This is a genomic window from Paraburkholderia sp. BL6669N2 (assembly GCF_003387275.1).
In the GTDB taxonomy this organism is placed as follows: domain Bacteria; phylum Pseudomonadota; class Gammaproteobacteria; order Burkholderiales; family Burkholderiaceae; genus Paraburkholderia.
This window is the reverse complement of record NZ_QUNA01000001.1, coordinates 2866215-2981557: the sequence shown is the minus strand read 5'-3', so window position 1 is coordinate 2981557 and position 115343 is coordinate 2866215. Positions and strand designations below refer to the sequence as shown.

The window sequence follows — 115343 nt, the reverse complement described above, 5'->3', positions numbered from 1 at the left end:
AACCTGAAGCACCGTCCGGTCGGCATGGGCATCATGGGCTTCCAGGACTGCCTGCACCTGCTGCGCACGCCGTACGCGTCGGAAGAAGCGGTCAAGTTCGCCGACACGTCGATGGAAGCGGTTTGCTACTACGCTTACTACGCGTCGACGGAACTGGCGCAGGAACGCGGCCGCTACTCGAGCTACCGCGGCTCGCTGTGGGATCGCGGCATCCTGCCGCAAGACTCGGTGAAGCTGCTGGAGCAAGCGCGCGGCGGTTACGTGGAAGTCGATTCGAGCGAGTCGATGGACTGGACCGAACTGCGTTCGCGCATCGCCACCTACGGCATGCGCAACTCGAACTGCGTCGCGATCGCGCCGACGGCGACGATCTCGAACATCATCGGCGTGTCGGCTTGCATCGAACCGACCTTCCAGAACCTGTATGTGAAGTCGAATCTGTCGGGCGAATTCACGGTGGTCAACGACTACCTGGTGCGCGACCTGAAGGCGCGCGGCCTGTGGGACGAAGTGATGGTCGCCGACCTGAAGTACTTCGACGGCACGCTCTCGCGCATCGACCGGATTCCGGCCGACCTGCGCGCGATCTACGCCACCGCGTTCGAAGTCGATCCCAAGTGGCTGGTCGAAGCGGCGTCGCGTCGGCAGAAGTGGATCGACCAGGCGCAGTCGCTGAACATTTACATGGGCGGCGCGTCGGGCAAGAAGCTCGACGAGATCTACAAGCTCGCCTGGGTGCGTGGCCTGAAGACGACCTACTACCTCCGCACGATGGCGGCGACTCACGTCGAGAAATCGACGGTGGCGCACGGCGCGCTGAACGCGGTGAGCTCGGGCGGCGGCGAAGGTTCGGGCGGCGCTGCGGGTGGCGCGGCCGGTGGTTTCGGTGCGAACAATAGCGCGGCTGGTGGTGCCGCGGGTGGCTTTCAGGCTGCAGCGGCCACGGCAGCAGTCGCGGTTGAAGCAGCGCCGGAAGCGGATGGTCCGGTGTGCATGATGCGTCCGGGCGATCCTGGCTTCGACGAGTGCGAAGCTTGCCAATAAGAAGCACGCAGGTAGCAGGATCGCTGCTTGCTGACGGGTTGTAGGTAATGACCCGCATGCAGCGAGCAGCGAAGCTGAAGCAAGTGAAGTAGAAGTGAAGCCGATGAGCGGCGCGGCGAGGGAGTCCGAGGCGCGCTGTTCATCGCAACGCAGCGAGGCTATGCAGTGAAGCAACGCAGTGAAGCGACGCAGTGAAGCAGGGCAGGTCACTGAAGTCTTGAAGCGGTCACTCGGCAATCAGCAGTCGGCAGCACCAGACGAAGCGCGCGACACAGTGCGCGCAGCAAACGCTTCGATCGATGGGTCGATCAACGCAGCCGGCCCGATGCATCGCTCGACATGGCATTGAACTTCACCTCGCCGGCACTGACGAATAGGCAAACGCGAGGCAAATGCGAGGCAAATGCGAGGCAAATGCGAGGCAAATGCGAGGCAAATGCGAAGCACTCGCAGGGCAAGCGCGGACCATCGCGACGAGCAACGCGAGTCAGCAGTCAGCAGTCGCAAGACGCTACAGGCACGCTCCGCAATACAGATAGATAGAGCAGCGAAACGTCGCATCGACACGTTGCTCTGCGAGCTCGCGAAGCACCTCGACGACACACGTTCAACACGCTCCACATGAGGTGATGCACACACTCCGTTGAACAAAGTGTTGTATGAACGTAGCAACGCGAATCGAAAACAGGATTTTTCATCAGCGAACTCTTTTATCGCTCGTGAAAAGATGGTACAAACCGTTCTAAATTGATGGTGACATTTATGCTCAACTGGGATGACGAGATCACTGCCGTAACTCCCTCGAGCGCTACGCAACAGAATGTGTTGCGCAACGCTGCGGGATCGGCTGTCGGTTCGCAAGTCGGAACGCGTTCCGCTCCTCATGCTCCCTCGGCTCAAGACGTTTTCGCGAACGACATCGCTGTCGCTCCCGTCGCTCACGCTGTTACCGGAACGGCTGCCGTTTCGGAAGCGCGGGTCAACGTCGCCGACAAGCGCATCATCAACGGCCAGACCGACGTCAATCAGTTGGTGCCGTTCAAATACAAGTGGGCTTGGGAAAAGTATCTGGCTGGTTGCGCCAACCACTGGATGCCGCAAGAAGTGAACATGTCGCGCGACATCGCCCTCTGGAAAGACCCGAACGGTCTGACCGAAGACGAGCGCCGCATCGTCAAGCGCAACCTGGGCTTCTTCGTCACGGCCGATTCCCTCGCCGCCAACAATATCGTGCTGGGCACCTACCGCCACATCACGGCGCCCGAATGCCGCCAGTTCCTGCTGCGCCAGGCGTTCGAAGAGGCGATCCACACGCACGCCTACCAGTACATCGTCGAATCGCTGGGTCTCGACGAAGGCGAAATCTTCAACGCGTATCACGAGGTTTCCTCGATCCGCGCGAAAGACGAATTCCTGATTCCGTACATCCACGTGCTGACCGATCCGGCCTTCAAGACCGGCACGCTCGAGGCAGACCAGACGCTGCTGCGCTCGCTGATCGTGTTCGCCTGTGTGATGGAAGGCCTGTTCTTCTACGTCGGCTTTACGCAAATCCTCGCGCTGGGTCGCCAGAACAAGATGACCGGCGCCGCGGAACAGTACCAGTACATCCTGCGCGACGAGTCGATGCACTGCAACTTCGGCATCGACCTGATCAACCAGATCAAACTCGAAAACCCGCAACTCTGGACGGCTGAGTTCCGCGCGGAAATCCGCGAGATCTTCCAGCAAGCGGTCGAACTTGAATATCGTTACGCAGAAGACACGATGCCGCGCGGGGTGCTCGGCCTCAATGCGTCGATGTTCAAGAGCTATTTGCGCTTCATCTGCAACCGCCGTTGCCAGCAGATCGGTCTCGATCCGCTGTACCCGAACGAGGAAAACCCGTTCCCGTGGATGAGCGAGATGATCGACCTGAAGAAGGAACGCAACTTCTTCGAGACGCGAGTGATCGAATATCAGACTGGCGGCGCGCTGACCTGGGAGTGAGCCGGGTTCGTGCTGCAGATGCATTCATCGATGGGGATGCCGTCGGCTTGGGCCGCGGCAATTTTGGCTAGGAGCAGAATCGCCTGATGCAAAGCATGCCCGGTGCGCCGCGTGCCTTCGCGGCCCACAACTATGACAGGCACTTTGCGAACCCTTCAGTGGGATGGGCAAACTTCCCCCCGGAAAAAGCCGCTGGCGTCGTTGCCGGCGGCTCGATCAAGCAATTGCCGGCGTTGAGCTTCAACGCCGAACAGATCTGGCGCGCGGTGCCTTTTGGCACGGCGCGCCTTACCGCATTCATTAGCGTAAGCGCGCAGCACCTGCGTACGCCGATGAATAGCCCGCTTCGTAGCGCGCGCCCTGAGAAGCGTCCGCGGGAAGCGGGTTTTGACGAAGGGTGTAGTTTGAACTGACTCTCATCTGAAAACCTGAAGGAGAAAATGATGGCAACTGCAAAAAAAGCCGCCGCAAAGAAACCCGCAGCCAAGAAGGTCGCAGCAAAGAAGGCTGCTCCGGCTAAGAAAGCTGCTCCGGCAAAGAAAGTCGCTGCCAAGAAAGTGGCAGTGAAGAAGGTCGCAGCGAAGAAGGCAGCACCGGCCAAGAAGGTTGCAGCGAAGAAAGCTGCTCCGGCCAAGAAGGCTGCAGCCAAGAAAGTCGCAGTGAAGAAGGTTGCGGCGAAGAAGGCTGCACCGGCTAAGAAAGCCGCAGTGAAGAAGGTTGCAGCAAAGAAGGCAGCACCGGCCAAGAAGGCTGCAGCGAAGAAGGCTGCACCGGCCAAGAAGGCTGCTGCCAAGAAGGCTGCGCCTGCGAAAAAGGCTGCTGCTAAAAAGGCTGCGCCCGCGAAAAAGGCTGCCGCTAAAAAGGCTGCGCCTGCCAAGAAGGCTGCCGCGAAGAAAGCCGCTGCTCCTGCCAAGAAGGCTGCCCCTGCGAAGAAGGCTGTCGCCAAGAAGGCGGCTCCCGCACCTGCTGCGACTTCTGTCTCGAGCGCACCGGCGGCGACGGTGAAGACCGCGCTGAACCCGGCAGCGGCATGGCCGTTCCCGACGGGCAGCCGTCCGTAATCCGGACGCTGAGCGGTAGAAGTACTTCGACACGTCGCATGATGTGTCCGATGATCGAGTAGCGCTTGAGTAGCGTGGTGAGCGCTACTCGGTCAGTCCCGTTGCCGGTTTCCGGCGACGGGATTTTTTTCGCCCGGCGAAATCACCCGGCAACATCGTCAGGCGAAGTCACCCGGCGAAAAACGTGCAGGCGAAAAAAAACGCATGCACAGGGGAGGGCATGCGTGTGAGGTCGTCGCGGCGGCAGACAGCCTCGCCGCGCGAGAGGGGAAACTTAGTGCGTGACGCGCGTGACGCCGCCGCTGGAAAGCAACCGTACGCGTTCGCCGGCGCGGAAGATCTCGCCGGTGGCGCTTTGCGTGATGGCGCGCATGTCGCCGTTGTCGAGCCGGACGGTGACTTCGAGACCGTCGTGCACCGCGACGCCGTTCTCGACCGCATTGCCGGCCACCGCGCCTGCCAGGCCGCCAATAATGCCTGTGACGATCGCGCCGGTGCCACCACCGATCCTGCTGCCGGCCACCGCGCCCAGAGCGCCGCCACCGATCGCGCCGAGACCGCTCGGCTGACCATTGTTCGAACTGATCTTCACGGCGCGCACGCTATCCACCGTGCCCATGCGGACCGTTTCTTCGCGCTGCGCCTGCGACGCCGTGTACACGTCCGCGGAACTGCTGTTGTACGCACACCCCGACATGGCCAGCGAACCGGCAATCAAGGCGGCCACGATCAGGCGACTCGTTATTCTCATTCCCTAAACTCCAATAGCTCTCGGTATTACGGCAGGTCGTATCCGAACGCCTGCTTGAACCGCTCGTTGATCTCGGCCCGGCTGGGCGCGTAATTTTGCGGGCCCTGATGTTCGATCTTCAGCGCGCCCATCAGGCTCGCCAGCCGCCCGGTGGTGGCCCAGCCGAGCTTGTTCTCGATGCCGTACAGCAAGCCGCCGCGAAACGCGTCGCCGCAACCTGTCGGATCGAGCACTTGCTGTGCCTTCACCGCCGGAATCTCTTCGATACCGCCCGCGTGATGGATCTGCGCGCCATGCTCGCCGAGCGTGACGATCAGCGCCTCGACCTTGCCGGCGATCTCTTCGATCGACCAGCCCGTTTTGTTGCTCACCAGTTTGGCTTCGTAGTCATTGACCGCTACATAAGTGGCGAGTTCAATCATGCGCCGCAGCGACTCGCTGTCGAAGAGCGGCAAGCCCTGGCCTACATCGAAAATGTACGGGACGCCCGCGGCCGCGAGATGCTCGGCGTGCTGGATCATGCCGTCGTAACCGTCCGGCCCGACGATGCCGAGCGTGATGCCCTTGGCCTGATCAGCGCGATTCAGATGCGACTGCATCATCGCGCCCGGGTGGAACGCGGTGATCTGATTGTTTTCCAGGTCCGTGGTGATCATCGCCTGCGCCGTGTACGTGTCCGGCACCACCAGCACGCTCTCCGTCGACAGCCCGAGTTGTTCGAACCGGTCCATATAGAGCTGCGCGTCGACCGAGCCGAGCGTGCCCATGATGCGCGCGTCGCCGCCCAGCAGATGCAGCGAATACGCGATGTTGCCCGCGCAGCCACCGAACTCGCGGCGCATGGTCGGCACCAGAAAGCTCACGTTCAGGATGTGGACCTGCTCCGGCAGGATGTGCTCCCGGAACCGGCCTTCGAAGGTCATGATGTTGTCGTAGGCGAGCGAGCCGCAAATCAGCGTAGCCAAGGCGAGCGTTCCTGTAAAAACGATAAAGAGAATGGGCGCGACGATGTGACAGCGCCGCGCATGAAGCGCGGCGCCGGGTTCGTGCGCGAAGGTGTTACTTCAGCGCGGCGAGGGCTGCGTCGTAGTTCGGTTCGTTCTTGATTTCGCCGACCAGTTCAGCGTGAACGACCTTGTCGTTCTCGTCGATCACCACCACGGCGCGTGCCGTCAGGCCGGCCAGCGGGCCGCTCGTCACGTCGACGCCGTAGGCTTGCGCGAACTCATGGCCGCGGAACGTGGACGCCGTGACGACGTTCTCGATGCCTTCGGTCGTGCAGAAGCGCGACGCCGCGAACGGCAGGTCGCCCGACACGACGATCACGACCGTGTTGGTCAGCTTGGCGGCGGCTTCGTTGAACTTGCGGGTCGAGGTGGCGCAGGTCGGTGTGTCGAGGCTTGGGACAATGTTCAGCACTTTGCGCTTGCCGGCGAAGTCGGCGAGCGACACCGGCTTCAGATCCTTGCCGACCAGCGAGAAAGCGGGAGCGGCCTGGCCCACGGACGGGAACGTGCCGGCTACTTCGATCGGGTTGCCACCCAGCGTAACTTGACTCATGTTGTCGTGCTCCGAAAATTCGTCAGGATTGACGGTGAACGCGCCCGGTCAGTGCCGGGCGCGCGGGAAAGCGTTACGGATAAAAAATCTGTACGCGGAAATTGGAAGCGACCGCATTGCCCGTGTCGAGATGCACGATCATGGTCTGGGTCGTATGCGCGGGCAGGCCGGCGGCGATCTGCGTGCCGGGCGGGACGTAGTCTTGCGGCCACAGCACGCGGCGCACCGCGACATTGTTCTGGTCGTCGAGCAGCGTGAGTTCGATGGCCGGATAGGCGAGCGCGATATTGAAACGGTTACGCAGCGGCATCTTCAGTTCGAGCTTGTGCGGGCCGTCGATCTGCCGCAGATCGGATGGTTCGACCTGCAAGCCGTCGATGTCGTGCGGCGGCGTAACCTGGCAACCGAGCGTCAAGCAGGCCTTCGCATAGAGCGTCTGCGAGCGCGGGAAATAAACCATCACCGTTTCGCGTTGCCACCAGGCGAGTTGCGCGAGCAGCGCGACGATCAACAGCGCCGCCACCACCGAGCCGGCGATGATCCAGCCCATGCGCCGCGGTTCGGCCGGGCGGGTTTCGCGCACCACGGGGAAGGGATCGGGGCCGTCGTCGATCGGCTGCACGGAGAAGGGTTCGCCGCTGGCGGAGACGGGACCGGTAGCGGTGGCGGGGCCGGCAGCGGCAAAGGCCGCCGCGCCTGCGCCTGTGGCCATCGACGCATCGGGTCTGGCTGGGCCTGAGCTGGTCGGACCGAAGCCGGCGGGACCTACCTCGGCCGCGCCTAGGCCGGCCGCACCTAGGCCGGCCGCGCCTAGGCCGGCCGAACCGAAACGCGGCTCATTGTCAGGAATGCCATACAAGGTAGCCGGCTCGTCCAGAACCGGCTCTTCGAGCGGTTCACTCGGCGCCGTATCGGGCGCGCGCTCGGTCTTGTGCCAGACACGCGGCGCTTCGGTGTCTTCCTCGGGCGGGTCCAGGTGATACGCGAACGGGTCGAGCGGCGCGTCCGCCAGCACCGGTTCATCGTCGGGCGGAAGTGGCGCGTTGGATGCGCCGGCTTGCAGTTCGGGCTCCGTAGCGTGGCGCGGCGTGACGGCGACGCCCGCGCCGGTCGAGACCGGCGAGAGCGGTACATTGTCGGCGTTGTGGCGCAGACGCTTGTCGATGGCGGCGTCGGGTGCCGGCGCCCACGGGTCCCACGCTTCGGCGCTGAAGTCGGGGCTTTTCGGCCGCACGCCTGAGAGCGCTTCTATCGCCGCAGCCGCGGCGACCGGTTTGGCGGTCGAAAAATCACCGCCTTCGCTAATGTCGAACAGACTGCTCGATGCGTCGAATACTTCGTGGCAATGTCCGCAGCGCACAAGGCCGCGGCGCAGCGCAAGCTGTTCCGTTTGCAGACGAAAAACGGTTTCGCAGAAGGGGCAACGCGTCGCCAGGAGCATATTGAGCCGATGAGCCGAAAGGCCGTTGGTTGGACAATACGCCTTATTCTAATGGCTTTCGCGACGCGTTCCCGACAGGCATACCCAACCTTCGTGTTCGCGCCATACGCTGATGTCGATCCACCGTGAGTAGACCTGCGCGACCTCGTCCGCTTGCCGCGCCAGAATGCCGGACAGCGCGATCTTGCCACCCGGCTTGACCTTCGACGTAAGCATCGACGCCATCAGTTTGAGCGGGTTGGACAGGATATTGGCGACCACGATATCGAACTCGCCGGTCGGGCATTCGTCGGGCAGGCCATAGATGACCTCCGCGCGGTTGCGCTCGCTATTGTGACGCGCCGACTCGACCGCTTGCGGATCGATGTCGATGCCGTACACCGGATTCGCGCCGCACTTTTTCGCGAGGATCGCGAGAATGCCGGAGCCGCAACCGTAATCGAGCACGGACTGCTCGGGCTGCACCGACTGCTCCAGCCATTCCATGCAAAGCCGCGTGGTGGGATGGCTGCCGGTGCCGAAGGCGAGCCCGGGATCCAGCTCCAGCACCAGTGCTTGGGGGTCCGGCGCATCGTGCCACGACGGCACGACCCAGATGCGTTCGCCGATCTTGATCGGATCGAACTGCGACTGCGTGAGCCGCACCCAATCCTGATCTTCGACTTCACGCACGGTGAACGAAGGCGCCGCCGGGAGGCCGATTTCATTGGCGGCGGCAGTGAGCAACACCGCAGGGTCGTGTTCTGGCGCGACCAGCGCGATCACGCGTGAACGCTGCCACGCCGTGCGATCCGGTGTGAGACCGGGTTCGCCGAACAGCGGCTGCTCGTCGGGCGTGTCGGCGTCCGCATCTTCAACCGATACGGACAACGCGCCCAACTCGAGCAGCGCGTCGGAGAATTCCTCCGCCTGCTCGCGTGCCAACTCGGCGATCAGTTCCCGGTAGCTCATGGGTTACGCTTCTTCCGGCGCGGCCTGCAGCTTCGCGGCCAACCGGTTTTCGAGGTAATGAATGCTCGTGCCGCCTTCGACGAATTTCGCGTCCAGCATCAGCTCGCGGTGTAGCGGGATGTTGGTTTGAATGCCTTCCACCACCATCTCCGACAACGCGATGCGCATGCGCTTGATTGCCTGTTCGCGCGTGGCGCCGTAAGCGATCAGCTTGCCGATCATCGAATCATAGTTCGGCGGCACGAAATAGCCATTGTAGGCATGCGAGTCGACGCGGATGCCGGGGCCGCCCGGCATGTGCCATGACGTCAAACGTCCCGGCGACGGAATGAACTTGAACGGATCTTCCGCGTTGATCCGGCATTCGATCGCGTGACCCTTGAACACGATGTCGCGCTGACGGAAGGCGAGCTTCTCGCCGGCCGCGATGCGGATCTGTTCCTGCACGATATCGACGCCCGTGATCAGCTCCGTGACCGGATGCTCGACCTGCACGCGCGTGTTCATTTCTATGAAGTAGAACTCGCCGTTTTCATACAGGAATTCGAACGTACCCGCGCCCAGATAGCCCATCTTCTTGCAGGCGTCCGCGCAACGGTCGCCGATGCGGTCGATCAGGCGGCGCGCGATACCCGGCGCCGGCGCCTCTTCGATCACTTTCTGGTGACGGCGCTGCATCGAGCAATCACGTTCGCCCAGCCAGACTGCGTTCTTGAACGAGTCAGCCAGCACCTGAATTTCGATGTGCCGCGGGTTCTCCAGGAATTTCTCCATGTAGACCTGCGGATTACCGAATGCACGGCCGGCTTCTTCGCGCGTCATGTTGACCGCGTTGACCAGCGCCGCTTCCGTGTGGACCACGCGCATGCCGCGGCCACCACCGCCGCCGGCGGCCTTGATGATGACCGGATAGCCGACCTGGCGGGCAATCTTCACGATCTCTTTCGGATCGTCCGGCAACGCGCCTTCCGAACCCGGCACGCAAGGCACGCCGGTCTTGATCATGGTCTGCTTGGCCGTGACCTTGTCGCCCATCATCCGGATTGTTTCCGGGCGTGGGCCGATGAAGGTGAAGCCGGACTGTTCGACACGTTCGGCGAAGTCGGCGTTTTCCGAGAGGAAGCCGTAGCCGGGGTGAATCGCTTCGGCGTCGGTGACTTCCGCCGCGCTGATCAGCGCGGGCATGTTCAGATAGCTCAGGTTCGAAGGCGCCGGGCCGATACAGACGGCCTCGTCGGCGAGCTTCACGTACTTGGCTTCCTTGTCGGCTTCGGAATAAACGACGACCGTCTTGACGCCGAGTTCGCGGCAGGCGCGCTGGATACGAAGCGCGATCTCGCCACGATTGGCAATGAGGATTTTTTCAAACATAGCGGTTTTTCGACTCATCAATGGGCGCCGGGTTGATCACAACGCCGGCTGCCTCAGAGGATCGGTCGCGCGCCTGGGAACGACGGGCGCGCGGGCGGCATGCGTAAAGCGTGCCGCGTCAGCCGACCACGAACAGCGGTTGGCCGTACTCGACCGCCTGGCCGTTTTCGACGAGGATTTCCTTCACCACGCCGGACTTGTCCGACTCGATTTCGTTAAGCAGCTTCATCGCTTCGATAATGCAGATCGTCTGGCCTTCCTTGACCGTGTCGCCCACCTGGACGAACGGATCGGCACCCGGCGACGGCGCACGGTAGAACGTGCCGACCATCGGCGAGGTCACCACATGGCCTTGCGGCGCGACGGCGGCCGGCGTAGCCGGCGCGGCTGCGGCAGCCGGCGCTTCGCCACCGATTGCCGGTGCCGGCTGCGCGTATTGCGGCGCATATGAGGCGGACGGCTGCACGTAAACCGGCGGCGCATTCTTGACGATGCGGACCTTGCCTTCGCCCTCGGTCACTTCGAGTTCGGAAATACCGGACTCCGAGACGAGGTCGATCAGAGTTTTCAGTTTACGTAAGTCCATCAGGCAGCCCCTTTAATGCGAAAAGTGCCGGCGCATACGCAGCCGGCGCAAATTAGACGTGTTTGGAATCAGCCGCGCGACGAGCCGGCGGACAGCCGGTCGAGCGCGAATTCGAGCGCGTACATATATCCCTTCCAGCCGAGACCGCAAATCACGCCCTCAGCCTGGTCGGAGAAATACGAGTGATGCCGGAACGGTTCGCGACGATGCACGTTCGACAGATGAATCTCGACGAACGGGATGCCGACCCCCGCCAGTGCGTCCCGAATGGCCACGCTGGTATGCGTGTACGCGGCGGGATTGATCAGTATGAAATCGGTTTTTTCAGTCCGCGCGGATTGGATGCGGTCCACCAGAGCGCCTTCGTGATTGCTCTGGAACGACGCGAGTTCGACGCCGGCGTCCGCTGCGCGGTCCGCCAGTGCCTGATCGATCTGCGGCAAGGTCACGCGACCGTAGACCTCGGGTTCCCGGGTGCCGAGAAGGTTGAGGTTGGGTCCGTGCAGTACCAGCAGTCGCGTCATGGTCGCTTCTTTTTCCGTGGAATTGGGCGCACTTTAGCGCTGATTAGAGAAACTTGTCTAGTTTCGCGCGCGTACGGATCGATGCCGGCGGCGCTTTGCCGCCGCGCCGGGCGCCCATCTTCTCTCAAATCCGCGGGATTTGCGCGTAATTTCGCGCCTTCCGCAGGTAATCGAGCGTCAGAAGAATGTGAAATTTAAAGCGCGTCGAGCGTTTGTTTCAGCGCTTGCGGGTCGATTTGTCCCAATTTTGTCGAGCGAATGTTGCCATTTGCGTCGATTACGACGGTAAACGGCAGCCCGCCCGCAGTATTGCCGAACGCACGCGCGAGGTCGGCACCGCCGAAGCCGGTGATGTAGATCGGATACGCCACTTTTACTTTCTGCAGGAACGCCTGAACGTTTTTCTCCGAATCGACGCCAAGTCCAACGAACTGGATGCCTTTTTTCGCGTAGTCGCGTTGAAGCTGCGACAAAGATGGCATTTCTTCGACGCAAGGCCCACACCACGACGCCCAGAAGTTGACGACGATTGGGTGCCCTTTAAGCACACTTAGCGTTTGCGGCTTGCCGTCCACGGTCGTGACGGGGGCGGTCCAGAGCTGCGCGACGGCGCTTTGGGGGGAGGCCGGTTGCGCGGCGTGCGCGACTTCCCCGGCGCCGCCGTTCAGCCAACGGTTGGCCAATACACCGCCCCCCGCGGCGACGATGGCGACACACGCGCCCGCCAGAATCCGTCTCATATTCATCTTGGTCAGTCTAGTTGGTTGAAGGAGCGACGTCGCTGCCGTCGAGCAGCGTCTGCACGGCCTGCAGGTTCGCGCGCGCCGTGCGGCCGCGCGCGTCGGCACGCACCGCGCCGCGCAGGTCGTCCGTTTCGTAGAGCGCCACGTGCACGCCGACCGGCTCCGCGTCGCGGCCTTCATTCGTGGGGCGCCACAGAAAGCTAAGCGTCTCGACATAGCCGCGGCCGGCGAAATGCCGCGTTTCCGAGACGTCGTACTGAATGTCGGCGTTAAGAAAATAGATCGCGACTTCTTTGGGGTTGTCGCAGAACACCTGAAGGTGGATATCCGAGTGCTCGCCGGCGGTGCCGCCTAGCACCGCGCCGGTCAAATAAGGATTGAACGGCGCGAGCCGTTCCATCCAGTCGACTGCGATATGGCGCAGCCGCCGCAGCAGCGCGGGCTGGCTGTCGCCCTGGAATAGCGACTGATACTCGCGGATTTCTTCTTCAATCTGGTCGTTATCCGGCAGCCATTCGCCGGCAACACGGCTCTCGCCGATCACTTGACGGGCGGCTTTGCGCTTCGCCGTGGCGTAGTCCAGACCGTCTTCGGCGATCAGGCGGGCAGCCGCGATGGCGATTTCCTCGCGCACGCGCTGCGGATCGAAGTGTGATTTGCGAACCATCCCTCGATCATACTAGAGATTGGCGACGGCCTTTCCTGGCGGGTCGCACAGCGCGCGGGGCGCGGCGGCGCGGGCGCGCACGCATAGGGTGATCGAAAGGCGTCGGTTACAATAGCGTCCTTTGCAGACGGTCGTTTCGGCCGCTCTTCTGCGCTCCCATCCCTCTCAGGAAAACCCCGGGCCTCGCCCGCTTTTCTTGCCCCCTCGGGGGACCGGCGCGAAGCGCCGGATTAGTAGGGGCTCTTCCAGGAAAAACGCCCGCGCGGCACGACAGGCTTATGCACATCCACATCCTCGGTATCTGCGGCACGTTCATGGGCGGTCTCGCGGTCCTCGCGCGCGGCGCGGGCCACACCGTGACGGGTTGCGACGCCGGCGTCTATCCGCCCATGAGCACCCAGCTCGAGGCGCAAGGCATTGGCCTGATTGAAGGCTACGACGCGGACCAGTTGAACGGCCTGAACGCGGACCTGTTCGTGATCGGCAATGTGGTCTCGCGCGGCAACCCGCTGATGGAAGCCATTCTCGACCGGGGCCTGCCGTACACCTCCGGCCCGCAATGGCTCGGCGAACATGTCCTGAACGGCAAATGGGTACTGGCGGTGGCCGGCACGCACGGCAAGACGACCACCAGCTCGATGCTGACCTGGCTGCTCGAAGACGCCGGCCTCAACCCGGGCTTTCTGATCGGCGGCGTGCCGCTGAATTTCGGCGTGTCGGCACGGCTGACCGACTCCAGCTTCTTCGTGATCGAAGCCGACGAGTACGACACGGCCTTCTTCGACAAGCGCTCCAAGTTCGTCCACTACCGGCCCAAGACCGCGGTGCTGAACAACCTCGAATTCGATCACGCTGACATCTTTCCGGATCTGGGCGCGATCGAAACGCAGTTCCATCATCTGATCCGCACCGTGCCGGGAATCGGCCGCGTGGTCACGAATGGCCGTGAAGACGCGCTCGAGCGCGTGCTGACCCGCGGCTGCTGGAGCGAAGTGGAGCGCTTCGGCGTGCAGGGCGGCTGGCAAACCTTGCCGGCGGAAGACGGCGTGCCGGTCGACGAGCGCTTCGCCGTGTATCACAACAGCAAGCGCGTCGGCGTGGTCGAGTGGGAGGTGCAAGGCGAGCACAACCGCATGAACGCGCTGGCCGCGATCGCCGCTGCACGCCATGTCGGCGTGCCGCCGGCGCAGGCGGCACGGTCGCTGGCGAGCTTTCGCAACGTCAAGCGGCGCATGGAAGTGCGCGGCAGCGTCGACGGCGTGACCGTGTACGACGACTTCGCGCATCACCCGACCGCGATCGATACGACCGTGGCCGGCTTGCGCGCCCGCGTCGGCCGCGACAACACGCGAATTCTCGCCGTGCTGGAACCGCGCTCGAACACCATGAAGCTCGGCGTGATGAAGGCGCAATTGCCGGCCAGTCTCGCCGACGCCGACCTCGTGTTCGGCTACGGCGCGCCGGCCGGCCGCGACGCGCTCGGCTGGAATCTCGGCGAGGCGCTCGCGCCGCTCGGCGGCAAGGCGCAGGCTTTCGACAATCTCGACGCGCTGGTCAAAGCGGTAGTCCACGCAGCGCGCCCGGGCGACCAGATTCTGGTGATGAGCAACGGCGGCTTCGGCGGCGTGCATCAGAAACTGCTCGACGCCCTTTCCGCGCGAGGCGCTTCGTGATCCTTTATCTGCACGGTTTCCGCTCGTCACCCAATTCGTTCAAGGCGCGCGTGCTGGCGGCGCGGCTCGTCGAACTCGGCCGCAGCGACGAATGGTGTTGTCCGATGTTGCCGGTTTCGCCGTTCGAGACCGTGGCGCTCGCCGAGTCGTTGGTGGCCGCGGCGCAGCCGAAAGTCGTCACGCTGATCGGCAGTTCGCTCGGCGGCTATTTCGCCACGCATCTGGCTGAAAAGCACGGTTGGCCGGCGGTGCTGCTGAACCCGGCGGTCGTGCCGCAGCGCGATCTGAGCGCCTATCTCGGCGAGCAGCCGTTGTGGCACGGCGGCGGCAGCATCGTCGTCGAGCCGCATCACCTGGATGAGTTGCGCGCGCTCGGCGTCGCTTCGATCACGCGGCCCGAACGCTATTATTTGATGGCCGCGACCGGCGACGAAGTGCTCGACTACCGCGAAATGCTCGCGCGCTATCCCGGCGCACGGACTACGCTGATCGAAGGGAGCGACCACGCGATCAGCGAGTTCGCGCAATACGTCGACGACGTGCTGGCCTTTTGCGACGCGGAAGACGTCGAGCCGCCGGCGCCGCGCGAAGCCGCTTGATGTTGCATTAAGTCACGTCATGCCGGGTGTTCCGGCAGCGCGGCAGTTGCCGCGCATCATGATTCATGCCGCAGGCGCGCGTACCGCGCCGCGGATCCACTACCACGACACGTTGCCGTGCCGCGCACGCAATGATCGATCGCTGAACCAGATCGGGCGCGCCGGCAGATGCAAGTCAGAACGAGAGTATTGAGTGAACGTTTTCTTCGAGGAATCGGGCAGTTTCAAGGCCGGCAGCGTGCTGTCGCGCCAGGGCGATGCTTTTCAGGTCGAGCTGCCGGGCGGCCGGCGCACCAAGGTGCGCGCGAAAGACGTGCTGATCGAATTCGAAAAGCCGAGCGCGGCCGAGCTGATGCAACAGGCCGACGCCGCCGCGCAGGAGATCGATCTGGATTTTCTGTGGGAATGTGCGCCTGACGACGAATTCCCGTTCGCGACCCTTGGCGCCGAGTATTTCGGCGAGCGTTTCGGCTCGATCGAGCGCGCCGCGCTGGTGTTGCGCATGCACGGCTCGCCGGTGTACTTCCGCCGCAAGGGCCGCGGCATGTATCAGCGCGCGCCGCAGGAACAACTGAAGATGGCGCTCGCCGGCCTCGAGCGTAAGCGCCAGCAGGCGCTGGTGCAGGCTGGCTACGAAGACGAGTTAAAAGCGGGTCGTCTGCCGGAAGCCTTCACCGGCAGCAAGGCGCTGGGGCTGTTGACCAGGCCGGACAAGAACACGATCGAGTACAAAGCGCTCGAAGGCGCCGCGGCGGCGCGCGGCATCTCGCAAGCGCGTCTGATGCTGGAAAACGGCGCCATTCCGTCGGCGCGCGCGCTGCACGAAGCGAAATTCCTCTCCGAGTTTTTCCCGCACGGCACGGGCTTTCCGCCCGTTACGGTCGGCAACTTGCCGGAAGATCTGCCCGAAGCAAACGTGCAGGCATTTTCGATCGACGACATCACCACGACTGAAATCGACGACGCTTTCTCCGTCGAGCATCTGGCCGATGGCCGCGTGCGGATCGGCGTGCACATCGCCGCGCCGGCGCTCGGCATTCAGCGTGGCGACGAGGTCGATGCGATCGCACGCACGCGACTGTCGACTGTGTATATGCCTGGCGACAAGATCACCATGCTGCCCGACAGCGTCGTCGAAGCGTTCACGCTGGCCGAAGGCGGCCTGCGTCCGGCGCTCTCGCTGTATGTGATCGTCAATCGCGAGACGCAGGAAATCGTCGCGAGCGAAACGCGCGCCGAGCGCGTGTTCGTGAAGAACAACCTGCGCCACAACACGCTCGACGAGTTGGTCACCGAAGAGGCGCTCGCCGCCGGCACCGGCGACTATCCGCACAAGGACGACATCGCCGTGCTCTGGCCGTTCGCGCAGGCGCTGTTCGAAAAGCGCCAGGCCGCGCGCGCCGGTTACGGTTTGCGTCGCGAAGTGCAGCGCAACACCGACTTCAACTTCTACGTGGAAGGCGAGCACATCACGATCACGCCGCGCCGGCGTGGGTCGCCGCTCGATACGATCGTCGCCGAGCTGGCGATTCTCGCGAACTCGTCGTGGGGCGCGTTCCTGCATGACCACGGCGTGCCGGGCATTTATCGCACGCAACGCGCATTCGGTGCGCCGACCGGTCCGAAGCGCACGCGTATGCAGACTAACGCCGCACCGCACGAAGGACTCGGCGTCACGCAGTACGCCTGGAGCACGTCGCCGCTGCGTCGTTATGTCGACCTGGTTAATCAGTGGCAGTTGATTGCCTGCGTGCAGCATGGTGTGACCGCGAAACTGGCCGCGCCGTTCAAGCCCAAAGACGCCGATCTGTTCGCTGTCGTGCAAGGTTTCGACGATACGTATACCGCGTACGCCGATCACCAGCGTCGCATGGAATATTTCTGGTGTCTGCGCTGGCTGAAGCAGGAGAACAGGAAGCAGGTGGTGGCGTCGGTGGTGAAGGGCGATCTGGTGCGCCTTGAAGAGATTCCGCTGCTGCTGCATGTGCCTGGCCTCGGCGTACACGCGCGTGGCACGCGTTTGCAGATGGAAGTGATGTCGATCGATGAGTTGACCGTCGAAGCGTCCGTGCGTCTGCTACACGTGCTCGACGCGCCGACCGTGACGAGCGGCAGCGAGGCTGAGGAAGCGGATGAGGGCGAAGAGGAGATCATCGACGCCCCGGACGAGAGCGCCGAAGGCGAAGCCGAGGCGCAGGCCGAAGCGGAACTCGACGGCAACGACGCGGCTGCTGTGAAGAACGATGCCGAAAGCAGCGATGGCGCGGACGGTGCCGTTACCCATCAGCACATTGCGGAGCCGGGGCGATGAGCACCCAGGATTCACGCGACCGCTATGCGGTCATCGGCAACCCGGTCGGCCACAGCAAGTCGCCGTTCATTCATGGGCGCTTTGCCGCGCAGACCGGCGAGCCCGTCGAGTATGGCCACCTGCTCGCGCCAGTGGATGCGTTCGTGCCGCACGTGCGGGCCTTCATCGATGCAGGCGGGCGCGGACTGAACGTGACCGTGCCGTTCAAGCTCGACGCGCATGCCTTTGCGGACACGTTGTCGCCGCGCGCGGCGGCAGCGGGCGCGGTGAATACGTTGCGCATCGACGCGAATGGTATTTACGGCGACAACACGGACGGCTTCGGCCTCGTGCGTGACATCGAAGTGAATCTCGGCGTGTCCCTGAGGGGCGCGCGGATTCTGTTGCTCGGCGCGGGCGGTGCCGCGCGCGGAGTGGTGCTGCCGATGCTGGACCGCGCACCGCATACGTTGACCATCGTCAATCGCACGGCGGAAAAGGCCGAGGCGCTGGTGGATCAATTCGCGCAAGCCGCGCGTGATGCCGCGTGCCGATTGAGCGGCGGCAGCGCGCGGGCGATCGAGGCGGGCGCCTACGACGTGATCGTCAATGCGACGGCGGGCAGTCTGGACGCGTCGCTGCCGGAGTGCGACGACCGCGCGTTCGGCAACGGCACGCTTGCCTACGACATGATGTACGGCGCGCATCCGACGGTCTTCATGGAGCACGCGCGGAAGCTGGGCGCGCGCGGTGCGGACGGTCTCGGCATGCTGGTCGAACAGGCGGCTGAATCGTTTTACGTGTGGCGTGGCGTGCGGCCTGATGGCGCGCCGGTGCTGGCCGAATTGCGCGCGCTGTTGACGGCGCCGTCGCACGCCTAAGGCGGCGGTTACTTTGCAGCGGCCATTGACACGAGGACTCGACGCACGATGACAGCAAGGCGGCGCGTGAGCCGGCCAGGTCCGGTACGATGGATCGTCTATCTGGGCGCCGTGGTGGCGATTGCGTGGCTGGCGACGCAGGCGTTTTACTTCGGGCAGATCGCTGTGTGGAATTACGTCAATCCGCGGAGTACGTCGTTTATGCGGTCGGACGCGTGGCGGTTGTCGCAGGATCGGCCGGATCTTTCAGTGCAGCATACGTGGGTGTCGCATGACCAGATTTCGCGGAATCTGAAGCGCGCGATTATTGCTTCTGAGGATGCGAATTTTGTTAATAACAACGGCTATGAGACCGACGCTATTTTGCAGGCATGGGAGCGGAATAAGGCTAAGGGCAAGATTGTGCGCGGTGGGTCGACCATTACTCAGCAGTTGGCGCGGAATCTGTTCTTGTCTCGGGAGAAGAGTTATATCCGGAAGGGGCAGGAACTCATCATTACCTGGATGCTTGAGACCTTGATGGATAAGGAACGGATCTTTGAGATTTATCTCAACTCCGTTGAGTGGGGGAATGGGGTTTATGGGGCTGAGGCGGCGGCTCATTATTATTACAAGACGTCGGCGAGTAAGTTGACTGCTGCGCAGTCGGCTCGATTGGCGGTGATGCTGCCGCAGCCTAAGTATTTTGATGAGCATCGGGGGTCGCAGTATCTGGCGCAGCGGGCGCGGGTTATTGCGAGGCGGATGGGGGCGGCTGAGTTGCCCGATTGATGAGGTTTTTGCCCCTGCGCGGTGCTTTGGGTGGGGTTTTTGTGGTGTTGGCCTTTCCTTGTATTCTCAGTGGTCTATTAGCGTCGCCCCTGTGCGGGGCAGGCACCTACTTTCTTTGCCGCGGCAAAGAAAGTAGGCAAAGAAAGCCGCTTCACACCGCCAGCCTGTAAGCGGGCCCCTCGCGCAGTCGCAATAGTGGTGCATCTGGAATCTGTGTTCTCGCACATTCGGCGCTAGTGACAAGGCCGTCATACTTCCCGCCTCGCGCTGCGCGCTCGCCGGAAGGGTCTGCTCCTATCCTAACCAGTGGGTTTCTCTGTGCGCTGTGGGGCCGTCGGCTTCGCCTCGGCTTTGGGCCGTAACGACGTTCGGTATTTGGTGCGCTTCAGTTCGGAGCTTCTTCGAAGCGCCGTATATCGACGCAGAGCTTTGTCAATGCGCTGCTGTCGTTGCTCGCGTGATGCTTCTAAAGCGAGGTTGCCTGTTCTGCATCGTTCTTTTTGCGCCGATACGCTCACGGTCTTCTGACGCTGTCTTCGTGGCCTTTGCAAGAAGGTCCGCTGCGTGGCGCGCTGTGATGCGGCTCTGCGGACCTATCCGTAATTTCGTGGGCGGGGCATATCATGAGGGATCAAGATCATGGATATGCCGATGAAAAAGAAACGCACCGTCGCGTCTCAGGCAGCGGCCCGCGGGCCGCTGCCTGAACTGCCTGAAGCGCTGCTGGATGAACTGGTGAAGGGTCCGATGACGCCCGCCGAGGTTCAGGACCTGATGCTGGCGTTCAACAAGGCGCTCATCGAACGCGCGATGGGCGCCGAAATGAACATGCATCTGGGCTACCGGCCCGGCCAGCCCAAGCCTGCGGAGCAGACCAATGAACGCAACGGCGCCAGCGGCAAGACAGTCATCACCGAGCGTGGCCCGGTGCGGGTCGATCTGCCGCGCGACCGTGAAGGCAGCTTCGAGCCGATCCTGATTCCCAAGCACGAGCGCCGTTTCACGGGCTTCGACGAACGCATCATTGCCATGTACGCACGCGGCATGAGCGTGCGCGAGATCCAGTCGTTTCTGGCCGAAAGCTATGGCACCGAGGTCTCGCCCGACTTCATCAGCTCGGTCACCGATGAGGTGATGGCCGAAACGCTTGCCTGGCAAAGCCGTCCACTTGAGCCGATGTACCCGGTGGTGTTCTTCGACGCGCTGCGCGTGAAGATCCGTGGCGACGGTGTGGTGAGCAATAAGGCGGTGTATCTGGCGCTGGGCATTCAGGCCGACGGCCAGCGCGACGTGCTCGGCCTGTGGATCGAGCAGACCGAAGGTGCGAAGTTCTGGCTGAAGGTGTTCAATGAACTGAAGACCCGGGGCTGCCAGGACATCCTGATCGCGGTGGTCGACGGCCTGAAGGGGCTGGCCGAGGCGATCGGCACGGCGTACCCGCGCACGGCCGTGCAGACCTGCATCGTGCACCTGATCCGCAACAGCCTGGAATACGCCAGCTACAAGGATCGCAAAAGCGTCGCCGCAGCGCTGCGTCCGGTCTATGCCGCCGCGAACGAACAGGCCGCGCAGCAGGCCCTGGAGGCCTTTGCCGAAGGGCCATGGGGCGCGAAGTATCCGACCATCGTGCAGTCGTGGCGACGGGCGTGGGAGAACGTCACACCCTTCTTCGTGTTTCCGCCCGACATACGCCGTGTCGTCTACACCACGAATGCCATTGAGAGTCTGAACATGCAACTACGCAAGATCATCAAGACCCGCGGCCACTTCCCCAACGACGAGGCCGCCATCAAGCTACTGTGGCTGGCATTGCGCAACGTGCTGGCGAAGTCTGTACGGGCGGCATTCGACTGGTCCTCCGCCATGAACCAGTTCGCTATTCTGTTTGGAGAGCGTTTTACCAACGCACGCGGGTAACTCCGCTAACCGCCTCGCACACAAAAATGCGGACAGGTTCGGCTCTGCGGAATTCCCTTCGCATCAAGCGCGATCACCTGGTACAACTCGCGGTCGATCTCGACTTCGCGTTGGTAATCCTCGCCCGTGTCGAGCAGCGATTCCAGTAATTTCCGCTGGCGATGTCTCTCCTCTCTCGTCACCGCCGGACTCCTGACTATCGAAGCCGCAAGTGTCACCAGCTTGTCCAGTTGACTTAGCTGCCGCTCAAGCAGCCCAAAGGCGGACAAGGCGAGCTTTTCGTATTGAAGTGCATCAACGGGCGGGCGCGACGTGGTGCGTGAATTCTTGACGGATTTACTCATGGCGCGATCTCCCTGAAACTTAGCTGGATCGCCCGACACGCGCTTGCAAGGTGGTGAGCGGGCACAGTGACGGGGTTAACAGACCGGAGCGCAGTACCAAAAACCGGCGAGCCGTGAGGCTCCCCCGCCAAGGCCCGCCCGTTGAGAACAGACGCGCAAAGGCAGCCGCACAGTTGAGTGAGCAATCGTACGGGGTACTACGCTAGTAGGCTGTTAAACCTGTATGTCGCGGAATACACGACAAAAGAATTCTAAAACGTGTCTTCCAGCAAGCGAACACCTGCGCAGGCTAAAAGGTGCGTGCCGCAATCAATTCCGAAATTTCTCAAGCCCTCGTTCGTGTTCTCAACGGCTGTGCTGAGAAGAGGGGCGGGCAATGCTGAAGAGGGAGCTACTCGCGCCGTTGCAAGACCTGGCGAAGCTGTCGGCGATTCCATCCCCGGCGTCGCTCTTCACACACCGGCACTTCAGCGCGACGCCGAGGCGAAGCCGACGGCCCCACAGTACGCAGAGAAACCTACGGGTCAAAAGCAGACCTTTCCGGCGAGCGCGCAGCGCGAGGCGGGAGGTATGACGGCTTTGTCACCGGAGCCGAATGTGCGACGGCACAGATTCCAGATGTACCACTACCGCGGCTGCGCGAGGGCTCCGCTTAGGGGTTAGCGGTGTGAAGCGGCTTTCTTTGCCTACTTTCTTTGCCGCGGCAAAGAAAGTAGGTGCCTGCCCCGCACAGGGGCGACGCTAATAGACCACTAACACGGCAAGGAAAGGCCAACACCCGCACACCACAACCCAACAACTCACCCCACAGCAAAAAAATCCCATTATCTGAATCCAACACTCACATATTGGAGCTTTCTCAAAAACCGCCCTACAATCCAACCCAACAAGCAGAAAGCGCCGCACGGCATGGAGAAACTCCCGCCGCCAAGCGCCGAAAAAGCGACAGCAAGAAGAAACCGGAGACAAAGCCCAAACCATGCCTAAAGCCCAAAGGCATCACCGCCGCGCCAGCCATACCGCGAGCAATCAAGGCCCTCTCTCCGGCCCCGCGCTGTAAGCGCAAAAAAACCACCGAAAAGCGAATCGCCATGAACAAAGCGATGCCTACTCACGCCGCGAGCGAATCCGAAGCCGATCTATCGCCATCCGTCGACCACGCGCCTAGCGGCACGCCGCCACGTCCGTCGGCGCCCGCCGCCAAGACACCGCGCGCGAACGCCGGCATCCACCCGGCCCCGATGGACGGAATCGCGCTCCCCAGCACGCTGCTCGACATCACCCCGCAGCAAGCCGGCACGCAAACCCTCCTGCGCGGCCTAGCGATCCTGGAAGCAGCAGCAGCGGGCGTGCGCGACCTCCGCACCTTCGGTGCCGCGCTCGGCACGACCCGCAGCACCACGCATCGCCTGGTCAGCAGCCTCGTGCAGGCGCGCTATCTGCGCCAGGTCCAAGGCGGCTACCTGCTCGGCCCGAAGCTAATCGAACTCGGCACGATCGCGCTCGAACAGATGCCGCTCACCGCAGTCGCTCGCCAGCACCTCGAATCGCTCGCGGAACAAACCCTCGACACGATCCACCTCGGCGTGCGCGACGGCGACGACGTCCTCTACATCGACAAAATCCCCGGCACTCGCGGCCTCGAAATGCGCTCGCGCGTCGGTCACCGCATGCCGCTGGCATCGACGGGGATCGGCAAGGCCATGATGCTCGACCTCACGCCCGACGTCTGGCAGTCGCTCTTCGATGCCTCGCGCCGCGCGCTCGCCGGCGTCAGTTTCAAGCCGGATAACCGTCCCGACGCGCAGACCTTCATGCAGCGCATGACCAACTACGCGGCCGGCGGCTACACCTTCGATCTCGAAGAAAACGAAGCGTCGATCCGCTGCGTCGCGGCTCCGGTGCGAGATGCGTCGGGCGCGGTGGTGGCGGCGCTGTCGGTGGCGAGCACGATTCCATACATGTCGCTCGAACGCATGGACGAACTGATTCCGGTCGTGCAGCGCGAAGCGCGCGCGATTTCGGAAGAACTCGGCTGGCGCGCTCCGCAGCCGGCAACCCGCAGGATCAAGCGATGAAGCGAGCGGGTTCTCCCACCCAGGCAGCCGGCCACGCCGCAGCCGTTTCGGTCGACGCGAGCCACGAGCACGCCGCGCTGATCGCGCTCGACTGGGGCACGACATCGCTGCGCGCCTATCTGTACGACGCGTCCGGCAACGTGCTGGCGACGCGCGCATCGACGGCGGGCATCATGAATCTGCCGCGCAGCGCGGAGCAGGGCGGCTTCGACGCGGCCTTCGACGACGCCTGCGGCGCCTGGCTCGAACACGCGCCCGGCGCGCCGGTGATCGCGGCAGGCATGGTCGGCAGCGCGCAAGGCTGGCTGGAAGCGCCGTATGTGGACACGCCGGCGAGCGCCGATGCGCTGGTGGCGGGTATCGTCCGCGTGCAGGCGGCGTGCGGCGTGACGCTGCATATCGTGCCGGGCGTCCTGCAACGCGGCGAACTGCCCAACGTGATGCGCGGCGAAGAAACGCAGATCTTCGGCGCACTCGGCGAACAAACAGACACTGTCGACAGCGGCAAGCGCTCGCTGATCGGTCTCCCCGGCACTCACGCCAAATGGGCGGTGGTGCAAGCGGACCGCATTGAGCGTTTCCACACCTTCATGACCGGCGAAGTATTCGCGGCACTGCGCGAACACACGATTCTCGGCCGCACGATGCTCACGCCTGATCTTCCGGACACCGGCGCGTTCCTGCATGGCGTGAACATCGCGCGGGAAAAAGGCCAGGCGGGGGTGCTCGCGACCGTGTTCAGTTCGCGCACGCTCGGCCTCACCGGACAACTGTCGCGCGAACAGCAACCGGACTATCTGTCGGGGTTACTGATCGGACACGAACTGGCTGGTCTCGATGCCGTGCTTGCGCAACAGCAAAGCGCGCTCGCCGGGCAGAGCCTGCGCCTGATCGGCAACGAAGCGCTGTGCGAGCGTTATCGGCTCGCGCTGGCGCAATTCGGCTGCACCCAGGCGGAACTGGTCAAGCACGCCACCGAGCGCGGCCTGTGGCGCGTCGCCTCGCAGGCGGGGCTCGTCAAACCGGCCGCCAAGACGGCGCGCGCCTGACTATCAGCGCCACCGCCCACGAAACAAGGAACCGACATGCAACCTCACATCAATCTGCCCGCTCCGTACATGCCGCACGCGGGTTTGATCGCGGCGTTCGAGGCGTGTCCACTGATCGCGATCATGCGCGGCGTGACGCCCGCCGATGCCGCCGAGCACGGCCAGGCGCTCTACGAAGCCGGCTTCCGGATTGTCGAAGTGCCGCTGAATTCGCCGCAGCCTTTCGACAGCATCGCAGCGATCCGCAAGGTGTTGCCGGCGGACGCGATCGTCGGCGCGGGAACGGTGCTGCATCCGAGTTTCGTCAACGACGTGAAGTCGGCGGGCGGCGAACTGATCGTCATGCCGCATAGCGATCCCGAAGTCGTCGGTGCAGCGAAAGCGCAAGGCATGGCCTGCGCGCCGGGCGTCGCGACGCCCAACGAAGCATTCCTCGCGCTGAAGAACGGCGCGGACGTGCTGAAGATGTTCCCAGCCGAACAACTCGGCTGCCAGGTCGTGAAAGCGTGGCGCGCGGTGATCGCGGCGGAAGTGCCGCTGGTGCCGGTCGGCGGCATCACGCCCGACAACATGGGCCCGTTTCTGAGCGCGGGCGCGAACGGCTTCGGCCTCGGCTCGGCGCTGTATAAGCCGGGGCAGAGTGCGGCAGTGACGGCTTCGCACGCGAAGGCGTACATCAACGGTTTGCGCATCGCTCGCGCGGGTGCGAAGAAATGAAACGGCTCGCCGGCAAAGTCGCGCTTGTCACCGGCGCCGGTCGCGGTATCGGCGCGGCGATCGCGCATGCGTTCGCGCGCGAAGGCGCGGCAGTCGTGCTGGCCGAACTGGATATCGACGCCGCGCAGCAGACGGCGGAGCACATCGAGTCGCAGACCGGCGCGCACGTGCTTGCGGTGCACACGGACGTGACGCAATCCGCGTCGGTTCAGCACGCGGTGAGCGAAGCGGAACGCGCATTCGGCGCGCTCGACGTGCTGGTGAACAACGCCGGCATCAACGTGTTCTGCGACCCGCTCACCATGACCGACGACGACTGGCGCCGCTGCTTCGCGGTCGATCTCGACGGCGTGTGGAACGGTTGCCGAGCGGCCTTGCCGGGCATGGTCGAACGGGGCGCGGGCAGCATTGTGAACATCGCCTCGACACACTCGTTCAAGATCATCCCGGGCTGCTTTCCGTACCCCGTTGCCAAGCACGGCGTGATCGGCCTGACGCGCGCGCTCGGCATCGAATACGCGCCGCGCAATGTGCGGGTCAACGCGATCGCGCCGGGTTACATCGAAACGCAATTGACGCATGACTGGTGGAACGAACAAGCCGATCCGGCCGCGGCGCAGCAGGCGACGCTCGATCTGCAGCCGATGAAACGCATTGGCCGCCCGGAAGAAGTCGCGATGACGGCGGTGTTTCTCGCCTCGGACGAAGCACCGTTCATCAACGCCACCTGCATCACGGTGGATGGCGGGCGCTCGGCGCTGTATCACGACTGATTTTTGCAGGACTCGGATTGCGCAGGGGCGCATGGAGTACACCGGACGACGCGCTGGCCGCGTGTGTCACACCCGGTACAAGAAGACGCGGCCGATACCTTCTCGTTATCAATTAGTCAGGAGACACGCATCATGAAACGTAGAATTTTCCTCACGCTGGCAGCAGCGGCGACGGGTGTGCTCTTCAACGCACCGGTCGCGCAAGCCGCCGATCCGGTGAAGATCGGCTTCCTCGTGAAGCAGCCGGAAGAACCGTGGTTCCAGGACGAGTGGAAGTTCGCCGAAATCGCCGCCAAGGAAAAGGGCTTCACGCTGGTGAAGATCGGCGCGCCGTCGGGCGAGAAGGTGATGAGCGCCATCGACAACCTGTCGGCGCAAAAGGCGCAGGGCTTCGTGATCTGCACGCCTGACGTCAAGCTCGGACCGGGCATCGTCGCGAAAGCGAAGGCCGACGGCCTGAAGATGATGACGGTGGACGATCGCCTGGTCGATGGCGCGGGCAAGCCGATCGCGTCGGTGCCGCATATGGGCATCTCGGCGTACAACATCGGCAAGCAGGTCGGCGACGGCCTGGCTGCGGAAATCAAGAAGCGCGGCTGGGACATGAAGGACGTGGGCGCGATCGACGTGACCTACGAACAGCTGCCGACCGCGCATGACCGCACCAGCGGCGCAACCGACGCACTGGTCGCCGCCGGCTTCCCGAAGGCGAACATCATCGCCGCGCCGCAAGCGAAGACCGACACGGAAAACGCGTTCAACGCCGCCAACATCGCGCTGACGAAGAATCCGAACTTCAAGCACTGGGTCGCTTACGGCCTGAACGACGAAGCCGTGCTCGGCACCGTGCGTGCCGCGGAAGGCCGCGGCTTCAAGGCGGACAACATGATCGGTATCGGCATCGGCGGTTCGGACTCGGCACTGAACGAGTTCAAGAAGCCGTCGCCGACGGGCTTCTACGGCACGGTCATCATCAGCCCGAAGCGTCACGGCGAAGAAACTTCTACGCTGATGTACGACTGGATCACGCAAGGCAAGGCACCGCCCCCGCTCACGCTGACGACCGGCATGCTGGCCACGCGTGACAACGTTGCCGATGTGCGTCAGAAGATGGGCCTCGCGGCGAATTAAGCGGGTTGGTTCTGCACGTGGTGACATGAAGTGAACTGCCGGCGCGCCTTTTGCCAAAGATCGGCGCGCCGGCAGCAGCAATAAAAGATCAGCAGTAGAGACAGGCCGTGCTTTTGCGATGTTGCCCACCAAGCACATCGACGAACTCGGTTCACACGAAGCAACAGGAGGCGAAGTGTCAGCGACGCTACGTTTTGACAATATCGGTAAAGTCTTTCCAGGCGTGCGCGCGCTCGACGGTGTGTCCTTCGACGTCAACGTCGGCCAGGTGCACGGCCTGATGGGCGAAAACGGCGCAGGGAAATCGACCCTGCTGAAGATTCTCGGTGGTGAATACCAGCCCGACTCGGGCCGCGTGATGATCGACGGCAACGAGGTGCGCTTCACGAGCGCGGCGTCGTCGATCGCGGCGGGCATCGCAGTGATTCACCAGGAGCTGCAATACGTGCCCGACCTGACGGTCGCGGAAAACCTGCTGCTCGGTCAACTGCCGAACTCGCTCGGCTGGGTCAACAAGCGCGAAGCCAAACGCTTCGTGCGCGAACGCCTCGAGGCGATGGGCGTGGCGCTCGATCCGAACGCGAAACTGCGCAAGCTCTCGATCGCGCAACGGCAGATGGTGGAAATCTGCAAGGCGCTGCTGCGCAACGCGCGCGTGATCGCGCTAGATGAACCGACCAGTTCGCTGTCTCATCGTGAGACGGAAGTGCTGTTCAAGCTGGTGCGCGATCTGCGCGCGGACAACCGCGCGATGATCTACATCTCGCACCGCATGGACGAGATCTACGAACTGTGCGACGCCTGCACGATCTTCCGCGACGGCCGCAAGATCGCCTCGCATCCGACGCTCGAAGGCGTGTCGCGCGACACCATCGTCAGCGAGATGGTGGGGCGGGAAATTTCGGACATCTATAACTACTCGGCGCGCCCGCTCGGCGAAGTGCGCTTCGCGGCGAAAGCGATCGAAGGCCACGCGCTCGCGCAGCCGGCCAGCTTCGAAGTGCGGCGCGGCGAGATTGTCGGCTTCTTCGGCCTGGTGGGCGCGGGCCGCAGCGAACTGATGCATCTGGTGTACGGCGCCGATCACAAGAAGGGCGGCGAGTTGATGCTCGACGGTGAGCCGATCAAGGTTCGCAGCGCGGGCGAAGCGATCAGGCACGGCATCGTGCTGTGCCCGGAAGACCGCAAGGAAGAGGGCATCGTCGCGATGGCGACCGTGTCGGAGAACATCAATATCAGTTGCCGCCGTCACTATCTGCGCGCCGGGATGTTCCTCGACCGCAAGAAGGAAGCGGAAACCGCGGACCGTTTCATCAAGCTGCTGAAGATCAAGACGCCGAGCCGCCGCCAGAAAATCCGTTTCCTTTCGGGTGGTAATCAGCAGAAGGCGATTCTGTCGCGCTGGTTGGCCGAGCCTGATCTGAAAGTGGTGATTCTCGACGAGCCGACGCGCGGTATCGACGTCGGCGCGAAGCATGAAATCTACAACGTGATCTATCAGCTTGCCGAACGCGGCTGCGCGATCGTGATGATTTCGTCGGAGCTGCCGGAAGTGCTCGGCGTGTCCGACCGGATCGTCGTAATGCGCCAGGGCCGGATTTCCGGCGAACTGTCGCGTAAGGATGCAACGGAACAATCGGTATTGAGCCTCGCGCTGCCGCAAAGCTCGACCGCACTGCCCGGAACGGAAACCGCTGCCCAACAGGCGGCCTGAACATCATTCGGACGAAAGTCCGGCAACCCGTGGGGAACGGGAGGAGTCTTCAACATGCAAGCCAGAGAAAACCTCGCGCAACAGGCCGCCAAGAGCGCTGCCGATGCGTTGATTCCGCAGTCGAACGACAAGGCCAAATGGTGGCAGCAGATCACCGAGTACAGCCTGATCGTGATCTTCGTCGTGATGTTCGTCACGATGTCGCTGACCGTCGATCACTTCTTCTCGATCGAGAACATGCTCGGCCTCGCGCTGTCGATCTCGCAGATCGGCATGGTCGCGTGCACGATGATGTTCTGTCTCGCCTCGCGCGACTTCGACTTGTCGGTTGGCTCGACGGTCGCGTTCGCCGGCGTGTTGTGCGCGATGGTGCTCAACGCAACCGGTAACACCTTCATCGCGATCGTCGCGGCGGTGGCGGCGGGCGGCGTGATCGGTTTCGTCAACGGCGCGGTGATCGCGTATCTGCGCATCAACGCGCTGATCACGACGCTCGCCACGATGGAAATCGTCCGCGGTCTCGGCTTTATCGTCTCGCACGGTCAGGCGGTGGGCGTGTCGTCGGATACGTTTATCGCGCTCGGCGGCTTGAGCTTCTTCGGCGTGTCGCTGCCGATCTGGGTCACGCTGCTGTGCTTCATCGTGTTCGGCGTGATGCTCAACCAGACCGTGTATGGCCGCAATACGCTCGCAATCGGCGGCAATCCGGAAGCGTCGCGTCTGGCCGGTATCAATGTGGAACGCACGCGCGTCTACATCTTCCTGATTCAGGGCGCGGTCACCGCGCTGGCCGGTGTGATTCTGGCCTCGCGTATCACGTCGGGTCAGCCGAATGCCGCGGAAGGCTTCGAGCTGAACGTGATTTCGGCGTGCGTGCTGGGTGGCGTGTCGCTGCTCGGCGGCCGCGCGACGATTTCCGGCGTGGTGATCGGCGTGCTGATCATGGGCACGGTCGAGAACGTGATGAACCTGATGAACATCGACGCGTTCTATCAGTACCTCGTGCGTGGCGCGATCCTGCTCGCCGCCGTGCTGCTCGACCAGTTGAAGAACCGCGGCTCGCGCGATTAAGCCCGCCGCCCACTCACTTGCTCTAAAAGGAATCGAACGATGTCGTCTCCGGCCAATGCAAACGTCCGTCTCGCGGACAGCGCCTTCGCGCGTTATCCGAGCCTCGTCGACCGCACGGTGTTGATCACGGGCGGCGCGACCGGCATCGGCGCATCGTTCGTCGAGCATTTCGCGGCGCAAGGCGCGCGCGTCGCGTTTTTCGATATCGACGCGAGCGCTGGTGAAGCGCTTGCCGACGAACTGGGCGATTCGAAACACAAGCCGCTGTTCCTGTCGTGCGATCTGACCGACATCGACGCGCTGCAAAAGGCGATCGCCGACGTGAAGGCCGCGCTCGGTCCCATTCAGGTGCTGGTGAACAACGCCGCGAACGACAAGCGCCATACGATCGGCGAAGTCTCGCGCGAGTCGTTCGACGCGGGCATCGCGGTGAACATCCGTCACCAGTTCTTCGCGGCGCAGGCGGTGATGGAAGACATGAAAGCCGCCAACAGCGGCTCGATCATCAATCTCGGTTCGATCAGCTGGATGCTGAAAAACGGCGGCTATCCGGTCTATGTGATGTCGAAGTCCGCAGTGCAGGGTTTGACGCGCGGTCTCGCGCGCGACCTCGGCCACTTCAATATCCGCGTCAACACGCTGGTGCCGGGCTGGGTGATGACCGAGAAGCAGAAACGGTTGTGGCTCGACGACGCGGGCCGTCGTTCGATCAAGGAAGGGCAGTGTATCGACGCCGAGCTGGAACCGGCCGATCTCGCGCGCATGGCGCTCTTCCTCGCCGCCGACGACAGCCGGATGATCACCGCGCAGGACATCATCGTGGACGGAGGCTGGGCGTGAGTGCGAGCGGCTCATCCAGCACGGCCGCGCTGCTGCTCGATACGAAATGCACGCTCGGCGAAGGCGCCACATGGTGCGCGCAGACCGGCCGTTTCTACTGGACGGATATTGAAGGCGCGCGTCTGTGGCGCTACGACCCGCGGGACGGCAGCAACATGTCCTGGCAGATGCCCGAGCGCCTCGCCACCTTCGCGCTGTGCGCGGATCCGCGTTACCTGTTGCTCGGCCTGGCCACGCATCTCGCGTTTTTCGAGCTGGCCACCGGCGAGACGCGGCGCATCATCGACGTCGAAGCCGGCTTGAACACCCGCGTGAACGACGGCCGCTGCGACCGTCAGGGCCGCTTCGTGTTCGGCACCAAAGATGAGGGCGCGCCGTTGCAGGCAATCGGCGGCTTCTACCGGCTCAGTCAAGATTTGTCACTGGAGCGTTTGCCGTTGCCCGCGCCGGCGATCTCGAACAGCATCGCGTTCAGTCCCGACGGCGGGACGATGTACTACTGCGATTCGCCGACACGCGAAATCCGTGCGTGCGACTATCGCGCGGACGGCAGCATCGCCAATGACCGCCTGTTCACCCGGCTCACCGACGCCAGCGGCGAACCCGACGGCTCGACCGTCGACCGCGACGGCGGCCTGTGGAACGCGCAGTGGGGCGGCCGGCGCGTGGTGCGTTACGGACCGGACGGCGTGGAAACGGAGCGCGTCGACGTGCCGACCGCGCAGCCGAGTTGCGTCGCGCTGGGCGGCACGCAGCTGGACACGCTGTACATTACGAGCGCGCGCTGCGACCTCGATGCGGCGGCGCTCGCCGACGATATGCAGGCAGGCGGCGTGTTTATCGCCACGCTCGGACGGCGAGGTTTGCCGGAGCCGGTGTTCCAAGGCGCGCCCGCTTAGCGCAGAATGACGCTGCCTCGCTCCCGAGGCAGCCATGAAGCAATCCAGCACGGTCGGGCAGTGAATCAGAAGTGAATCGCAAGTTGATGGTGCAATCCCAGTGGCAGCAAATCGGCAGCATGCAGTTCGGACCCAGAGGCGACCCGTTTTAAGAAAATCGCCCAACAGCATCCGTCAGCAATGACGGCAACGTCCCAAGCCTCTCGATGGAGCCAGATATGACTGTTGCGAATCCTGTTTCCTCCTCCCCTCAGACCTCACAGAGTCGACGCTCGCGACTCGCGGCGGCAGCCAATCCGGTGCTCGCCGGTCCCAGCACGTCGGCGGTGGCCGTCGGCGAAGACAGCGGCGGCGATGTCGCATGCATCACGCTCGCCAATGCGCATCTGCGGCTCGACGTCGCGCCGACGCTCGGTGGCGGCGTCACCCGTTTCGACTGGCGTAACGACGGCGCGCTTACGCCAATCTTCCGCCGCTGCCGCCACGTCACAGCCGATACGCAACCGAATCAGTTGGCCTGTTATCCGCTGCTGCCGTATTCGAACCGCATCGGCGGCGGGCAATTCAACGTGGCGGGACGGCGGGTCGAGGTGCCGCGCAATCGCGCCGACGAACCCTTGCCGATTCACGGCGACGGTTGGCAATCGGCCTGGCAGGTCGCGGAGTCGGATCGTGAAAACGTCCGCCTCACGCTCGAGCGCCGCGACGGCAAGCCGTACGCCTACCGTGCGACGCAAACTTATACGCTGGACGGCCCGACGCTCGTCGTCGCGCTCGAAATCGAAAATGCCGGCCGCGAGGCGCTGCCTTTCGGGCTGGGCGTGCATCCCTTCTTCGTGCGCGACGCGGACACCGAGTTGTCTGCCGCAGCGGGCGGCCTGTGGCTCTCCGGCGACGACTGGCTGCCGGTGCGGCATGTGCCGGCGCCGCCCGCCTGGCAATTCGGCGTGGCGTATCCGCTGCCGGAAACCATGGTCAATCACGCTTTTACCGGCTGGAGCGGGCAAGCGGCGGTGGTGTGGCCGAAGCGCCGGCTGTCGCTGAACATTGCCGCCGACACCGATTACTACGTGCTGTACACGCCGCCCGGCGAAGATTTTTTCTGCTTCGAACCGGTGGATCATCCGATCAACGCGATGAATCTGGTCGGCGGCGCGAGCGAAAACGGCATGACTTTGCTGGGACGTGGCGAGCGACTGACGCGTACGTTCCGCTTCACCGTCGAACGCACAGGGTTGCGCTCGATGCCGGGCGCGCGCGGCTCGAAGCGGCGGCAGTAGCGGGCGAGGATAGTGCGACAGGGCGCACGTGTGCATGCCCTGATGCGCTGCGGACATCCTCGGCTCGCACGCTTCTTCGCAAGCGCCTGGCCGATGCATGTGCGCACTCACGGCGCAGTGCGACCGGTAGCCGCGCCTGTCGGCATCTGGCGCCGGACCACCGCTGCCGCACGCTCCCGGCGCGGCCCGCCGCGCGGGACGGGTAAAATACGCGCCTCTTCCGTTTTCCTGCTTGCCGCGAGACCACCATGCCCAATTTCATCCAGACACTCAACGACGCCTGGCAGCGCACCAACTCGCTGCTGTGCGTCGGCCTCGATCCCGAGCCGAGCAAATTCCCGGGCGCGCTCGCAGGCCGTCCCGAGGCGATTTTCGATTTCTGTCGCACGATCGTCGACGCGACCGCGCCGTATGCGTCGTCGTTTAAACCGCAGATCGCCTACTTTGCGGCGCATCGCGCGGAAGACCAGCTCGAGCAGCTGATCGCCCACATTCACGCGAACCATCCGGGCCTGCCCGTGATTCTGGACGCGAAGCGCGGCGACATCGGCAGCACCGCCGAGCAATATGCGCGCGAGGCGTTCGAGCGCTATCAGGCGGACGCGGTGACGGTGAATCCGTACATGGGCTTCGACTCGATCGAGCCGTATCTGGAGCATGCAGGCAAGGGCGTGATCGTGCTGTGCCGCACGTCGAATTCGGGCGGCTCCGATCTGCAATTCCTGGAGACGGGCGGCCGTCCGCTATATCAGGTTGTCGCGCAACTGGCGGCCGAGAAATGGAATGCGAGCGGTCAACTGAGTCTGGTGGTCGGCGCGACTTTCCCGAAGGAAATCGAGGTGGTGCGCGGGATCGTCGGCGATATGCCGCTGCTGATTCCGGGCATCGGCGCGCAAGGCGGCGACGTGCAAGCGACCGTCAACGCCGGCCGCACCGCGAACGGCACGGGCATGCTGATCAACTCGTCACGCGCGATTATTTACGCGGGCAAGGGCGACGATTTCGCCGAAGCCGCGGCGAAGGCCGCGATGGAAACGCGGGATCGGATCAACGCGTTCCGGTAAATCATGGGCTAGCGTTGTTCGGGTGCGCGTGGAGTTCAGTTTGGCCCCAGCCGCGCGATCAACGCGGCATGCTGTGAGTGCCGCGCTTTCAACGCGTCAACATCCGCCAGCTCGAATTCGCTGAATTCAAAACCCGGCGCCACCGTGCAACCCACCAGCGCGAAGGCCGCCGGGTCGGCGCATTCCGCCGCGAACCATAACCCTGCCGGCACTACCGCCTGAAACACGGCATCTGGATGCGTCAGCGCATTGCCCAGTTTATGCGTCACCAGCGCCCCCGTTTCGTCTAACACGTGGACGTTCAACGGCTCGCCCGCATAGAAATGCCAGACCTCGTCGGACTTGATCCGATGCCACGCCGAATGCGCGCCGTCGCACAGCAGGTAATAGATCGCCGTCGACGCAGAGCGCGTTTGCGCTGAGCCGCTCTCTTTGTCGCGGATCACGCGCTCCTTGGAGCGGTACGTCTCGCTGAAAAATCCGCCTTCGGGATGCGGCTTGAGTTCGAGGCGGCGGATCAGTTCGTCTTTGATTGCGTGCGAATCAGGCATGGGCTTTCCGCTTCGAACAGAGGTTAGTGCTCGCGTTCGTCGAGCAAGGCAAGTACGCCGCGCAGCGCATGCGCGGCAGCCTGCACGCGAATCTTCTCGCGGTCGCCCTTGAAAATCTTCGTTTCCACCGACGTATGCAGCCGGTTGCTCCAGCCGAACGAGACCATGCCGACCGGTTTCGTCTCGGTGCCGCCGCCCGGCCCGGCCACGCCGGTAATCGACAGCGAGACCTGCGCGCGGCTGTTGCGCAGCGCGCCTTCGGCCATGGCGCGCGCCACCTGCTCGCTGACCGCGCCGTGTCTGTCGATCAACTCGGCGGGCACGCCGATCATCTCGCTCTTCGCCTGATTCGAATACGTGACGAAGCCGCGCTCGAACCAGCCGCTGCTGCCGGAAATATCGGTGATCGCGGTCGCCACCATGCCGCCCGTGCAGGACTCGGCGGTGACGAGCATGAGGCGCTCGTCGCGCAGACGGTTGCTCACGCGAATCGCGAGCTGATGAACGACAGAATCGGTAGGCATGGCGTCAATCCGGAAAACGGAGGCTGGCGGTGAATGCACGGCGGCGCGGCGGCCGCCGTGCAGCAATCAAACGGACATACGCCAGAGCGCAATCACGAGCAGCGTGAAAAACGCGGCAACCAGGTCATCGAACATGATGCCAAAGCCACCTTTCAGACGGCGATCGAAATAGCCGATGGGCGGCGGCTTCACCATGTCGAAAAAGCGGAACACGATGAACGCCCAGAACTGGCCGGTCAGCGTGACCGGCGTGACCATCAGCAGCACCAGCCAGAACGCGACAATTTCGTCCCACACGACCGGCGACGGATCGTCGATGCCGAGCTTCTTCGCGGTGAAGCCGCAAATCGCAATGCCGCCGAAGAAGCCGGCGACGATCAGTACAGCCCACTCGATGACCGTCAGATGGCGGCTGAGAACGGCGAACGAAGCCCATGCGAACAACGTGCCGATCGTGCCCGGCGCAATCGGCGACAAGCCGCTGCCAAACCCAAGCGACAAAATGTGCAGCGGATGCGACAGCATGAAACGCGCTGTGGCGCGACGCGGCTGACGGCCAGGCGGGCGCTGATCGGGCGCGCGCGGGGCGGGGGAGGTCTCGGCGGCGATGAGTTTGTCGGCCGGGCCGAGCGGGGGATCAGTCTGCATGAAAGTGGTCGAAGCCTTGCAACGTCAGGGTGAGCGGCGCGCCGGCGGCGTCGTGCCAGCCGATCGCCGGGCGGTCGGCCGCCGTTTCGAGAGCGCTTATTGTACCGATGCGGGTGAGCTGAATCCCCACCTCGTGGCCGGCCTTGTCGACCGCGGTGCGCGCTGCGACCGGCGCCGTGAAGCACAGCTCGTAGTCGTCGCCGCCGGCGAGCGTGCAGCGTCGCTGGATTTCGGGGGCGAGGCGGCGCAGCGCATCTGAGCGCGGCACTGCGTCGACGTCGACGGTGGCCCGCAGGTTCGAGCGTTCCAGAATGTGCTGCAGATCGCCGGCAAGGCCGTCAGAGAGGTCGAGCGCGGCGTGGGCAATGCCGCGCAACGCCATGCCGAGCGCGACGCGCGGCTCCGGTCGCTCAAGGGCGCGGCGAAACGTCGCAGTGTCGCCGGCATCGGCGGACCATTCGCCGCGCTGTACGCCGAGGCCGGCGCGCGCGTCGCCGAGTGTGCCGGAGATCCAGATGTCGTCGCCCGGCTGCGCGGCGTCGCGGCGCAGCGCAGCGCGCGGCGGCACGCTGCCGAATACGGTGATGCACAGATTCAGCGGGCCGCCGGTCGTATCGCCGCCGATCAGCTCGCATCCGTAGCGTTCGGCCAGCGCGAACAGCCCTTCGCTGAACGCGGCGAGCCAGGCTTCTTCTGCCTTCGGCAAGGAGAACGCCAGCGTGAACGCCTGCGGTTGCGCGCCCATCGCGGCGAGGTCCGACAGATTCACGGCGAGCGCTTTGTGACCGAGCGCCTCGGGATCGACATCGGCGAAAAAATGGCGGCCTTCGACCAGCATGTCCGTCGATATCGCCAGCATTTCGCCGGCGCGCGGCGCGAGCAGCGCGCAGTCGTCGCCGATGCCGAGCGAGCCGGCGGCGGCATCGGATGGCCGGGCAGCGGCGCGGCGGGCAAAGAAACGATCGATCAGCGAAAACTCGGAGAGCATGGTGGCGATGGGTGGATGCGAGGGTGAACGCGAGGTGAGTGGTCAAGTGCCGTGAAGTTCGGCTAACGGCGCGCATTGTACGGAGCGAACGAAGGGTAAACCTTCGATCCGCCCGCAACTCCGATTCGGGTCGCGTTCCGCCCACAGCATGCCACGTCAGCCTTTCGCTATGTTTCAGTCGCGGCAGTTGTACCCGTATTGAAGGAATTGGGCCGGCAATTAGGGCTACAATGCCGTCGAACGTCTATTCTAATCCGCCCTCCGAAGCCCGCCTTATGTCGACTCCCGTCAATAGCAAACTCCGCGAAGCCGCCCTCGATTACCACGAGTTCCCCACCCCCGGGAAGATCGCGATCGCCCCGACCAAGCAGATGATCAACCAGCGCGACCTCGCGCTGGCGTACTCGCCTGGCGTCGCGTTCGCGTGTGAAGAAATCGTCGAAAACCCGTTGAACGCCGCGCGCTTCACCGCGCGCAGCAACCTGGTCGGCGTCGTCACGAACGGCACCGCGGTGCTGGGCCTCGGCAACATCGGGCCGCTCGCCTCGAAGCCGGTCATGGAAGGCAAGGCCGTCCTGTTCAAGAAGTTCGCCGGCATCGACGTGTTCGATATCGAGCTGAACGAGTCCGATCCGCACAAGCTGGTCGACGTGATCGCGGCGCTGGAACCGACCTTCGGCGGCATCAACCTCGAAGACATCAAGGCGCCGGACTGCTTCATCGTCGAACGCGAATGCCGCAAGCGCATGAAGATTCCGGTCTTCCACGACGACCAGCACGGCACGGCGATCGTCGTGGCGGCGGCCATCACCAACGGTTTGAAGGTGGTCGGCAAGGACATCAAGGAGGTCAAGCTGGTCTCCTCGGGCGCGGGCGCGGCGGCGCTGGCCTGCCTGGATCTGCTGGTCGATATCGGCCTACCGCTCGAAAACATCACCGTTACCGATCTGGCCGGCGTGGTCTACAAGGGCCGCGTCGAACTGATGGACCCGGATAAGGAGCGCTTCGCGCGTGAAACCGACGCCCGCACGCTCGCTGAGGCGATCGGCGGCGCGGACGTGTTCCTCGGTCTGTCGGCCGGTGGCGTGCTCAAGCAGGACATGGTCAAGCAGATGGCGGACAAGCCGCTGATTCTGGCGCTGGCCAACCCGACGCCGGAAATCCTGCCGGAACTGGCGCTGGAAGTGCGTCCGGACGCCGTGCTGTGCACCGGCCGCACCGATTACCCGAACCAGGTGAACAACGTGCTGGTGTTCCCGTTCCTGTTCCGCGGCGCGCTGGACGCGGGCGCGACGACGGTGACGCGGGAAATGGAAATCGCGGCGGTCAACGCGATCGCCGAGCTGGCGCGCCAGGAGCAGAGCGACATCGTCGCGACGGCGTATGGCATTCAGGACCTGTCGTTCGGGCCGGAATACCTGATTCCGAAGCCGTTCGATCCGCGTCTGATCGTCAAGGTCGCACCGGCCGTGGCGAAGGCCGCGATGGACTCGGGCGTTGCCGAGCGTCCGATCGAGGACATGGAAGCCTACGAACAGCATCTGCAGCAGTTCGTGTATCACAGCGGCACGACCATGAAGCCGATTTTCCAGCTCGCGCGTGGCGTCGAGCCGGAGAAAAAGCGCATCGTGTTCGCGGAAGGCGAAGAAGAGCGTGTGCTGCGCGCCATGCAGATCATCGTCGACGAAAAGCTGGCCAAGCCGATCCTGATCGGCCGTCCGGCGGTGATCGAGCAGCGTATTGCGCGCTACGGTCTGCGTCTTATCGCCGGGCAGGACTACACGGTCGTCAACACCGACCACGACGAGCGTTATCGCGATTTCTGGCAGGAATATCACAAGATGATGTCGCGCAAGGGCATCAGCGCGCAGATGGCGAAGCTCGAAATGCGCCGCCGCACCACGCTGATCGGCGCGATGCTGGTGGAGAAGGGCGAGGCCGACGGCATGATCTGCGGCACGGTGTCGACCACGCATCGCCACCTGCACTTCATCGATCAGGTGATCGGCAAGAAGGAAGGCGCGAAGGTCTACGCGGCGATGAACGCGCTGGTGCTGCCGAACCGCCAGATTTTCCTCGTCGACACGCACGTGAATGTCGATCCGACGCCGGAGCAACTGGCCGAAATCACGATCATGGCGGCTGAAGAAGTGCGCCGCTTCGGTATCGAGCCGAAGATCGCGCTGCTGTCGCATTCGAACTTCGGCACGAGCAACGCGCCGACCGCACAGAAGATGCGCGACACGCTGGCGATCCTGCGCGAACGCGCGCCGGACCTGCAAGTGGACGGCGAAATGCACGGCGACATCGCGCTCGACGCGAATCTGCGCCGCGAAGTGATGCCCGACTCGACGCTCGAAGGCGACGCCAATCTGCTGGTGCTGCCGAACATCGACGCGGCCAACATCTCGTACAACCTGCTGAAGACCGCCGCGGGCAACAACATCGCGATTGGTCCGATGCTGCTGGGCGCGGCCAAGCCGGTGCACGTGCTGACGGCTTCGGCAACGGTGCGCCGGATCGTCAACATGACGGCGTTGCTGGTGGCGGATGTGATCGCGGCCCGTTAATCCGCGATCCAGACGAAGCATGGCGCCGGTTTGAAGACCGTGCGCCATGCAAAAAAAAGGCGCGCCCGCAACGGGCACGCCTTAGGGTGAACAGGGGATTGCCACCCAGGAAAAACGGCAAGTCAGACATTCCGCCTCGGAACGCTAATGGGCTCATTGCCCTTGCCTCGGGAATCGAACTGTTTGCAGCCTCATGCAAAGCGGCCCGGCATCCGCTCCCCACTTGCCTGCCTCCACCGCTATTCGCACCATTGAGATAAAGTTTAGCTTGACTAAGCTAAATATTCTGTCAAAAGTCGTCAAAGCCGCGCCGGTGGCCATTTCGCGCCCTATGTGAGGATTTCGCCGGCCCGGCGAGCGTTGATTCCGGGGGCCATTAGCGATACCCTTACGACTTTCATGGTCGTCAAACTCGTGATCTAACAGCGGGGAACCCTGATACATGGCACGCAAGTGGCAGCGCATGAAAGGCGTGCTGATGGGTGCTATTACGCTGTGCGTTTTATCCGGCCCCGTGCCTGGCGCGTTTGCGCGCGACTCCACGGCACCCGCTGACGCGAACGCGCAGTTGCAGGGCACCATCGCGCTGGCGCAGTTGCCACGCGAAGCGGTCAATACATTGAACTTGATTGCCGCAGGCGGGCCTTACCCGTATGAGAAGGACGGCATCGTATTCGGCAATCGCGAACGGTTGCTGCCGGCCCATCGGCGCGGCTATTACCACGAATACACCGTTCCCACGCCTCGCTCACGTAATCGCGGGGCGCGTCGCATCGTCTGCGGAGGTCCGCTGAAGCGAACCGACAATTGTTACTACTCGGACGACCACTACACCAGTTTTAATCGTATTGTTGAATGACATCGGGATGAACGGCATGAGCGACAACGTCTACGCGCACGACTCCGGAGTCGCGACGGATCTTTTCGCGGCCGGCGACGGCAATTTGTTCCAACGCGTCATGCGGATGCGAGCCGGCGATCAGGGCCGCGAGAACCAGAGCGAAGCAGGCACTGTGGTTTCATCGAACGAGGAGCCCATGAGTCTTTTCAAGACCGTACGACCCAACATCGTACAGTCGATCCGCGCGTTCCGCGTGCAGGATCTCGCGGACGAAGCCAACCGGCTCGGCCAGCATTTTCTCTATGCGTATTGCGCCAACGCGCAGTCCAAGCAGGAAGTGCTCGAAACCATCGCGACCTCGTTCCTGTTTCCGAAGCATTTCGGCAAGAATTACGACGCGCTCTACGACTGCCTGACCGATCTTGTCCAGAAAGCGGGTACGCAGCCGGGCTTTGTGATCGTGCTCGAACAGTTGCCGGTCGCCCAGAAGTTCGACAAGGAAGGGCGCGAGACGCTGCTGGACGTGTTCCGCGAAGCGGCGGAGTTCTGGGCCGAGCGGAAAGTGGCGTTCCGGGTGTTTTACTCGTTCGCCTGAGTTTTTGCTTGGGCGTTGCGCGTTCAGGCAACACAGCAAAGGCCCGCCAGTCGGCGGGCCTTTGCTTTTGGTGCGAAAGCCGACACCGGCTCGCCGCGCTTAATCAAGACGGCGGGTGTGGCAGGCAAGCGGCTTACCAGCCGCCCCAGCCTGCTGCCAGCGCGGAGAGAACGGCGATGCCGGCCGTTTCGGTACGCATCACGCGCGGCCCGAGGCCGACGGCGGTAAACCCGTGGGCGGCCGCCGCTGCTTCCTCGGTCGCGGAAAAGCCGCCTTCCGGGCCCACCAGCACCGTCACGCGTCCTTTCGGCGGTTCGGGGGGCAACGCGGAAAAGCTGATGCTGGCGCGCGGTGAGAGCAGAATGCGCAGGTCGCCTTCTTCGGGCGTGCGGGGCATCGAGCCAAGCCAGGTGGCGATCTCGCGCACTGGCATCACTTCCGGCAGGCGATTGCGCCCGCACTGCTCACACGACGCCCGGACGATGCCTTGCCAGTGCGCATGGCGCCGCTGCGCGCGATCGCCGGAGAGACGCACGACGCTGCGCGTGGTGGTCAACGGCACGAAGCTGGACGCACCCAGTTCGACGGCTTTTTCGATCAGCCAGTCCATCTTGTCGCCGCCGGCAATGCCCTGTGCGAGCGTGAGGCGATAGGGCGCCTCGACCTCGATAGCGCGGAATTCGCGGATCTTCACCACGGCCGAGCGCCGTTCGACTTCGACGAGTTCGGCGCTGTATTCGCCGCCTTCGCCATTGAAAAGGACGATCGAATCGCCGGGCTGCAGGCGCAGCACGAGCACATGCCGAACGACGTCATCGGGAAGCGGCATGACGTCCTCGGGCTGGAGAGACGTACCGACGAAAAAGCGAGGCATCAGAAAAATACTCATTGGTTCACGAAAGGTGGCGAGCGAGCGCCCAGCGGTAGCCGTCCAGATCTTCGACCTGGGCGAAGCGGTCGCCCCAGAACTGATCCTGTGGCTCGCTCAGCGACTTTGCGCCGGCGGCCAGCGCCCGCGCATAGATCGCGTCGACATCGTCGACATAGACATAGAACGATTGCGGTGCGATTGCGCCCGCGCTTTTGGGTGTTTTCGCCGCCGAGCCGAACGCGCCTTCCGGAGCGAACATCACAATCAACTGGCCTTGATAGGTCATCTCGACATGCATGACGACACCGTCGTCCTGGACACTGTCACGCACTTCAAAGCCGAACGCCGCTGTGAAGAACGCGGACGCGGCATGTGCATCGCGCACCGTCAGATAAGGGGTCAACCAGGGCACACCGGCTGGGCGGGAGGCGGTCATGGGATTCTCCGGATCGATGGGGTTGGCGGGGCACGTGCTGCGAGTCCAGGTGGACGTTTGCGTATCGTTATGCCGATAGCGCAGTCCGACGGAACCGTGCATTTTGCCCACGCGTTAGCTTGCTGGCTTTAAGAATTGACCTAGTTTATCTCGCAGTGAGCGGGATGCCGAGAACAGTCCGGCGTGTGTGGCCGCGTCGTAGTGCATCAGGGTGTCGATTCCTCGCGCGGCCAGGCGGTCCGCGAGCGTATCGACGGTGAGGGCGGCGGGGTCGAGCGTGTCGCTGGCGGTTGCCATCATCCACAGCGAGCCGTATAGCGGCACGAAAGTGCTCATGGTGCGGACGACGGCGAAGGCCGCGCTCAGGTCGTAGAGCAGGCGCGCGACGCGTTCGGCATGAAAATAGGGCGAGCCGAGGTGCACGGAGAGTGCCGCAGCCGGGCTCATGACGCGCTTGAGCCGCTGGTAGAAGGCTCGCGTGTACAGACCGGCGGCGGGTGAATCCGGCGGCGTCAGGTCGAACACGACGAGATCGAATTGCGCCGGAGCGGCTGCCTCGACGTATTGCGCGGCGTCGCCGATGATCAGTTCGACGCGTGGGTTGTCGAATGCACCGCCGTGCACCTCGGGCAAATGTTCGCGCGTCAGACGTACGACTTGCGCGTCCAACTCCGCTACCACGATCCGTCCAATGTCCGGGTGCCTCAGCAATTGCCGCGCGGCGCCGCCGTCACCGCCGCCCAGCACGAGCGCCGCTTGCGGCGACGGGTGCGCCAGCGCGGCCGGATGCACCATGCATTCGTGGTAGATGAACTCGTCGCCGGTGGAGGTCATCGGACGGCCGTCGAGGGTGAAGAGCCGGCCGAGTTGCGGCGTGTCCCAAACCTCGATCCGCTGATACGGCGAATCGACGCGCACGAGGCGCTTCGCGTGCGGAAATCCGTAGACGGCGTCGGGACTCGGTCGGAACAGCAAGGGAAGGCTCACGGATGGCGGGCTCCGTCCGGAGCGCGGTGGGTCGAGGTTGAGCAATTGTAATGGCCGGCGCGCGGCGCGGGCTCGGCGGCCGCATCGGGCCGAACGGCCAGACGGCTTTCGGAGCGGGGCGCGGGCAACGTTCTGTTAGAATGTCACGCTTTCAGCCTTGTCCGTTTGCTCTGCCCGTTTCGCGTCTCCTGGCGCCGCACCGTGCGCCAAAGTGAACCGGCATTCGAGCATTCGGGACTCAAGCGCGCACCGCTTTCTGACTCTGTCTCCGGACTCGACATGACGACCCCGTCTCCCGCACCCACTTCCTTGATGGCCAACGCAATCCGCGCGTTGTCCATGGACGCCGTTCAAAAAGCGAATTCCGGCCACCCCGGCATGCCGATGGGCATGGCAGAAATCGGCGTGGCGCTGTGGTCGCGCCATCTGCGCCACAACCCGAAGAACCCGCAGTGGGCCGATCGCGACCGTTTCGTGCTGTCGAACGGCCACGGCTCGATGCTGCTGTATTCGCTGCTGCATCTCACCGGCTACGATCTGCCGATCGACGAGCTGAAGAACTTCCGCCAGATGCATTCCAAGACGCCGGGCCACCCGGAATACGGCATCACGCCGGGCGTCGAGACGACCACCGGCCCGCTCGGCCAGGGTCTGGCTAATGCGGTCGGCATGGCGCTCGCCGAGTCGCTGCTCGCCACCGAATTCAACAAGCCTGACGCGAAGATCGTCGACCACCACACGTACGTGTTCGTCGGCGACGGCTGCCTGATGGAAGGCATCTCGCACGAAGCCTGCTCGCTGGCGGGCGTGCTGAAGCTGAACAAGCTGATCGCGTTCTACGACGACAACGGCATCTCGATCGACGGCGAAGTGGTGCACTGGTTCCACGACGACACGCCCAAGCGCTTCGAAGCGTACGGCTGGAACGTGATCCCGAACGTGGTCGGCCACGACGTCGAAGCGGTCGACGCGGCCATCAAGCAAGCCAAGCAATCCGACAAGCCCACGCTGATCTGCTGCAAGACGGTGATCGGCGAAGGCTCGCCGAACAAGGCCGGCAGCCACGATTCGCACGGCGCGGCGCTGGGCGACAAGGAAGTCGCGGCCACGCGCGAAAAGATCGGCTGGAAGTGGGAACCGTTCGTGATCCCGCAAGAAGTCTATGCAGCGTGGGACGCGAAAGAAGCCGGCGCGCGCAACGAGTCCGATTGGGACAAGGCGTTTGCCGCGTACGCAGCCAAATATCCGCAGGAAGCCGCGGAATTCAAGCGTCGCGACGCGAAGCAACTGCCCGCCGACTGGAAAGAAAAGGCCAAGGCGATCATCGCCGGCGCGAACGAACGCGCGGAAACCATCGCGACGCGCAAGGCTTCGCAGCAGGCTATCGAAGCTTTGTCGACCGTGCTGCCCGAACTGCTCGGCGGCTCCGCCGACCTGACCGGCTCGAACCTGACCAACTGGAAAGCCGCCAAGCCGGTGCGTGTGAACGCCGAAGATCAGGCTGCCGGTAACTACGTCAACTACGGCGTGCGCGAATTCGGCATGAGCGCCGCGATCAACGGCATCGCGCTGCATGGTGGCTTCAAGGCGTTCGGCGGCACGTTCCTGACGTTCTCGGATTACAGCCGCAACGCGCTGCGCGTCGCCGCGCTGATGAAAGCGCCGTCGATCTTCGTGTTCACGCACGATTCGATCGGCCTCGGCGAAGACGGCCCGACTCACCAGTCGGTCGAACACGTTGCGAGCCTGCGTCTGATTCCGCACCTGCAAGTGTGGCGTCCGGCTGATACCGTTGAGACTGCGGTGGCCTGGACCCACGCGGTCGAACACCACGGCCCGTCGTGCCTGATCTTCAGCCGTCAGAATCTGCTGTTCTCGGAGCGCACGGACGCGCAGATCGCCAACATCGAGAAGGGCGGTTATGTGCTGCGCGACTGGAACGACGAAATCGTCGCACGCAAGGTCATCCTGATCGCGACCGGTTCGGAAGTCGAACTGGCACTGAACGCAGTCGAGCCGCTGGCGCGCGAAGGCATCGCGGCGCGCGTCGTGTCCATGCCGTCGACCACCGTGTTCGACAAGCAGGACGCCGAGTACCGTGAACGCGTGCTGCCGCATGGCGTGCGCCGCGTCGCGATCGAAGCGGGCGTCACGGATTTCTGGCGCAAGTACGTGGGTCTGGAAGGCGGCGTGGTCGGCATCGACACGTTCGGCGAATCGGCCCCGGCTGGCGTGCTGTTCAAGCATTTCGGCTTCACCGTCGAGCACGTGGTGGAGACGGCAAAAGCCGCCCTCGGCTGATCCTGAACAAGCGTTGCCGCGTGCGTGCGAACGCGCGGCAACGCAGTCAGTCAGACGAACCTGGACGTATTTTTTCAGCCCTCAGGAGATAGACCATGACGATTCGCGTCGCAATCAACGGCTACGGCCGGATCGGCCGCAACACGCTGCGCGCCTTCTATGAAAACGGCAAGAAGCACGATATCGAAATCGTCGCCATCAACGATCTCGGCGATGCCAAGACCAACGCTCACCTGACGCAATACGACACGGCGCACGGCAAGTTCCCGGGCGAAGTGTCGGTGGACGGCGACTACCTCGTTGTCAACGGCGACAAGATCCGCGTGCTGGCCAACCGCAACCCGGCCGAACTGCCGTGGGGCGAGCTGAATGTCGACGTCGTGATGGAATGCACGGGCTTTTTCACGACCAAGGAAAAGGCGAGCGCGCACATCAAGGGCGGCGCGAAGAAGGTGATCATCTCGGCGCCGGGCGGTAAAGACGTCGACGCCACGATCGTCTACGGCGTGAACCACAACGTGCTGAAGGCGTCGGACACGGTGATCTCGAACGCATCGTGCACGACGAACTGCCTGGCGCCGCTCGTCAAGCCGCTGAACGACAAGATCGGTCTGGTGAACGGTCTGATGACCACGATCCACGCGTACACGAACGACCAGGTTCTGACGGACGTGTACCACGAAGATCTGCGCCGCGCGCGCTCGGCCACGCACAGCCAGATCCCGACCAAGACCGGCGCGGCTTCGGCGGTCGGCCTGGTGCTGCCGGAACTGAACGGCAAGCTGGACGGTTACGCGATTCGTGTTCCGACGATCAACGTGTCGGTGGTCGACCTGTCGTTCATCGCTGCGCGCGACACGACGGTCGAAGAAGTCAACGCGATCATGAAGGAAGCGTCGGAAGGCGCGCTGAAGGGCATCCTCGGTTACAACGAGGCACCGTTGGTGTCGATCGACTTCAACCACAACCCGGCTTCGTCGACGTTCGACGCGACGCTGACCAAGGTGTCGGGCCGTCTGGTGAAGGTGTCGAGCTGGTACGACAACGAGTGGGGCTTCTCGAACCGCATGCTGGACACGGCTGTGGCGCTGGCCAACGCGAAGTAACTGACTGCGCCTTGCGCGCATTAAGCCCGCAATGCCGGCTTCGTGCCGGCGGTGGCTGGGCAAAGAAAAACCGCTCTTCGGAGCGGTTTTTTTTCGCCTATGCCTGCGGTTGCGTCTGCGTCTGCGTCTGCGGCGTCGGGAAATAGACCCCGGCGCGCTGCGCGGCGTTCGAGATGTGCGTCTCGATGGCTTTGCCGGCCGCGGCGGAATCGCGCGCCTTGAGCGCGTCCAGAATCACGCGATGCTCGCTGTACGTGGACAGCACCAATTCGCGCCGGTAGAACGGCATGCGCTGGCTTTCCTTCATGATTTCCGCGCTGCTGCTCAGAATCGATTCGATCGCCGCGTTGCCGGCAATGTTGACGATGCGCATGTGGAAGTCGTAGTCGAGGCGGGCGGCTTCGTCGAGTTCGTCGCAGGCGAGCGCTGTTTGCATGGCCGTGATGTTGGCTTCGAGCCAGGCGAGGTCGGAATCGCTGACCGCAAGCGCCGCCATGCGCGCTATAAAGCCTTCCAACGCGAAGCGCATCTGATAGGTGTCCGGCAGCGACGACTGCTCCGCGAAGCGCCACGCATGCGCGGCCGACGCCTGCGCGCTTTCCACGTAGACGCCCTTGCCGGGTCGAATCACCAGCAGGCCGAGCGCTTCGAGTGTCGAAAGCGCTTCGCGCAGCGACGCGCGGCTGATCGAGAGTTCTTCGGAAAGTTGACGCTGCGCCGGCAGCAAACTGCCCACCGGATAGACGCCCGCTTCGATCCGTTCGCGGATGGTCGCGATGGCGGCATCGGTAACGGTATGCGGGACGTTTTTCATCGTTAGCTCACTGTGGAAGCGCGGTCTGACCAGCATTGTAATGCGTGGTCTGAACGTTCGTGCGGCTTGCTGCTCGCCGGCGCTGATCGGACCCAAAACCGCCACGAAAACAGCGGGTAAACACCGTTTTATGAATCCTTGACGTCAGTATATCGGCTTCCTACTATTCGAGATAACAGCACTGGTCGGACCAGTCTGAACAGATGTGAATCGCAATCAGGAGGAAGCCGTGTTGAAATTTTTCAATTCGCTGTTTGGGCGGGTCGTCATAGCGCTAGTGGCGGGCATCGTGGTCGGCGCCGTTTTTCCGCATTTCGCTCAATCGCTGCGCCCGCTCGGCGACGGCTTTCTCAAGCTGATCAAGATGGTGATCGGGCCCATCGTCTTTTGTGTCGTGGTCAGCGGCATGGCGCATGCCGGCGATTTGCGTAAAGTGGGGCGCGTCGGCCTCAAGGCCGTGATCTACTTCGAGGTGATGACGACGATCGCGCTCGTGATCGGCGCGATCCTGGCGTATGTCACGCGTCCGGGCGTCGGCATGAACATCGATCTGCACTCGCTGGATCCGGCCTCGCTCTCGACCTACACCGAGCACGCGAAGAGCCTCAAGGACACGGCCGGCTTTCTGCTGAAGATCATCCCCGACACGGCGATCAACGCGTTCGCCACCGGTGACATTCTGCAAATCCTCGTCTTTTCGGTGCTGTTCGGCTCGGCGCTGTCGCTGCTCGGCAGTAAGGCGCAGCGCGTGAGCAGCCTCATCGACGAGCTGTCGCAAGTGTTTTTCCGCGTGATGGGCTTCATCATCAAGCTCGCACCGCTCGGCGTGCTCGGAGCAATCGCGTTCACCACCGGCACGTATGGCGTCGAGTCGCTCAAGCAGCTCGGCATGCTGGTGCTCGTGTTCTATGTGAGCTGTTTCGTGTTCGTCGCCGTCGTGCTGGGCGTCGTCATGCGCCTCGCGGGCTTCAGCATTTTCAAGCTGATTCGCTACCTGCGCGAAGAACTGTCGATTGTGCTCGGCACCGCCTCGTCGGACGCCGTGCTGCCGCAGATCATGCGCAAGCTCGAATGGATGGGCGTGAAGGATTCGACCGTCGGTCTCGTCATTCCGACTGGCTACTCGTTCAATCTCGACGGGTTCTCCATCTATCTCACGCTCGCGGTCATCTTCATCGCGCAGGCCACCAACACGCCGCTGTCGGTGCATGACCTGATCGTCGTGGTGCTGGTGTCGCTGGTGACGTCGAAGGGCGCGCACGGCATTCCCGGCTCGGCGATCGTGATTCTGGCCGCCACGTTGTCGGCGATTCCGGCGATCCCCGTGCTCGGCCTTGTGCTGATCCTGCCGGTCGACTGGTTCGTCGGCATTGCCCGCGCGCTGACCAACCTGATCGGCAACTGCGTGGCGACGGTGGTGGTCGCCGTGTGGGAAAACGATATCGACCGGGCGCGCGCGCATCGCGTCTTGAATCGTGACGCGGCTCTGCGTTACGTCCCGGCCGGTGAAGATGCCGAACCCGCTGCCGCCGGCGAGCACGCTCCGGCTGTCTGAACCTGAGAAACCGTCATTAGAAACCGCGCGCCCTTGCAGCGCGCTCCCAGCGCCGGCAGATCTGAAGAATGCCGACTCTCCTTCACTTTTTCGCTGCCTGACCGAGACTAGACGACCATGGCTAATCCGATCCTCGACCCCAACGCTCCCGCCTTCACCCGTCGCTACATGAACCTCGCCGACCCGCGTCTGGGCGCGAAGGCGCTTTTCGCCAGCGACGAATTCTTCGCGCCGAAAGAACGCATGCTCGAGCCGCAACCGGCGGTGTTCATCCCCGGCAAATACGACGATCACGGCAAGTGGATGGACGGCTGGGAAACCCGCCGCAAGCGCACCACCGGCCACGACTACTGCGTGATCCGCCTCGCCCACCCGGGCGTCGTGCACGGCGTGGATCTCGACACGAGCCACTTCACCGGCAACTTCCCGCCGGCCGCGTCGATCGACGCCTGCTACGCGGACGGCGACGTGCCGGCCGATAACGCCGACTGGCAAACCCTCGTGCCGGCCACCACGCTGCAGGGCAATCAACATCATTACGTCGACGTGAACGACGCGCGCGCCTTCACCCATCTGCGTGTGAATCTGTATCCGGATGGCGGCCTCGCGCGCCTGCGCGTGTATGGCCAGCCGAAGCGCGATTGGGAGCGCGTGGAGCGCGGCACGCTGTTGGATCTGGCGGCGATCGAGAACGGAGCGTATCTGGTCGCGGCGAACAACCAGCACTTCGGGCCGGCCTCGCAGATGCTGATGCCGGGCCGCGGCGTCAACATGGGCGACGGCTGGGAAACGCGGCGCCGTCGCGAGCCGGGCAACGACTGGGCGATTGTCGCGTTGGCACGGCCCGGCGTGATCCGCAAGATCGAAGTGGATACGGCGCACTTCAAGGGCAACTTCCCGGACCGCTGCTCGCTGCAAGCCGCGTCGGTGACGGGCGGCACGGACGATTCGCTCGTCACGCAGGCAATGTTCTGGCCGGTGCTGCTCGACGAACAGAAACTGCAGATGGACCACGTGCACACCTTCACGGACAACCTCGCGTCGCCGGGCCCGGTCACGCATGTTCGTTTCAATATCTTTCCTGACGGCGGCGTGTCGCGCCTGCGCCTATGGGGCGAAATCGCATAGCGGGGTGGCGTCGATGAAGACATTGCAGATGGAACGCCTCACGCGCGCAGCCTTCGCGCCGTTCGGCGACGTGATCGAACTGGACGGCGCGCGGCATTTCGCCATCAACGGCGGCACGACCGAGCGTTATCACGATCTGGCCGGCGTCGACGTGACGGAGCATGGCGGGCGGCCGCTGATCAACCTGTTCCGCGCGCAACCGCGCGCGCTGCCGGTCGAAATCACGATGATGGAGCGGCATCCGCTCGGCAGCCAGGCTTTCATTCCCTTAATGGCGGGGCGTTATCTGGTGGTCGTCGCGCCAGCCGGCGCGTTCGATCCGGCGCAGATGCGCGCCTTCTGGACCGACGCGTGGCAGGGCGTGAACTACGCGAAAGGCGTCTGGCATCACCCGTTGCTCGCGCTCGATCGGGTGAGCGATTTCGTGGTGGTGGATCGTGGCGGCGAGCAGCCTAATTGCGACGAATTGTCATTGGCAGAGCCGTGGCGGCTCACGTTTGAAGCGAGCGCCGAGTTGGTGGAATAGGGTCGTAAAAAGCCTTCCCGCAGATTCACCGCGCAGATGCAAAAAGACCCGGCCGATTCGCATCCGCCGGGTCTTTTTCTGCCCGCCTGCACCGCGCACCCGGCGCGGCCGGCGCCGCATCAATGCTTGCGATGCGGGCAGTTCTCCTTGGTGCAGGCGCCGTACAGGGCCAGAGCGTGTTCCTGCAGCTTGAAGCCGCGTTCTTTCGCGATGGACTGCTGACGGCTCTCGATTTCCGAGTCGAAAAATTCTTCGACGAGCCCGCAATCGAGGCAAACGAGGTGGTCGTGGTGCGACCCTTCGTTCAGTTCGAACACCGCCTTACCCGACTCGAAATTGCTGCGCGAGAGCAGACCCGCCTGCTCGAATTGCGTCAGCACGCGATATACGGTTGCAAGACCGATATCGAGTTCTTCGTGCAGCAGGTTGCGGTACACGTCTTCGGCCGTCAGGTGGCGCACCGGGCTGTGCTGAAAAATCTCAAGGATTTTGAGGCGCGGAAGGGTCGCCTTGAGCCCGATATTCTTGAGATCGGTTGGATTGGTCATGACAAGGGATCCCTAGAGTACAATGCTGGGCTCTCATAGTAATGTGTTTTTGCCGTTCTGGTCATCTTCGATGGAATGAAACTCGCGCGGCTCGTCAGCGGGCCCGCACGGTGAGTGAAATGATTTCAAAATCTCAATTGATCTACCGGGGGAGCCGCATGCGGGGTACCTTGATCGCTGTTGCGACTGTCGCGGTTCTTGCCGGATGTTCCACGTACGACAGCCTGACACAGCGTATTGCCCAAAGCATCACGCCGTACCGCATTACAGTGGTGCAAGGCAATTTTGTCTCGAAAGAAGCGGCTGCACAGATGCAGGTCGGCTTGTCCCGCGCGCAGGTCAAGCAACTGCTCGGCACGCCGCTCCTGACCGACATGTTCCACGCCGATCGCTGGGACTACGTGTTCTATTTCAAGCGCGGCTCGACGAGCGTCGTTCAGCAGCGCGACTTCGTAGTGATGTTCGCCGGCGACCGTGTCGCCAGCTGGTCGGGCGGCGAAGATCTGCCGTCCAACCTCGAATTGCTGGCTGAAATCGACGGCGACAAGCTGGGTAAGAAGAAGGCCGCGGCGGCCGTGGCCGCTGGCGCCAGCGAGGCGAGCGCGCCGGTTGCCGCAACCGCGCCGGCCACGCTCGACACCACGCGTTCGCCGACCGTTGCCGGCGCTGCCGCAGCGGGCGTGCCGTCCACGGACGCCAACGCCGAAGCCGCGCAAGCCGCCAATCGTGCGACCAATGCGGTGCAGTTGTCGCCCAATGCGCGTCCGAGCGTGCCGAGCGCGCCGACCGCCAACGGCGGCGGCATCCCGCAACAGAGCCCGACGGCCGCGGGTCAGCCGCAGTTCCAGTTCCACCGTCCGCCGCCGCCGCAAAATCCGGGCACGGACAACAGCAATCCGGTTGGACCGACGGGCCCGCAGAGCAGCAACAGCGGCCCGACGCACAACGCGCCGCTAACCTCTTCTCCGGCTTCGGGAACGGGCGGCTAATCGCGCTGTCCGTGTGTTAAGACAGGCTGTTAAGACAGGCGCTGCGCGCGGGCAACCGCACCGCGCAAAGCGTCCGTCCGGTTCTTCGTTTTCAGTCATGCGCGGCGCCTGGGTGTGCTGCCCGCCGCCGCTTTTGCCCGCCTTGCCGGGTTTTGCCTTTCGAACCCTCGTAGCCATGAAAATTGCCATTGCTGGCGCATCGGGCCGTATGGGCCGCATGCTCATCGAAACAGTCCTTAACGATTCCGACGCCACGCTGTCCGGTGCGCTCGACCGCGCGGGCTCTCCGCAACTCGGTCAGGACGCTGGCGCATTTCTGGGCAAACAGACGGGCGTTGTGCTGACCGACGACATCGAGCGCGTGTTCGCCGAATCCGATTACCTGATCGACTTCACGCGCCCCGAAGGCACGCTGATGCATCTCGAAGCGGCCCAGCGTCACAACGTGAAAATGGTGATCGGCACGACCGGCTTCGACAACGAGCAGAAGGCGCAGTTGCGCGCCGCGGCGGACAAGATCGCCATCATGTTCTCGGCGAACATGAGCGTCGGCGTGAACGTCACGCTGAAGCTGCTCGAATTCGCGGCCCAGCATTTCGCGACCGGCTACGACATTGAAATCATCGAGGCGCATCATCGCCACAAGGTCGACGCGCCGTCCGGCACGGCGCTGGTCATGGGCGAGGTGATCGCCAACGCGCTCGGCCGCAATCTCGACGACTGCGCGGTCTACAGCCGCGAAGGCGTGACGGGCGAACGCGACCCGTCCACGATCGGTTTTTCGGCGATTCGCGGCGGCGATATCGTCGGCGACCATACGGTGCTGTTCGCGGGCATCGGCGAGCGCATCGAAATCACGCACAAGTCGGCGAGCCGTCTTTCGTATGCACAAGGCGCGCTTCGTGCTGTGAGTTTCCTCGAAGGCCACGCAACCGGTTTCTTCGACATGCAGGACGTGCTCGGTCTGCGCTGAGCATCTCCCGAGCGAACTCCAGGGGCATCGCGCCTCGTGTTCGCGCCCCTGAAATCACAACTCCATGGCGAGGTCAGATGGCAGGCAGCAGCGGCATCATCCATTACCTGCAAACCAGCGATGCCATCACGCATGGCGTCGCGTACGTGCTGCTGGCCATGTCGATTGCGAGCTGGTGCTTTTTGATCGTCAAAAGCTGGGTTCTTACGCGCGCCAAGCGCCAGGCCGCACGCGCTATTGCGCTCTTCTGGCAGGCGCCTACGTTGTCCGAAGGCGTCGCGGCGTTAAAGCGCGCGGACCGCGAGCGCGTCTTCACGCCGCTGGCCGAAGCGGCGCTGCATGCGTCTGAAGTGGATATTCCGGGCGCACTGCTCGCGCGTGTCGAACGCGGCGAGCGAGTGCTGCGGGCGTTGCGTCAGGCGTTCAACGTGTCCCAGCGGCGGCTCGAATTCGGCCAGGTGCTGCTGGCCTCGGTGGGCAGCACGGCGCCGTTCGTCGGCCTGCTCGGCACCGTGTGGGGCATTTATCACGCGCTCGGCAGCATCGCGGCGAGCGGTCAGGCGCAGATCGAAAACGTCGCCGGGCCGGTCGGCGAAGCGCTCATCATGACCGCCTTCGGCCTTGTGGTGGCGATTCCGGCAGTGCTCGCCTATAACGTGCTCGGGCGGATGGTGCGGCAGTTGTCGGAGGAACTCGACGGCTTCGCGCACGACCTGCACGCCTACGTGTGCGCACCGGCGGAGCAGGGCCACACGCAGGCGCCGGCGCGGGCCCAGCAGGCCCCGACCCACTAAGCGCGCTCGGGCGGAAGGAGCGATATGGCATTCGGCGGACTCGAGAAAAAGCAGACGGCCGCGCCCATGGCCGAGATCAACATGACGCCGCTGATCGACGTCATGCTGGTGCTGCTGGTGATTTTTATCATTACCGCGCCTTTATTCACGCACGCGATCCGGCTCGATTTGCCGAAAGTCGCGGCCGCGCCCGCGCGCCAGACGCCGCAAACCATTTCCCTTTCCATCGACGCCGCCGGCAAGCTCTACTGGGACGGCAGCGTGATCACGCTCGAGCAGATGCGCGCGCGCTTCGCGCAAGCGGGCAAGCAGAGCGATCAGCCGGAGATTCAGCTTCGCGCCGAGCGCTCCACGCGCTACGAGGTGATCGCGCAGGTGATGGGCGCGGCGCAGCAGGCCGGCCTTGAGCGAATCGGTTTTGTGACCGACCCGCCTCCGCCGGCTGCAAAGCCTTAGCGGCGCGGGAATTGGCGGAACGGGCGGCTTTTGAGGCCGTCGCGCTTTCCGGATCGCGTGCGAGTTGCTTTTCGCGCCGCGCGCCGCAAATACTTTCCAAGCCAAGCCAAGCCAAGCCAAGCCAAGCCAAGCCAAGCCAAGCCAAGCCAAGCCAAGCCAAGCCAAGCCAAGCCAAGCCAAGCCAAGCCAAGCCAAGCCAAGCCAAGCCAAGCCAAGCCAAGCCAAGCCAAGCCAAGCCGTCGCATGCAGCACGCCGCGCGGCGGACCCGTCCGCGGACGGTATAATCAGCCCTTTCCCCCGCCGAAGGGGAAACGACGCCAATTCATCCAGCAGAGCACCAAAGCGGCCGGTGCGAAAGCACCGACCCAGCGATCCCATCACACCATGCACGAAAAATACGTTCCTTCCGACGTCGAATCCGCCGCGCAAGGGCAATGGCGCGCCATCGACGCGTACAAGTCGACGGAAACCACCGACAAGCCCAAGTTCTATTGCGTCTCGATGCTGCCGTACCCGTCGGGCAAGCTGCACATGGGCCACGTGCGCAACTACACGATCAACGACGTGATGTACCGCTATCTGCGGATGAACGGCTACAACGTGCTGATGCCGATGGGTTGGGACGCATTCGGCATGCCGGCGGAAAACGCGGCAATGGCCAACAACGTGCCGCCCGCGAAATGGACCTACGACAACATCGCTTACATGAAGAAGCAGATGCAGTCCATGGGCCTCGCGATCGACTGGTCGCGCGAAGTCGCCACGTGCAGCCCGGACTACTACAAGTGGAACCAGTGGCTGTTCCTGAAGATGCTGGAAAAGGGCATCGCGTACAAGAAAACCGGCACCGTCAACTGGGATCCGGTCGACCAGACCGTGCTCGCCAACGAGCAGGTGATCGACGGCCGCGGCTGGCGTTCGGGCGCGCTCGTCGAAAAGCGCGAAATCCCGATGTACTACATGCGCATCACGCAGTACGCGGACGAACTGCTGAACGACCTCGAAGGCCTCGGCTGGCCCGAGCGCGTCAAGATCATGCAGCAGAACTGGATCGGCAAGAGCTTCGGCGTGAACTTCGGCTTCCCGTACGAGATCGACGGCGAACAGAAGCTGCTGCGCGTGTTCACCACGCGCGCCGACACGATCATGGGCGTCACCTTCTGCGCGATCGCCGCCGAGCATCCGCTCGCCACGCGTCTCGCGAAAGACAAGCCGGAATTGCAGGCCTTCATCGAGGAATGCAAGCGCGGCGGCGTCGCTGAAGCCGACGTCGCGACCATGGAAAAGAAGGGCATGGCCACCGGCTTCTACGTCACGCATCCGCTGACGCAGGAACAGATCGAAGTGTGGATCGGCAACTACGTGCTGATGAGCTACGGCGAAGGCGCCGTGATGGGCGTGCCGGCGCACGACGAGCGCGACTTCGCATTCGTGAAGAAATACGGTCTGCCGATCAAGCAGGTGGTCGCGGTTGAAGGCAAGGAATACTCGACCGATGTCTGGCAAGAATGGTACGCCGACAAGACCGGCACGCTGATCAACAGCGGCAAGTACGACGGCCTTGGCTACGAAGAAGCGGTCGACCAGATCGCCGCGGACCTGAAGGAACTCGGCCTCGGCGACAAACAGATCACGTGGCGTCTGCGTGACTGGGGCGTGTCGCGTCAGCGTTACTGGGGCACGCCGATTCCGATCATCCACTGCCCGACGTGCGGCGACGTGCCGGTGCCGGAAAAAGATCTGCCGGTGGTGCTGCCGGAAGACCTCGTGCCGGACGGCACGGGCAATCCGCTCGCCAAGTCCGAAGCGTTTGTGAACTGCACCTGCCCCACTTGCGGCGGCGCGGCCAAGCGCGAAACCGACACCATGGACACGTTCGTCGATTCGTCGTGGTACTTCTACCGCTATGCGTCGCCGGATGCGAAGACCATGGTCGACGAGCGCACCGACTACTGGGCGCCGATGGATCAGTACATCGGCGGGATCGAACACGCGATTCTTCACCTCTTGTATTCGCGCTTCTGGGCGAAGGTGATGCGCGACATGGGCCTCGTCAAATTCAGCGAGCCGGCCAGGAACCTGCTTACGCAGGGCATGGTGCTCAACGAAACGTATTACCGTGAAAACGAAGCGGGCAAGAAGACCTGGTACAACCCGGCCGACGTGACCGTTTCATTCGACGACAAGGGCCGCCCGGTCGGCGCCGTCCTGAATGAGGACGGTCAGCCGGTGGTGCTCGGCGGCGTCGAGAAAATGTCGAAGTCGAAGAACAACGGCGTCGATCCGCAATTGCTGATCGACCAGCACGGCGCGGACACCGCGCGCCTGTTCGTGATGTTCGCTGCACCGCCGGAGCAGTCGCTCGAATGGTCCGGCTCGGGTGTGGAAGGCGCGAGCCGCTTCCTGCGCCGCGTGTGGAGCTTCAGTCAGGCGAACGAAGCCGCATTGCGCCAGGGCGGCACGTTCGACGCCGCGCAACTGAGCGATGTTGAAAAGACGCTGCGCCGCGAGATTTACAGCGTGCTGAAGCAGGCCGACTTCGACTACCAGCGTCTGCAGTACAACACGGTGGTGTCGGCCGCCATGAAGATGCTCAACGCGCTCGACAGCGCGAAAGGCGCCCGGCCGGCCGTGCTGCGCGAAACGTGCAGCGTGATGCTGCGCGTGCTGTATCCGGTCGTGCCGCACCTTACATTCCAGTTGTGGCAGGAACTCGGTTACGCCGACGAACTCGGCTCGCTGCTCGACGCGCCGTGGCCGAAGGTTGACGAGCAAGCGCTGGAGCAGTCCGAGATCGAACTTGTGCTGCAAGTGAATGGCAAGGTGCGCGGCGCGATCACGGTGGCGAAAGACGCCTCGCGCGAATCGATCGAACAGCTCGCGGCCGCGCATGACATGGTCGCGAAGTTCAGCGAAGGCAAGGCGCCGAAGAAAATCGTCGTCGTGCCGGGACGCCTCGTGAACGTGGTTGTGTGAGCATCGACGAAGACATGACAGCAGGCAGGGCGCCGCCGCGCATGGCGGCGCTTGTCCGCGCTGCGGAATCCACTGCGAACCAGGAGCCAATGTGACTCGCAGATCGTTTTTGACGCTGGCTTGCAGCGTGCTGATGTTGACCGCTTGCGGCTTCCAGTTGCGCGGCCAGCAGGACTACGCATTCAAACGCCTCTATATCGCCGGCGGTTCCGCGGCGGCGGGCGCGCGTCTCGCGCGTATCGTGGAAGGCGGCAGCGACACGGTGGTGGTCACGTCGGTCGCGAATGCCGACGCCACGTTGCAGATCACCGAAGGCCGCGGCATCGGCACGCTGACGCTGAACTCGCTGGGTGTGGTCGAAGAGTATCAATTGAATCTCAACATGAACTATTCGCTGACGGCCAAGGACGGCACGCTGCTGATTCCGCCGAGCGTGATCGCGTTGAACCGCGCGATGACCTATAGCGATCAGTTCTCGCAAGCGAAAGCCTCCGAAAGCAACATTCTCTTCGACGACATGGAAAGAGACGCGATCGACCAGCTCACGCGCCGTCTGGCCGTCGTGCGCTCGATGCATCCGGCGCCGGGCGAGGAAGTGCCCTCGGTTGCGCCGCGCGCGCCGTTGCCGCCGCCGCCGCTGTGAGTCGCACCATTCGTTCGAATTGCCGTCTTTGTTCAACCTCGCCGATCGGTAGCCATGCAACTGCGACTTGACGCGCTCGAAGCGCATCTCGCCAAGGGACTCGCCGGACTGTACGTCGTGTACGGCGACGAGCACCTGCTCGCGCAGGAAGCGTGCGACCGCATTCGCGCCACGGCGCGCGCGGCCGGCTTTACGGACCGCTCGGTGTTCACCGTGGAGCGCGGCTTCGACTGGAGTTCGTTGCTGGGCGCGAGCCAGTCGATGTCGCTGTTCGGCGACCGCCAGCTGGTCGAGTTGCGCATTCCGTCCGGCAAGCCCGGCAAGGAAGGCGCGGAAGCGCTGAAAGCGCTCGCCGCTGCTGTCAATGACGACGTGCTCACCATGATCACGCTGCCGCGGCTCGACGCGGCCACGCAGAAGTCGGCGTGGTTCACGGCTTTGTCCGAGGCGGGCGTCGCGTTGAAAATCGATCCGGTCGAGCGCGCGCAGTTGCCGAATTGGGTTGGGCAGCGGCTTGCAGCGCAGGGTCAGCGGGTTGCCGCCGGCGAAGAAGGGCGGCGCGCGCTCGCGTTTATCGCCGAGCGCGTGGAAGGTAATCTGCTTGCCGCGCATCAGGAAATTCAGAAGCTCGGGCTGCTGTATCCGGCGGGTTCGTTGAGCTTCGAACAGGTTCAGGACGCCGTGCTCAACGTCGCCCGTTACGATGTTTTCAAGCTGAACGAAGCGATGCTGGCGGGCGACGTGGGCCGTTTGTCGCGCATGCTCGACGGCTTGCGTGGCGAAGGCGAGGCCGCGGTGCTGGTGCTGTGGGCCGTGGTCGAAGAAGTACGCACGCTGCTGCGCATCAAGCGCGGCGCGGCGGCCGGCAAGCCGCTGGCGGTGCTGGTGCGCGAGAACCGCGTGTGGGGTCCGCGTGAACGGTTGATCGGGCCCGCGCTGTCGCGTGTCACTGAAGGCGCGCTGGAAAAGGCGCTTGCGCTGGCCGCCAGGCTCGACCGGCAGGTAAAGGGTTTGTCGGGCGGCACACCGGGCAATCATCGCAACGATCCGCCGCCCGATCCGTGGGACGGCCTCTTCGAACTCGCCATGACGGTGGCCGCGCCAAAAACGTCGGCCGTGCCGCCGGCGCGACCTCGCAGCTCGGCGGCGGCGTCGGCGCGGCGGCCGGTCTGAGGGCTGGCGCGGGAGCTTGTCTTGCGGCCGGCTGGTTCTGAAAACCGCGCCGCTCGCGCCGATGTTCGCGGACCGCTAGCCCGTCGCTGTTTCGTCGTTTTCATCGCATGAAGGCCTGGCCAATCGGCTAACGCGCTTCACCGCGGTAAGCAAAGCGGCCTGGCCCGACTTACAATCGTTTGATCTTTCGCTAATTCTGCCTGTCCGCTGCACCTCGGCGTGCGCGGCACTACGAGACTCACCATGGATATCGACCAGTACATGACCGACCTCGGTCGCCGCGCCCGCCGGGCATCGCGGGCGATGGCGCGGGCGTCCACGGCGGCGAAGAACGCTGCGCTTGCCGCTGTCGCCGAGGCGATCGAGCGCGACGCCGCGTTGCTGAAAGAAGCCAATGCGCGCGATCTCGCGCGGGCTCGCGACAAAGGTCACGACGCCGCGTTTATCGACCGCTTGACGCTCTCGGACAAGGCGCTCAAAACGATGGTGGAAGGCTTGCGGCAGGTTGCCGCGTTGGCCGATCCGATCGGCGAGATCAGCAATCTGAAGTTTCGGCCAAGCGGCATTCAGGTTGGACAGATGCGCGTGCCACTCGGCGTAATCGGCATCATTTACGAATCGCGGCCGAACGTGACCATCGACGCCGCGGCGCTGTGCCTGAAGTCCGGCAACGCGACGATTCTGCGCGGCGGTTCGGAAGCGCTCGAATGCAACACTGCGTTGGCGAAACTGATCGGCGAAGGGCTGGAAAGGGCGGGCCTGCCGCAGGAAGCCGTGCAGGTGGTCGCGACGCCGGACCGCGCCGCGGTCGGCAAGCTGATCACCATGACGGAATACGTCGACGTAATCGTGCCGCGCGGCGGCAAGAGTCTGATCGCGCGCCTGATGGAAGAAGGCCGCGTGCCGATGATCAAGCACCTCGACGGCATTTGCCACGTGTATGTCGACGGCCGCGCGGATATTCCGAAGGCGCTCACCGTCTGCGACAACGCAAAGACGCACCGCTACGGCACCTGCAACACGATGGAAACGCTGCTGGTCGCGCGCGGCATCGCGGCTGAAGTGCTGCCGGCGCTCGGCAGGCTGTATCGCGAAAAAGATGTGGAACTGCGGGTGGATGCGGCGGCGCGCAAGGTACTCGAAGACGCGGGCGTGGCGCCTCTGGTCGACGCGACGGAAGAAGACTGGCGCACCGAATATCTCGCGCCGGTGCTGGCGATCAAGGTCGTGGACGGGATCGATGAGGCAATCGGGCACATCAACGAGTACGGCTCGCATCACACGGATGCGATCGTCACCGAAGACCACGACCGCGCGATGCGCTTTCTGCGCGAAGTGGATTCGGCGAGTGTGATGGTCAACGCGTCGACGCGTTTTGCCGATGGTTTTGAGTTCGGACTGGGCGCGGAAATCGGCATTTCCAACGACAAACTGCACGCGCGTGGCCCGGTGGGACTGGAAGGGCTGACGTCGCTCAAGTATGTCGTGCTTGGGCATGGTGAAGGGCGCCAATAACGCGAACGCGGTGGGCAGCGTGGCTGTGGAATGCGGCCACGCGTGACCGTTTCTCGCTGCATCCTGTCATTGCCGCGACCCTCGATCGCCTTGTGTCGCGATGCGTGACCGGCATAACCGCCGCCGCTCCACACGACAATTCACCCGCAACCCGAGGACCCAGATGCTCTGGATCAAGACGTTTCACATTGTGCTGGTGGCTTCCTGGTTTGCCGGCCTGTTCTATTTGCCGCGCATCTTCGTCAATCTGGCGATGGAAACGGAACCTGCGGCGACGGCGCGTCTGTTGACCATGGCACGCAAGCTGTTCCGCTTCATGACGTTCATCGCCGTGCCCGCGCTGGCGTGCGGGCTCTGGTTGTGGCTAGGGATCGGCATTGGGCGCGGGCAGGGATGGATTCACGCCAAGGTTGGCGTGGTGGTGCTGCTTTTGATTTACCACGGTTATTGCGGTGTGCTGCTGCGGACGTTCGAGCGCGGCGAGAATCGGCGGACTGATAAGTGGTATCGGATGTTCAACGAGTTGCCGGTGCTGGGGATGTTGGCGGCGGTGGCGTTGGTGGTGATCAAGCCGTTTTAGGGCGGCGGGTGGTTGAGTGGGTTGTTTGGGTTAGGGCTTTTGATTTTGTAGACGGGCGGTTTGCTGAGGTGTTCGGCAAACCGCCCTTTTTCGTTTAGCAGCGCTGGATGGTGACGCGGTGTCTTAGGCCGAATGGCCAGTGCGGTTGTTAGCCTATATTGGGACGGCCGATGGGCGTGTTGGGTGATCTATAATTTGCAGACCATCGGCAACAACCGGTGGTCGAGTTTGACAGCTCGCGCTTGAAACCGCACACCCGTCCAGGCGGGTCGTGCGTCTATCTCTGCACGTCTGTATTTTCTATGGGCGGGCTGTGGTGGAGGAGCCGTAAGGCTCGCCGGATTGTTTCAAGCCCGGTCTGTCAACTTCGCTACGTGCCCGCTCACCCTCCTTGCAAGCGAGTGTCGGGCGATCCAGCAAGTCTTAGGGAGATCGCACCATGAGCAAGTCCATCAAAAAACAAACGGCCTCGCGCCCACCCGTCGATGCCCTGCAGTACGAAAAGCTCGCCTTGTCGGCATTCGGTTCATGCGAACGGCAGTTGACTCAACTCAGCCGGTTGGCCACGCTTGCGACCTCGATATATAGGAATCCTGCATTGACGAACCACGAGCGACGCAGCCGACAAGTGCTGCTGGAATTGCTGGTGGAGACGTGCGAAGAGTACGAGCGCGAAGTGGAACGCGACCGCGAACTGTATCAGGTGATTGCACTCGATGCGCGGGGGATTGCGCATCGGCGGATTACGGCGAGTGCGGCGGCGAAGCTTCTTGCGGAAGCGGGACAGGAAGCGAAAAAAGCGGGAACGGACGTCGAGACATGCATTGCAGCGACTGCTCACTGAGCCAGCTTGCTGAGGTCCAACAACGAAAAGAGGCGCGGACAATCGCGCCTCATGATTTTGAAGTTGCAGACGGCGACGCGCTAACTGAACATTTATGTGCTGGGCTCGCGCGTCGTACGCGACGACGCGACACGCCATGTATCTCCACGTCGCACGTACAGGTGGGTGAAAGCGTAGTTGGTTGCTTTCATGCCAGAGGCCGGTGTGTAGTGGTTGACACCGGAAACCATCGCGACATTTCCGAACACACGCACCTTCAGTTCCCCGAGTGTTTGTGCGGAGCCGGGCGGCAGCGTGGGCGCGAACAAAACGTCGGCTTTGCTGCGGCGCGCGTCGTTGGGCATGGTCTCGATGAACGAGTCATCGAGCAGTTGATTGAGGATGGCTCGGTCGCCTTGAAGGGCGCCGTCTAGCCATGCTTGCTCCATTGAGGCGAGCGTTGTCTCGACGTGTACCTGTGTGTTCAGGCCGGCTGCCAGGACGCATGTCGATAGGCCTATAGCGGCTAGGAAGCTCCGGTGTTTCATGTTTCTCTTCTATTGAATCGACGACTCGAGCAATGTTGCGCGCAGTCGCCATGGTGCCGCGATGTTGGCGTTCCCTAATCGGGCTGAGTTCTGCCGCTATTACGTCGGTGAAGCCGCTTGCGCGAAAGAAATTTGATTTTGTGGACGATGGACAGCTTTATCAACAGGATTGTTCTGAGATTTTCAATTCGAATTTGTGAAAAATCCGAAAATGTATCGATTTTTCGTGGCAATTTGGAGTTGGGTCAGATTGCGTGAAATAATGCGGAATAGGAATTGTCCTATATGCGGTTTCCGTTATATGCATGATGCGTTTTCGTATTTGAATGGTGCGACCCGCGATCGACCGTCCTATTTTGACCGATTTATGTGGCTGGAGTACACAGCATCCGCTTGCCATCGACGAACGGTGATCCACGCCCCAGCAGCATCGCATTGCAATTTGCCGGCTGCTATCGCTCTTGCTGCTGCCTTGGGGTAATCAGAATATTCTTAAACGTGAATTTTCATGTGGTCAGTGTCGTGATCTTCGATAGTTCTCGATTTTTTGCTGGAGTGATGATGAGTTTGCAAATTTGCAAACCTTCTTCAGATGCCTCCTGCTGAAGTAAGGCTTGTCTGCGACATATTAGTGTGCTTTTAGGATTTCTCTCATTAAAGCGAGCTTTGCATAAACCTATATTTGGATCGTCAGCCGAAGGGTTAATGAGACGGTCCGCAGTTCGTGTTTGTACGGTCGCTTTTTCATTCCTTCGGTAACCGTCTGATATGCGCGTAGCGCCGACCCGGCCGCCCCCGCAAATCAGAGCCAGTTATCACGCGTTTAACAGGATGAAATCGTGAACAAGTCGTACAAGACAGTCTGGAATGAAACTACAGGTACTTACGTCGCCGCGCCGGAAATTGCGAAAGGACGTGGGAAGAGCCAGCGGAAGGCAAGCAAATCGGCTGTCGACATCACTGGTGACGGGTGCAAAGCCTTAGGTGCCAAAGCTGCGCTCTTCGCCGCCGGAGTTGGACTTGCGACGCTCGCGCCTACAGCCTTTGCCGGCACGGTTGAAAACTGTGGGGACGGCGCTGGTTCCTTTGCGAGCTTCTCCTCCGGCGTGGGCACAGGCGCCTGGCAAAATACTAGCGCCCAGTTTACTTGTTACACCACGGCAAACAACGGAATGGGTGGGGTCAGCAATGGTACCGGGGTAGTTATTTCGGAGAACGGTAACTACTTCCAGAGCGATGCTACTAACGCCGCCATTATGGTCGGCGGATCTGGTAGCAATGCTGTGGGCACCGTCACGATCTACGGACCTAACGGCATCAACATGATGAACCAGGTCAGCATGCAGAATCACAAGATCGTGAATCTGACAGCCGGTACGATTTCGTCGACCAGCACTGACGCGGTGAACGGTTCGCAGCTTTACGGCACGGCGCAGAGCGTGGCGAACGCGCTTGGCGGCGGCTCGACGGTGACCGCGAGCGGCGCAATCTCGGCGCCCAGCTATGTGGTGGGCGGTACGACCGTGAACAACGTAGGCGCAGCCCTCAGCAATCTGGACGGCCGCGTCACCAATCTGAACAACACGGTGAACAACATCACCAATGGTGGCGCGGCCATCGAGTACTTCCATGTCAACTCGACGGCGGCTGATTCTTCTGCCGGCGCGGCCCAAAGCGTCGCCATCGGCGGCAACGCTGTGACCGGTGGTGGCGCCAAGTCCATCGCGATCGGTGAGAACGCGTCGGCCGCTGGTTCCCTTTACAGTTCCTACGGTGGGGATGGTGCGTACAACATTGCCATCGGTGCGGGTTCGGTGGCCGACAGCACGTCGGGCAACTGGGGGCATAACACCGCACTGGGCGGTAATACCAATGCGACAGGAACCAACGCGGTTGCTATCGGCTATGGCGCGACAGCGGTTGGGTCGTCCTCAAGCGCAATGGGTTTTGGCGCGACAGCGACCGGGTCGTTCTCAAGCGCAATCGGCTATTCCGCCAACGCCAGCGGGGCGAGCTCAGTGGCGATCGGTGGTGCGGCATCGGCCTCGGCAGCGAACTCTGTAGCATTGGGTACGGCTTCGACGACGACGGCGAACCTGTCGGCCGGGGGTTACAACCCGGGCACGGGCACGCTGTCGGGCACGGCTTCGACGGCCAATGGCGAAGTGTCGGTGGGTTCGGCAGGCAAGGAACGTCGTCTCACGAACGTGGCAGCCGGTTCGGCAGCGACGGACGCGGTGAACGTGAGCCAGTTGCAGTCGGAAGATGCGAAGGTGAACACGGTCAACAACAACGTGAACAACCTTAGCAACAACGTCAGCAATCTGTCGGGCAACGTGACGAACATTGCTGGCAACGTCACGAACATCAGCAACACGTTGAACAACATCACCAACGGTGGTGGCATCAAGTACTTCCACACGAACTCGACGCTGGCGGATTCATCGGCAACGGGCACGAACGCGGTGGCGATCGGCGGGGGCGCTGTGGCGGGGGGCGGCAACGGCATTGCGATGGGAACGGGCGCTAACACCGTGCCTTTTAACGATAACACCGGCGTGGACCTGATCGCCATTGGCACCGGCGCGCAGGCGAATGCGGGGTCGTCGGTCGCACTGGGCGGCAATGCGAAGGCGGGTGCCATCAATTCCTTTGGTAGCAACTCCGGTTACTCCGTCGCGATCGGCGAAAACGCACTTGCCCAGGGGACGTCGTCAAGCTACGGCTTTGCCACCGCCATCGGCGCGAACAGCTCGGCCACGAATTACGCGGCAACTGCACTTGGCGAGGGCACGACGGCGTCGGCATCCAACTCGGTGGCGTTGGGCTACAACTCGGTGGCTGATGTCAGCAATACGGTGTCGGTGGGTTCGTCCACGTCGCAGCGCAAGGTGGTCAACATGGCCGCCGGCACGCTGAGCGCGACCAGCACGGACGCGGTGAACGGCTCGCAGTTGTATGCGACGAACCTGAACGTGTCGAACATTGCCGGCAACGTGGCGAATATCGCAGGCGACGTCACCAACCTGAGCAATACGGTGAACAACATCACCAACGGTGGTGGCATCAAGTACTTCCACGCGAACTCGACGCTGGCGGATTCGTCGGCGGTGGGTTACAACTCGGTTGCCATTGGCCCAACTGCTTCGAGTGTGGGTGTCAATGACATCGCGATTGGCAATGGCGCGCAAACGGTTGCCGGTGCGAATAATGGCGCGGGTGCTATTGCTCTTGGCGGGCAAGCGACCGCATACGGCTTCAATAATATAAGTCCTGGCGCAAATATCGCCATCGGTCAATCCAGCGTGGCTGGTGTTGCCGGCGCCTCAGGTAGTGGCACCGGCGTTTCACAGGCTCTTGCATTGGGCACCGGTGCCAACGCAACAAACTGGGCAACCGATGCAATTGGCAGCTTTTCGACCGCATCGGGCAATTACGCCTCGGCGATCGGAGCATTCGCCAAGGCAACTGGTGACCAATCCACCACTGTAGGCGCCTTCTCGTCTGCTTCCGGCACAAACTCGGCTGCGCTCGGCCAAAAAGCAAACGCAGCGGCATCCGGCGGGGTGGCGCTAGGTTACGCAGCGAACGCATCGGCAGCAAACTCGGTGGCACTGGGTACCAACTCGACGACGACGGCAAACCTGTCGGCGGCGGGCTACAACCCGGGCAGCGGCACGCTGTCGGGCACGGCATCGGCGGCCAATGGTGAAGTGTCGGTGGGCTCGGCAGGCGCGGAGCGTCGGGTGACGAACGTGGCTGCCGGTTCTGCTGCAACGGACGCGGTGAACGTGAGCCAGTTGCAGTCGGAAGATGCGAAGGTCAATCAGGATGGCACGACGACGGCGGCAGCGCTGGGCGGCGGCTCGGCCTACAACTCGACGACGGGTGCGATCAGCGCACCGAGCTTTGCATTGACCAATGCGAACGCGATCGACGGTACGTCGGGTGCAGCGACCAATATCGGTTCAGCATTCAGCACGGTGGACACGGCACTGGGCAAGCTGAACACGAACATCAGTAACGTCAATAACAACGTCTCGAACCTGAGCAACAACGTCAGCAACATCGCGGGCAACGTCACCAACATCAACAACACGGTGAACAACATCACCAACGGTGGCGGCATCAAGTATTTCCACGCGAACTCGACGCTGGCGGATTCGTCGGCAACGGGTACGAACGCGGTGGCGATCGGCGGGGGCGCTGTGGCAGCGGGCCCCAACGGCATTGCGATGGGAACGGGCGCTAACACCGTGCCTTTTCACGATAACACCGGCGTGGACCTGATCGCCATTGGCACCGGCGCGCAGGCGAATGCGGGATCGTCGGTCGCACTGGGCGGTAATGCGACGGCGGGTGCCCTCAATTCCTATGGTAGCAACTCCGGTTACTCCGTCGCGATCGGCGAAAACGCACTTGCCCAGGGGACGTCGTCAAGCTTCGGCTTTGCCACCGCCATCGGCGCGAACAGCTCGGCCACGAATTACGCGGCAACTGCACTTGGCGAGGGCACGACGGCGTCGGCATCCAACTCGGTGGCGTTGGGCTACAACTCGGTGGCTGATGTCAGCAATACGGTGTCGGTGGGTTCGTCCACGTCGCAGCGCAAGGTGGTCAACATGGCCGCCGGCACGCTGAGCGCGACCAGCACGGACGCGGTGAACGGCTCGCAGTTGTATGCGACGAACCTGAACGTGTCGAACATTGCCGGCAACGTGGCGAATATCGCAGGCAACGTCACCAACCTGAGCAATACGGTGAACAACATCACCAACGGTGGTGGCATCAAGTACTTCCACACGAACTCGACGCTGGCGGATTCGTCGGCAACGGGTACGGACGCAGTGGCGATCGGCGGCAACGCATCGGCGACGACGGCGAACTCGGTGGCACTGGGTTCGAACTCGGTAGCGAACTCGACGACGCTGACGACGGCAGGCTTCACGCCGGCTGGTGGCACGGCGATCTCGGCAGCGACGGCGCTGGGCGGTGAAGTGTCGGTTGGCGCAGCGGGCAAGGAACGCCGCATCACGAACGTGGCAGCGGGTCTGAACGCCACGGACGCGGTGAACGTGAGCCAGTTGCAGTCGGAAGATGCAAAGGTGAACAACGTCAGCAACAACGTTTCGAACCTGAGCAACAACGTCAGCAACATCGCGGGTAACGTGACGAACATCGCTGGTAACGTCACCAACATCAGCAACACGGTGAACAACATCACCAACGGTGGCGGCATCAAGTACTTCCACACGAACTCGACGCTGGCGGATTCGTCGGCAACGGGTACGGACGCAGTGGCGATCGGCGGCAACGCTTCGGCCTCGACGGCGAACTCGGTAGCACTGGGTTCGAACTCGGTGGCGAACTCGACGACGCTGACGACGGCAGGCTTCACGCCGGCTGGTGGCACGGCGATCTCGGCAGCGACGGCGCTGGGCGGTGAAGTGTCGGTTGGCGCAGCGGGCAAGGAACGTCGCATCACGAACGTGGCAGCGGGTCTGAACGCCACGGACGCGGTGAACGTGAGCCAGTTGCAGTCGGAAGATGCAAAGGTGAACAACGTCAGCAACAACGTTTCGAACCTGAGCAACAACGTCAGCAACATCGCGGGTAACGTGACGAACATTGCAGGCAATGTCACGAACATCAGCAACACGTTGAACAACATCACCAATGGTGGTGGCATCAAGTACTTCCACACGAACTCGACGCTGGCGGATTCGTCGGCAACGGGCACGGATGCAGTGGCAATCGGCGGCAACGCTTCGGCCTCGACGGCGAACTCGGTAGCACTGGGTTCGAACTCGGTGGCGAACTCGACGACGCTGACGACGGCAGGCTTCACGCCGGCTGGTGGCACGGCGATCTCGGCAGCGACGGCGCTGGGCGGTGAAGTGTCGGTTGGCGCAGCGGGCAAGGAACGTCGCATCACGAACGTGGCAGCGGGTCTGAACGCCACGGACGCGGTGAACGTGAGCCAGTTGCAGTCGGAAGACGCAAAGGTGAACAACGTCAGCAACAACGTTTCGAACCTGAGCAACAACGTCAGCAACATCGCGGGTAACGTGACGAACATCGCTGGTAACGTCACCAACATCAGCAACACGGTGAACAACATCACCAACGGTGGCGGCATCAAGTACTTCCACACGAACTCGACGCTGGCGGATTCGTCGGCAACGGGCACGGACGCAGTGGCGATCGGCGGCAACGCTTCGGCCTCGACGGCGAACTCGGTAGCACTGGGTTCGAACTCGGTGGCGAACTCGACGACGCTGACGACGGCAGGCTTCACGCCGGCTGGTGGCACGGCGATCTCGGCAGCGACGGCGCTGGGCGGTGAAGTGTCGGTTGGCGCAGCGGGCAAGGAACGTCGCATCACGAACGTGGCAGCGGGTCTGAACGCCACGGACGCGGTGAACGTGAGCCAGTTGCAGTCGGAAGATGCAAAGGTGAACAACGTCAGCAACAACGTTTCGAACCTGAGCAACAACGTCAGCAACATCGCGGGTAACGTGACGAACATTGCAGGCAATGTCACGAACATCAGCAACACGTTGAACAACATCACCAATGGTGGTGGCATCAAGTACTTCCACACGAACTCGACGCTGGCGGATTCGTCGGCAACGGGCACGGATGCAGTGGCAATCGGCGGCAACGCTTCGGCCTCGACGGCGAACTCGGTAGCACTGGGTTCGAACTCGGTGGCGAACTCGACGACGCTGACGACGGCAGGCTTCACGCCGGCTGGTGGCACGGCGATCTCGGCAGCGACGGCGCTGGGCGGTGAAGTGTCGGTTGGCGCAGCGGGCAAGGAACGTCGCATCACGAACGTGGCAGCGGGTCTGAACGCCACGGACGCGGTGAACGTGAGCCAGTTGCAGTCGGAAGACGCAAAGGTGAACAACGTCAGCAACAACGTTTCGAACCTGAGCAACAACGTCAGCAACATCGCGGGTAACGTGACGAACATCGCTGGTAACGTCACCAACATCAGCAACACGGTGAACAACATCACCAACGGTGGCGGCATCAAGTACTTCCACACGAACTCGACGCTGGCGGATTCGTCGGCAACGGGTACGGACGCAGTGGCGATCGGTGGCAACGCTTCGGCCTCGACGGCGAACTCGGTAGCACTGGGTTCGAACTCGGTGGCGAACTCGACGACGCTGACGACGGCAGGCTTCACGCCGGCCGGCGGCTCGGCGATCACGGCAGCGACGGCGCTGGGTGGTGAAGTGTCGGTCGGTGCAGCAGGCAAGGAACGTCGCATCACGAACGTGGCAGCCGGTTTGGCAGCGACGGACGCAGTGAACGTGAGCCAGTTGCAATCGGAAGATGCAAAGGTGAACAACGTCAGCAATAACGTTTCGAACCTGAGCAACAACGTCAGCAACATCGCGGGTAACGTCACCAACATCAGCAACGTGGTGAACAACATTACCAACGGCGGTACGGGCATCAAGTACTTCCACGCGAACTCGACGCTGGCGGATTCGTCGGCAACGGGCACGGACGCAGTGGCGATCGGTGGCAACGCTTCGGCAACGACGGCGAACTCGGTGGCATTGGGTTCGAACTCGATGGCGAACTCGACGACGCTGACGACGGCAGGCTTCACGCCGGCCGGCGGCTCGGCGATCACGGCAGCGACGGCGCTGGGTGGTGAAGTGTCGGTTGGCGCAGCAGGTGCAGAGCGTCGCATCACGAACGTGGCAGCAGGCCTGAACGCCACGGACGCGGTGAACGTGAGCCAGTTGCAGTCGGAAGATGCAAAGGTGAACAACGTCAGCAACAACGTTTCGAACCTGAGCAACAACGTCAGCAACATCGCGGGTAACGTCACCAACATCAGCAACGTGGTGAACAACATCACCAACGGCGGTACGGGCATCAAGTACTTCCACGCGAACTCGACGCTGGCGGATTCGTCGGCAACGGGCACGGATGCAGTGGCGATTGGTGGCAACGCATCGGCAACGACGGCGAACTCGGTGGCACTCGGTTCGAATTCGACGACGATGACCGCAGTGGCGACCAGTGGCACGACGATTGGTGGCGTCACCTACACGTTCGCGGGCGCAACTCCGACGAGCACGGTGAGCGTGGGCTCAGTGGGTAACGAGCGCACAATCACCAACGTGGCAGCAGGCCGCCTGAGCGCGACCAGCACGGACGCGGTCAATGGCAGCGAGCTGTACGCGACCAACCAGCAGGTGACGCAGAACTCGAGCGACATCACTAACCTGACGAACAACATCAACAACGGTTCGGTGGGTCTGGTGCAGCAGGATGCGACGTCGCGCAACATCACCGTGGCGAAGGGTAGCGACGGTACGGTGGTGGACTTCACGGGTACGGCGGGTTCGCGCAAGCTGACCGGTGTAACGGCGGGTGTTCTGAGCGCCGCTAGCACGGACGCGGTCAACGGTTCGCAGTTGTACTCGACGAACAGCAACGTGACGAACCTGAGCAACAACGTCAGCAACATCGCGGGTAATGTCACCAACATCAGCAACGTGGTGAACAACATCACCAACGGCGGTACGGGCATCAAGTACTTCCACTCGAACTCGACGCTGGCGGATTCGTCGGCAACGGGCGCGGATGCAGTGGCGATCGGCGGCAACGCATCGGCAGCGAATGCCGGCGCGGTGGCACTGGGCGCGGGTTCGACGACGGCTGCAGCAGTGGCGACCACTGGCGCGACCGTCGGCGGCGTGAACTACACGTTTGCAGGCACGGCTCCGACGAGCACGGTGAGCGTGGGCTCGGTGGGTAACGAGCGCACCATCACCAACGTGGCGGCAGGCCGCCTGAGCGCGACCAGCACGGACGCGGTCAATGGTAGCGAGCTGTATGCGACCAACCAGCAGGTGACGCAGAACTCGAGCGACATCACCAACCTCACGAACAACATCAACAATGGTTCGGTGGGTCTGGTGCAGCAGGATGCGACGTCGCGCAACATCACCGTGGCGAAGGGTAGCGACGGTACGGTGGTGGACTTCACGGGTACGGCGGGTTCGCGCAAGCTGACCGGCGTGGCCGCTGGTGAAGTGAGCGCAACGAGCGTGGATGCGGTGAACGGTTCGCAGCTGTTCGGTGTGTCGCAGAGCGTTGCGAATGCAATCGGCGGTGGTTCGACGGTGAACACGGATGGCTCCATCACGGCGCCGACTTACGAGGTGGGCGGCACGACCGTCAACAACGTGGGTGACGCGATTACCAATCTGGACGACCGCACGACGCAAAACACGACGGCGATCACCAACATCAACAACACGCTGAACAACATCAGCAATGGTGGCGGTGTCACGTACTTCCACGCCAACTCCGCGTTGCCGGATTCCCAGGCAATCGGCGCGGATTCGGTGGCGATCGGTGGTAACGCGAAATCGCTGGCGGCGAACTCGGTGGCATTGGGTTCCAACTCGGTGGCGGATCGCGCCAACACGGTGTCGGTGGGCTCGGCGGGTAACGAGCGCCAGATCACCAACGTGGCGGCCGGTACGGCGGATACGGATGCAGTGAACGTCGCGCAGTTGAAGGCGTCGGGCATCATCAATCCGAACGGAACGACCAACACGGCTGTCACGTACGACCACAACGCGGACGGTACGACCAACTACAACAGCATTACGATGGGTAACGGTGTTGCAGGCGGTACAACGATCCACAACGTGGCAGCAGGCACGGCCGGCGACGACGCAGTCAACGTCACGCAGATGAACGCGGCGATTTCCACCGTCACGAACATTGCCGCCGCAGCTAGCAACCCGATGTTTGCTGCAAACGGCAACCGTGACACGGAAGCAGCGGTCGCGAGCGGTACGCATTCGACGGCAATGGGTGCGAACGCCAGCGCAAGCGCGGCCAACTCGGTGGCGCTGGGTGCGAACTCGGTGGCGGACCGTGCTAACACGGTGTCGGTGGGCTCGGCGGGCAACGAACGCCAGGTCACCAACGTGGCAGCGGGTACGGCAACGACCGACGCGGTCAACGTCGGCCAGTTGAACGATGCAATCGGTTCGGCCGTCGGCAACATGCCGGCCGGCATGACCGCGAAGGACTACACCGACAAGCAGATCAGTTCGGTGCAGAGCAGCGTCAACCAGGTCGCGAAGAACTCCTACGCGGGTATCGCGGCGGCTACGGCACTGACCATGATTCCGGACGTCGATCAGGGCAAGACGATCGCGGTCGGTATCGGCAGCGGTACGTACAAGGGTTCGAGCGCTGTCGCACTCGGCATCTCGGCGCGTATTACCGAGAACCTGAAGATGAAGGCCGGCGCGGGCACCAGCTCGCAAGGCACGACCGTCGGCTTGGGTGCTTCCTATCAGTGGTAAGCGCCTCGACGGATGGGATGCAAATTCCATCCGTCGGCCCTGATCCGCAGATTTCCTAACTGAAAGCGCGCCGTTGTTGGCAGCACACGCAGCAACGGCGGCGCTTTAAACACTGAATCCGTTGAAATGAACTCGACTCTTTTTAAATATCTCCGCGCGCCGTTGCTCGGCGCGTTCGTCGCCGCGCTCGCCGCATGTAACACGCAGTCTGGTGCGACCTATACGTTGCACGCCATTAGCGCGCCGAACCAGCAGGCACGCACTTATCACGTGACCTGTCAGGGACTTTTCGAAAGCTCGCAGGCTTGTGTGCGCGTGGCCGAAGAAACTTGTAAAGCCCAGCCCGTCACCTGGCTCGAATCGATTGACGGCGTACGCAACAACGAGCCGAAGAAAGATCCGCGTGAAGCAACCTTCATGTGCGGTACGCCTGCCGTGCAGCAGCCGGTGACGCAGCCAGTCGTACAGCAGCCGGCGCCGGTGGTGATCGCGCAGCAGCAACCCGCGCCGCAACCGCAAGCCACGGTGCAACAACGCCGTCTGCTGTTGCAAGGCAACGCGAACTTCGCCACCGATAGCTCGGTACTCAGCGCGGTCGCCAAGGACAATCTTGATCAGTTCCTGCGCGTGAACAAGGAAGTGCACCTTCGTCGCGTGACCGTGATCGGCTATACCGATAAGACAGGCTCCGAGCCGCATAACCGGATGCTCTCCGAAGCGCGTGCCGCGGCTGTCGTCGCTTATCTGCGCGACGGCGGCCTTCAGGCTGACCAGTTCTCATCGAAAGGCATGGGCAGCGCTGATCCGGTCGCCACGAACGCAACCGCCGAAGGTCGTATGCAAAACCGTCGTGTCGACGTGCGCGTCTTCGCCGAGTAAATCGGGCGACGCAAAAGTTTGACCATCAAAGGCCTGCCGTCGCGCAGGCCTTTTTTCTATTCCGGCGCTTCAGGGCTCGCCGTCGATGCGCAGCCGGCCGATTACGCCTTTCGCCTGGCCGAGCCTTTCGACGAGTTCGGGTCCGCGCCTGAGCGCCACGCCGACCGCCAGAATGTCGCCGATCGCGAGATGCGACATGCGCGAGGTCATCGGTGAGAACACGTCGTTTTCTTCCACGACGTTCGAGAACAGGCAAATGCTCGCGACCCGTGCGAGCGGCGAACTGCCGTGCGTGATGGCAATCACTTTGGCACCGCGCGCGAGCGCGGAGCGCGCTGAATCGATGATGTCGCGCGTGCGGCCGGTATTGGAAATCGCCACGACGACGTCGCCGGGTTCGAGCAGCGCCGCCGACATCGAATACGTGTGCGGATCGGAGTACGCGACGCTCGGCATGCCGAGCCGGAAGAACTTGTGCTGTATATCCTGCGCGGCGATGCCCGAGCCGCCCGCGCCGTAAAACTCGATGCGCGCCGCGTTCGCCAGCAGTTCGACGGCCGCTTCGATGCTGTCCGGCGACAGGCTGTTGCGCACCTCGATCAGCGTGCCGATGGTCCGGTCGAACACTTTGGCGATCAGCCCGGACGCACCTTCGTCCGGCCGCACGTCGCGATAGACGGTCGGCACGCCGGACGCGATACCTTGCGCCAGCCGGATCTTGAACTCACGAAACCCCGAAAAGCCCAACGCGCGACAGAACCGCGCGATGGTCGGCTGGCTGACGCCCGCGCGGGCGGCGACTTCGGTCATCGACAGATCGAGCACCTCGCGTGGCGACTCGATCACATAGTCGGCCAGCTTGCGCTCGGACGGCCGCAACTGCTCGCGCATCTCTTCGACTTGGGACAGCATCATCGGAAAACTCGCACTATGCTGAAGAATGCGTGGACTATAGCTGATTGCCAGAAAGGTACAAAAACTACATTTAGCGCGTAGGTGTATTCCCTAGGATGTTGTTGGAATATGGCGGCGGGCCGCCAGTAAAGGGCTTCTGCCGATTCAGCGATGCGGCGTCGCAACAAGAATCCACATTGCGATCGTGTAGTTTTTCTACTAACATGACGATGTCGGTTGATCCGACGCCCCCGCGATACCCACCTGGCATCGTGCGCGCATCGCCTGCGCGTCTTAGGCCAGCGACGAAGGAGCTCCGATGGTTTCCCCGCATTCGCAATTGTTGAAGGTCACGCAGCGCGTGGTCGAGCGTAGCAAGCCCACTCGTGAGGCGTATCTCGCCCGCATCCACCAGGCGCAGGGCAAGTTCCCGGCGCGCGGCGCGCTCTCCTGCGCCAATCTGGCTCACGGTTTCGCCGGCCTCGAAGGCAACGACAAGCTCGTCATCAAGCAGATTCGCGAGCCAAACATCGGCATCGTGTCCTCGTACAACGAGATGCTGTCGGCCCACGCCCCGTACAAAAACTACCCGGACATCATCAAGCAGGCCGCGCGCGAAAACGGCGGCGTCGCGCAATTCGCGGGCGGCGTGCCGGCCATGTGCGACGGTGTCACGCAAGGCAATGCGGGCATGGAACTGTCGCTGTTCTCGCGCGAGGTCATCGCCATGAGCACGGCGGTCGCGCTCACGCACAACATGTTCGACGCGGCGCTGTGCCTGGGCATCTGCGACAAGATCGTGCCGGGCCTGTTGATCGGCGCGCTGCAATTCGGCCATATCCCAACCATCTTCGTGCCGGCCGGCCCGATGGGCAGCGGCCTGTCCAATGACGACAAAGCCAAGACGCGCCAACTCTTCGCGACCGGCCAATGCGACCGCGGCGCGCTGCTCGAAGCGGAAGCCGCCGCGTATCACAGCCACGGCACCTGCACGTTCTACGGCACGGCCAACAGCAATCAGATGCTGATGGAAGTGATGGGCCTGCATCTGCCGAGTTCGGCCTTCGTGCATCCGCACACACCGCTGCGCGATGCGCTGACCGCGCAGGCCGCGCGCCGCGTGCTCGATCTGACGGTCGAGCGCGGCAACTACATGCCGATCGGCCACGTGGTCGACGAAAAGGCGATTGTCAACGGCATCGTGGCCTTGCTGGCGACGGGTGGCTCGACCAACCACACGCTGCATCTGGTCGCGATTGCACGCGCGGCCGGCATCGTGATCGATTGGGATGATTTCGATACGCTGTCACAAGCCGTGCCGCTGCTCGCGAAAATCTATCCGAACGGCAAGGCCGACGTGAACCACTTCCACGCAGCCGGCGGCGTCGCGTTCCTCGTGCGCAATCTGCTCGAAGGCGGCTTGCTGCACGAAGACGTGAACACGGTCGCAGGCAAGGGGCTCAAGCACTACACCGAAGAGCCGAAGCTGATCGACGGCAAGCTGCAATGGGTGCCGGGTGCGGCAGCGAGCGAAGACACCGCGGTGCTGCGCGGCATCAAGGAACCGTTCCAGCCGGACGGCGGCCTGCGTCTGATGCAGGGCAAGCTCGGGCGCGGCGTCATCAAGATTTCGGCGGTGGCGGCGCAGCATCGCAAGGTGAGGGCGCCGGCGATCGTGTTCGATTCGCAGGAAGCCGTGCAGGAAGCGTTCGACAAGCACGAGCTGAAGCGCGACTTCATCGCCGTCGTGCGCTTCCAGGGTGCGCGCGCAAACGGCATGCCCGAATTACACCGTTTGACGCCGCTGCTCGGTGTGTTGCAGGATCAAGGTTTCCATGTTGCACTGGTCACGGACGGCCGCATGTCCGGCGCGTCGGGCAAGGTGCCGGCGGTGATTCATCTGTCGCCGGAAGCATTGCTGCAAGGGCCGATCGGCAAGGTGCGCACGGGCGACATGCTGGTGATCGACGCCGACGCCGGCGTGCTCGACATCGAAATCGACGCGGCGGAATGGAGCGCGCGCCAGGGCGCCGTGCCGCAGCATCAGGCGGCGAACGAAGTCGGCTTCGGCCGTGAGCTGTTCGGCGTGTTCCGCGCGGCGGCGGCGCCGGCGGAGCAGGGTGCGTCGGTATTCGGCGCGATGGTGGGCGAGCACGCGGCGCCTCATGCAGCGTCGCACGACACTCACGAGGCTGCGCGTCACGGCGAAAAAGCCAAAGCGCACACCTGAAACACGCTAGCGGCACGCAAGCAGCAAATCGGCACCCAACAAGCACCACTCAAGCCAGCCAAGTGCTGCAGAACAAGGAGTCTGACTATGACGTCGAAAACAGTAAGCGATATCGTGCGCCTCGGCCCGGTGATTCCGGTGCTCGCGTTCGACTCGGTCGAACAGGGTGAACACGTGTCGCGCGCGTTGCACGCGGGCGGCGTGAAGGTGCTGGAAATCACCTTGCGCACCGCAGCAGGCCTCGAAGCGATCGAACGCGCGAGCCAGTTGGCCGAAGATATCGTGGTGGGTGTCGGTACGATTACGAAGCCCGAGCATTGCGCTCAGGCCAAGAAGGCGGGCGCGCAGTTCGGCGTCTCGCCGGGCCTGACAAGAGACATGCACAAGGCCGCGCAGGATGCGGGCTTGCCGCTGCTGCCGGGCGTGATGACGCCGTCGGACATCATCGCGGCGCTCGAGCTCGGCTACGAGATCGTGAAGTTTTTCCCGGCGCAGCAAGCCGGCGGCGTGCCGATGCTGCAAGCGTTCCACGGCCCGTTCCCGAATCTGAAGTTCTGCCCGACCGGCGGCATCACGGCGGAAACGGCCACGCATTTCCTGTCGCTGCCGAACGTGGTGTGCGTGGGCGGCTCATGGCTCACGCCGAAAGCCGCGCTCGCCGCGCAAAACTGGGACGAGGTCACGCGTCTGGCGCGTGCCGCGAGCCAGCTGGCGGCGCCGGCTCACTAGGTCGAATCCGCGCGCTCGTTAACCCTTTATCAAGGTCCGACACGAAGGAGCCTCGTCGATACAGCTGTTCAGGCTGTCTCGGCGAGGCTCTTTTTGCGATATGCGCGGAGAATTGGCGCACGTCTTGAGATAACAAACAGTAAAATTCAGCGTCCGCGCGGTCAGCCCGGTTTCAAGGCCCCGTACAGGTCGCCGTGAGACACGGTGCTGGCTGTGTTCCGCACGCACTCACAATCAATAACGCAAAAGGAGGAGCTTCATGGAAGCTGTCCACGGCAGCACGCTGCTGGTCTTCGCGGTGATCGCCATCGCATTGCTGATCCTGCTGATCACACGCTACAAGGTTTATCCGTTCCTCGTTCTGATCATCGTGTCGCTGCTGCTGGGTCTTGCATCCGGCATGCCGATGGCGACCATCGTCAAATCGTTCGAAACGGGTAACGGCAATACGCTTGGGCATATCGCCATCGTGGTCGGTCTGGGCACCATGCTCGGCAAGATGATGGCCGAGTCGGGCGGCGCCGAGCGCATCGCCACCACGTTGATCAACTTCTTCGGCGAGAAGAACATCCATTGGGCCATGATGATCGTGGCGATCATCGTCGGCTTGCCGGTGTTCTTCGAAGTCGGTTTCGTGCTGCTGATTCCGATCGCGTTCAACGTCGCCAAGCGCACCAACAAGTCGTTGCTGCTGGTCGGCTTGCCGATGGTCGCGGGTCTGTCCGTCGTGCACGGCCTGCTTCCGCCGCATCCGGCCGCGATGCTCGCGGTGCAGGCGTATCACGCGGATATCGGCAGGACCATCGCTTATGGGCTGATCGTCGGTGTGCCGACCGCGATCGTCGCGGGTCCGCTGTTCGCGTTGCTGATCAGCCGCTACATCAAGCTGCCGAAAGAGAACGCGCTAGCCGCGCAATTTCTCGGCCACGGTGACGAGACCAAAAACGGCGCGCAGAACGCAGCGCAGAACGTGGCACCCAAGCGCGAACTGCCGAGCTTCGGCGTCACGCTGCTCACGATCCTGCTGCCGGTGATTCTGATGCTGGTGGGAAGCTGGGCCGATCTCTTCACCACGCCGAAAACCTTGCCGAACGATCTGCTGCACTTCGCCGGCAATTCGGACGTCGCGCTGCTGATCGCGGTGCTGGTGAGCTTCTGGACCTTCGGTGCGAGCCGCGGTTTCACTCGCGAGCAGATCCAGAAATTTTGCGGCGACTGTCTCGCGCCGATCGCGGGCATCACGCTGATCGTCGGCGCGGGCGGCGGTTTCGGGCGCGTGCTGATGGATAGCGGTATCTCGAAGGAAATCGTCAACGTGGCAACGGCCATGCATCTGTCGCCGCTGTTGTTCGGCTGGCTGGTGGCCGCACTGATCCGTCTGGCCACGGGTTCGGCGACGGTCGCCATGACCACCGCGTGCGGCATCGTCGCACCGATCGCTTCGGCTAGCGGCGTGCATGTCGAGCCGGAATTGCTGGTGCTCGCCACCGGTTCGGGCTCGCTGATCTTCTCGCACGTGAACGACGGCGGTTTCTGGCTGATCAAGGAATACTTCGGTATGACGGTGGGGCAGACCTTCAAGACATGGTCGCTCCTCGAAACCATCATTTCACTGATGGGCTTGGGTTTGACCTTCGCACTCGCGGCGGTCGTGTAAGGAGTTTTTGATGATTCTGATCGCAATGGGCGTGTCGGGCGCCGGCAAGACGAGAATTGGCGAAATGCTGGCGGAACGCCTGCATTGCGCGTTCACCGATGGCGACGCGTTTCACAGCGCCGCCAACAAAGAGAAAATGCACCACGGCATTCCGCTTACCGATGAAGACCGGTGGCCGTGGCTGCAAACCATCCGTGCCGCGATTGTCGAGAAGCAGAAGGCGGGCGAGACGGCCGTGTTCACGTGCTCGTCGCTGAAGCGCTCGTACCGCGACGTTTTGCGCGATGGCGACAAGGACGTGTGCTTCGTGTATCTGAAGGGTTCGCGTGAGGTGCTGGAGCAGCGTCTGACCACGCGCACCGGGCATTTCTTCGATCCGTCGCTGCTGCAAAGCCAGCTCGATACGCTCGAAGAGCCGGGCCCGGACGAAGCGATCACGGTGAGCATCGAATTGTCCCCGGAAGAAATCGTCGTCGAGGTGCTGAAGCAGGTCGAAGCGCGCAAGTGAGCTTGTTTCGCTGCTGCAAATGAAAAACCGCTCCACGGAGCGGTTTTTTTACTCCTCGACTTTAACGAGGCAATCGGCAATCGAGACCGCTTAAGCGATCCGCTTAGCCAATTCGACTGCCTTGCCGATATAGGAGCCCGGCGTCATCGCGAGCAAACGATCTTTCGCGTCCTGCGGAATCGCGAGGCCATTGACGAACGTTTGCAGCGCTTCACGCGTGATGCCCTTGCCGCGCGTCAGTTCCTTCAACTGCTCGTACGGATTCTCGATACCGTAACGGCGCATCACCGTTTGCACCGGCTCGGCCAGCACTTCCCAGCAGTTGTCGAGGTCTTCGTTCAGACGCTGCGCATTCACTTCCAGCTTGTCCAGGCCGCGGATCAGCGAATCGTACGCGAGCAGCGAGTAACCGAACGCGACGCCGATATTGCGCAGCACCGTCGAATCGGTCAGGTCACGCTGCCAGCGCGAGACCGGCAGCTTGTCGGCGAGGTGACGCAGCGTGGCGTTAGCCAGGCCCAGATTGCCTTCCGAGTTTTCGAAGTCGATCGGGTTGACCTTATGCGGCATGGTCGACGAACCGATTTCGCCCGCCTTGGTGCGCTGCTTGAAGTAACCGACCGAGATATAGCCCCACACGTCGCGGTCCAGATCCAGCAGGATCGTGTTGGCGCGCGAGACCGCGTCGAACAGTTCGGCCATATAGTCATGCGGCTCGATCTGGATCGTGTACGGATTGAAGGTGAGTTTCAGACGTTGCTCGACGACTTCGCGCGAGAACGCTTCCCAGTCGAACTCCGGATACGCAGAGAGATGCGCGTTGAAGTTGCCGACCGCGCCGTTCATCTTGCCCAGCAGTTCGACCTTGGCGATACGATCGATCGCGCGTTCCAGGCGGGCCGCGACATTGGCGAGTTCCTTGCCGAGCGTGGTCGGGCTGGCCGGCTGGCCGTGCGTGCGCGACAGCATCGGCTGTTCGGCGTGCGCGTGGGCGAGAGCGACGAGACGCTGATGCACCGAGCGCAGCGCCGGCAGGATCACGTGTTCGCGGGCGCCCGCCAGCATCAGGCCGTGCGACGTGTTGTTGATGTCTTCCGACGTGCAGGCGAAGTGGATGAACTCGCTCGCGCGCTCCAGTTCCGCCTGGCCCTTCACCGATTCTTTTAGCCAGTACTCGACCGCCTTCACGTCGTGATTCGTCACACGTTCGATTTCCTTGATGCGCGCGGCGTCGTGCGCGGTGAAGCGCTCGGCCAGTTGCAGCAGGAATTGCTCGGACGCTTCGGAAAAGCGCGGCACTTCGGCGAAACCGGCGCGCGAGAGCGCGATCAACCAATGGACTTCGACGGTCACGCGATTGCGCATGAAAGCGGCTTCCGAGAGCCAGTCGCGCAGGGCTTCGGTTTTCGAGGCGTAGCGGCCGTCGAGCGGGGAGAGCGCGTTCAGCGCGAAGAGGGTGTCGGGATGGGTGTCGGACATGATGGCGGCGTGGCGCAAGGGTGAAAACGCGGAGGAAACTGCGGGAACCGCGAATTTTACCACCGGACGCCGACTGGCCGATTTCGGCGCGGCGCCACGCGGCGCCGGCGTAACGCCCGTGCTGCTAGCCCGGATAACCTTCGTAGCCGGGGAACAGGGTCGGCAGCGTGAACGGCGGCAGCGAGTAGCGCGAAAAGCAGCGCGAGGTGGAGGCGGGATGGACCAGATGCAGGCAACTCGCCTGCGGATCGTCCACCGCGATCACGTTGCGGCCCGCTTCGACTACACGCCGGATGAAGCTCTCGTCGTCACACAGATTGATGTCGTCGAAGGCCGAGACCGCGGCAAGCGCTTTGTCGTACACATAGGAGAAGCCGTAGAACAGAATGAAGTCCGCGCCGATCTGCATCTTCTCGTGGAATTCGATAGGGCTGACCGAACGCCCGCTCAATTCGTAGTGCAGGCCTACCTTGGCGTTCAGGTCCATGTAGCCGAAGAACTGCGTGTGCGGCGCGTACATGAAGAAGCCCGACAGCTTGATGAGGTCCGCTCGGTTCTCCTGCATCGTCGTGACCATGTGCGCGAGGTAGTGCGGCGCGTAGTGGTCGTCATCGTCGAAATGGGCGACGAGCGAGCCGCGCGATTCCGCGATCAGCGCGTTGCGCTTGGCGCCGATCGACATGCGCGCGGGGCAATGAAAGTAGCGAATGCGCGCGTCCTGCAAAGCCAGCGCCTGCAAATACGCGCTCGGCTCGGGGCTGTCGTCGAGGATCAGCCATTCCCAGTCGACCTGCTGGCGCAGCACGCAGCGCGCGATGGCCGGCAGGAAGCGGTCGCGATGGGCCGTCGGCGTGATGATGGAGACGAGTGGGGACATGGCGGGTCTCGCGCACGGGAAGGCGCGTTATCAGAGAGAGTTGATGGAGGGTGCGGCGCGCTGCCGCCGGGGCGTGCGCGCAGCAAGATAGCGGCTCGCGGCCGGGCGGCGCCATCGGCGCAATCCGATTTCTGACGTGGGGTTATCACGCGATCTCGCGCACGGCCGCACGTGGCGGTCTCACGACACCCACTAGAATGCTGACTTCCTCTCTCCCGTCGGCAGCAGGCCCCGCATGGAACTGAAATGGCTCGAAGACTTCGTTTCGCTCGCGGAAACGCGTAGTTTCAGCCGCTCGGCTGAATTGCGCCACGTCACGCAGCCGGCGTTCTCCCGGCGGATTCAGGCGCTCGAAGCATGGCTCGGCACGGAGTTGATCGACCGCTCGGTCTATCCGACGCGGCTCACGGCGGCCGGCCAGGTATTCAACGAACAGGCGCTCGCGATGCTCTCGCAGTTCCACGAAGCGCGCGCGCTGCTGCGCGGCCATACGGCAACGCCACAGGCGACCATCGAGTTCGCCGTGCCGCACACGTTGTCGCTGACTTACTTTCCACGCTGGCTGCAGCGGATCGAAGCCCATCTGGGTCCGATCCACACGCGTCTGCGCGCCCTGAACGTGCACGACGCGGCGTTGTCGCTGGTGGAAGGCGGCTGCGATCTGATGATGGGCTATCACCATCCCAGCCATCCGGTCGCGCTCGATCCGGGCCGCTACGACATGCTGACGCTCGGCAACGAACCGATCAGTCCGTTTTCGGCGCCGGGCCGCGCCGGCCGGCCGCGTCACACGTTGCCGGGCACGGGCGAGGCGCCCACGCCTTACCTGTCGTACACGCCGAACGCCTATCTGGGACGCATGACCGAAGTGATACTCGCCAACGCGCCGGAGCGCTTGTATCTCGACCGCCTCTACGAAACCGACATGGCCGAGGGACTCAAGGCGATGGCGCTGGCCGGGCACGGCATCGCCTTCCTGCCGCACAGCGCGGTCGAGGACGCGGTCGCCGACGGCAAGCTGATCCGTCTGGACCGCGCCACCCGCGGCACGCCGGAAGGCCAGCTCACACTGACCATGGAGATCCGCCTCTATCGCGACAAGCTCGCGGCGAAGAGCGACGATGCGCGACAGATACTCGCGCGTCAATTGTGGGAGGTGGTGTCGCAGGAACTCGCGCAAGGCACGGCCTGAAATCCTGCCTCCTTACGACGCGAATTTGCGGCTTCTTGATGGTTATGCAAAAAAAACATAATCGGATAAGGAAACGGCATTGGATTTCAAAACGGCGTTTTTCCACAATGCTGACATTCGTTCAACGCCGGAGCGTTCATGTCATCCCAGCAACAGGCAGCACAAGCAGCCCAATCCGCATCAACGTTGCAGTCGGTTCCTTCCTACCTGAATAAAGACGATCTCGGCCCGTGGGGCAACTACCTGCGTCAGGTGGATCGCGTCGCCCCGTACCTCGGCTCCCTGTCCCGCTGGCTCGAAACCCTGAAGCGCCCGAAGCGCATTCTGATCGTCGACGTGCCTATCGAACTCGATAACGGCACGGTCGCTCACTTCGAAGGCTATCGCGTGCAGCACAACGTGTCGCGCGGTCCGGGCAAGGGCGGTGTGCGTTACCACCAGGACGTGACGTTGTCGGAAGTGATGGCCTTGTCGGCGTGGATGTCGGTGAAGAACGCTGCGGTGAACGTGCCGTACGGCGGCGCGAAGGGCGGCATCCGTGTCGACCCGCGCACCTTGTCGCGTGGTGAACTGGAGCGCGTGACGCGCCGCTACACCAGCGAAATCGGCATCATCATCGGACCGAATACCGACATTCCCGCGCCGGACGTGAACACGAACGAGCAGATCATGGCGTGGATGATGGACACGTACTCCATGAACCAGGGCCAAACGGCCACTGGCGTCGTGACGGGCAAGCCGATCACGCTGGGCGGTTCGCTTGGCCGCCGCGAGGCGACGGGCCGCGGCGTGTTCGTGACGGCGTCGGAAGCCGCACGCCGTATCGGTGTCGACATCGAAGGCGCTCGCATTGCGGTTCAAGGTTTCGGTAACGTGGGCGGTATAGCGGCGCGTCTGTTCCAGGAAGCCGGTTCGAAGCTGGTCGCGGTGCAGGATCACACCGGCTCGCTGTACAAGTCCACCGGTATCGACGCCGTCGCACTGCTCGAACACGTGGCCAAGACCGGCGGCGTGGGTGGTTTCCCCGAAGCCGACGCAGTCACGAACGAGGAGTTCTGGACCGTCGAATCGGACATCCTGATTCCGGCGGCGCTGGAAAACCAGATCACCGAAAAGAACGCCAGCAAGATCAAGACGAAGATCGTCGTGGAAGGCGCGAACGGCCCGACCACCACGGCTGCGGACGACATCCTGCACGATCGCGGCATCCTCGTGATTCCGGACGTGGTGGCCAACGCCGGCGGCGTGACCGTGTCGTACTTCGAGTGGGTGCAGGACTTCTCGAGCTTCTTCTGGACGGAAGACGAGATCAACCAGCGCCTCGAGCGCGTGATGCGTGAAGCGTTTGCCGCAGTGTGGCAAGTGTCGAGCGAGCAGAAGGTGTCCGTGCGGACTGCGGCGTTTATCGTCGCATGTAAGCGGATCCTGGAAGCACGCGAACTGCGCGGCCTGTATCCCTGATCTATCGGCTTCTTTTGGCTTCTTTTCCCCTTCAAACGGCGGTTCCGCTACCCCGCGGGACCGCCGCCAATCCTTGCTTCAGCGCGGTCCACAAGACTGCGTGTTCGACCCGGCGGGCGGCATCGTATCGATGCCGCCCGCCTTTGCATATGCGGAAAGGTTGACCGACCTGCCCCCGAAGCGCCGCAAACCCCTAGCGGCGCGCGCGCAACAACATGGTTTATAGCCATACTTTCAGAATAATTACTTTGCTAAACTGGCGCCGGTTCTTGCCAAGGAGATCACACATGAAGGTTAAAAAAGCTGCGCTGCTGCTCGCGACTCTCGGACTGTTTACGGTGGGCGCGCATGCGCAAGACGCTGGTACGCTGAAAAAGATCAAGGACACGGGCGTCATTTCGCTGGGTCATCGCGAATCGTCGATCCCGTTTTCGTATTACGACGACAAGCAGAACGTCATCGGCTACTCGCAGGAATTCGCGCTGAAGGTCGTAGAGGCAGTGAAGCAGAAGCTGAACATGCCGAACCTGAAGGTCAAGCTCACGCCGGTCACGTCGCAAAACCGTATTCCGCTGGTGCAGAACGGCACCGTGGACATGGAATGCGGCTCGACCACGAACAATGCTGAACGTCAGCAGCAGGCTGCCTTCTCGAACACGATCTTCGTGATCGGCACGCGCCTGATGACCAAGAAAGACTCCGGCATCAAGGACTGGGCGGACCTGAAGGGCAAGACGGTCGTCACGACCGCCGGCACCACGTCCGAGCGCCTGCTTCGCAAGATGAACCAGGACAAGAGCATGGGCATGAACATCATCAGCGCGAAGGACCACGGCGAGTCGTTCCTGACGCTCTCCACGGGCCGCGCCGCTGCCTTCATGATGGACGACGCGCTGCTCGCGGGCGAACGCGCGAAGTCGAACAATCCGGGCGATTTCGTGATTGTCGGCACGCCGCAATCGCATGAAGCGTACGGCTGCATGATCCGCAAGAACGATCCGGAATTCAAGAAGGTCGTCGACGACGCGATCGCCAAGGTCGAAACCTCGGGCGAAGCCGACGCGATCTACAAGAAGTGGTTCGAATCGCCGATCCCGCCGAAGGGCCTGAACCTGAACTTCCCGGAAAGCGACGACATCAAGGCGCTCTACAAGAGCCCGAATGACAAGGCAATCGATTAAACCTTAGCTGTTTTTTTGAAACGCTGAACGAAACGGAAGGGGCCACGCGCTTCTTCCGTTTCTTTTTGCTGGAGTCTTGGTCATGTCATATCACTGGAACTGGGGCATTCTGCTGAGTCCCGTCTCCACCGGCGAGCCGACCACGTATCTGGGCTGGCTGCTGTCGGGCTTCTGGGTGACGATTACCGTGTCGCTGTCGGCGTGGGTGATCGCGCTGATCGTCGGTTCGTTGTTCGGCGTGCTGCGCACGGTGCCGAATAAATGGGCGTCGGGCATCGGCACGCTCTATGTCGCGATTTTCCGTAACATCCCGCTGATCGTGCAGTTCTTCATCTGGTATCTGGTGATACCGGAGTTGCTGCCCGCTTCGATCGGCAACTGGTTCAAGCAACTGCCGCCGAGCGCGCAGTTTTTCTCGTCGTCGATTATCTGTCTCGGGCTATTCACGGCTGCGCGCGTGTGCGAGCAGGTGCGCTCGGGGATCAACGCGTTACCGAAGGGTCAGCGCGCCGCAGGTTTGGCCATGGGCTTCACGCAATGGCAGACGTACCGCTATGTGCTGCTGCCGGTCGCCTACCGCATCATCGTGCCGCCGCTGACTTCCGAGTTTCTGAATATCTTCAAGAACTCGGCGGTGGCGTCGACGATCGGTCTGCTCGATCTGTCCGCTCAGGCGCGCCAACTGGTCGACTACACGTCGCAGACGTATGAGTCGTTCATCGCGGTCACGATCGCGTACATGCTGATCAATCTGGTCGTGATGCAACTCATGCGCTGGGTCGAAGCCAAGACCCGGTTGCCCGGCTATATCGGAGGCAAGTAATGCATCATTTCGACTGGAGCGGTATTCCGGGCGCATTGCCTACGCTGTGGACCGGCGCCATCGTCACGTTCAAGATCACGCTGATCGCAATCGTGTTCGGTATCGTCTGGGGCACTATTCTCGCCATGTTGCGGCTGTCGTCGTTCAAACCCTTCGAGTGGTTCGCGAAGGGCTACGTGACGATTTTCCGTTCCATCCCGCTGGTGATGGTGCTGCTGTGGTTCTTCCTGATCGTCCCGCAAGTGCTGCAAAACGTGCTCGGTTTGTCGCCGGATATCGACATTCGCCTCGCGTCGGCCATGGTCGCTTTCTCGCTGTTCGAGGCGGCTTACTATTCGGAGATTATCCGCGCGGGCATTCAGTCGGTGGCGCGCGGGCAGGTCAACGCGTCGTTCGCGCTCGGCATGACGTACGCGCAGTCCATGCGTCTGATCGTGCTGCCGCAGGCGTTCCGCGCCATGGTGCCGCTGCTGCTCACGCAAGGTATCGTGCTGTTTCAGGATACGTCGCTCGTCTACGTGATCAGCCTCGCCGACTTCTTCCGCACCGCCACGAATATTGGCGACCGTGACGGTACGAATGTCGAGATGGTACTGTTCGCGGGCGCATGTTATTTCGTGATCTGTGTGGTCGCGTCGAGCCTCGTCAAAGGTCTTCAGAAAAAGGTCGCAAGATGATCTCTATCAAGAATGTTTCGAAGTGGTACGGCCAGTTTCAAGTGCTGACCGACTGCACGACGGAAGTCAAAAAGGGTGAAGTGGTGGTGGTGTGCGGGCCGTCGGGCTCGGGCAAATCCACGCTGATCAAAACGGTCAACGGCCTCGAGCCGTTCCAGAAGGGCGAGATCGTCATCAACGGCCAGTCGCTCACCGACAAGAAAACCAATCTGTCGAAGCTGCGTGCCAAGGTCGGCATGGTGTTCCAGCACTTCGAGCTGTTCCCGCATCTGTCGATCGTGCAGAACCTCACGCTCGCGCAGGTGAAGGTGCTCGGCCGCTCAAACGACGAGGCTACGGCGAAGGGTTTGAAACTGCTCGATCGCGTCGGCCTGCGTGCGCATGCGGACAAGTTTCCGGGCCAGTTGTCGGGTGGTCAGCAACAGCGCGTGGCGATTGCGCGCGCGTTGTCGATGGATCCGATCGCCATGCTGTTCGACGAGCCGACCTCGGCGCTTGATCCGGAAATGATCAACGAAGTGCTGGACGTGATGGTCGAACTCGCGCAGGAAGGCATGACCATGATGTGCGTGACGCACGAAATGGGCTTCGCGAAGAAGGTCGCGCACCGCGTGATCTTCATGGACAAGGGCTTGATCGTCGAGGACGACCGCAAGGAAGACTTCTTCGCCAATCCGAAGTCGGATCGCGCGAAGGATTTTCTGGCGAAGATTCTGCACTGAGTTTGTTGTGGCGTCGCGCCGCGCAGTTCACGCGTCGCGGCGTGGCGCGGGCAGAAAAAAGCCGCTTCGGAAGAAGCGGCTTTGTTGTTTCTGGCGATTCGTTTTCCAGCGAGTGCTCGCTCGCTCAGGATTCGAACGCAGCCGCGTCGTCTGCGGCTTCCAGATCGACCTCGGCTTGCGCATCGGGCGACGAGCCAGTCGAAGCCGCGATCGTACTCGCCGACGCCGACGCATCCAAAGCCGGATTGCGCAGCTTTTCCAGTACCGAAGCCGGCACTGGCACATTGACGCGGCCGATCACGTCGCCGTGCTGGAACATCATCAGATCGCCCGGTTCGAAGGCGGTCCACACTTCGTTGTCGGTCAGCGGCTTGGTGGCGATCACCGCGACGCGGTCTTCGGGCGTCGTGTATTTGGCGAAATCGATCGACACGTCGGCGTCGACGAGATGCGCAGTGGAAAACGGCCAGCGCCGCACGATGTAGTGCAGATGCGTGGAGCAATGCGCGAACAGCGCCTGGCCATTCGACATCAGGAAATTGAACACGCCGAACTGTGTGATTTCACGCGTGAGGGTTTCGAGCGCGGCAAACAGTTCGTCGAGCGGCGGTTGCTGCGCGCCGGGAAACGCCTTGCGCAGGCCTTCAAGCAGCGCGCAGAAAGCGAGTTCGCTGTCGGTTGTGCCAACCGGCTGATACACGCCCGATAGCGCCGGCGAATAATCCTTGAGGTCGCCGTTATGCGCGAAGATCCAGTGACGGCCCCACAGTTCGCGCATGAACGGGTGGCAGTTTTCCAGCAGGATGTGCCCTTGCGTCGCTTTGCGAATATGCGCGATCGTGTTCTTCGATTTGATCGGGTAGCGCTTGACCATTTCGGCAATCGGCGAGGTCGCCGACGATTGATGGTCGATGAACAGGCGGCAGGCTTTGTCTTCGAAGAAGGCGATACCCCAGCCGTCGGCGTGGTGATCGGTGACGCCGCCGCGCGCCGCAAAGCCGGTGAACGAGAACGTGACGTCCGTTGGCGCGGCGCAGTTCATTCCAAGAAGTTGGCACATGTTGCGGGTAAGCCTGTGAACGGGGCGAGCCGTTACAATGATGATTTTCCAAGCATATCACCGAGCCAGAAACGCCAAATAGCAAAATTGACACGTGTTTATGCCGCAACGTTGCGGATTGACCGCATAGATTGGCTTTTGTCGTCGAATCTCGTCCCCCGCCGCCATGACCGCTTCCAACGCTTCCATCGACTCCATCACGCTCGCCCGTCCGGATGACTGGCACCTGCACGTCCGCGACGGCGCAATGCTGGCGGCCGTGTTGCCGGACACCGCGCGCCAGTTCGGCCGCGCGATCATCATGCCGAACCTGAAACCGCCGGTCACGACCACCGCGATGGCGCAGGCGTATCGCGAGCGGATCGTCGCCGTGATTCCCGAAGGCGCGAAATTCGAACCGCTGATGACGCTGTACCTCACCGACAACACGCCGCCCGACGAAATCCGCCGCGCGCGCGAAAGCGGCTTCGTGCATGGCGTGAAGCTGTATCCGGCGGGCGCGACGACCAATTCTGACGCGGGCGTCACCGACATCATGAAATGCGCGAAAACGCTTGAGGTCATGCAGGAAGTCGGCATGCCGCTGCTCGTGCACGGCGAAGTGACGGATTCGTCGATCGATCTGTTCGACCGCGAGAAGGTGTTCATCGACCGGGTCATGACGCCGTTGCGCCGCGAGTTTCCGGCGCTGAAGGTGGTGTTCGAGCACATCACCACGAAAGACGCGGTGGACTATATCCGCGAAGCCGGCGCGGCGCCGGAACTGCTGGGCGCGACGATTACGGCGCATCACCTGCTGTACAACCGCAACGCGATCTTCCAGGGCGGCATTCGGCCGCATTACTACTGTCTGCCGGTGTTGAAGCGGGAGACGCATCGCGTGGCGCTGGTCGAAGCGGCGACCTCGGGCAATCCGCGTTTCTTCCTCGGCACGGATAGTGCGCCGCATCCGAAGGGGCTGAAAGAGCACGCGTGCGGCTGCGCGGGTTGCTATACGGCGCTGCACGCTTTGGAGCTCTACACGGAAGCATTCGACCAGGCCAACGCGCTCGACAAGCTCGAGGGCTTCGCGAGCTTTTTCGGCGCAGACTTCTACGGCCTGCCGCGCAGTGAAGAGAAGGTCACGCTGCGCCGCGAGGAATGGACGCTGCCGGCTGAACTGCCGGTCGGCGATACGCCGGTCGTGCCGCTGCGCGGCGGCGAGTCGATTGGCTGGCGGCTGGTTTAAGGCTCAGCAAGATGCAGGCGCACGAGGCGGAGCCGACGGGCTTTGCTGCAATCGACTGGACCCGGCCGTGGTTCGCGCCTTTTGCCGAACGCGGCAAGCGCTGGCAGCAAGCGGCCCTGACGAGCTACGCGGCATTGCTCGCCGAGATGAACGCCGATGCCGGTGAGATGCGGCAGATCACCGGGCGCGGTCAGCGCCTTGCGTTCATCGCGCAAGATGATTTGCCTGCCGGCGCGGCGTACGAGGCGCATATCGCGTCGACCGGCTGCGTGCCGACGCGCCACAATCTGCACGACTTCTTCAATGCGTCGATGTGGTTCGCCTTTCCGCGTATCAAATCGGTGCTGAACGCGCGGCAGTCGGCGGCCATCGACGTGTTGGGCGTCGGTCCGACCCGCGGCGGCGTGCGCGATGCGCTAACCCTGTTCGACGAGAACGCGCTGCTGTTCGCTTGCGCTGATCCTGCTTTGAGCGAGGCCTTGCGTGGGTTCGACTGGCATACGCTGCTGGTGGCCCGGCGCGATGCATGGGGGGCGAGTTGCGAAGTGCGATGTTTCGGCCATGCGCTGATGGAGAAGCTGATTGCGCCGTTCAAGGCTTGCACGGGGCATGCCTGGATCGTCGAAGTGCCGGCCGTGTATTTCGACTGGGATGCTGCGAAGCGAGACGCCTGGCTGGACGACTCCGTCGCGGCGGCGCTGCTGAATACCGATGCGCTGACAAGCCGCATGTTTGCGCCGTTGCCGGTGCTGGGTGTTCCGGGTTGGTGGCCGGAGAACGAGTCGCGCGAGTTTTACGACGACACCTCCGTGTTTCGCTCGGGGCGGCGTGCGCGTTGAGCGCGGCAGGTGCGTTCGGATTCCGACGCGGAAACTGACCTCGGATTCTCCTGGCCGTTCGGCTATTTCAGCGGTTAAACCGGGCCGTCCGTCCCGCTGATGTTAAAATCCGCCCCAGCAAAGCAGGCCAGGCAGTCGCGGCCTCCGAGGTTTCGGCCGAAGAGGGCGAGGAAAGTCCGGACTCCACAGGGCAGGGTGATGGCTAACGGCCATCCGTGGCAACACGCGGAACAGGGCAACAGAAAGCAAACCGCCGATGGCCCGGCGCAAGCCGGGATCAGGTAAGGGTGAAACGGTGCGGTAAGAGCGCACCGCGGCTGCTGCAAGGCAGACCGGCACGGTAACCTCCACCCGGAGCAATTCCAAGTAGGCAGGCTAGCATCTTCGAGATGCAGGACGGGGCCCCTGTCACGTCTGCGGGTAGGAAGCTTGAGCGCGTCAGCAATGGCGCGCCTAGAGGAATGGCTGCCACGCGCGTCGCGTCTTCGGACGTTGCGCGTGCACAGAATCCGGCTTATCGGCTTGCTTTGCCACCTGACAAAAAATGCCGGCGTCCATCTGGACGCCGGCATTTTTCTTTTAGTGCGCGTGCAGGGCGGCGAGTGTTCGTTCGGCACCCGCGCCGCGGTCGCCGTGAGGCGGCAATCAGCCCGCGACGATGTCGAACGAGTGCGTCAACTCAGCAGTCTTGGCGATCATGATCGACGCCGAGCAGTATTTATCGTGCGACAGGTTGATCGCGCGTTCCACAGTGGCCGGGTTCAGATTTTTGCCCGTCACCGTGAAGTGAAAGTGGATCTTGGTGAACACTTTGGGATCTTCGCTGGCGCGTTCGGCCTTCAGCGTCACCGAGCAATCGCTGATTTCCTGACGGCTTTTCTTCAGGATCATCACGACGTCGTAGGCGGTGCAGCCGCCCGTGCCGAGCAAAACCATTTCCATCGGACGCGGCGCGAGGTTGCGGCCGCCGCCTTCAGGCGCGCCGTCCATTGCCACCAGATGACCGCTGCCCGTCTCGGCTGCGAACGCCATCCCGTCCTGTCCCATCCAGCTCACCTTGCATTCCATGCTGTGCTCCACCGCGCGTTACTTTATCGAAAGGGCATTGTAGCCCGGTGGTTGAGTGTCTGCCCGAGGCGACTTTTGCTTCCAGTTATGCCGGATGCGGCTTGCGTGTTGCGCTGCGGCATGTTCAGCCGATTCGGGAAGGCCCTGACACGGTTAGGGGTTTTACTCTAGATGACAACTAACGGCATGGTCGCGCAAGCGGTATTTAGCGTTTGATTTCAAAGGAAAATTTGCGACATGGCGCCGAGAAAGTTGACTTTCACATTATGAAATCACGTTTCGCAATGCAAATGTTCTTGCATCGCACAAGGTCGGCTCATATAATCGTTTCTGTCTCCTCCACCTCCTCCTTTGGTGGATTAAACCCGAACCGCTCGTTCGGGTTTTTTTTCGCCCGCGTCCTGCGCGCTCGGGCGCGATAGTGCGTCAAATCGCGCTTCCAATAGCCGGATCGCCGCGAAATCTCGCGCACATTCCCGTACGTTTTGACTTGCCGTAGCAAATTCCTTTATAATTCAGGGCTTTTCCGCATCCGCGCCCGCGGAGGAAGAACCAGGGAGAGCCTGCACGCGCCTCGATGCGCACACTACAAGCAGGAAAAAACACATTGGGCGCAGCAATTTTTTTGGATCGATCATGAAGACGTTTTCCGCAAAAGCCCATGAGGTTACGCGTGAATGGTACGTGATTGACGCGACGGATAAGGTTCTCGGGCGTGTCGCCAGCGAAGTGGCACACCGTCTTCGCGGCAAGCACAAGCCTGAATTCACTCCGCACGTCGACACCGGTGATTTCATCATCGTTATCAACGCGGGTAAGTTGCGCGTCACGGGCAACAAGGCTACTGACAAGAAGTACTACCGTCACTCGGGCTACCCGGGCGGTATCTATGAAACGACGTTCGGCAAGATGCAAGAACGCTTCCCGGGCCGCGCGCTCGAGAAAGCGGTCAAGGGCATGCTGCCGAAGGGCCCGCTCGGCTACGCGATGATCAAGAAGCTGAAGGTCTACGCTGAAGCAACGCATCCGCATTCGGCACAACAGCCGAAAGCGCTCGAGATCTAAGGGGAGCCCACATGATCGGTAACTGGAATTACGGCACGGGCCGCCGCAAGAGCGCCGTCGCACGCGTCTTCATCAAGGCTGGCAAGGGCGAGATCATTGTAAACGGCAAGCCTATCGCCGATTACTTCTCGCGCGAAACGTCGCTCATGATCGTGCGTCAGCCGCTGGAACTCACGAACCACGGCGTTACGTTCGACATCAAAGTCAACGTGAACGGTGGCGGTGAAACGGGTCAAGCCGGTGCGGTTCGCCACGGCATCACGCGCGCGCTGATGGACTACGACGCAACGCTGAAGCCGGAACTGTCGAAGGCAGGCTTCGTTACGCGTGACGCACGTGAAGTCGAACGTAAGAAGGTCGGCTTCCACAAGGCACGTCGCAGGAAGCAATTCTCGAAGCGTTAATCGCTTCGGGCGCGAGCCGGCTTTCGGGCTGGCGCGCTGTAAAAGCCGCCCACGCTTTCGCGTTGGCGGCTTTTTTTCATGGGTTCGCGGCTCAGTGCTCCCGGTGCTACCGCAACGAACTCGTCGCCAAAGCGGCGATGTATCCCGCCTGGCGGGGCTGGCGGCGGCAGAAATGCGCCGTCCATCAATTTGCTGGAAGAACCCATTGATTTTGTGGGCTTCAGCACGATATCGAGATCAGCCCTACAATAGCGGTTAGAAGCTTTTTGGAGAGTTCGAATGAACGCAGTCACCGATACACCCGTGACCGAGATGCCCGCCCCCTTCGTTTTTACCGACGCAGCGGCTGACAAGGTCAAGCAACTGATCGAAGAAGAAGGCAATGCGGACCTCAAACTGCGCGTTTTCGTGCAGGGCGGCGGCTGCTCGGGCTTTCAGTACGGTTTTACCTTCGACGAAGCCGTCAACGAAGACGACACCGTCATGAACAAGAGCGGCGTCCAGCTGCTGATCGATTCCATGAGCTACCAGTACCTGGTCGGCGCTGAGATCGACTACAAGGACGACATCAACGGCGCGCAGTTCGTCATCAAGAACCCGAATGCTACGACCACTTGTGGTTGTGGTTCGTCGTTCTCGGTGTGATTGGCTCGTTGAGCAACAGGTTGAAATGAAAACGGGGCTTCGGCCCCGTTTTCATTTCTAGCACCAATAAACTGTGCATCGGTCACCGCGGATAGATCGCCCCTAGCACGCGCTCGGCCGACGCGCCCGTCACCGCCGGCAGATTGCCCGGCAAACGCGCCACGCAGCGCATCGCAAGCCAGGCGAACGCCAGCGGCTCGACCTGGCTTGGCGGCACGCCGAGCGCATCCGTCGTCATGACGGGTACGCCGCTCACGCCGCTTTCTTCCAGCGCCTGCTGCAAGGCCTTCAGGATCTCCGGATTGCGCGCGCCGCCGCCGCAGACATAGACCGCTCTCGCATCCGACGCGTGTCGTTCGATTTCGCGCGCGACTGTCACCGCCGTGAGCGCCACCAGCGTCGCTTGCACGTCGGCGGGGGCGAGTCCGGCGAATGGCTGCAGCTTCGCGTCGAGCCATTCCGCGTTGAACAGGTCGCGGCCGGTGCTCTTCGGCGGCTGTTGCGCGAAAAAGGGCTCATCGAGCAAGATGTTCAACAGCGTGCGATCCACCTGGCCGCCCGCCGCGAAATGGCCGTTCTCGTCGAATGGTTTGCCGAGATGGCGTTGCGCCCACTCGTCGAGCAGCGCATTGGCCGGCCCGCAGTCGAAGCCGCGCACGCTGCCGGTCGCGTTCAGAATCGTGATATTGCTGATGCCGCCGAGATTGCAAACCACGCGCGTTTCGTTTTTCGCCCCAAACACCGTGGCGTGAAACGCCGGCACGAGCGGCGCGCCCTGGCCGCCGGCCGCGACGTCGCGGCTGCGGAAATCGGCGATCACGTCGATATGCATCATTTCCGCGAGCAATGCCGGATTGTTGATTTGCCGCGTATAACCCTTTTCCGGCCGATGCCGCACCGTCTGCCCATGCACGCCGATTGCGCGCACCTCCGCGGCGGGCACGCGGCTGTTGTGCAGCAGGTCGTGGCAACACACGGCGTAACGCGTGGCGAGCGCATTGGCGGCGAGCGCCTCGCGCTCGATCTCGTTGTCGCCGGGTTGCTGGAGCGCGAACAATGCATCGCGCAGGCCCGCGGCAAAGCCGACGAACGCCTCGGCCAGCACCACCGGCGGCTTGCCTTGCGCGAACCTGACGGCCACGCCGTCCACGCCGTCCATGCTGGTGCCGGACATCAATCCAAAGTAGATGCCGTCTGCGGGGTCTTGCGCCACGTTGCTGCTCCTCTCGATGGTTCGTTGCGATTCGTTGTAGCAGATTATCGGGTGAAGCGCGGTCGAATATAAAGCGTCGCGACGCGGGTGGCACGACGTTGAACGGAGAAATCGTGCACCGGCGCGGCGTTCTTAGGTGCCTCATTGGGCGCGGCGGCGCGCATCTATGGGACAATCTCCTTTTTTCGCGACTTCACGTTTCCAGCATGAGCACCGAGTCCACCAAGCCTAATCCCGCTGCCGCCTTCCCGATCACCGACGAAGTCCGTCACGCCCTCGCCGTCACCAAACGCGGTGTCGACGAACTGCTGATCGAAGACGAATTCGCGCAAAAACTCGCGAAGAGCGCGGCTACGGGCACGCCGCTGCGTATCAAACTCGGGCTCGATCCGACCGCGCCGGACATCCACATCGGCCACACGGTCGTGTTGAACAAGATGCGTCAGCTGCAGGATCTCGGCCACACCGTCATCTTCCTGATCGGCGATTTCACGTCGCTGATCGGCGATCCGTCGGGCCGCAACGCCACGCGTCCGCCGCTCACGCGCGAGCAGATCGAATCGAACGCGAAAACGTATTTCGATCAGGCCGCGCTCGTGCTCGACCGCGACAAGACCGAGATCCGCTACAACAGCGAATGGTCGATGCCGCTCGGCGCCGATGGCATGATCAAGCTCGCGTCACGCTACACGGTGGCGCGGATTCTCGAACGCGAAGACTTCACCAAGCGTTTTCAGGGTGGCGTGCCGATCTCGATTCACGAGTTCCTGTATCCGTTGATGCAAGGCTACGACTCGGTCGCGCTGAACGCGGATCTCGAACTCGGTGGCACGGACCAGAAATTCAACCTGCTGGTGGGCCGCGAGTTGCAGAAGCAATACGGCCAGGAACAGCAATGCATCCTGACGATGCCGCTGCTCGAAGGGCTGGACGGCGTCGAGAAGATGTCGAAGTCGAAGAACAACTACATCGGCATCAGCGAAAAGCCGACCGATATGTTCGGCAAGCTGATGAGCATTTCCGACGTGCTGATGTGGCGTTACTTCGAACTGCTGTCGTTCCGTCCGATGGACGAAATCGCCAGGTTCAAGAGGGAAATCGAAGGGGGCCGTAATCCGCGCGATTTCAAGGTGATGCTCGGCCAGGAAATCGTCGCGCGCTTCCACTCGCAAGCCGATGCCGAGCGCGCGCTCGAAGACTTCAACCATCGCGCGAAAGGCGGCGTGCCGGACGATATTCCGGCCGTGACGCTTGCGGGCGCGCCGCTCGCCATCGGCCAGTTGCTCAAGCAGGCCAATCTCGTGCCGTCGACGAGCGAAGCGCTGCGCAACATCGAGCAGGGCGGTGTGAAGATCGACGGCGCGACCGTGTCCGACAAGGGCCTGAAAGTCGAAGCCGGCGAGTACATCGTGCAGGTCGGCAAGCGCCGTTTTGCGCGCGTTACGCTGACAGCCTGATGTTTAGAGCGGCGCTTTCGGATTTGAGCCGATGATCGCGCTGATCCAACGCGTGCGGCGCGCGGAAGTGCGCGTGGCCGACCGCGTGACGGGCGCGATCGAAGCCGGCCTGCTCGCGTTCGTGTGCGCCGAACGCGGCGACACCGAGGCAGCCGCCGACCGGCTGCTCGCCAAGGTGCTCGGCTACCGCGTGTTCAGCGATGCTGCCGGCAAGATGAATCTCTCCGTGCAGAATATCGACGGCGCCGGGCGCGCGGGCGGTTTGCTGCTCGTGTCGCAGTTCACGCTGGCCGCGGACACCAACAGCGGCCTGCGTCCGAGCTTTACGCCGGCCGCGCCGCCGGATGAAGGCAAGCGCCTGTTCGACTACTTCGTCGCGACGGCGCGCGTGAAACATCCGATCGTCGAGACCGGCGAGTTCGGCGCCGACATGCAGGTCTCGCTCGTCAACGACGGGCCGGTCACGTTCTGGCTAAAGACGAACGCCTAAGCTTTGTCCTTCAATGCGCACCTTGGCGTGCGCATCCATTCCTCCAGCCGCTTTTGCGACAATAGCGGCTCGGCAACACCGGCCAAGGCGCCCACTTTTATTCCATGACGACGCAGATTCTGTTCATCCGGCACGGCGAGACCGACTGGAACCGCATCAAGCGCATTCAAGGTCATATCGACATTCCGCTCGCTACCACGGGGCTCGCGCAAGCGCAGCGCCTGGCGCGCCGCATGGTCGATGAGGCGAAGCAGGGCGCACGCCTCGACGCGATCTATTCGAGCGACCTGCAACGCGCGCAGCAAACTGCCCAGCCGGTCGCCGACGTGCTCAGCTTGCCGCTGCAGTTGCGCGAGGGTCTGCGCGAGCGTTCCTACGGCGCGTTCCAGGGCCACGACAGCGACGAGATCGCCCTGCGTTTCCCCGATGAATACGCGCACTGGCAAACCCGCGATGCAGGCTTCGCACCGCCGGATGGCGAGTCGCTGCGCACGCTCTACCATCGCGTGCTGCACGCGATCGAACCACTGGTCGCCGCGCATCCCGGTGGGCGGATTGCCTGCGTCGCGCACGGCGGCGTGCTCGATTGCGTGCGACGCTTTGCCTGCGGTTTGCCGCTCGATGCGCCGCGTAACTACCCGCTGCTGAACACGAGCGTGAACACGGTGGATTTCGACAACGGCAAGGCGACGATTGTGTCGTGGGCGGACGTCTCGCACCTCGATGCACCGAGCGAGGATGATAGTTTCAAGAAGGTGCCGCAGCTGGGGCGGTGATTGGCGCGCGTCGATTGGGCGGCGTGAGTTCGCGCGGCTGATTCGGAGCGTCCGCACGCGGCCAGCGAATTCGGGCTGCCGAAGATGGGTGTCGCGATTTACCGCATATTCACGCGGTTGTTGTCACGCACGTTTGATCGCGCAGCTTGTGCGCGTTCGGGCGCCGTCGCTCGCCTTACTCAGTTTCGCTTATGCCAGCGGCGACGCGCCGGCGCGCCCGTTTCGACACACCATTCACCAGCGCCCAGCGAATGACCGGCGCGATCAGCCGCACACCAGGCCTCGCTACCACGCGGCGAAGCACCGCATAGCGCTGGAATCCCAACATCGCCTGTGCCCACTCGGGCAGAAGATCGACGCCGGCGTTGACCATCAAGACGCCGGCTGGCCGCATCGATAGGCTCGGGGCGGGCGCGTTCATCAGAACCCTCACGACTTCGCGCGTGCGCTCGCTGGCGAAAAGCCCGGGCTGCATCGCGAGCAAATAAGCGTCGATCTCGGCGCGCGAACGCGGAATGTCCGACGCGCCGAGCATTTCCGCAATTCGTGCCGTCTCCATGAAGTACTGATCCTGCGCGGCGATCGGCAGCGATGGATTCACATAGCGCAAGTGCGCGGTCATGAAGCTCGATACTTCGGCGACATGCACCCACGTCAACAGCGCGGGTTCGCTTGCGCGATAGGGCCGGCCGTCAGGCGCGACGCCGTTCACGCCAAGATGAATGTGCTTCACGCGTTCGATCAGCGCCAGTGCGTCGCGCCGGCTGCCGAAAGTCGTGCCCGCGATAAACGTCGCGGTGCGGCGCAGGCGGCCAAGAATATCCGTGCGAAACGTCGAATGGTCCCACACGCCGGCGAGCGCCAGCGGGTGCAGCGCCTGGAGCAGAAGCGCGCTGATGCCGCCTGTCATCATGGATGTGAAATCGGCGTGGACTTTCCAGCACACCGAGTCCGGGCCGAACAGACCAGGGTCGCCTGGAGGCGACGAGTAGTCGAGCGTGGGACCGCTGCCGCTTGTCAGATGCGTGACGCCGGCGGCCAGTTTCGAGCGGAGCCTGCCGGTGAGAAGATGCGCGAGTCCGTTGGACGAGTTGGGCTGACTGGTTTGGTCGGACATCCTGATTCGGTCTCGTGGGGCGTGACGTGTGCCGCTCAGGTCGCGGCCGAATCCCATAGACCCGGCAGGCCGCTCGACGAATCCGGCGCGGCGAGGCCGAAATGCCGATACGTGAGCAGCGTGGCGACGCGGCCGCGCGGCGTGCGTTGCAGGAAGCCTTGCTGGATCAGATACGGTTCGAGCACGTCTTCAATAGTGTCGCGCTCTTCGCCGATTGCCGCCGCCAGATTGTCGACGCCGACCGGGCCGCCGTCGAACTTGTGCAGAATTGCTTCGAGCAGCTTACGGTCCATCAGGTCGAAGCCGACTGCATCCACGTCGAGCATCTTGAGTGCGGCGTCGGCCACTTGCGCGGTGATGTTGCCGTCGGCCTTCACTTCGGCGAAGTCACGCACACGGCGCAGCAAGCGGTTCGCGATCCGCGGCGTGCCGCGCGCGCGCTTGGCGATCTCGAACGCGCCGTCAGGATGGATCTGTGCATGAAGCAGCGACGCCGAACGCGTGACGATGCGCGCCAATTCCTCGGCGTTATAAAACTCGAGCCGCGCCACGATGCCGAAGCGGTCGCGCAGCGGGTTGGTCAGCATGCCCGCGCGCGTGGTCGCGCCGACCAGCGTGAACGGTTGCAGGTCCAGCTTCACGCTGCGCGCGGCCGGCCCTTCGCCGATCATGATGTCGATCTGATAATCCTCCAACGCCGGATAGAGAATTTCTTCGACGACCGGCGAGAGCCGGTGGATTTCGTCGATGAACAAAACGTCGTTGGCTTCGAGATTGGTGAGCAGCGCGGCGAGGTCGCCGGCGCGCTCGAGCACCGGTCCGGACGTTTGCCGCAAATTCACGCCCATTTCCCGCGCGATGATGTGCGCCAGCGTGGTTTTGCCGAGGCCCGGCGGCCCGAACAGCAAGACGTGGTCGAGCGATTCGGAACGGCGCTTGGCGGCCTCGATAAAGATTTCCAGTTGGCCGCGGACTTTTTCCTGCCCGACATATTCTTCGAGCTGGCGCGGACGCAACGCGCGCTCGAACGCTTCTTCGTTCGGCGAGACGGGCGTGGCCGCGATGATGCGCTCGGCGGCGAGTTTGTCGGTTTCGATCATGCGTTCATTGTACCGCGAGCCGCCTGCCGCGAAACTCGGCCGAATGGCCAGGGTGCGCTGCGTGCGGGCGTGTGCGAAGCTTTAGCTGTCGCTCGCATGTCGAACCGAAGATTGAGCTTCAGCCCTTGGACAGCGCCTTCAACGCGAGCTTGATGCCCTCGGAAACGCCGGTGCCGGCCGGCACGTTTTTGACGGCGGCCAACGCTTCTTTTTCGGAGTAACCCAATGCGAGCAGTGCGTTCAGGATATCGGAGGCGTGGTCGGATGCCGACGCCGCGCCCGCCATCGCGCCCAGGTCGGCGCCGATCTTGCCCTTTAGTTCGAGGAGCAAGCGCTCCGCCGTTTTCTTGCCGATGCCCGGCACGCGCGTCAGACGCGCCGCGTCCTGCATCGTGACGGTCTGCGCGAGTTCATGCACGCTCATGCCCGACAGCACCGCCAAGGCCATGCGCGCGCCGATGCCGGAGATTTTCAGCAGTTCGCGGAACGTCGAGCGTTCCTCGGCGGTGCCGAAGCCGTACAGCAGATGCGCATCTTCGCGGACGATCATCTGCGTGAGCAACACGACGCGCTCGCCGGTGGAGGGCAGGTTGTAAAACGTGCTCATGGGCACATCGACTTCGTAACCGACGCCGTTGCAGTCGATGAGCAGATGCGGCGGGTTTTTTTCCAGCAGAACGCCGGCAATGCGACCGATCATGGCGAATTCAATCTCGAGAGAAAGGGCGAGTGTAGCGCAGCGCGTGAGCGCCGAGTGGACAGCGAGTTACGCGTAAATTACCCCACCAAACGTCCGCGCCTCACCCGCAGCCCCTTCTTCGCCAGCGAAGGCGCAATGCCGCCCAACGTGCTTAGCGTCGTGCCGCCGTGTGCGTGGCAGATTGCCATGCCGAGCGCGTCGGCGGCGTCGGTGCCGGGTACGCCGGAGAGATTGAGCAGGCGCACCACCATCTGTTGCATCTGCTCTTTGGTTGCGCGGCCGTAGCCCACCACGGCCTGTTTCAATTGCAGGGCCGTATATTCGGCGACCGGCACGCCACCCGCGACCAGTCCGCAGATCGCCGCGCCGCGCGCCTGGCCGAGCAGCAAGGTGGATTGCGGATTGACGTTGACGAACACTTTTTCAATCGCCGACTGATCCGGCGAGTGCTGGCGGATCAATGTGGAGATGCCTTCGAAGATAGTGCCCAGACGCGACGGCAAATCGGCGTCGGCGGTTTTGATGACGCCGCTTGCGACATAGCTGAGCTTGTGGCCGCTTTGGTCGATCACGCCGAAGCCGGTCACGCGCAGGCCGGGGTCGATGCCGAGAATTCTCATGAGGTGCCGCAAATGCGGTAAAAACCAGGTGCTTGCGATACTACAACACCCGCGCCGCGTGGCGATCGGCGCGCGGCGATGTCGGCGGAATTAAAACTGCTGGATGGGCTGCAAGGAGGCATTCGCACATGGAGCGCTATCGGAATCTCAGCGGCGACTCGGGCGTCGAGGCGTATGAAATTGGCGACGATTTCGTCGCAGTCCGCTTCAGGCACGGTGTGGTGTATTGGTACACCGAGGCCAGCGTCGGCGCACGGCATGTCGCTGCGTTGAAACGTCTCGCGCAACGCGGGCAGGGGCTCAGCACTTATATCAGCCAACACGCTGATGTGAGCGGCGGCTATGCGAGAAAGGAACCGGACGACTGAGCGACGCGCAACGCGGAGCGCGCGCACGGCAGAGCCGGACCAAGCGGCACACGCGACACAACCGGCACAAGCGACACAACCGGCACACGCGGCACAAGAGCCGCACCAAAGGCCCCCCCAACGCCACGCCAAAAAAACGGCCCGGCGAATAATTCCGCCAGGCCGTTTCCCTAAACCTCAACCTTCACCAGCAACCCCGGTTTCAACAAGAACCCGGCGCCACTGCCAACCCCCAAATCAATGCCGGAAATGTCGCACGCCCGTCAGCACCATCGCGATATTGTGTTCATCCGCCGCGCTAACCACTTCATCATCGCGCATCGAGCCGCCCGGCTGAATCACGCAGGTTGCGCCTGCCGCCACCACCACGTCGAGGCCGTCGCGGAACGGGAAGAACGCATCCGACGCCACCGCCGAACCGGCGAGCGTCAAACCGGCATTCTGCGCCTTGATGCTGGCGATGCGCGCGGAGTCCACGCGGCTCATCTGGCCGGCGCCGACGCCGAGCGTCATGCCGTTGCCGCAGAACACGATGGCGTTCGACTTCACGAACTTCGCCACGCGCCACGCGAACAGCAGATCGTCCATTTCCTTCGGCGTCGGATGACGCTTCGTGACCACGCGCAATTCGTGCGGCTGCACGTTCTTCGAGTCGAGCGATTGCACCAGCAGGCCGCCGCCCACGCGCTTCAGATCGAACGCGTTATGGCCTTCGCCCAGCGCGATTTCCAGCAGACGCACATTCTGCTTGGCCGCGAACACCTGGCGCGCTTCGGCGCTGAACGACGGCGCGATCAGCACTTCGACGAACTGCTTGGCTACGGCTTGCGCCGCGGCTTCGTCCACTTCCCGGTTGAAGGCGATGATGCCGCCGAACGCCGAGGTCGGATCGGTCTGCAGCGCCTTGGCGTATGCATCGTGCGCATCCGCACCGAGCGCCACGCCGCACGGATTTGCGTGCTTGACGATCACGCAGGCCGGCACGTCGAAAGTCTTCACGCATTCCCACGCTGCGTCCGAATCCGCAATGTTGTTGTACGACAGTTCCTTGCCTTGCAACTGGTTGTAGTTCGCCAGCGCGCCGGCCGGCACCGACAGGTCGCGGTAGAACGCCGCGCTCTGATGCGGGTTTTCGCCGTAGCGCAGATCCTGCACCTTCTCGAACGCGAGGTTGAACGTCGCCGGATACGTGTTGCGCGACGAGTGTTGCAACTCGTCGGTCAGGCTCGTCAGATAGTTCGTGATCGCGCCGTCATATTGCGCGGTGTGCGCGAATACTTTGGTGGCGAGGCGGAAGTTGGTCTTGTACGACACGGCATTGCTGTTCGCGCGCATTTCGTCGAGCACGACCGCGTAGTCGGCCGGATCGACCACCACCGTCACGTCGCGATGGTTCTTCGCGGCCGACCGCAGCATGGTCGGGCCGCCAATGTCGATATTCTCGATCGCGTCTTCCAGCGAGCATTCTTCTTTCGACACGGTCTGCACGAACGGGTACAGATTCACCACCAGCAGGTCGATGGTCGGAATGTCGTGCTTTTCAAGCGCTGCCATGTGTTCCGGCAGATCGCGGCGCGCGAGAATGCCGCCGTGCACCTTCGGATGCAGCGTTTTCACGCGCCCGTCCAGCATTTCCGGGAAGCCCGTGTAATCGGCGACTTCGGTGACGGAGAGACCCGCGTCCGCGAGTAGTTTCGCGGTGCCGCCGGTCGACAGGATCTTGACGCCGAGGTCCGACAGCGACTTGGCAAAGTCGACAATGCCGGACTTGTCGGAAACGGAGATGAGCGCTTGCTTGATCATGATGAAGACGAAAAGCCGAAGGGAAACGTGGCAGGGCGCCTGAAACTACAACGAACTACAACAACCCGTGCTGTTGCAGTTTCTTGCGCAGCGTATTGCGGTTGATGCCGAGATACTCGGCGGCCAGCGATTGATTGCCGCCGGCCTGCTCGAGCACCACTTCGAGCAAGGGTTTTTCTACGCAGGAAATGACCATGTCGTAGACGTCGTGCGGATTAGAGCCGTCGAGGTCCTGGAAATACATTCCCAGGCTGTCGCGGACAGATTGTTCGATATTGTTCTTGCTCATGCTGCTAGTCGGTCGGTTTGGTCCGGCTCGCCGTTTTCGTTGAGCGTCTCGTCGACGTAGACGAGACGGTCTGAGATCGCCTTTTGGGCGTCGAAGAATTCGTTGACGGCGAGGAGTTGTTCGCGCGTGGTGTCCAGCGTATTCATGCGATGCCGGAACACGTTGGCGCCAGAAAGGCCGCGAGTGTACCAGCCGATGTGCTTACGCGCAGTGCGGACACCGGTAAATTCCCCGTAGAACGCGTAGTGGTCTTCCAGGTGCTCGTTCATCACCTGCTGGATTTCGTCGATGCGCGGCGGCGGCAGCAACTCGCCCGTTTGCAGGAAGTACTCGATCTCGCGGAACAGCCATGGGCGCCCTTGCGCGGCGCGGCCGATCATGATGGCGTCCGCGCCGGTGGCGGCGAGCACCTCGCGCGCCTTGTGCGGCGAGGTAATGTCGCCGTTGGCGACCACCGGAATGCGCACCGCCGCTTTCACCGCGGCGATGGTCTCGTATTCGGCGTCGCCGTGGTACAGGTCGGCGCGCGTGCGCCCGTGCACGGTCAGCATGGAAATGCCGGCGGCTTCGGCCAGATGCGCGACGTTCAGCGCATTCTTGTTCTCGCGATCCCAGCCCGTGCGAATCTTCAGCGTGACGGGCACCGCGTCGGGCCCGACGCCCACGGCGCCGACCACGGCCTCGACGATGCGCTGGACCAGCGGCTCGTTCTGCAACAGGGCTGAACCTGCCGCCACGTTGCACACTTTCTTGGCCGGGCAGCCCATGTTGATGTCGATGATCTGCGCGCCGTTCGCCACGTTGTAGCGGGCCGCTTCGGCCATCATGGCCGGATCGGCGCCGGCGATCTGCACGGCGATCGGCTCGACCTCGCCCGCGTGGTTGGCGCGGCGCATGGTCTTCTCGCTTTTCCACAACTGCGCGTTCGAGGCGACCATTTCCGACACCGCATAGCCCGCGCCCAGCCGTTTGCACAGTTGCCGGAACGGCCGGTCGGTCACGCCGGCCATAGGCGCGACGAACAGGTTATTACGCAGATTGTGGGGGCCGAGAGTGGGCATAACGTGAGACGCGGTGGACGCGGGCGCAGCCGATTGCTCAATTTTCTGTCAATCGGAGCGTTCGCGAAATGCGAGAGAAAACCGCTATTTTAGCGTTAACGGATACCCGGCACCCGACATGTGACTGTCGTAACCCATTAAATCTTCTATGAAAGTGCGCCGGTTCATAGAACCGGCGCTGCCAGCGCCGACCCTTGCGCGACGGGCAAAAAGGCCGCGCGGCGCGAGCGCGCGGCGCGCCTAGCGGCGCTGTCCGAACATCATTTGCCGTGCCAGCGCGGTTTTTACCGGCGGCAGGAATTCGAGCGCGGTAAGAGCGAGGCCGCGCATGACGGCCAGCGGCGCGAAGTCGACGGTAAAGAGACGAGCGAGCGTGTCCGTTGCGCCGATCGTCAAGCGCCGGTCGAGCGCGCGGCGTTGCGCGAAGGTGGCCAGCGCGAGCGGGGTCGGACCTTCCGCCGACAAGGCGTCGGCGAGCGCGTGCGCGTCGCGCAGACCCAGATTCAGACCTTGGCCCGCGACCGGATGCAGCGTCTGCGCCGCGTTGCCGATCGCGACGATGTGACCGTTCACCAGCGTTTCCACCGCGTTCAGTCCCAACGGGAACGACGCGCGTCCCTTGATGTGCGTGAAACGGCCCATGCGGTCACCGAACGCGGTGCCGAGTTCGCGCAGGAAGTCTTCGTCGGAGAGTTGCGCGCGGCGCGCGGCTTCATCGGGCGTGCAGCACCAGACCAGCGCGTAGTCGGCGCCGCGCACGCCGCCCATCGGCAGCAATGCGATGGGCCCTTGCGACGTGAAGCGCTCCCACGCCACGTGCGGTTGCGGCGCGGAAACAGTCACCGTGCCGACCAGCGCGGTTTGTCCATAGTCGCGCGAGCCCGGTTCGACGGCGCCTCGGCCGGCGCGGCGCACGGCGTCGCCGTCCCGGCCGCTGTGCTGATCAGCGGTTTTCGCCGCGCTATCCGCGGCTCGGCTGCCGGTTCTGTCGTCGTAGCCGCTGCTTTCGCCGCGGTCGTGGCCGACTTCCTCGTCCGTACTCATGCGCGTGTCCCTGTCGGCGCGTTTTGCCGCGCGTTTAGCAGACTTCTGATCGCCGAACAGGCCGCCTTCGGCATTCACCAGAATGCGCGTGCGCAACTGACGCGTGACGCCCGCGGTTTCGATCGGCAGCGTGACGCCGTCGAATTCCTGCGTCGGCGCCGCAGCCGAAGTGGAGCGGAACCAATGCACCGAGGTCGCGTGGACCGCCTCGGCGAGACCGTGCACGATCGAGCCATAGCGCAGCACGTAGCCGAGCGCCGGCAAGCCGTGCTCGCCATGATCGATCAGCGTGCGGCCGAAGTGCCCGCGCTGCGAGACGTGGATGCGCTGGATCGCGGTGGCGTCGGCGGGCCAGCGCAGCGGCTCCAGGATCATCCGGCTGCCGTGCGACACGGCGATTGCGCGCGGATCGGCAATCGAATCTTCCGGCTCGCGCGCGTCGACGAGCGCGATCTTCAACTCCCGTGTCGCGCTGCGGCGCGCCAGCCAGCCGGCCAGCGCCAGCCCGACCGGACCGGCGCCGACGATCGTCACGTCGAAATCGAAGGGCTGGCCGGCCGCGGCGGGCTTCAGGATCACCGTCGACTGGGAAACGTCGTTCATTGCGGGTTACTTCCTTGATTCATATGCCGCGCGGGCTTCCTGCATCAGCGCCTCGATTTCGTCGGCGGCGACCGGCACCTCGCGGGTCATCAGTTCGCAACCGGTCGGCGTGACGATGGCGTCGTCCTCGATACGGATGCCGATGTTCCAGTAGCGCTCGGGCACGCCTTCGGTCGGCCGGATATACAGGCCGGGCTCGATGGTCAGCGTCATCGACGCCTGCAGCGTGCGCCACGGCAGCGTGCCCGCTTCGTCGCGCGGCGCGCCGCGTTCGCGGTAGTCGCCGACGTCGTGCACGTCCATGCCGAGCCAGTGGCCGGTGCGGTGCATGTAGAAAGGCGCGTAGGCGCGCTCTGTGATTACGTCGTCGACCGAGGCGAATTTCGCGCGATCGATGATGCCGGTGTCGAGCAGACCCTGCGACAGCACGCGCACGGCGGCCTGGTGCGGGTCGTCGAAGGTGGCGCCGGTGCGAGTGGCGTCGATCGCGGCCTGCTGCGCGGCCAGCACGATGTCGTACAGCTCGCGCTGCGCCGGCGTGAAGCGGCCGCTCGCGGGGAAGGTGCGGGTGATGTCGGACGCGTAGCCGTCGAGTTCGCAGGCCGCGTCGATCAGGATCAGGTCGCCGTCCTGGGCAATCGCGTTGCCGGCCGGGTAGTGCAGCACGCAGGCGTTCGCGCCGGCCGCGACGATCGACGTGTAGGCCGGCGCCTGCGCGCCGAACTTGCGGAACGTATAGAGCAGCTCGGCTTCGAGTTCGTACTCGCGCACGCCCGGATGGCACGCGGCCATGGCGCGACGATGCGCCTGGGCGGAAATCTGCCCGGCCCGGCGCATGATGGCGAGTTCGTGATCGTCCTTGATGAGCCGCATCTCGTCGAGCAACGGGACGAGATCGCGCGCGGCCGCCGGCGCGGCGACACCGCCGCGGCTTTGCGCGCGCACCGCGTCGAGCCAGCCGCGCACCCGCTCGTCAAGTTGCGCCGAAGCACCGAGCGCGTAATGCAGCGACGGCTTGTCGGCGAGCAGTCGCGGCAGTTGCGTATCGATTTCGCCGATGGCGAACGCCGCGTCGAAACCGAAGGCGGCGCGCGCGCCGTCAGGGCCGAAGCGGAAACCTTCCCACGTTTCGCGCTCGACGTTTTTCTCGCGGCAGAACAGCACCGACGCCGGTTCGCCAGGCGCGGCGCTGGCGTCGAGCACCAGCAGCGCTTCGGGCTCGGTGAAACCGGTCAGGTAATAGAAGTAGCTGTCATGCCGATACGGATAATCGGCGTCCCGGTTGCGTAGTGCTTCCGGCGCGGTCGGGACGATGGCGACGCCGCCGCCCGCTGCCCGCAGCGCGGCGAGTACGCGTTCACGGCGCGTGCGGTAGACGTCGATGGCGATGGTGAGTTCGGTCGGCTGGTTCATCGTGCGATTGTAGCGCCCATGCGCGGAGTTATTTTGCGCGGGATACTCCTGGAAGCGGCGGCCACCGCGTCGGCGGCGCTGTTGCAATCCGTCCACAGCAAGTCCCCGTGCGGCTCGCGAAGCGCCGGCGTGACGCTTCTGAACGCTCGTGAACGCCGTCAAGCACTTATACTTTCGCCGGATTCAGAAAAAGGCAGATGGTAATGATGAAACTCATCGGTTCGCTCGCCAGTCCGTTCGTGCGTAAAGCGCGGATCGTGCTGGCCGATAAGAAGATCGACTACGAACTGGTGCCCGAGAATGTCTGGGCGCCGGACACCCGCATTCACACTTTCAATCCGATCGGCAAGGTGCCGTGCCTCGTGATGGAAGATGGCGAAGCAGTGTTCGACTCGCGCGTGATCTGTGAATACGTGGATACGCTTTCGCCGGTCGGCAAGCTGATTCCCCAGTCAGGACGTGAGCGTGTCGAGGTTCGCTGCTGGGAAGCGCTCGCCGACGGCGTGCTGGACGCGGCGGTGCTGATTCGCCTCGAAGGCACGCAGCGCGCTCCGGAGCAGCGCGTGGACGCTTGGGTCGCGCGCCAGCAGCGCAAGATCGACGAAGCCCTGGTCGCGATGGCGCAGGGATTGGGCAGCAAGACGTGGTGCGCGGCCAATCACTACACGCTCGCCGATATCGCGCTGGGTTGTGCATTGGGTTATCTGGATTTCCGCATGCCGGAATTGAACTGGCGCGAACCGTATCCGAACCTGGACAAACATTTCCAGAAGCTCTCGCTGCGTCAGTCGTTCATTGATACGGCGCCTTCCGACTGAATAGTGAGCTAAATGGATGCGAGGCGATGCTGGCTTGAATCACGTCCTCCGCATATCGGAAAGTTTGCAAAATAGTGTCATTAGGCTTCCAGAGTCATGAATTAAAGCTTACGTTTGTGGTAAAAATGCGCCTGTCCGTCAGGCGCATTTTTTTTGTCTTTGGCGGGCTGTAAATGCGTCCATGCGGGTTTATGCAATTTACATAACGGTTTCTTTTCCTGCCGATATGAAACCTGTTGCGAACAGGCGGTGCATTAAAAGCGCGCCGCAGAAACGAATAACATCGTAGAGAGACTTCCACCATGAAATCGTACCGCCTTGCCATTGCCGTTTCCGCCTGCGCTTTATTTGCAGCGTGCTCGAATGTCGGCAACGTCGATCCGTCCGCGCTGATCAAGTCCGGCCAGATGGCCACTCAGGCTGCCACGCTGAGCGACGCCGACGTGCGCGCCCTGACTGACAAGTCGTGCGCGCAACTCGACAGCGAAAACAAGATTGCCGCCGCGAACAGCAACTACCAGAAGCGGCTGAACAAGATCGCCGCGCAACTGGGCGACAACATCAACGGCACGCCGGTGAACTACAAGGTGTATATGACCAAAGACGTCAACGCGTGGGCCATGGCCAACGGCTGCGTGCGCGTCTACAGCGGTCTGATGGACATGATGAACGACAACGAAGTGCGCGGCGTGGTGGGCCATGAAATGGGCCACGTGGCGCTCGGCCACACGAGAAAGGCGATGCAGGTCGCGTATGCGACTTCCGCGGCACGCTCGGTGGCGTCGTCGGCGGGCGGGGTGGCGGGGGCGCTGTCCGGTTCGCAGCTCGGCGATTTTTCGGAGAAGCTGATTAACGCGCAATTCTCGCAAACGCAGGAAAGCGCCGCGGACGATTATTCGTTCGACTTGCAGAAAAAGAAGAATCTCGATCCGTCGGGATTGGTGACGGCATTCAACAAGCTCGCCGCATTGGATGGCGGTAAATCGAGCATGTTGAGTTCGCATCCGGCTTCGCCGGCGCGTGCACAGCATATTCAGCAGCGCATTGCTTCGAACCAGTAAATTTGATTCGAGATAAAACGCGCGCTCGCGGTATTCCGCGGCGCGCGTTTTTTATGGCGGTGTTTCCCGCTGGTTTGATTCGCGCGCGCCGCTTTTATACCGGCGGCGCGCGGGATCGATGCGCTTGATCGCGCGGCTTATTGCTTGCCGTTGCGCCGCCGCGTAATGCCCGGCCCGAATGCAAAGCCGAACGCCAACAGCAGCAACGAAACCGCCAGCACGGTGTTATTGCCACTCGTGATGTAAGGCGTGCTGCCCGTGGTTCCTTGCACGGTGACATCGAGCGAGCCGATCGTGTAAGGCGTTAGGCGTCCGATCACCTTGCCATTTGCATCGATCGCGGCGGTCATGCCGGTGTTGGTCGCGCGCAGCATCGGGCGCCCGGTTTCCAACGAGCGCATGCGCGCGATCTGCAGATGCTGATCGAGCGCGATCGTGTCGCCGAACCAGGCGAGGTTGGTCGAGTTGACCAGCACGCCGGCGGGCGTAGCGCTTTCGCGGATGGTCCGCGCAATCTCCTCGCCGAAAATGTCTTCGTAGCAGATGTCCACGGCGACCGGCTGGTTGTGCACCATGAATGGCTTCTGCACCGGCGCGCCACGGAAGAAATCGCCGAGCGGAATGCTCATCAGATTGACGAACCAGCGGAAGCCCCACGGCACGAATTCGCCGAACGGCACGAGGTGGTGCTTGTCATAGCGATACACGTCGCGCGTGCCGGGCGTGACGCCGAACAGGCTGTTCGTATAGTCGATTACCTGGCCTTCCGGCGTGATCGTGCCGCCGATCGCGCCGAACAGAATCGCGCTGCCGGTCGAGTCCGAGAAGTTGCGCACCGCCGAGGCGAACGGCGCCGGCAACTGCTGCGCGAGCACCGGGATGGCGGTTTCCGGCGTGACGATCAGATCGGCGGGTTTCGAGGTGATCATTTGTTGAAACTGATCGATCGCGGCGCGCATGCCGGATTCCTCGAATTTCATTTCCTGTTTGACATTGCCCTGCAGCAGACGCACGGTCAGCGGCGCGTTGGCCGGCACCGTCCATTGCACGAGCGGCAGCAGCAGGCCGGCGGCGATTAGCGCCAGTGCGATCGCGCCCGGCACGGCGACGCGCGCCACGCCCGGTTTCGCGCCGTTATTGCCGGTGTTGCCGGCCCGGCTTTGCTTGCGCGAGGAGAGGAACGCGAGCAAAGCCTGCACGATTAGCGCGGCCACCAGCGCCAGCATCCAGCCGACGCCGTACACGCCCGCCACCGGTGCAAAGCCGGCAAACGGACCGTCCACCTGAGCGTAACCGCTCGCCAGCCACGGAAAGCCTGTGAACACCGTGCCGCGCAACCATTCGCCGATTGCCCACGCGCTCGCGAACGCTAGCGCGCCATGCCAGGTCGGCGAGAAGGGCGTGTCGTCGGCGGCCGCGCCGTTGCGCGCGTGTCCGGCGCAGAACGACCAGACGCCCGCCGCCAGCGCCGGATATATCGCCAGATACAGCGAGAACAGCACGACGGCCGCGCCGGCGAGCGGCGCCGCCATGCCGCCGTAGAAATGCATGCTGACGTAGAGCCACCACACGCCGGTCACGAAATTACCGAAGCCGAATGCGCCGCCCGTCAGCGCCGCGCTTTTCCAGCCGGTGCTGCGTGTGAGCCAGGCGAAGAAGAACGCGAAGATCGCGAGTTCGAGCCAGCCGCCGTGCGGTGTCGGCGCGAACGAGAGCGTATTGCCCGCGCCCGCGGCCAGCGCGACCAGGTAATGCCAGCGCGGCAGCGTGCGGCCAAGGGTTTGCTGGGCGGCAGAAGCGCTCACGCTGCGGCGCGAACGGGAAGTCATCGGGTCGGCCATTGTTGCGCGGTCGGCGTGAGGAGTTGGAGAGGCGGGAACAAGACCCAGCGAAAAGTGGGCTCAGGTCTGCACGTGCTGCGCTTCGCGCTCGCGCTGGCCCGCGAGCGGATCGCGGCGCACCAGCAGCATGTGAATCTGGCGGGCATCGCCGCGCAGAATCTCGAAGATCAGATCGTCGAGGCGGACTTTTTCGCCACGATGCGGCACCCGTCCGAAATGATGCGTGACGAGTCCGCCGATCGTGTCGACTTCATCGTCCGAATAGTGCGTGCCGAAGGCCTCGTTGAACTGTTCGATTTCGGTCAGCGCGCGCACGCGGAAACGTCCGTCCGGCGAGGCGATGATATTGCCGCTTTCCTCGTCGAAATCGTATTCGTCTTCAATATCGCCGACGATCTGTTCCAGCACGTCTTCGATTGTGATCAGGCCGGCCACGCCGCCGTATTCGTCGACCACGACCGCGAGGTGATTGCGATTCACACGGAAGTCGTGCAGCAGCACGTTCAGGCGCTTCGATTCGGGGATGAACACGGCGGGGCGCAGCATGCCGCGCACGTCGAACTCTTCTTCGGCGTAATAGCGCAGCAGGTCTTTGGCCAGCAGCACACCGATGATGTTGTCGCGATTGCCCTCGTAGACCGGATAGCGCGAGTGCGCTTTTTCCAGCACGTAGGGGATGAATTCGGCGGGATTCTCCGCGATATTGATCGCGTCCATTTGCGCCCGCGGCACCATGATGTCGCGCGCGCTGAGTTCGGACACCTGGAATACGCCTTCGATCATCGACAGCGAGTCGGCGTCGATCAGGTTGCGCTCGTGCGCATCCTGCAGAATTTCCAGAAGTTCGGCGCGCGAGTCGGGCTCGGGCGAGATGAAGTCGGTCAGACGCTCGAGGAGTGAGCGCTTTTCCTGCGGTTTGTCGAGTTCGCGTCGACTGGGATACGTGTCGTTCATGGTAGTGCGCCCGGCAAGACTGGGCGCGCTGTTGCAGAGCATTAAGGATACACCAGGCACATGGCAGGACCGTGTCCCGCCCGGCTGGGCGATGAGTGAAGCTGGGGTGAAGCGGCTCCGCCGTGAGGACGGGCGTGGGTCAATCCTAACTGATTACGCGCGGAAAAGCGTTTTCGGGAAAAAAAGCGCCGTTCGCCGCGGTCATTTCTGGTCTGCTTTCTGGCCCGCTTTCACGTTCGCTTCGCGGCTTTCCTCGCGGCACCGTTCGAGCAGCGCTTCGAGCGCGCGGTCGGGCATGCCGCTCTCACGCAGCGCATGGACTGTCCGGCTGACGTAGTCGAGCGTGGTGCCGTAGCGCCCGCTCGCGCAGCCGAACACGGTCTTGACAATGTCGTCGCGCAGCTTGCCGGTGTAGCTGGGCACGTCACGGCGCATGACGAAGGCGAGTGCGTCGACGCGCCGGCCGTCGGCGAGCACGCAAGGCAGCCACGCCGGGCGGTACGAGCCCATCGCCATTTCGCGGCGCCAGAGCGCTTCGAGATGCGGCATCGAGCCTTCGGCCGCGAGCCGGAATGCGATGCCGGTGCACGAGCCGCCGCGATCGAGCGCCAGCACGAGGCCGGGCTGTTCGGGCGTGCCACGATTCACGCGCGACCACAGATAGAGCCCGCGGTGATAGCCGTGGACCTTCGAACGAGTGGCTTCGACGGTAGGCAGGCCGGGATTCCAGATCAGCGACCCGTAACCGAAGAGCCAAAGGTCGCTCTTGCGGTCCCAGTCGCGCAACGTGCATTCGAGCGACGCGCGCAACTCCTCGTCCGTCAGAAGCCGCGATTCGCCGAGCGCCGGCGGATAGTCCGGGCACGGTGTTCGGGTGTCGGCTTCAGGAGAAGAGATGCTCACGATGGTTTCGAACGGATTGGACATTGGCGACGCGCGGGTGATCGACGCCTACCGGTACGGATCGGGAAAGCCGAGCTTGCCGAGGATTTCCGTTTCGATGGCTTCCATTTCCTCGGCTTCTTCCTCGACTTCGTGGTCGTAGCCCTGGGCGTGGAGCGTGCCGTGCACGAGCAGATGCGCGTAATGCGCGATGAGCGGTTTGCCCTGTTCGGCGGCTTCTTTCTCGACCACCGGACAGCACAGGATCAGGTCGCCCGTCACGGGATCGTCTTCCGATTCGGCGTAGGCGAAGGTCAGCACGTTGGTCGAATAATCCTTGCCGCGATAGGTGCGGTTCAGCGTGCGGCCTTCTTCGGCATCGACGAAACGCACCGTCAGTTCGCCGTCCGCGAACAGCGCCGCCTTGATCCAGCCGGCCACGGTGGCGCGCGGCAGCAGCGCCTTGTGTTCCGGCCAGGTCCTGGCGGCGGGGAATTGCAGATTCAACGTCAGTTTCGGGGCGCGGCTCATGCGGTATCGTTTTAATGCTTTCGTTGCGTTCTTTATAGCTGCGGGCGCTCAGCGCGAATCCGCCGGACTGGCGGTTTTCTGCGAATGCGCATCGTACGCCTCCACAATTCGCGCGACCAGCGGATGCCGCACCACGTCCGCGCTGGTAAAGCGTGTCAGCGCGATGCCGCGCACGTCGGCCAGCACCTGCTGCGCTTCGATCAGCCCGCTCTTGTGGCCGCGCGGCAAGTCGACCTGAGTCGTGTCGCCGGTGACCACCGCTTTCGAGCCGAAGCCGATCCGCGTGAGGAACATCTTCATCTGTTCGGGCGTGGTGTTCTGCGCCTCGTCGAGGATGATAAACGCGTGATTCAGCGTGCGGCCGCGCATGTAGGCGAGCGGCGCGATTTCGATCATTTGCCGCTCGAACATCTTGGCGGTCTTGTCGAAGCCGAGCAGATCGTACAGCGCGTCGTACAAAGGACGCAGATACGGATCGACCTTTTGCGCCAGATCGCCCGGCAGGAAGCCGAGACGCTCGCCCGCTTCGACAGCCGGACGCGTCAGCACGATGCGTTTGACCTGATCGCGTTCGAGCGCGTCCACCGCGCAAGCCACCGCGAGATAGGTCTTGCCGGTGCCGGCCGGGCCGATGCCGAAGGTCACGTCGTGCGAGATGATCTGCTTCAGATACTCGCGCTGCGCCGGCGTGCGGCCGCGCAGGTCAGCGCGCCGCGTGTACAGCTTCGGGCCGAGTTCTTCGAGGTCGTCGTCGCCGGCGTCGGCGGGCTCGTCGAATGGATGATCCGGATTGCCGGGGAAACGCGGGTCTAGCGCTTCCGTGCCATGGCCGTTGCCGTTCGTGCGACGCCGTGCCGGCTGACGCACTTCAACGAGCGCGAGCTGGATATCGTCGACCGACAGTGGCTTCTGCGAGTTGTCGTAGAACTTTTCGAGCGCGGTGAGCGCGAGTTTCGCGCCACGCCCGCGAATCGTGATGCGGTG

The 115343-nt window shown here is 63.0% G+C and carries 102 protein-coding genes, 1 other RNA gene and 2 pseudogenes (2 of these 105 cut by a window edge); 64 read left to right on the top strand and 41 right to left on the bottom strand.

Annotated features, from left to right (window positions below; all coding sequences use genetic code 11):
* The 4 genes from B0G80_RS13495 to B0G80_RS13480 all read left to right on the top strand — a co-directional run.
* A protein-coding gene (locus B0G80_RS13495) for a ribonucleoside-diphosphate reductase subunit alpha (protein ID WP_116118321.1) crosses the window boundary here: on the top strand, positions 1 to 1044 show its end. 1962 nt of this gene lie to the left of the window's left edge; the window shows 1044 of its 3006 coding nt (coding positions 1963-3006); the start codon falls outside the window, past its left edge; its stop codon occupies positions 1042 to 1044.
* Between the two features lie 762 nt (positions 1045 to 1806).
* Entirely contained in the window at positions 1807 to 3033 is a 1227-nt protein-coding gene (locus B0G80_RS13490; RefSeq protein WP_106285193.1) for a ribonucleotide-diphosphate reductase subunit beta, read from the top strand.
* 86 nt (positions 3034 to 3119) lie between these two features.
* Entirely contained in the window at positions 3120 to 3446 is a 327-nt protein-coding gene (locus tag B0G80_RS13485; RefSeq protein WP_116118320.1) for a hypothetical protein, read from the top strand.
* 30 nt (positions 3447 to 3476) lie between these two features.
* Positions 3477 to 4094 (top strand): histone H1-like DNA-binding protein, encoded by a 618-nt coding sequence (locus B0G80_RS13480; RefSeq protein WP_012434386.1) that lies wholly within the window; start codon positions 3477 to 3479, stop codon positions 4092 to 4094.
* Between the two features lie 274 nt (positions 4095 to 4368).
* Here B0G80_RS13480 and B0G80_RS13475 read toward each other — a convergent pair whose 3' ends face one another.
* The 10 genes from B0G80_RS13475 to B0G80_RS13430 all read right to left on the bottom strand — a co-directional run bounded on the left by B0G80_RS13475 (position 4369) and on the right by B0G80_RS13430 (position 12688).
* On the bottom strand, positions 4369 to 4845 hold the full coding sequence (locus B0G80_RS13475; protein ID WP_106285195.1) for a glycine zipper 2TM domain-containing protein: 477 nt from the start codon (positions 4843 to 4845) through the stop codon (positions 4369 to 4371).
* Between the two features lie 26 nt (positions 4846 to 4871).
* Complete coding sequence (locus B0G80_RS13470) at positions 4872 to 5810, bottom strand: carbohydrate kinase family protein (protein WP_116118319.1); 939 nt, start codon at positions 5808 to 5810, stop codon at positions 4872 to 4874.
* A 94-nt stretch (positions 5811 to 5904) separates the two neighbouring features.
* A complete protein-coding gene (gene tpx / locus B0G80_RS13465; RefSeq protein ID WP_106285197.1) occupies positions 5905 to 6405 on the bottom strand; it encodes a thiol peroxidase in 501 nt (166 codons plus the stop codon).
* 73 nt (positions 6406 to 6478) lie between these two features.
* On the bottom strand, positions 6479 to 7846 hold the full coding sequence (locus tag B0G80_RS13460) for a zinc-ribbon and DUF3426 domain-containing protein (protein WP_116118318.1): 1368 nt from the start codon (positions 7844 to 7846) through the stop codon (positions 6479 to 6481).
* Positions 7847 to 7894: 48 nt separating this feature from the next.
* Positions 7895 to 8797, bottom strand: coding sequence for a 50S ribosomal protein L11 methyltransferase (prmA, locus tag B0G80_RS13455; RefSeq protein WP_116118317.1), 903 nt, complete (start codon positions 8795 to 8797; stop codon positions 7895 to 7897).
* A gap of 3 nt (positions 8798 to 8800) precedes the next feature.
* Positions 8801 to 10168 (bottom strand): acetyl-CoA carboxylase biotin carboxylase subunit, encoded by a 1368-nt coding sequence (gene accC, locus B0G80_RS13450; RefSeq protein ID WP_106285200.1) that lies wholly within the window; start codon positions 10166 to 10168, stop codon positions 8801 to 8803.
* A gap of 118 nt (positions 10169 to 10286) precedes the next feature.
* Positions 10287 to 10754, bottom strand: a complete 468-nt coding sequence (accB, locus tag B0G80_RS13445; protein ID WP_106285201.1) for an acetyl-CoA carboxylase biotin carboxyl carrier protein — start codon at positions 10752 to 10754, stop codon at positions 10287 to 10289.
* Positions 10755 to 10822: 68 nt separating this feature from the next.
* The gene (gene aroQ / locus B0G80_RS13440; protein WP_030100935.1) at positions 10823 to 11278 is read right to left on the bottom strand and encodes a type II 3-dehydroquinate dehydratase; all 456 of its coding nucleotides are present in this window, start codon (positions 11276 to 11278) and stop codon (positions 10823 to 10825) included.
* 194 nt (positions 11279 to 11472) lie between these two features.
* On the bottom strand, positions 11473 to 12024 hold the full coding sequence (locus B0G80_RS13435; protein WP_181919953.1) for a TlpA disulfide reductase family protein: 552 nt from the start codon (positions 12022 to 12024) through the stop codon (positions 11473 to 11475).
* Positions 12025 to 12034: 10 nt separating this feature from the next.
* Positions 12035 to 12688 carry a UDP-N-acetylmuramate--alanine ligase gene (locus tag B0G80_RS13430; protein WP_106285203.1) on the bottom strand — a complete coding sequence of 218 codons (654 nt, stop codon included), beginning with the start codon at positions 12686 to 12688 and terminating at the stop codon, positions 12035 to 12037.
* A 278-nt stretch (positions 12689 to 12966) separates the two neighbouring features.
* Here B0G80_RS13430 and mpl point away from each other — a divergent pair, with 278 nt between their 5' ends.
* From mpl to B0G80_RS13395, 6 genes are all read left to right on the top strand, one after another.
* Complete coding sequence (gene mpl / locus B0G80_RS13425) at positions 12967 to 14361, top strand: UDP-N-acetylmuramate:L-alanyl-gamma-D-glutamyl-meso-diaminopimelate ligase (protein WP_116118315.1); 1395 nt, start codon at positions 12967 to 12969, stop codon at positions 14359 to 14361.
* A complete protein-coding gene (locus B0G80_RS13420) occupies positions 14358 to 14960 on the top strand; it encodes a YqiA/YcfP family alpha/beta fold hydrolase (RefSeq protein ID WP_116118314.1) in 603 nt (200 codons plus the stop codon). The genes mpl and B0G80_RS13420 overlap by 4 nt, the downstream gene beginning before the upstream one ends.
* 193 nt (positions 14961 to 15153) lie before the next feature.
* On the top strand, positions 15154 to 17271 hold the full coding sequence (locus tag B0G80_RS13415; RefSeq protein ID WP_116118313.1) for a ribonuclease catalytic domain-containing protein: 2118 nt from the start codon (positions 15154 to 15156) through the stop codon (positions 17269 to 17271).
* Entirely contained in the window at positions 17268 to 18131 is an 864-nt protein-coding gene (gene aroE, locus B0G80_RS13410) for a shikimate dehydrogenase (protein ID WP_116118312.1), read from the top strand. Before B0G80_RS13415 ends, aroE begins: the two co-directional genes overlap by 4 nt.
* A gap of 48 nt (positions 18132 to 18179) precedes the next feature.
* Entirely contained in the window at positions 18180 to 18902 is a 723-nt protein-coding gene (gene mtgA / locus B0G80_RS13405; RefSeq protein ID WP_116118311.1) for a monofunctional biosynthetic peptidoglycan transglycosylase, read from the top strand.
* Positions 18903 to 19547: 645 nt separating this feature from the next.
* Positions 19548 to 20819, top strand: a complete 1272-nt coding sequence (locus B0G80_RS13395) for an IS256 family transposase (protein WP_408967704.1) — start codon at positions 19548 to 19550, stop codon at positions 20817 to 20819.
* Positions 20820 to 20857: 38 nt separating this feature from the next.
* On the opposite strand, the pseudogene B0G80_RS13390 reads toward B0G80_RS13395, so the two are convergent.
* Positions 20858 to 21163, bottom strand: a pseudogene (locus B0G80_RS13390) (hypothetical protein); the annotation flags it as partial.
* A 1091-nt stretch (positions 21164 to 22254) separates the two neighbouring features.
* On the opposite strand from B0G80_RS13390, the gene B0G80_RS13380 reads away from it, so the two are divergent.
* The 11 genes from B0G80_RS13380 to pyrF all read left to right on the top strand — a co-directional run bounded on the left by B0G80_RS13380 (position 22255) and on the right by pyrF (position 33779).
* Positions 22255 to 23241, top strand: a complete 987-nt coding sequence (locus B0G80_RS13380) for an IclR family transcriptional regulator (protein WP_116119650.1) — start codon at positions 22255 to 22257, stop codon at positions 23239 to 23241.
* Positions 23238 to 24290 carry a 2-dehydro-3-deoxygalactonokinase gene (locus tag B0G80_RS13375; protein ID WP_116118309.1) on the top strand — a complete coding sequence of 351 codons (1053 nt, stop codon included), beginning with the start codon at positions 23238 to 23240 and terminating at the stop codon, positions 24288 to 24290. Before B0G80_RS13380 ends, B0G80_RS13375 begins: the two co-directional genes overlap by 4 nt.
* A 36-nt stretch (positions 24291 to 24326) precedes the next feature.
* The gene (locus tag B0G80_RS13370; RefSeq protein ID WP_116118308.1) at positions 24327 to 25007 is read left to right on the top strand and encodes a 2-dehydro-3-deoxy-6-phosphogalactonate aldolase; all 681 of its coding nucleotides are present in this window, start codon (positions 24327 to 24329) and stop codon (positions 25005 to 25007) included.
* Positions 25004 to 25780, top strand: a complete 777-nt coding sequence (locus B0G80_RS13365) for an SDR family oxidoreductase (RefSeq protein ID WP_116118307.1) — start codon at positions 25004 to 25006, stop codon at positions 25778 to 25780. The genes B0G80_RS13370 and B0G80_RS13365 overlap by 4 nt, the downstream gene beginning before the upstream one ends.
* A 132-nt stretch (positions 25781 to 25912) precedes the next feature.
* The gene (locus tag B0G80_RS13360; RefSeq protein ID WP_116118306.1) at positions 25913 to 26911 is read left to right on the top strand and encodes an arabinose ABC transporter substrate-binding protein; all 999 of its coding nucleotides are present in this window, start codon (positions 25913 to 25915) and stop codon (positions 26909 to 26911) included.
* A 175-nt stretch (positions 26912 to 27086) separates the two neighbouring features.
* Entirely contained in the window at positions 27087 to 28625 is a 1539-nt protein-coding gene (araG, locus tag B0G80_RS13355; RefSeq protein WP_116119649.1) for an L-arabinose ABC transporter ATP-binding protein AraG, read from the top strand.
* 54 nt (positions 28626 to 28679) lie between these two features.
* Entirely contained in the window at positions 28680 to 29696 is a 1017-nt protein-coding gene (gene araH, locus B0G80_RS13350) for an L-arabinose ABC transporter permease AraH (protein ID WP_106285215.1), read from the top strand.
* 39 nt (positions 29697 to 29735) lie between these two features.
* Positions 29736 to 30536, top strand: a complete 801-nt coding sequence (locus tag B0G80_RS13345) for an SDR family NAD(P)-dependent oxidoreductase (protein WP_116118305.1) — start codon at positions 29736 to 29738, stop codon at positions 30534 to 30536.
* Positions 30533 to 31435, top strand: a complete 903-nt coding sequence (locus B0G80_RS13340) for an SMP-30/gluconolactonase/LRE family protein (protein ID WP_116118304.1) — start codon at positions 30533 to 30535, stop codon at positions 31433 to 31435. The genes B0G80_RS13345 and B0G80_RS13340 overlap by 4 nt, the downstream gene beginning before the upstream one ends.
* Before the next feature lie 218 nt (positions 31436 to 31653).
* On the top strand, positions 31654 to 32715 hold the full coding sequence (locus B0G80_RS13335) for an aldose 1-epimerase (protein WP_116118303.1): 1062 nt from the start codon (positions 31654 to 31656) through the stop codon (positions 32713 to 32715).
* Between the two features lie 248 nt (positions 32716 to 32963).
* On the top strand, positions 32964 to 33779 hold the full coding sequence (gene pyrF, locus B0G80_RS13330; RefSeq protein ID WP_116118302.1) for an orotidine-5'-phosphate decarboxylase: 816 nt from the start codon (positions 32964 to 32966) through the stop codon (positions 33777 to 33779).
* A 35-nt stretch (positions 33780 to 33814) separates the two neighbouring features.
* Here pyrF and B0G80_RS13325 read toward each other — a convergent pair whose 3' ends face one another.
* The 4 genes from B0G80_RS13325 to thiL all read right to left on the bottom strand — a co-directional run bounded on the left by B0G80_RS13325 (position 33815) and on the right by thiL (position 36490).
* The gene (locus B0G80_RS13325; protein WP_116118301.1) at positions 33815 to 34330 is read right to left on the bottom strand and encodes a cupin domain-containing protein; all 516 of its coding nucleotides are present in this window, start codon (positions 34328 to 34330) and stop codon (positions 33815 to 33817) included.
* A gap of 23 nt (positions 34331 to 34353) precedes the next feature.
* Positions 34354 to 34854, bottom strand: coding sequence for a CinA family protein (locus B0G80_RS13320; protein WP_116119648.1), 501 nt, complete (start codon positions 34852 to 34854; stop codon positions 34354 to 34356).
* 66 nt (positions 34855 to 34920) lie between these two features.
* Positions 34921 to 35502 (bottom strand): phosphatidylglycerophosphatase A, encoded by a 582-nt coding sequence (locus tag B0G80_RS13315; RefSeq protein ID WP_181919952.1) that lies wholly within the window; start codon positions 35500 to 35502, stop codon positions 34921 to 34923.
* Positions 35492 to 36490 (bottom strand): thiamine-phosphate kinase, encoded by a 999-nt coding sequence (gene thiL / locus B0G80_RS13310; protein WP_116118300.1) that lies wholly within the window; start codon positions 36488 to 36490, stop codon positions 35492 to 35494. The genes B0G80_RS13315 and thiL overlap by 11 nt, the downstream gene beginning before the upstream one ends.
* 230 nt (positions 36491 to 36720) lie before the next feature.
* Here thiL and B0G80_RS13305 point away from each other — a divergent pair, with 230 nt between their 5' ends.
* The 3 genes from B0G80_RS13305 (at position 36721) to B0G80_RS13295 (ending at position 40496) form a co-directional block, all read left to right on the top strand.
* Positions 36721 to 39060 (top strand): NADP-dependent malic enzyme, encoded by a 2340-nt coding sequence (locus tag B0G80_RS13305; RefSeq protein WP_012434352.1) that lies wholly within the window; start codon positions 36721 to 36723, stop codon positions 39058 to 39060.
* A gap of 442 nt (positions 39061 to 39502) precedes the next feature.
* On the top strand, positions 39503 to 39919 hold the full coding sequence (locus tag B0G80_RS13300) for a ribonuclease (RefSeq protein ID WP_116118299.1): 417 nt from the start codon (positions 39503 to 39505) through the stop codon (positions 39917 to 39919).
* 16 nt (positions 39920 to 39935) lie between these two features.
* A complete protein-coding gene (locus B0G80_RS13295; RefSeq protein WP_106285246.1) occupies positions 39936 to 40496 on the top strand; it encodes a barstar family protein in 561 nt (186 codons plus the stop codon).
* Positions 40497 to 40629: 133 nt separating this feature from the next.
* Here B0G80_RS13295 and B0G80_RS13290 read toward each other — a convergent pair whose 3' ends face one another.
* The 3 genes from B0G80_RS13290 to speE form a co-directional block, all read right to left on the bottom strand.
* The gene (locus B0G80_RS13290) at positions 40630 to 41370 is read right to left on the bottom strand and encodes a 16S rRNA (uracil(1498)-N(3))-methyltransferase (RefSeq protein ID WP_106285224.1); all 741 of its coding nucleotides are present in this window, start codon (positions 41368 to 41370) and stop codon (positions 40630 to 40632) included.
* Positions 41371 to 41389: 19 nt separating this feature from the next.
* The gene (locus B0G80_RS13285) at positions 41390 to 41803 is read right to left on the bottom strand and encodes a glyoxalase/bleomycin resistance/extradiol dioxygenase family protein (RefSeq protein WP_106285247.1); all 414 of its coding nucleotides are present in this window, start codon (positions 41801 to 41803) and stop codon (positions 41390 to 41392) included.
* 114 nt (positions 41804 to 41917) lie between these two features.
* Entirely contained in the window at positions 41918 to 42790 is an 873-nt protein-coding gene (gene speE, locus B0G80_RS13280) for a polyamine aminopropyltransferase (protein ID WP_116118298.1), read from the bottom strand.
* 279 nt (positions 42791 to 43069) lie between these two features.
* On the opposite strand from speE, the gene tkt reads away from it, so the two are divergent.
* Entirely contained in the window at positions 43070 to 45091 is a 2022-nt protein-coding gene (tkt, locus tag B0G80_RS13275) for a transketolase (protein ID WP_116119646.1), read from the top strand.
* Between the two features lie 95 nt (positions 45092 to 45186).
* Positions 45187 to 46197, top strand: a complete 1011-nt coding sequence (gap, locus tag B0G80_RS13270) for a type I glyceraldehyde-3-phosphate dehydrogenase (RefSeq protein ID WP_028196421.1) — start codon at positions 45187 to 45189, stop codon at positions 46195 to 46197.
* A gap of 97 nt (positions 46198 to 46294) precedes the next feature.
* On the opposite strand, the gene B0G80_RS13265 is transcribed toward gap, so the two are convergent.
* Positions 46295 to 47011, bottom strand: coding sequence for a FadR/GntR family transcriptional regulator (locus B0G80_RS13265; protein WP_116118297.1), 717 nt, complete (start codon positions 47009 to 47011; stop codon positions 46295 to 46297).
* Between the two features lie 229 nt (positions 47012 to 47240).
* On the opposite strand from B0G80_RS13265, the gene B0G80_RS13260 reads away from it, so the two are divergent.
* From B0G80_RS13260 to B0G80_RS13250, 3 genes are all read left to right on the top strand, one after another.
* On the top strand, positions 47241 to 48566 hold the full coding sequence (locus B0G80_RS13260; protein ID WP_116119645.1) for a C4-dicarboxylate transporter DctA: 1326 nt from the start codon (positions 47241 to 47243) through the stop codon (positions 48564 to 48566).
* A gap of 117 nt (positions 48567 to 48683) precedes the next feature.
* Positions 48684 to 49694 (top strand): allantoicase, encoded by a 1011-nt coding sequence (alc, locus tag B0G80_RS13255; RefSeq protein WP_116118296.1) that lies wholly within the window; start codon positions 48684 to 48686, stop codon positions 49692 to 49694.
* Positions 49695 to 49707: 13 nt separating this feature from the next.
* Positions 49708 to 50220, top strand: a complete 513-nt coding sequence (locus tag B0G80_RS13250; protein WP_116119644.1) for an ureidoglycolate lyase — start codon at positions 49708 to 49710, stop codon at positions 50218 to 50220.
* Positions 50221 to 50339: 119 nt separating this feature from the next.
* Here the strand turns inward: B0G80_RS13250 and fur are convergent, their stop codons facing one another.
* Positions 50340 to 50768, bottom strand: a complete 429-nt coding sequence (fur, locus tag B0G80_RS13245; protein ID WP_012434340.1) for a ferric iron uptake transcriptional regulator — start codon at positions 50766 to 50768, stop codon at positions 50340 to 50342.
* Positions 50769 to 50926: 158 nt separating this feature from the next.
* Here fur and B0G80_RS13240 point away from each other — a divergent pair, with 158 nt between their 5' ends.
* The 10 genes from B0G80_RS13240 to B0G80_RS13190 all read left to right on the top strand — a co-directional run bounded on the left by B0G80_RS13240 (position 50927) and on the right by B0G80_RS13190 (position 61712).
* Positions 50927 to 51757 carry an outer membrane protein assembly factor BamE gene (locus B0G80_RS13240; protein WP_106285230.1) on the top strand — a complete coding sequence of 277 codons (831 nt, stop codon included), beginning with the start codon at positions 50927 to 50929 and terminating at the stop codon, positions 51755 to 51757.
* Between the two features lie 175 nt (positions 51758 to 51932).
* The gene (gene dapB / locus B0G80_RS13235) at positions 51933 to 52730 is read left to right on the top strand and encodes a 4-hydroxy-tetrahydrodipicolinate reductase (RefSeq protein ID WP_116118295.1); all 798 of its coding nucleotides are present in this window, start codon (positions 51933 to 51935) and stop codon (positions 52728 to 52730) included.
* Positions 52731 to 52807: 77 nt separating this feature from the next.
* On the top strand, positions 52808 to 53524 hold the full coding sequence (locus B0G80_RS13230; protein WP_116118294.1) for a MotA/TolQ/ExbB proton channel family protein: 717 nt from the start codon (positions 52808 to 52810) through the stop codon (positions 53522 to 53524).
* A 24-nt stretch (positions 53525 to 53548) separates the two neighbouring features.
* Positions 53549 to 53980: a biopolymer transporter ExbD gene (locus B0G80_RS13225; protein ID WP_106285233.1), complete on the top strand. Its 432-nt coding sequence runs from the start codon at positions 53549 to 53551 to the stop codon at positions 53978 to 53980.
* A gap of 385 nt (positions 53981 to 54365) precedes the next feature.
* Positions 54366 to 56957: a leucine--tRNA ligase gene (gene leuS / locus B0G80_RS13215; protein WP_116118292.1), complete on the top strand. Its 2592-nt coding sequence runs from the start codon at positions 54366 to 54368 to the stop codon at positions 56955 to 56957.
* 91 nt (positions 56958 to 57048) lie between these two features.
* Positions 57049 to 57600, top strand: a complete 552-nt coding sequence (gene lptE / locus B0G80_RS13210; protein WP_116118291.1) for an LPS assembly lipoprotein LptE — start codon at positions 57049 to 57051, stop codon at positions 57598 to 57600.
* 54 nt (positions 57601 to 57654) lie between these two features.
* Positions 57655 to 58773, top strand: a complete 1119-nt coding sequence (gene holA, locus B0G80_RS13205) for a DNA polymerase III subunit delta (protein ID WP_116118290.1) — start codon at positions 57655 to 57657, stop codon at positions 58771 to 58773.
* Positions 58774 to 59016: 243 nt separating this feature from the next.
* Positions 59017 to 60288, top strand: coding sequence for a glutamate-5-semialdehyde dehydrogenase (locus B0G80_RS13200; protein ID WP_116118289.1), 1272 nt, complete (start codon positions 59017 to 59019; stop codon positions 60286 to 60288).
* Between the two features lie 163 nt (positions 60289 to 60451).
* Positions 60452 to 60868 (top strand): CopD family protein, encoded by a 417-nt coding sequence (locus tag B0G80_RS13195; RefSeq protein WP_116118288.1) that lies wholly within the window; start codon positions 60452 to 60454, stop codon positions 60866 to 60868.
* 439 nt (positions 60869 to 61307) lie between these two features.
* Entirely contained in the window at positions 61308 to 61712 is a 405-nt protein-coding gene (locus B0G80_RS13190; protein ID WP_116118287.1) for a hypothetical protein, read from the top strand.
* Between the two features lie 92 nt (positions 61713 to 61804).
* Here the strand turns inward: B0G80_RS13190 and B0G80_RS13185 are convergent, their stop codons facing one another.
* Complete coding sequence (locus tag B0G80_RS13185) at positions 61805 to 62140, bottom strand: nuclear transport factor 2 family protein (RefSeq protein ID WP_181919951.1); 336 nt, start codon at positions 62138 to 62140, stop codon at positions 61805 to 61807.
* Between the two features lie 938 nt (positions 62141 to 63078).
* Between B0G80_RS13185 and B0G80_RS48045 the strand changes: the two are divergent.
* From B0G80_RS48045 to B0G80_RS13175, 3 genes and pseudogenes are all read left to right on the top strand, one after another.
* A pseudogene (locus B0G80_RS48045) lies at positions 63079 to 63201 on the top strand (ESPR domain-containing protein); the annotation flags it as partial.
* A gap of 321 nt (positions 63202 to 63522) precedes the next feature.
* Complete coding sequence (locus B0G80_RS13180) at positions 63523 to 72600, top strand: YadA-like family protein (RefSeq protein ID WP_408968016.1); 9078 nt, start codon at positions 63523 to 63525, stop codon at positions 72598 to 72600.
* 126 nt (positions 72601 to 72726) lie between these two features.
* Positions 72727 to 73479 carry an OmpA family protein gene (locus B0G80_RS13175; protein ID WP_116118284.1) on the top strand — a complete coding sequence of 251 codons (753 nt, stop codon included), beginning with the start codon at positions 72727 to 72729 and terminating at the stop codon, positions 73477 to 73479.
* A gap of 69 nt (positions 73480 to 73548) precedes the next feature.
* Here B0G80_RS13175 and B0G80_RS13170 read toward each other — a convergent pair whose 3' ends face one another.
* On the bottom strand, positions 73549 to 74394 hold the full coding sequence (locus B0G80_RS13170; RefSeq protein WP_116118283.1) for a MurR/RpiR family transcriptional regulator: 846 nt from the start codon (positions 74392 to 74394) through the stop codon (positions 73549 to 73551).
* Positions 74395 to 74692: 298 nt separating this feature from the next.
* Here B0G80_RS13170 and edd point away from each other — a divergent pair, with 298 nt between their 5' ends.
* The 4 genes from edd to B0G80_RS13150 all read left to right on the top strand — a co-directional run bounded on the left by edd (position 74693) and on the right by B0G80_RS13150 (position 79497).
* On the top strand, positions 74693 to 76603 hold the full coding sequence (gene edd, locus B0G80_RS13165; RefSeq protein ID WP_116118282.1) for a phosphogluconate dehydratase: 1911 nt from the start codon (positions 74693 to 74695) through the stop codon (positions 76601 to 76603).
* A gap of 87 nt (positions 76604 to 76690) precedes the next feature.
* Positions 76691 to 77332: a bifunctional 4-hydroxy-2-oxoglutarate aldolase/2-dehydro-3-deoxy-phosphogluconate aldolase gene (gene eda, locus B0G80_RS13160; protein ID WP_106284003.1), complete on the top strand. Its 642-nt coding sequence runs from the start codon at positions 76691 to 76693 to the stop codon at positions 77330 to 77332.
* Between the two features lie 259 nt (positions 77333 to 77591).
* Complete coding sequence (locus tag B0G80_RS13155) at positions 77592 to 78989, top strand: GntP family permease (RefSeq protein ID WP_116118281.1); 1398 nt, start codon at positions 77592 to 77594, stop codon at positions 78987 to 78989.
* Positions 78990 to 78999: 10 nt separating this feature from the next.
* Positions 79000 to 79497: a gluconokinase gene (locus tag B0G80_RS13150; RefSeq protein ID WP_106284005.1), complete on the top strand. Its 498-nt coding sequence runs from the start codon at positions 79000 to 79002 to the stop codon at positions 79495 to 79497.
* A 90-nt stretch (positions 79498 to 79587) separates the two neighbouring features.
* Here B0G80_RS13150 and purB read toward each other — a convergent pair whose 3' ends face one another.
* Together purB and B0G80_RS13140 are read right to left on the bottom strand one after the other, a co-directional pair.
* Positions 79588 to 80976, bottom strand: a complete 1389-nt coding sequence (gene purB, locus B0G80_RS13145) for an adenylosuccinate lyase (protein ID WP_116118280.1) — start codon at positions 80974 to 80976, stop codon at positions 79588 to 79590.
* Positions 80977 to 81100: 124 nt separating this feature from the next.
* Positions 81101 to 81853: a glycosyltransferase family 2 protein gene (locus B0G80_RS13140; RefSeq protein ID WP_116118279.1), complete on the bottom strand. Its 753-nt coding sequence runs from the start codon at positions 81851 to 81853 to the stop codon at positions 81101 to 81103.
* Positions 81854 to 82088: 235 nt separating this feature from the next.
* Between B0G80_RS13140 and B0G80_RS13135 the strand changes: the two genes are divergently transcribed.
* The 6 genes from B0G80_RS13135 to B0G80_RS13110 all read left to right on the top strand — a co-directional run bounded on the left by B0G80_RS13135 (position 82089) and on the right by B0G80_RS13110 (position 87909).
* A complete protein-coding gene (locus B0G80_RS13135) occupies positions 82089 to 83045 on the top strand; it encodes a LysR family transcriptional regulator (RefSeq protein ID WP_116118278.1) in 957 nt (318 codons plus the stop codon).
* A 138-nt stretch (positions 83046 to 83183) separates the two neighbouring features.
* Positions 83184 to 84506, top strand: a complete 1323-nt coding sequence (locus B0G80_RS13130; RefSeq protein WP_116118277.1) for a Glu/Leu/Phe/Val dehydrogenase — start codon at positions 83184 to 83186, stop codon at positions 84504 to 84506.
* A 287-nt stretch (positions 84507 to 84793) separates the two neighbouring features.
* Complete coding sequence (locus B0G80_RS13125; protein WP_106284010.1) at positions 84794 to 85687, top strand: glutamate/aspartate ABC transporter substrate-binding protein; 894 nt, start codon at positions 84794 to 84796, stop codon at positions 85685 to 85687.
* 82 nt (positions 85688 to 85769) lie between these two features.
* A complete protein-coding gene (locus tag B0G80_RS13120) occupies positions 85770 to 86510 on the top strand; it encodes an amino acid ABC transporter permease (RefSeq protein WP_106284011.1) in 741 nt (246 codons plus the stop codon).
* Positions 86510 to 87187, top strand: coding sequence for a glutamate/aspartate ABC transporter permease GltK (gene gltK, locus B0G80_RS13115; protein WP_116118276.1), 678 nt, complete (start codon positions 86510 to 86512; stop codon positions 87185 to 87187). The genes B0G80_RS13120 and gltK overlap by 1 nt, the downstream gene beginning before the upstream one ends.
* The gene (locus tag B0G80_RS13110) at positions 87184 to 87909 is read left to right on the top strand and encodes an amino acid ABC transporter ATP-binding protein (protein ID WP_012434314.1); all 726 of its coding nucleotides are present in this window, start codon (positions 87184 to 87186) and stop codon (positions 87907 to 87909) included. The genes gltK and B0G80_RS13110 overlap by 4 nt, the downstream gene beginning before the upstream one ends.
* A gap of 124 nt (positions 87910 to 88033) precedes the next feature.
* Here B0G80_RS13110 and B0G80_RS13105 read toward each other — a convergent pair whose 3' ends face one another.
* Positions 88034 to 88969 carry a class II glutamine amidotransferase gene (locus B0G80_RS13105; RefSeq protein ID WP_116118275.1) on the bottom strand — a complete coding sequence of 312 codons (936 nt, stop codon included), beginning with the start codon at positions 88967 to 88969 and terminating at the stop codon, positions 88034 to 88036.
* Between the two features lie 166 nt (positions 88970 to 89135).
* Between B0G80_RS13105 and pyrC the strand changes: the two genes are divergently transcribed.
* The 3 genes from pyrC to rnpB all read left to right on the top strand — a co-directional run bounded on the left by pyrC (position 89136) and on the right by rnpB (position 91569).
* The gene (gene pyrC, locus B0G80_RS13100; protein ID WP_116118274.1) at positions 89136 to 90197 is read left to right on the top strand and encodes a dihydroorotase; all 1062 of its coding nucleotides are present in this window, start codon (positions 89136 to 89138) and stop codon (positions 90195 to 90197) included.
* A gap of 11 nt (positions 90198 to 90208) precedes the next feature.
* Complete coding sequence (locus B0G80_RS13095; RefSeq protein ID WP_116118273.1) at positions 90209 to 91036, top strand: DUF3025 domain-containing protein; 828 nt, start codon at positions 90209 to 90211, stop codon at positions 91034 to 91036.
* 119 nt (positions 91037 to 91155) lie between these two features.
* Positions 91156 to 91569: RNase P RNA component class A (gene rnpB / locus B0G80_RS13090), an RNA gene on the top strand.
* Positions 91570 to 91681: 112 nt separating this feature from the next.
* Here rnpB and B0G80_RS13085 read toward each other — a convergent pair.
* On the bottom strand, positions 91682 to 92104 hold the full coding sequence (locus B0G80_RS13085; RefSeq protein WP_064268831.1) for an OsmC family protein: 423 nt from the start codon (positions 92102 to 92104) through the stop codon (positions 91682 to 91684).
* Positions 92105 to 92740: 636 nt separating this feature from the next.
* Between B0G80_RS13085 and rplM the strand changes: the two genes are divergently transcribed.
* The 3 genes from rplM to erpA all read left to right on the top strand — a co-directional run bounded on the left by rplM (position 92741) and on the right by erpA (position 94218).
* Positions 92741 to 93169: a 50S ribosomal protein L13 gene (gene rplM, locus B0G80_RS13080; protein WP_007180422.1), complete on the top strand. Its 429-nt coding sequence runs from the start codon at positions 92741 to 92743 to the stop codon at positions 93167 to 93169.
* Positions 93170 to 93180: 11 nt separating this feature from the next.
* Complete coding sequence (gene rpsI / locus B0G80_RS13075) at positions 93181 to 93573, top strand: 30S ribosomal protein S9 (RefSeq protein ID WP_007180423.1); 393 nt, start codon at positions 93181 to 93183, stop codon at positions 93571 to 93573.
* A gap of 279 nt (positions 93574 to 93852) precedes the next feature.
* Positions 93853 to 94218: an iron-sulfur cluster insertion protein ErpA gene (gene erpA / locus B0G80_RS13070; protein WP_007180424.1), complete on the top strand. Its 366-nt coding sequence runs from the start codon at positions 93853 to 93855 to the stop codon at positions 94216 to 94218.
* Between the two features lie 82 nt (positions 94219 to 94300).
* Here the strand turns inward: erpA and B0G80_RS13065 are convergent, their stop codons facing one another.
* Positions 94301 to 95431: an anhydro-N-acetylmuramic acid kinase gene (locus B0G80_RS13065; RefSeq protein ID WP_116118272.1), complete on the bottom strand. Its 1131-nt coding sequence runs from the start codon at positions 95429 to 95431 to the stop codon at positions 94301 to 94303.
* 206 nt (positions 95432 to 95637) lie between these two features.
* Here B0G80_RS13065 and tyrS point away from each other — a divergent pair, with 206 nt between their 5' ends.
* The 3 genes from tyrS (at position 95638) to B0G80_RS13050 (ending at position 98154) form a co-directional block, all read left to right on the top strand.
* Entirely contained in the window at positions 95638 to 96888 is a 1251-nt protein-coding gene (gene tyrS, locus B0G80_RS13060; RefSeq protein ID WP_116118271.1) for a tyrosine--tRNA ligase, read from the top strand.
* A gap of 31 nt (positions 96889 to 96919) precedes the next feature.
* Positions 96920 to 97378: a D-aminoacyl-tRNA deacylase gene (dtd, locus tag B0G80_RS13055; RefSeq protein ID WP_116118270.1), complete on the top strand. Its 459-nt coding sequence runs from the start codon at positions 96920 to 96922 to the stop codon at positions 97376 to 97378.
* A 104-nt stretch (positions 97379 to 97482) separates the two neighbouring features.
* Positions 97483 to 98154 (top strand): histidine phosphatase family protein, encoded by a 672-nt coding sequence (locus B0G80_RS13050; protein ID WP_116118269.1) that lies wholly within the window; start codon positions 97483 to 97485, stop codon positions 98152 to 98154.
* A 175-nt stretch (positions 98155 to 98329) separates the two neighbouring features.
* Here the strand turns inward: B0G80_RS13050 and B0G80_RS13045 are convergent, their stop codons facing one another.
* The 4 genes from B0G80_RS13045 to ruvC form a co-directional block, all read right to left on the bottom strand.
* A complete protein-coding gene (locus tag B0G80_RS13045; RefSeq protein ID WP_116118268.1) occupies positions 98330 to 99271 on the bottom strand; it encodes an oxygenase MpaB family protein in 942 nt (313 codons plus the stop codon).
* Positions 99272 to 99306: 35 nt separating this feature from the next.
* Entirely contained in the window at positions 99307 to 100371 is a 1065-nt protein-coding gene (ruvB, locus tag B0G80_RS13040; protein WP_106284022.1) for a Holliday junction branch migration DNA helicase RuvB, read from the bottom strand.
* Between the two features lie 118 nt (positions 100372 to 100489).
* Positions 100490 to 101071: a Holliday junction branch migration protein RuvA gene (gene ruvA / locus B0G80_RS13035; protein WP_106284023.1), complete on the bottom strand. Its 582-nt coding sequence runs from the start codon at positions 101069 to 101071 to the stop codon at positions 100490 to 100492.
* Between the two features lie 77 nt (positions 101072 to 101148).
* Positions 101149 to 101691: a crossover junction endodeoxyribonuclease RuvC gene (gene ruvC, locus B0G80_RS13030; RefSeq protein WP_106284025.1), complete on the bottom strand. Its 543-nt coding sequence runs from the start codon at positions 101689 to 101691 to the stop codon at positions 101149 to 101151.
* A 128-nt stretch (positions 101692 to 101819) separates the two neighbouring features.
* On the opposite strand from ruvC, the gene B0G80_RS13025 reads away from it, so the two are divergent.
* Positions 101820 to 102059 carry a hypothetical protein gene (locus tag B0G80_RS13025; protein WP_116118267.1) on the top strand — a complete coding sequence of 80 codons (240 nt, stop codon included), beginning with the start codon at positions 101820 to 101822 and terminating at the stop codon, positions 102057 to 102059.
* Positions 102060 to 102296: 237 nt separating this feature from the next.
* Here B0G80_RS13025 and purH read toward each other — a convergent pair whose 3' ends face one another.
* From purH to B0G80_RS13000, 5 genes are all read right to left on the bottom strand, one after another.
* On the bottom strand, positions 102297 to 103862 hold the full coding sequence (gene purH / locus B0G80_RS13020) for a bifunctional phosphoribosylaminoimidazolecarboxamide formyltransferase/IMP cyclohydrolase (protein ID WP_116118266.1): 1566 nt from the start codon (positions 103860 to 103862) through the stop codon (positions 102297 to 102299).
* A gap of 55 nt (positions 103863 to 103917) precedes the next feature.
* Positions 103918 to 104151 (bottom strand): Fis family transcriptional regulator, encoded by a 234-nt coding sequence (locus B0G80_RS13015; protein ID WP_007180440.1) that lies wholly within the window; start codon positions 104149 to 104151, stop codon positions 103918 to 103920.
* A complete protein-coding gene (gene dusB / locus B0G80_RS13010) occupies positions 104148 to 105212 on the bottom strand; it encodes a tRNA dihydrouridine synthase DusB (RefSeq protein ID WP_116118265.1) in 1065 nt (354 codons plus the stop codon). The genes B0G80_RS13015 and dusB overlap by 4 nt, the downstream gene beginning before the upstream one ends.
* Positions 105213 to 105452: 240 nt before the next feature.
* On the bottom strand, positions 105453 to 106859 hold the full coding sequence (locus tag B0G80_RS13005; protein WP_116118264.1) for a UbiH/UbiF/VisC/COQ6 family ubiquinone biosynthesis hydroxylase: 1407 nt from the start codon (positions 106857 to 106859) through the stop codon (positions 105453 to 105455).
* Between the two features lie 6 nt (positions 106860 to 106865).
* Positions 106866 to 108272 (bottom strand): aminopeptidase P N-terminal domain-containing protein, encoded by a 1407-nt coding sequence (locus B0G80_RS13000; RefSeq protein WP_116119643.1) that lies wholly within the window; start codon positions 108270 to 108272, stop codon positions 106866 to 106868.
* A gap of 203 nt (positions 108273 to 108475) precedes the next feature.
* Between B0G80_RS13000 and B0G80_RS12995 the strand changes: the two genes are divergently transcribed.
* Both B0G80_RS12995 and B0G80_RS12990 read left to right on the top strand, forming a co-directional pair.
* Positions 108476 to 109090: a glutathione S-transferase C-terminal domain-containing protein gene (locus B0G80_RS12995; RefSeq protein ID WP_181919950.1), complete on the top strand. Its 615-nt coding sequence runs from the start codon at positions 108476 to 108478 to the stop codon at positions 109088 to 109090.
* A gap of 302 nt (positions 109091 to 109392) precedes the next feature.
* Entirely contained in the window at positions 109393 to 110151 is a 759-nt protein-coding gene (locus tag B0G80_RS12990) for a M48 family metallopeptidase (RefSeq protein WP_116118262.1), read from the top strand.
* 137 nt (positions 110152 to 110288) lie between these two features.
* On the opposite strand, the gene lnt is transcribed toward B0G80_RS12990, so the two are convergent.
* From lnt to B0G80_RS12965, 5 genes are all read right to left on the bottom strand, one after another.
* Positions 110289 to 111992: an apolipoprotein N-acyltransferase gene (lnt, locus tag B0G80_RS12985; protein ID WP_116118261.1), complete on the bottom strand. Its 1704-nt coding sequence runs from the start codon at positions 111990 to 111992 to the stop codon at positions 110289 to 110291.
* A gap of 60 nt (positions 111993 to 112052) precedes the next feature.
* Positions 112053 to 112946: an HlyC/CorC family transporter gene (locus B0G80_RS12980; RefSeq protein ID WP_116118260.1), complete on the bottom strand. Its 894-nt coding sequence runs from the start codon at positions 112944 to 112946 to the stop codon at positions 112053 to 112055.
* A gap of 201 nt (positions 112947 to 113147) precedes the next feature.
* Entirely contained in the window at positions 113148 to 113873 is a 726-nt protein-coding gene (locus B0G80_RS12975; RefSeq protein ID WP_258878885.1) for a gamma-glutamylcyclotransferase, read from the bottom strand.
* 24 nt (positions 113874 to 113897) lie between these two features.
* Positions 113898 to 114359, bottom strand: a complete 462-nt coding sequence (gene ybeY / locus B0G80_RS12970; protein ID WP_116118259.1) for an rRNA maturation RNase YbeY — start codon at positions 114357 to 114359, stop codon at positions 113898 to 113900.
* A 48-nt stretch (positions 114360 to 114407) separates the two neighbouring features.
* Positions 114408 to 115343, bottom strand: partial view of a PhoH family protein gene (locus tag B0G80_RS12965; protein ID WP_116118258.1) — the 3' portion only. 138 nt of this gene lie beyond the right edge of the window; 936 of the gene's 1074 nt are visible here — the last part of the coding sequence; its start codon lies beyond the right edge, outside the window — the gene reads right to left on this strand; its stop codon occupies positions 114408 to 114410.

Bases quoted from the DNA above. Each gene is read 5' to 3' on its own strand.
- tyrS (WP_116118271.1), top strand. From the start codon at position 95,638: ATGAGCACCGAGTCCACCAAGCCTAATCCCGCTGCCGCCTTCCCGATC.
- B0G80_RS12980 (WP_116118260.1), bottom strand. From the start codon at position 112,946: ATGAACGACACGTATCCCAGTCGACGCGAACTCGACAAACCGCAGGAA.
- B0G80_RS13335 (WP_116118303.1), top strand. From the start codon at position 31,654: ATGACTGTTGCGAATCCTGTTTCCTCCTCCCCTCAGACCTCACAGAGT.
- B0G80_RS13150 (WP_106284005.1), top strand. From the start codon at position 79,000: ATGATTCTGATCGCAATGGGCGTGTCGGGCGCCGGCAAGACGAGAATT.
- B0G80_RS13185 (WP_181919951.1), bottom strand. From the start codon at position 62,140: ATGGAGCAAGCATGGCTAGACGGCGCCCTTCAAGGCGACCGAGCCATC.
- tkt (WP_116119646.1), top strand. From the start codon at position 43,070: ATGACGACCCCGTCTCCCGCACCCACTTCCTTGATGGCCAACGCAATC.
- B0G80_RS13395 (WP_408967704.1), top strand. From the start codon at position 19,548: ATGCCGATGAAAAAGAAACGCACCGTCGCGTCTCAGGCAGCGGCCCGC.
- B0G80_RS13285 (WP_106285247.1), bottom strand. From the start codon at position 41,803: ATGACCGCCTCCCGCCCAGCCGGTGTGCCCTGGTTGACCCCTTATCTG.
- prmA (WP_116118317.1), bottom strand. From the start codon at position 8,797: ATGAGCTACCGGGAACTGATCGCCGAGTTGGCACGCGAGCAGGCGGAG.
- B0G80_RS13485 (WP_116118320.1), top strand. From the start codon at position 3,120: ATGCAAAGCATGCCCGGTGCGCCGCGTGCCTTCGCGGCCCACAACTAT.
- B0G80_RS13005 (WP_116118264.1), bottom strand. From the start codon at position 106,859: ATGAACGACGTTTCCCAGTCGACGGTGATCCTGAAGCCCGCCGCGGCC.
- B0G80_RS13460 (WP_116118318.1), bottom strand. From the start codon at position 7,846: ATGCTCCTGGCGACGCGTTGCCCCTTCTGCGAAACCGTTTTTCGTCTG.
- B0G80_RS13320 (WP_116119648.1), bottom strand. From the start codon at position 34,854: ATGCCTACCGATTCTGTCGTTCATCAGCTCGCGATTCGCGTGAGCAAC.
- mpl (WP_116118315.1), top strand. From the start codon at position 12,967: ATGCACATCCACATCCTCGGTATCTGCGGCACGTTCATGGGCGGTCTC.
- B0G80_RS13490 (WP_106285193.1), top strand. From the start codon at position 1,807: ATGCTCAACTGGGATGACGAGATCACTGCCGTAACTCCCTCGAGCGCT.
- accB (WP_106285201.1), bottom strand. From the start codon at position 10,754: ATGGACTTACGTAAACTGAAAACTCTGATCGACCTCGTCTCGGAGTCC.
- B0G80_RS13365 (WP_116118307.1), top strand. From the start codon at position 25,004: ATGAAACGGCTCGCCGGCAAAGTCGCGCTTGTCACCGGCGCCGGTCGC.
- aroQ (WP_030100935.1), bottom strand. From the start codon at position 11,278: ATGACGCGACTGCTGGTACTGCACGGACCCAACCTCAACCTTCTCGGC.
- rpsI (WP_007180423.1), top strand. From the start codon at position 93,181: ATGATCGGTAACTGGAATTACGGCACGGGCCGCCGCAAGAGCGCCGTC.
- B0G80_RS13430 (WP_106285203.1), bottom strand. From the start codon at position 12,688: ATGGTTCGCAAATCACACTTCGATCCGCAGCGCGTGCGCGAGGAAATC.
- thiL (WP_116118300.1), bottom strand. From the start codon at position 36,490: ATGCTCTCCGAGTTTTCGCTGATCGATCGTTTCTTTGCCCGCCGCGCC.
- dusB (WP_116118265.1), bottom strand. From the start codon at position 105,212: ATGCCCACTCTCGGCCCCCACAATCTGCGTAATAACCTGTTCGTCGCG.
- lnt (WP_116118261.1), bottom strand. From the start codon at position 111,992: ATGGCCGACCCGATGACTTCCCGTTCGCGCCGCAGCGTGAGCGCTTCT.
- B0G80_RS13295 (WP_106285246.1), top strand. From the start codon at position 39,936: ATGAGCGACAACGTCTACGCGCACGACTCCGGAGTCGCGACGGATCTT.
- B0G80_RS13000 (WP_116119643.1), bottom strand. From the start codon at position 108,272: ATGAACCAGCCGACCGAACTCACCATCGCCATCGACGTCTACCGCACG.
- B0G80_RS13140 (WP_116118279.1), bottom strand. From the start codon at position 81,853: ATGTCCCCACTCGTCTCCATCATCACGCCGACGGCCCATCGCGACCGC.
- purH (WP_116118266.1), bottom strand. From the start codon at position 103,862: ATGATCAAGCAAGCGCTCATCTCCGTTTCCGACAAGTCCGGCATTGTC.
- B0G80_RS13025 (WP_116118267.1), top strand. From the start codon at position 101,820: ATGGAGCGCTATCGGAATCTCAGCGGCGACTCGGGCGTCGAGGCGTAT.
- B0G80_RS13480 (WP_012434386.1), top strand. From the start codon at position 3,477: ATGGCAACTGCAAAAAAAGCCGCCGCAAAGAAACCCGCAGCCAAGAAG.
- erpA (WP_007180424.1), top strand. From the start codon at position 93,853: ATGAACGCAGTCACCGATACACCCGTGACCGAGATGCCCGCCCCCTTC.
- ruvA (WP_106284023.1), bottom strand. From the start codon at position 101,071: ATGATCGGTCGCATTGCCGGCGTTCTGCTGGAAAAAAACCCGCCGCAT.
- B0G80_RS13170 (WP_116118283.1), bottom strand. From the start codon at position 74,394: ATGATGCTGTCCCAAGTCGAAGAGATGCGCGAGCAGTTGCGGCCGTCC.
- B0G80_RS13435 (WP_181919953.1), bottom strand. From the start codon at position 12,024: ATGAATATGAGACGGATTCTGGCGGGCGCGTGTGTCGCCATCGTCGCC.
- B0G80_RS13475 (WP_106285195.1), bottom strand. From the start codon at position 4,845: ATGAGAATAACGAGTCGCCTGATCGTGGCCGCCTTGATTGCCGGTTCG.
- B0G80_RS13120 (WP_106284011.1), top strand. From the start codon at position 85,770: ATGTCATATCACTGGAACTGGGGCATTCTGCTGAGTCCCGTCTCCACC.
- ruvB (WP_106284022.1), bottom strand. From the start codon at position 100,371: ATGATCGAAACCGACAAACTCGCCGCCGAGCGCATCATCGCGGCCACG.
- B0G80_RS13045 (WP_116118268.1), bottom strand. From the start codon at position 99,271: ATGTCCGACCAAACCAGTCAGCCCAACTCGTCCAACGGACTCGCGCAT.
- fur (WP_012434340.1), bottom strand. From the start codon at position 50,768: ATGACCAATCCAACCGATCTCAAGAATATCGGGCTCAAGGCGACCCTT.
- B0G80_RS13130 (WP_116118277.1), top strand. From the start codon at position 83,184: ATGTCATCCCAGCAACAGGCAGCACAAGCAGCCCAATCCGCATCAACG.
- B0G80_RS13050 (WP_116118269.1), top strand. From the start codon at position 97,483: ATGACGACGCAGATTCTGTTCATCCGGCACGGCGAGACCGACTGGAAC.
- rplM (WP_007180422.1), top strand. From the start codon at position 92,741: ATGAAGACGTTTTCCGCAAAAGCCCATGAGGTTACGCGTGAATGGTAC.
- B0G80_RS13240 (WP_106285230.1), top strand. From the start codon at position 50,927: ATGCGGGGTACCTTGATCGCTGTTGCGACTGTCGCGGTTCTTGCCGGA.
- pyrF (WP_116118302.1), top strand. From the start codon at position 32,964: ATGCCCAATTTCATCCAGACACTCAACGACGCCTGGCAGCGCACCAAC.
- araH (WP_106285215.1), top strand. From the start codon at position 28,680: ATGCAAGCCAGAGAAAACCTCGCGCAACAGGCCGCCAAGAGCGCTGCC.
- B0G80_RS13085 (WP_064268831.1), bottom strand. From the start codon at position 92,104: ATGGAATGCAAGGTGAGCTGGATGGGACAGGACGGGATGGCGTTCGCA.
- B0G80_RS13375 (WP_116118309.1), top strand. From the start codon at position 23,238: ATGAAGCGAGCGGGTTCTCCCACCCAGGCAGCCGGCCACGCCGCAGCC.
- B0G80_RS13315 (WP_181919952.1), bottom strand. From the start codon at position 35,502: ATGCAGACTGATCCCCCGCTCGGCCCGGCCGACAAACTCATCGCCGCC.
- B0G80_RS13370 (WP_116118308.1), top strand. From the start codon at position 24,327: ATGCAACCTCACATCAATCTGCCCGCTCCGTACATGCCGCACGCGGGT.
- B0G80_RS13325 (WP_116118301.1), bottom strand. From the start codon at position 34,330: ATGCCTGATTCGCACGCAATCAAAGACGAACTGATCCGCCGCCTCGAA.
- B0G80_RS13095 (WP_116118273.1), top strand. From the start codon at position 90,209: ATGCAGGCGCACGAGGCGGAGCCGACGGGCTTTGCTGCAATCGACTGG.
- B0G80_RS12995 (WP_181919950.1), top strand. From the start codon at position 108,476: ATGATGAAACTCATCGGTTCGCTCGCCAGTCCGTTCGTGCGTAAAGCG.
- dtd (WP_116118270.1), top strand. From the start codon at position 96,920: ATGATCGCGCTGATCCAACGCGTGCGGCGCGCGGAAGTGCGCGTGGCC.
- B0G80_RS12975 (WP_258878885.1), bottom strand. From the start codon at position 113,873: ATGTCCAATCCGTTCGAAACCATCGTGAGCATCTCTTCTCCTGAAGCC.
- aroE (WP_116118312.1), top strand. From the start codon at position 17,268: ATGAGCACCCAGGATTCACGCGACCGCTATGCGGTCATCGGCAACCCG.
- dapB (WP_116118295.1), top strand. From the start codon at position 51,933: ATGAAAATTGCCATTGCTGGCGCATCGGGCCGTATGGGCCGCATGCTC.
- B0G80_RS13200 (WP_116118289.1), top strand. From the start codon at position 59,017: ATGGATATCGACCAGTACATGACCGACCTCGGTCGCCGCGCCCGCCGG.
- B0G80_RS13265 (WP_116118297.1), bottom strand. From the start codon at position 47,011: ATGAAAAACGTCCCGCATACCGTTACCGATGCCGCCATCGCGACCATC.
- B0G80_RS13305 (WP_012434352.1), top strand. From the start codon at position 36,721: ATGCCGTCGAACGTCTATTCTAATCCGCCCTCCGAAGCCCGCCTTATG.
- B0G80_RS13230 (WP_116118294.1), top strand. From the start codon at position 52,808: ATGGCAGGCAGCAGCGGCATCATCCATTACCTGCAAACCAGCGATGCC.
- mtgA (WP_116118311.1), top strand. From the start codon at position 18,180: ATGACAGCAAGGCGGCGCGTGAGCCGGCCAGGTCCGGTACGATGGATC.
- tpx (WP_106285197.1), bottom strand. From the start codon at position 6,405: ATGAGTCAAGTTACGCTGGGTGGCAACCCGATCGAAGTAGCCGGCACG.
- alc (WP_116118296.1), top strand. From the start codon at position 48,684: ATGGCTAATCCGATCCTCGACCCCAACGCTCCCGCCTTCACCCGTCGC.
- B0G80_RS13250 (WP_116119644.1), top strand. From the start codon at position 49,708: ATGAAGACATTGCAGATGGAACGCCTCACGCGCGCAGCCTTCGCGCCG.
- B0G80_RS13125 (WP_106284010.1), top strand. From the start codon at position 84,794: ATGAAGGTTAAAAAAGCTGCGCTGCTGCTCGCGACTCTCGGACTGTTT.
- B0G80_RS13195 (WP_116118288.1), top strand. From the start codon at position 60,452: ATGCTCTGGATCAAGACGTTTCACATTGTGCTGGTGGCTTCCTGGTTT.
- B0G80_RS13345 (WP_116118305.1), top strand. From the start codon at position 29,736: ATGTCGTCTCCGGCCAATGCAAACGTCCGTCTCGCGGACAGCGCCTTC.
- B0G80_RS13300 (WP_116118299.1), top strand. From the start codon at position 39,503: ATGGCACGCAAGTGGCAGCGCATGAAAGGCGTGCTGATGGGTGCTATT.
- B0G80_RS13155 (WP_116118281.1), top strand. From the start codon at position 77,592: ATGGAAGCTGTCCACGGCAGCACGCTGCTGGTCTTCGCGGTGATCGCC.
- pyrC (WP_116118274.1), top strand. From the start codon at position 89,136: ATGACCGCTTCCAACGCTTCCATCGACTCCATCACGCTCGCCCGTCCG.
- leuS (WP_116118292.1), top strand. From the start codon at position 54,366: ATGCACGAAAAATACGTTCCTTCCGACGTCGAATCCGCCGCGCAAGGG.
- B0G80_RS13290 (WP_106285224.1), bottom strand. From the start codon at position 41,370: ATGCCTCGCTTTTTCGTCGGTACGTCTCTCCAGCCCGAGGACGTCATG.
- B0G80_RS13135 (WP_116118278.1), top strand. From the start codon at position 82,089: ATGGAACTGAAATGGCTCGAAGACTTCGTTTCGCTCGCGGAAACGCGT.
- B0G80_RS13015 (WP_007180440.1), bottom strand. From the start codon at position 104,151: ATGAGCAAGAACAATATCGAACAATCTGTCCGCGACAGCCTGGGAATG.
- gltK (WP_116118276.1), top strand. From the start codon at position 86,510: ATGCATCATTTCGACTGGAGCGGTATTCCGGGCGCATTGCCTACGCTG.
- gap (WP_028196421.1), top strand. From the start codon at position 45,187: ATGACGATTCGCGTCGCAATCAACGGCTACGGCCGGATCGGCCGCAAC.
- holA (WP_116118290.1), top strand. From the start codon at position 57,655: ATGCAACTGCGACTTGACGCGCTCGAAGCGCATCTCGCCAAGGGACTC.
- ruvC (WP_106284025.1), bottom strand. From the start codon at position 101,691: ATGAGAATTCTCGGCATCGACCCCGGCCTGCGCGTGACCGGCTTCGGC.
- B0G80_RS13190 (WP_116118287.1), top strand. From the start codon at position 61,308: ATGAGCAAGTCCATCAAAAAACAAACGGCCTCGCGCCCACCCGTCGAT.
- B0G80_RS13380 (WP_116119650.1), top strand. From the start codon at position 22,255: ATGAACAAAGCGATGCCTACTCACGCCGCGAGCGAATCCGAAGCCGAT.
- edd (WP_116118282.1), top strand. From the start codon at position 74,693: ATGGTTTCCCCGCATTCGCAATTGTTGAAGGTCACGCAGCGCGTGGTC.
- B0G80_RS12990 (WP_116118262.1), top strand. From the start codon at position 109,393: ATGAAATCGTACCGCCTTGCCATTGCCGTTTCCGCCTGCGCTTTATTT.
- ybeY (WP_116118259.1), bottom strand. From the start codon at position 114,359: ATGAGCCGCGCCCCGAAACTGACGTTGAATCTGCAATTCCCCGCCGCC.
- B0G80_RS13175 (WP_116118284.1), top strand. From the start codon at position 72,727: ATGAACTCGACTCTTTTTAAATATCTCCGCGCGCCGTTGCTCGGCGCG.
- B0G80_RS13360 (WP_116118306.1), top strand. From the start codon at position 25,913: ATGAAACGTAGAATTTTCCTCACGCTGGCAGCAGCGGCGACGGGTGTG.
- B0G80_RS13105 (WP_116118275.1), bottom strand. From the start codon at position 88,969: ATGTGCCAACTTCTTGGAATGAACTGCGCCGCGCCAACGGACGTCACG.
- purB (WP_116118280.1), bottom strand. From the start codon at position 80,976: ATGTCCGACACCCATCCCGACACCCTCTTCGCGCTGAACGCGCTCTCC.
- B0G80_RS13110 (WP_012434314.1), top strand. From the start codon at position 87,184: ATGATCTCTATCAAGAATGTTTCGAAGTGGTACGGCCAGTTTCAAGTG.
- B0G80_RS13225 (WP_106285233.1), top strand. From the start codon at position 53,549: ATGGCATTCGGCGGACTCGAGAAAAAGCAGACGGCCGCGCCCATGGCC.
- accC (WP_106285200.1), bottom strand. From the start codon at position 10,168: ATGTTTGAAAAAATCCTCATTGCCAATCGTGGCGAGATCGCGCTTCGT.
- eda (WP_106284003.1), top strand. From the start codon at position 76,691: ATGACGTCGAAAACAGTAAGCGATATCGTGCGCCTCGGCCCGGTGATT.